The sequence below is a fragment of the Psychroflexus montanilacus genome, from assembly GCF_020164535.1.
Classification (GTDB): Bacteria; Bacteroidota; Bacteroidia; order Flavobacteriales; family Flavobacteriaceae; genus Psychroflexus; species Psychroflexus montanilacus.
In genome coordinates this window covers 288,358-403,700 of record NZ_JAIQZC010000003.1, presented here as the reverse complement: position 1 = coordinate 403,700, position 115,343 = coordinate 288,358, and the positions used below count along the sequence as shown (strand labels likewise).

Sequence of the window (115,343 nt, the reverse complement as noted above, 5' to 3'; positions counted from 1 at the left end):
AGATTATAGTGATTACCCTGAAGAAATGGATAAAATCATTGAACCAATTTTAGATGAGGATATTGATTTTGTTATTGGAGCTAGAGCCAAATCTAAACGCGAACCTGGCTCGATGACGTTTCCACAAATTTTTGGAAATTGGCTAGCAACCTCTCTAATGCGCTTGTTTTTTAATTCAAATTTTACAGACTTAGGCCCTTTTAGAGCAATCAAATATGAAAAGCTACTAAATTTGAAGATGGAAGATAAAACCTATGGCTGGACAGTTGAAATGCAGCTGAAAGCCTTAAAACAAAAACTAACTTACACCGAAGTTGATATAAATTATAGAAATAGAATTGGAGAGTCCAAAGTTTCTGGAACCGTAAAAGGGGCCGTTATGGCAGGAGTTAAAATATTGAGCTGGATTTTTAAATACGCTTTCAAATGATTCTTGATTACCTTATAATAAGTCTTTATAGCCTTGCATTGTTTATCATTTTGATTTACAGCTTGCTTGAACTTCAGCTTGTGCTAAATTATAAGAAAGCTAAGAAGATAAAAACAGAAGCGGTTCCCATTCCAGAAGACTGGCCTAAAGTTACCGTTCAGCTTCCGCTTTATAATGAAAAATACGTCGTGAAGCGCTTACTGGATAACATTTCAAAATTGGATTATCCTCAATCTAAACTGGAAATACAAGTATTGGACGACTCTACAGATGCTTCAAAAGTTTATACAGAACAACTTACTCAAGAGCTTATCAATAAAGGCATGAATGCCAAATACATTCATAGATCCAATCGAGCAAACTTTAAAGCAGGTGCGCTAAAAGAAGGTTTAAAAACTGCCGAAGGCGAATTCATCGCTGTTTTTGATGCAGATTTTCTACCCCAGTCTGGCTGGCTTAAAAAAACCATTCCTCATTTTAATAAAGATAATGTCGGGGTAGTACAGACTCGCTGGGGACATGTGAATAGAAATTACAGCTTATTAACCAGAATTCAGGCTTTTGCTTTGGATTTTCACTTCTTAATTGAGCAAGTTGGCAGGTCATTTGGCGGACATTTTATCAATTTTAATGGAACAGCAGGAATTTGGAGAAAAACCTGTATAGAAGATGCGGGGGATTGGCAAGGGGATACATTAACAGAAGACCTGGACTTAAGCTACAGAGCACAACTGAAAGGCTGGAAATTCACCTACCTCAAAGATGTTGTAACTCCTGCAGAACTTCCAGTGGTATTAAGTGCAGCACGGTCCCAGCAATTCCGCTGGAATAAAGGAGCTGCAGAGAATTTTAGAAAAAACTTTGGTGCTATTTTAAATAGTAAAAGATTGAGCATAAAATCAAAGCTTCATAGTTTTTTTCATCTTTTGAATTCGAGCATGTTCTTCCTGATTTTGCTGGTTGCCGTCTTAAGTATCCCGATCTTGTATATTAAATTTAATCAGGAATCCTGGAGCATCCTATTTTATGTATTAGCCGCTATGGGCGTAAGTACTTTTATTTTTATTTACGGCTACTGGACAAGTTACAGTGAAATTAATGGATATGGATTTTTATCCTTTTTGAAATTTATGGGTTTATTCGTTACATTCTTTTCCATAGCTATGGGATTATCTGTACACAATACGTTGGCTATTCTGGAAGGACATTTCAATAAAAAATCTGCATTTATACGTACGCCAAAATTTGACATTTCGTCAAATACTGATACCTGGAAAGGGAAAATGTACATTAATAAAAGACTGTCAATTTTAAATGGCGTAGAAATTCTTCTATTTGTTTACTTCATTTATGGGATTTACAGTGCTTATTTAACTCAGGATTTTGGACTGGTTATTTTTCACTTGATGCTATGTTTCGGTTTTGGTTTTATATCCTACAAGACTCTATTTTCTAATGCCTAATGAAATTTAAAGCTAACCAAAATTGGTTTAAAGTCTTAAGCATTATTCTGCTTTGCTTTATCTATTACTGGATTGGTTATGAACTAGAAAGACATCAGTTTTGGTTGCTTTTTTCGATGTATACGTCAGCTTTTGGGCTTTCGTTTTATCTCTACAAAAGTGGGATGCAACTCAGGCACCTGATCGGAATCAGTTTCTTATTTAAACTCATTTTTCTGTTTTCAATCCCCGAATTATCTCAGGACTTTTACCGTTTCATCTGGGACGGGATGCTGAACAATCTTGGAATTAATCCTTATCTATTCACACCCAATGAGTTGATTGACAATACTGACTTCAACCGAGGTTCTTTATCAGTTCTATTATATGATGAGATGGGAGAGTTGAGTCAAACCAACTATTCGACTTATCCGCCAATTGCTCAATTAGTATATAGTCTAAGTTATTATTTGGCAGGGGGAAATTTACTTTTTAACGTGATTAGCATACGATTGATTCAGCTCATAGCAGAGGTAGGGATTGTGGTTTTCAGCATTCGTCTTTTAAAAAAACTCAATCTGCAGAGTAAAAATATACTGTTTTTTACTCTAAACCCTTTGGTAATTCTGGAGTCAAGTTTCAGTTTGCATTTTGAAGTCATCATGTTGTTTTTCCTCGTGTTAAGTCTTTACTATGTATACATTTCAAAACTCTATGTTTCAGCAGTTGGCTTTGCAATTGCTATAGCCTCGAAGATGCTCCCATTGATGTTACTCCCATTACTGTTCCCTTTTCTGAATAAGAAAGTAAAATATTTTAGCAAAGGACAGGTACTGAGGTTTTTGAAATTTATAATTGTACTTCTCTTAAGTCTGGTCTTAGCTTACAGTTTTTTCTGGAATCCAGAATTGGTCAAAAATAACTCAAAGACACTATCGCTTTACTTTACTTCTTTTGAATTTAATGCAAGTATTTATTATATGCTGCGGTGGATCGGTTATTTGTGGAATGGGTATAATATGATAGCGGTTTTTGGAAAGTTACTCTCAATCATAGCTTTTCTAGTGATTGTCTTCTTGAGTTTTAAAAAGAAAAAAATAGATTTTAAAGCGCTTTTAAAATACATGCTTTTTGCTTCAACGGCCTACTACTTGCTTTCGACAACTGTCCATCCCTGGTATATTATGTTACCTCTTTTTTTAAGCATTTTTACTAATTTCAGATACATGCTTTTCTGGAGTTTGCTTATAGGTTTGAGCTATTCAGCTTACAAAATAGAAGGAGTCAGTGAAAATTTATGGCTGTTGGCCATTCAATATATTTCGGTATATACACTTGTGAGCTACGAAATAATATTGAAAAGAAAATTAGTCTTTTAGAGCAGACTTTTTAGATAAAACCAGATATAGACCAAAAACTAAACCCACTAGCAAGATGATCCAGATATGATCATCTATTGGAGTTGGAACATCATCTACAGGTCCCGGAGGATTCGGTGGACCTCCTCCCTGAGCTAATGCAGTAGCTGCGCCTAAAAAAGCAAACAGAGAGAATAAGATTGGTTTTTTCATTGTCATAAATGCACTCAAATTGAGTTCAATTAATTAGCAAATTTAAGCTATTCAAATTTATCAAGTCTGTTTTTATCAAATAAATTTAACTAACCAACTTAATTATATGTATTTACGTTTTAAATGTAAGATTGGTTTTGCTTGTTTTTGACTATTTTTGTTCAAATATTTATTATGAAATCTAATCTCCTTTTTTTAAGCATACTATTTTTTCTTACCATAAACTCTAATGCACAAGATAGCAATAAAATTGAAACAGTAGCTATTATTGAAATTTTAAATGATAATCAAACGCTTATAGATAAGGATACAGTTCCTATTGATCTTGTGCATAAAACTGTGAATCAGTTACTCAATGAGTTTGATCTTGAGGGTAATTTATTCCCATCGGTTACGCTCATAGTCAACTCTTCAGTGTCTGAAAATAGTATTGAAAATATTAAATACCAAATTAGGTCAACTCCTGTTCAGCTCATTAATCTTCAACGTAAAACCATCACTAATTATAATGGAATTGAGGTGGATCAAAATGTGCTGGACCAGTACAATGCCCTTATCAACTATTGGAATAGTCTCGATTCAAAAGAAAGATATTATAGAGAAAATGAATTAAAGTTTATAGAGTCTGTTGCTCAAAACATGACTATAAATCAACGCATAAGGAATGAAAAACTTCCAGGGTATTTACCCTTTGTAAAAAAAGAAACTAAAATTCCGCATCTATCTATGCTTAAAGTTGATCCTTCTCAATCTTATTTATACGTCTACAAAAATGATACGCTGGATAAGGAAACGGTTTATAAAGATCATCCGGATGCTGCTTTTGTTCTAAAAAAACGCATTATAAACGAAGAAAAAATAAACCTTGTTGAACTGACGGACAATTAATTTCCTTTCAACCTCAACCATAGTTCGGACAACAGCTTTTGAGCATCCCCCCTGTCTTTGGGTTCTTCAGTAATTTGTAAACTGTTGTTTTTCTCTTCCAGCTTATAACTAAACGCAAATTTTTCAGCATCTGGATTTAAACTTATCAAGCCAAATCTTAAGTCATTCAGATAAAAATGATTTTGTTTTTCAGTAATTGTATACCAGCCTTGAGTCACACCAATCAATCGATTTAAATTCTCATAATTTTTTAAATGGTCTATCATCTCATGCTGCTTTGGATAAGCTCTAAATTCGATAGGCTGTGTATCAAATAGTGAATATTCTGCAATAAGAAAGTCATTTTCGGTTTTCACATTGGCAGACCAGAGCAAGGTGTTGAAAGGTGTTGGCTTAGTTTCTATCTCAGAGTAAGAAATATTTTGCTGCTGAAGAGCGTTTTCAAATTTGTAAAAGGTGATCAATTTCAAGATCAGACTTATCGCTAGATACCCTGAACTTAGAACTAGCCCCCACCGATTCAATTTACGACGTTTTTCAGCTGTTCTTTTAAATCGAGAGGCTGCAATCAAACACACTAAAAAAGGCAGCGTGTAAAGTGGATCGATGACAAAAATGGTTTTAAGCGCTATTCTTAAATCCAAAGGCCAGAACAATTGCGTTCCCCAGGTTGTAAAACAATCCAAAAGAGGGTGAGTGAAAAAGCCCCAGAACATGAGTTTAGACCAGTCTAACCAGTTGGCCTCCCTATGAATTTTGGATATAAGAAAACCGAATATTGGAGCCGCTAAAACTGAAAATACTAAGGAATGAGAAAAGCCCCTGTGAATTTCTAATGCTGTTACTGTGTCGTAAAAGTTACCGACAAACACATCCAAATCTGGAATGGTTCCAGCAATAGCTCCATAAATCATGGCTTTGTTCCCGACTTTTCGTCCCAAAACTACTTCCCCAACTGCTGCACCGAGGACGATTTGCGTTAGCGAATCCATTAAGCCGTTACAAATTGGATGGTTTCCTTATGTAATTGTTTCAATAATACAGTTTTATCTTTTTCTATACGCTGGATAGCCTCATCGTCATAATGCCTGATGGTAAATAAAGAGACTCCTTTTTGATGGTCGACTTTGAATTTTGCTTTCAAAATCTCAATAAGCTTATCAACATTTTTGAATTTATTATCCACACACACTGAAAAGCTAATTGCTGAATTTTGAATCAAATCCACTTTGATCTGATGCTTGTGAAACAAAGCAAAAACCTCACTGATGTTTTCTTCTACAAAAAAGGAGAAATCCAAAGTAGAAAGCGAAAGAAATACCAGGTCTTTTTTTACGATGTAGCAAGGCAGCAATGGGTTCAATAATTTCCCTTTGCCAACTTTCGTACCCTGATCTTTTGGATTGTAAAAAGATTTCACAAACAACGGAATCTCTTTTTGCTGAAGAGGTTGAAGAGTTTTAGGGTGGATGACAGACGCTCCGTAAAAGGCTAATTCAATAGCTTCTTCGTAAGAGATTTGTTCCAAAAGACTTGTATTTTCAAACACATTGGGATCTCCGTTCAGAACTCCTGGTACATCTTTCCAAATCGTGACATTTTCAGCATTAAGACAATAAGCAAAAATACCAGCTGTGTAATCTGAACCTTCACGACCCAAAGTGGTAGTAAAGTTATTGGCGTCTGAACCGATGAAACCTTGCGTAATACTCAACTCCTCTTCGTTGATATGATTTAGAATTTTCTGTTGAGTATTTTCCCAGTTGACATCCGCATCCCGGTAAGTGCTATCTGTATCCACAAGATTTCTGCAATCGTGCCAAACATTTTCTATGCCTACAGATTTGAGATAATAGCTCACAATACTTGTACTGATTAACTCTCCAAACCCAACCACCTGATCGTAAACAAAATCGTAATTTGGAGATTTATTTCTATCAAAAAAGATGGATAACTCATCAAAAAAGTAATTGGTTTTAGTATAGGCAGGGTGAGATGCCTCCTCAAACAAATCATCGAGAATCTCGTAGTGATCCTGTTTCAATGCTGTAATAGCTTCAGGAAGTGCACTGCTCTTTTCAAAATAAAGCGATATGATATTTTCCAATTTATTGGTTGTTTTTCCCATGGCTGAGATCACAACTACCTTTTGTTTTGGGTCTGTAGTTTCTAAAACTTTAGCAACATTTCTTACTCCTTTGGCATCTTTTACAGATGCTCCTCCAAATTTATATACCTGCATTTTTATGCTTATGAATTGATTTGATTAATTTGATCTTCATTGAGTTGAACGGTTCTCCATTCTTTGAACACTGTAGCACCGTACTTTTCGTAAAAGTCTATGGCATTGGTATTCCAATCCAGGACTACCCATTCCATCCGTTTGATCTTATGCGTTTTAGCATACATTATAACAGATTCAAAAAGAGCTTTACCAACAGATTTGCTTCGCATAGATTTGGTTACGATAAGATCTTCTAGATGGACGGTCTCGCCTTTCCAGGTAGAAAATCTGGAATAAAACAAAGCCATTCCTACCACCTTAGAATTCACCTCCGCTACAAAGCATTTATAAATCGCTTTATCACCAAAACCATAGCGATAAAGGTCATCTAATGTAACCTGAACTGCATCGGGTTCGTTTTCATAAACAGCCAACTCTTGGATGAGTTCCAACATATCTTCCAGGTCCTCTGGAGTGGCAAATCTTACCTTGAAATCCATTTCACGAAATTTTTGAGTAAAAATAGTCAAGTCAGAATTAAATCGAATGAATTTGATAACCACTTTATGAAATTTTCTATTTTTGCGTCAACTACAACGTTTTCGTTATGAAAGAACACAATCAAACTCTTGGTGAGTTTATTATTGAAAATCAACAATCCTTTAAATATACTTCTGGCGAGCTCTCCAGACTTATCAACTCCATCAGATTAGCCGCAAAAGTGGTAAACCACGAAGTTAACAAAGCAGGCCTAGTAGATATTGTTGGCGATTATGGAGGAAAGAATATTCAGGGTGAAGACCAAAAAAAACTGGATGTTTACGCCAACGAAACTTTTATACAAACTCTCATCAATCGTGAAATTGTCTGCGGGATAGCTTCAGAAGAAAATGACAATTACATCACCATTCAAGGAAATAATAAAGATCATAAAAACAAATACGTTGTTCTCATGGATCCGCTGGACGGCAGTTCCAATATAGACGTGAATGTTTCTGTAGGAACCATTTTTTCAATTTACAGGCGAGTAACTCCTGTTGGGCAGCCTGTGGAAATGGAAGATTTCCTTCAGCCTGGCAACCAACAGGTAGCTGCTGGTTACATCATTTATGGAACCTCTACCATGCTGGTTTACACAACAGGACACGGCGTAAATGGATTTACACTCAACCCTGCCATCGGCACTTATTATTTATCACATCCCGACATGAAGTTCCCTGAAGATGGCAAAATTTATTCTATTAACGAAGGCAATTACATCCACTTCCCGCAAGGCGTAAAAGACTACATCAAATACTGCCAGGCACAACGCGACAAAGATCCTTATACATCGAGATACATCGGATCTTTGGTGTCAGATTTTCATAGAAATATGATCAAAGGCGGCATTTATATGTATCCTAAAAGTTCCAGTGCGGAAAAAGGTAAATTAAGGTTACTATACGAATGTAATCCCATAGCATTTATCGCAGAACAGGCCAACGGCAAAGCTTCTGACGGCTTCCAAAGGATTCTCGATATAAAACCGACTGAACTCCATGAACGCGTTCCCTTTTTCTGTGGAAGTAAAAATATGGTGGATAAGGCTGAATCCTTTATGAAAGCAGCTCATCCTAACCAGTAATCAAGTTGACTTGATACTTAAAAGTCTTCAGATTCTATAAAATGATGATAGAGGTCAAAAGAGAAGTTGTTTTCGAATAATTTTTTGGATTTTTCGATGATTTCTAGTGCATGATCTTCAGAAAAACCCAGACCCACTGCATATTTTAAAATCAAAAATTCTTCGGTCTCGTCCATTTCATTATCGACGTAGATGATACGGAGTAAATCAAACAGAAATTCTAGACGCTGTGTTTTTGAGTTGATCGCATATACAGGAAAAGAAGCAGGATTTTCTAGAATTCGCTCATAATCTTGTTTTGAGACATCAAACTTTTTGGAAAACCTCTTAAGAAGCTTTTCCTCTATGGGTTTGATGTCGCCATCAATAGCTGCAAGATTTACAAGGTTTGCAAAGTGATTTAATTTTGTAGAGGCTCTTATGTTTTCGTAAAAATCTTCTGCTGACATTTTTTAATGTTTTTAATGATAAATATAATATTAATTTCGCCTGGAATTTCTGTTGAATTTCATTTTTGTAATTTGCATAGATATGAAGAAAAAAATTATTGGAAGATTGGATAAAGCTGATTTTCCTGAACTGAACTTAAAAGACATCTCTATCAAAATAGATACGGGAGCCTATACCTCCTCTATACATTGTGAAAATATGGAGGAAAAAGAAGATGGTTTGCACTGTACCTTTTTGGATAAAGAACACCCAGAATACAACAATAAACCCTTCATTTTCAAAGATTACAACAAAATACGTGTAAAAAGCAGCAATGGTATTGCACAAAGTAGATATGAAATAAAATCAAAGATTGAAATCTTTGGAAAAGTTTATAAAATTTCACTTTCTTTGAGCAATAGAAAAGAAATGAAATACCCAGTACTTCTCGGAAGGAAATTTCTAAATAAAAAATTTATAGTAGACCCAGAACTAAAGGACTTATCGCATAACACCCAGCACCATGAACATTAAAATCTTATCTAGAAACGCAAATCTTTACTCAACAAAGCGACTTGTAGAAGCTGCCAAAAAGAGAAAGCATGACGTACAAGTCATAGATCCGCTCAAGTGTGATTTAGTCATAGAAAAGCGAAACCCGAATATTTATTATAAAGGGGAGTACATCCTGGATACTGATGCGATTATACCCAGAATTGGTGCATCCGTTACATTTTATGGGACTGCTGTGGTGAGACAGTTTGAAATGATGGGAGCTTTTAGCACTATAGATTCTGAAGCTTTGGTAAGAAGTAGAGATAAACTAAGGAGTCTACAAGTACTTTCTAGAGCGAAAATCGGTTTACCGAAAACAGTTTTTACCAATTATTCCAGAGACGTAAATGGAGTAATACAACAAGTTGGCGGAACACCTTTGGTGATCAAACTTCTGGAAGGCACGCAAGGTCTAGGTGTAGTGTTGGCAGAAACTAAAAATGCGGCGAAATCTGTTATTGAAGCCTTCAATGGTTTGCAAGCAAGAGTTATCGTTCAGGAATTCATCAAAGAAGCCAAAGGAGCCGACATCCGTGTATTTGTAGTAGATGGTCACGTCGTTGGTGCGATGAAAAGACAAGGAAAAGAAGGAGAGTTTCGTTCCAACTTACATCAGGGCGGTTCGGCAGAAGTGATTGAACTGACAGATGAAGAAGAAATTGCGGCTATCAAAGCAGCTAAAGCCATGCGCCTTGGCGTTGCAGGGGTTGACCTTTTGCAAAGTTCCAGAGGCCCTTTGATCCTTGAAGTCAATTCATCTCCAGGTCTGGAAGGTATAGAAAAAGCCACTGGAAAAGACATAGCAAGATCCATTATTCAATACATCGAAAAAAATGTGTAATGCCGCACATAGATTCTAAAAATGTTCTCCACATTCTCGATAGAAAAGTATTCCCCGGAGAAAAAGCAAGAATAAATTTTAACACAGCAAAGCTCTATACTACCACTTTGGTAGAAGTTCCTGTTATTATAGAAAGAGCAAAAAAGCCTGGTCCAGTTTTACTCATTACAGCCGGGATTCACGGAGATGAAATCAATGGTGTTGAAGCCGTGAGGCAATTTATTTCCAAGGGAATAAATAAGCCTAGCAGAGGAACTATAATTTGTGTGCCTGTACTTAATGTATTTGGTTTTTTGAACATGACCAGAGAATTTCCGGATGGAAGGGATTTGAACCGCATGTTCCCAGGATCCAAAAAAGGAGCTCTTGCCAGCAGATTTGCTCATCAATTTTCCTCTGAAATTCTTCCCGTGGCAGACTATTGTTTTGATTTTCATACAGGAGGTGCCAGTAGATTTAATGCTGCCCAAATCCGGATCGATAAAAGCGATGAAAGAGGCGAGGAACTGGCAAAAATCTTTAATGCGCCCTTTACGGTCTATTCTTCAACCATCAAAAATTCTTACAGGATGACTTGCGTAAAGCAAGGTAAAACGGTTTTGCTTTTTGAGGGTGGGAAGTCTAAAGACAATAACAAAGAGATATCAAAATACGGAGTGGATGGACTTAAACGCATCATGAAGCATTTTGACATGTTGAATTCTAATTTTGATGTAGAAGACCCTGAAGAAAATACAAAATTCATTTCCAGCACTTACTGGATGCGAGCCAAGTACAGTGGTTTGCTTCATATAAAAATCCCGATTGGAAAACTGGTCGAGAAAGGAGAGTTTGTAGCCACGATTACTGATCCCTATGGCAGTTTTAGACATAAAGTAAAGGCAAGTAATCATGGCTACATTATCAATGCCAACCAGTCGCCTATCGTCTACCAGGGCGATGCTATATTTCATATATCGAAGGAAGACAACCATGGATAAAACGGTCTTGAGAGATAAGTATAAAGCTTTAAGAGAAGACTTATTGCCCTCACAAATCGAGGAGATGAGTCTTAAAATTGCCAATCAGGCTTTAGAACTTGATATTTGGGAACTGGAGTTTTATCATTTATTCTTAACTATAGAAAAGCATAAGGAAATCAACACAGAATACCTTCTACAAATCATTTTTGGCAAAGACGGAAACGTGGTCATTCCAAAAGTAAAGAATGATGAATTAGAACATTTCTTACTCACTGATAGTACAAGATTGGTTCCCAGTAAATGGGGCATCCCCGAACCTGAAAACGGAATAAAAATAGACACGCAACAACTTGATGTAGTATTTATGCCATTGCTGGCTTACGATAATAGAGGAAATAGAATTGGTTATGGAAAAGGCTTTTATGATAAGTTCCTATCCAATTGTCGACCAGAAACACTCAAAATTGGATTATCTTTTTTCATGCCTGAAGAAGAACCCATCAAAGTTTCTAAGCATGACGTCAAGCTAGATTACGTTGTAACTCCCAACAGGATTTTAAAGTTTTAGGAATTAGTCTTTACAACCACACTGACTTGAACCACAGACAGAGCTGCTACTCTTCTTGGATTTAAAAAAGAATTTTTTTACCAAATAACCTGTCGCGATTAGAAAAATAATAAGAACAATAATTTCTTGTAACATAATTTTATTTTAAAGCTTGAAAAGCAATTAAAGCGACGACATAAGCAAAGCCAGACATCCCAAATAATTGAACCAATGGCCATTTCCAGGTGCCTGTTTCTTTTTTCACAATTGCCAGAGTACTCATACATTGCATGGCAAATGCATAAAATAAGAGTAAGCTTATTCCACTGGCAAATGTAAATAATGGTCCTCCAAGTATAGGATTGGTCTCGGCAGACATTCTGCTTTTAATGGTTTGCTCATCTTCATTACCTACACTGTAAATTGTTGCCAAAGTCCCGACAAAAACCTCTCTAGCTGCAAAGGAACTTATGATAGCAATCCCAATCTTCCAATCATATCCCAAAGGAGTAACAATTGGTTCGATGGCCTTTCCTGCATAGCCTATGTAAGAATGCTTCAGCTTGAAAGAAGAAATTTCGGTCTCCAATTCCTCATCTGTGACCCTGGAAAGATCCGTTGAAGATTTTACAATGTCATCTGCATTATCAAATTTATCGGTTGGACCATAACTAGCTAAAACCCATAGTATAATGGATATAGCCAAAATAATTTTACCAGCACCAAAGACGAAAGATTTTGTTTTCTCAACAACAGTATAGACCACATTCTTAAAAATAGGTAGCTTATAATCTGGCATTTCAACTACAAAATAAGATTTGAAGTCAATTTTTAGCATTTTACTGGCCAACCATCCGGAAGCCACTGCAGTTCCAAAACCAAGTAAATACAATAACATCAAAGTGATCCCTTGGTAATTGAAAAGCCCAAGCCAACGCTCGTTGGGTATGACTAAACTGATAATAATAAGATAAACAGGAAGTCTGGCAGAGCAGGTTGTAAACGGAACAACCAGAATTGTCACTAACCGTTCTTTCCAGCTTTCAATATTTCTTGCAGCCATGACTGCGGGTATAGCACAGGCTGTACCAGACACAAGAGGTACAACACTTTTTCCACTCATGCCAAATTTGCGCATGACTCTATCCATTAAGAACACAACACGACTCATGTAGCCAGTTTCTTCGAGGATGGAGATAAATAAGAACAAAAATGCGATTTGTGGAACAAAAATGACAATCCCTCCTATTCCAGGAATAACCCCTTCAGAAATTAAATCTGAAAGCATCCCTGCAGGGAAATTATCCTTTACAAATTCACTTAATACCAAAAATGTTTCATCGATCAAATCCATTGGATAGGTGGACCAATCGTAAATCGTTTGAAAAATTAAAAATAAGATAGACAGGAATATAACGTATCCCCAAACCTTATGAATCAAAAGGCGATCAATTTTAGCCCGAAGACCAGTAGCTAAAGCCAAATCTTTGGTCAGGGTCTCTTTCAGAGTATTGTTAATAAACTGATAACGTTTTATCGTTTCTTTCTGCTGAAGTTGTTTTATCTCTGAATCTGATTTTGGCTTGAAACCACTTTCAGAAGAAATCCTATTTCGATTGGTCTTACCGAAATTAACGTCCTGAGTGATAACTAACCAGAGTTTATACAAGTCTTGATCGGGATATGCTTTTTGTAAAGATTCAAAATAAGTTTTATCAATTGAAGAGGCGTCGAGACAGGGTTCTAAAGAAATATTTTGATATGCACTAATTGATTGCTTCAAGGCATCAAATCCTTCATTTTTTCGAGCACTTATCAAATTTACTTTTGTATTCAGTCGCTTTTCGAGTAAATCAATATCGAGTTGAATGCCTTTTCTATCCATACGGTCTGCCATATTAATGGCTAAAATAGTAGGCAAGCCCAAATCTTTTATTTGAGTAAAAAGTAAAAGATTTCGTTTTAAGTTCTCAATATCACTAACCACTACCACGACATCTGGGTAGTCTTTGTCATTTTTATTGAGAAGTAATTCTATCACAACATTCTCATCGAGCGAAGTAGCGTTTAAGCTATAAGTGCCAGGCAAATCTAAAATATGAGCTTTTAGATTTCGAGATAACTTGATAACCGCTTCTTTTTTCTCTACAGTAATCCCTGGGTAGTTACCAACTTTCTGATTTAATCCCGTTAGGTTATTAAATACTGAAGTCTTTCCTGTGTTAGGATTGCCGACTAGTGCAACATTTATCTGCTTACTCATCCTCAATCAGTTCAACATTAATAAGTCTTGCAGTGTCTTTTCTGATTGAGAGAAAGGTATCATTAATATTTAAATAGAGTGGATCTTTGAAAGGTGCTACCTGAATCAATTCTACCTCATTACCAGGTAAACAGCCCATTTCAAGTAACTTAAGTGGTATTTCTTCAGAATTCATTTCCCCAATGATGGCTCGTTGTCCTTTCTTCAAACTAGCGATAGTCGTCATCTATTTAGATTAATTTTAAACAAAAGTAAGAAGCTTTCATTTAAATTGAAGCTATTCGAATGATAAAAAATTCAAAATGAATTTTCGAATGCAATTTCATAAAGCTGTTGTAAAGCCTTATGGAAAAAACTAACTTTGCTGCTTTCATAAACTTATTCAAAAATGCTGACAAAAAAAGTAGTTGAACTTCTAGAAACTGATCACATATTACAGGAATACAAGGTAAACGGATGGGTAAGAGCCTTTCGAAGCAATCGTTTTATAGCGCTAAACGACGGCTCCTGCTTAGATAATTTACAATGTGTTGTAGATTTTGAAAATACGGAAGAAGACACTTTAAAGAGCATTACCACCGGAGCAGCCATCTCGGTCACCGGCACCCTAAAAGAAAGTGAAGGGAAAGGACAACGTGTGGAATTGGATGTAAAAACCGTTGAGATCTTAGGCCATGCAGACCCGGAAGATGTGAAAAAAACTATACTTCAGCCCAAGAAACACTCCATGGAAAAGCTTAGAGAGCAAGCCCACTTGAGAGTAAGAACCAATACCTTCGGAGCGGTAATGAGAGTAAGGTCTAAACTGGCTTTTGCAGTACATCAATATTTTAATAACAACGGATTCTACTACGTTAACACACCTATCATAACAGGTAGCGATGCTGAAGGTGCTGGCGAAATGTTTAAAGTAACCAACCTTGATTTAAAAAAGGTTCCTACCAATGAAGCTGGAGAGGTCGACTTTTCTAAAGACTTTTTTGGTAAAGAAACCAATCTTACGGTAAGTGGCCAACTAGAAGCTGAAACCTATGCCCTGGGACTTGGAAAGGTCTATACATTTGGACCAACCTTCAGAGCAGAAAATTCCAATACCTCTAGACATCTTGCGGAATTCTGGATGATAGAACCTGAAGTCGCTTTTTGTGACCTCGAAGGAAACATAGATTTGGCAGAGGACTTTATCCAGTATGTATTAAATTATGTTTCTGAACATTGCAAGGCAGATTTGGAATTTTTGGAAAACAGACTTTTACAGGAGGAAAAGTCCAAACCAGAAAAAGACAGATCTCCAATGCCACTAAGAGAAAAAATAAACTTTGTCTTAAAAAATAATTTCAAGCGGGTGTCTTATACTGAGGCCATTGAAATCTTAAGAAACTCCAAGCCAAATAAAAAGAAAAAATTCAACTACATCATTGAAGAATGGGGAGCTGACTTACAAAGTGAGCATGAGCGCTATCTTGTCGAAAAACACTTTGGATGTCCAGTAGTTTTATACGATTATCCAGCAGATATCAAAGCCTTTTACATGCGTCTAAATGATGATGGAAAAACCGTAAGAGCCATGGATGTGCTTTTCCCTGGTATTGGAGAGATTGTAGGAGGCTCTCAAAGGGAAGAGCGCTATGATGTATTACTTTCCAAAATGAAAGAACTCGGCGTCGACGAAAAAGAATTGTGGTGGTATCTGGAAACCAGAAAACTAGGCACCTGTAAACACTCAGGATTTGGACTCGGGTTTGAGCGTTTGGTTCTTTTTGCAACGGGAATGTCCAACATTAGAGACGTAATTCCTTATCCAAGAACTCCACAAAATGCAGAATTTTAATTCTAAAACCTGCATTGAGAAGCATGTGGTTGAACAGCTTGAAGGAAAAATAAGACTTCAGGAATATGGAATTTCAATTTTTGAATCTATACGGAGTAGGAATGCTTTAAAAAAAAGCATTAAAAAGGAGCTTATCTCTTTGAATGGGAAGATAGCTCAAACTTCAGACTGGATTGAAAATGGTCAGGTTTTAAAACTTTATGCTGAAGAAATTAAGCAGAAGAAGAAAGTTTTCCAGCTTCAGCTTAAGGTAATATTTGAAGATGAACATTTGGCTGTCATTGATAAACCAAGCGGATATCCAACTAATGGCAATTACTTTAAAACCATAGAAAATGCTTTACCTTTCAATATAAAACCGTCTTCAGAAAAAGATAAATTACCCTACCCTCAAACTGTTCACAGACTGGACAATCCCACCTCTGGAGTCTTACTTGTTTCTAAAACCACTTCAGCAAAAACATTGCTTTCGGTGTTGTTTGAACAGAAAAAAATTCAGAAACAGTACATTGCAATTGCTGAAGGGCATTTGAAAATAACTGAAGGTAAATTCAGTTCACCTATTGAGGGGAAGCAGAGCCTGACTAGATTTCGAGTTGAAAATAGATTTCAGAAAAATAATAAAGATTTTAGTTTGGTCAATTTGTTGCCAGAAACAGGACGTACGCATCAGCTAAGGATTCATTTATCTTCAGAAGGACATCCTATTGTGGGAGATAAAGACTACGGATCATCAGAAAAGCATCAGCAATTACTTCTTCATGCTAGTTCGGTTCATTTTATTCATCCCAAAACTCGAGAAAGCTTAACGATTCAAACCGAGTTCCCACATAAATTCGTTAAATTTATGAATGAGTTGAAGTAAAATTTTAGATTTGAGTTCTAGTACTGAACATCATCTAAAAAACAATTTCAGCATAAATTATTGATTTGAAACCATGCTAAAACAAAGGCTTAACCTTAAATTATCTCAAAAGCTATCACCGCAACAAATACAGTTGATGAAGTTGATACAGCTGCCTACTTTGGCATTTGAACAAAGAGTGAAACAGGAATATGAGGAGAATCCTGCATTGGATGCTGGTAAAGAAAAAGATGAATTTGAAGATGAATTCAAAAATGAATCTGATGAAGACGATCATGATGTCATTGAAACTGAGTTTGACGTAGATGATTACTTGAGTGATGATGAGATTCCAAACTACAAGCTAAAGGCTAATAATTACAGTGCAGATGATGAAGACAAACAAGTACCTTATGCATCTGGCACCTCATTTTCTCAGTTCCTAAAAAATCAATTACAGACCTATACCTTCAGAGGTGATCAAGAGGATATTGCCTATTTTCTTGTTGGTAGTGTTGATGATAGTGGTTACATCAGACGGTCTTTGATTGATATAGTTGACGACCTGGCCTTTACTCAAAATATCTATACCGACGAAGAGTCTGTAAAAAAAGCGCTAAAGATTGTACAATCTCTGGACCCAGCTGGAGTTGGCGCTAGAGATTTAAGAGAATGTTTACTGATACAGCTACAACGAAAAGACAAGACAGAAAGCGTGAGTCTGGCTTACAGGATAATCGATGAGGCTTTTGACAAATTCAGCAAAAAACATTATGACAAATTGCTCCAAAAGTTCGGTATTTCTGAAGAAAAATTAAAGGATGCTATCGAAGAGATAGAGCATTTAAACCCTAAACCCGGAGCTTCATATTCTGGAAACACCAAATCTGTGGAACACGTCATCCCAGATTTTGCCATTCACATCAAAAATGGTGAATTAGAACTTACATTAAATGGAAGAAATGCGCCAGAAATGCATATTTCAAGAGATTATTCAAATATGCTAAAAGGCTACAAGGAAGCCAAAACTAAAACCAAAGAACAAAAAGAAGCTGTCTTCTTTATCAAGCAAAAGTTAGATTCTGCCAAATGGTTTATAGACGCTATAAAACAAAGGCAGGAGACGCTATATTCAACTATGTATGCCATAATGATGCATCAGGAAGAGTATTTCCTAACAGGCGACGAAAGAACACTAAGACCGATGATTCTTAAAGATATCGCTGAAAAAATTAATATGGACATCAGTACTATATCACGTGTAGCCAACAGCAAATACGTGGAAACTCCTTATGGAACTTTCCTGATTAAAAGCTTCTTTTCCGAATCGATGAAAAATGAAGAAGGTGAAGATGTGTCGACCAGAGAAATCAAGAAAATACTAGAAATGACCATTGAATCTGAAGATAAGAAAAAACCGCATACTGATGCTAAACTGGCTCAGATTCTAAAAGAAAAAGGTTATCCTATAGCTAGAAGAACTATCGCTAAATATAGAGAGCAGCTAGATGTACCTGTTGCGAGATTGAGAAAAGAAATATGAGAGCTGTAGAACAATTTTCTAAGTTCCTCTCTATTTTAGGCCATCCCCTTTGGATGCCAATTGCAGGTTGCTTGTTTTACTTCTATGCCATCCCAAATTATTTAGATCAACAAATTATTACTGCCAAACTTATGGCTGTTAGCATTTTGACCATATTCTTGCCTATCGTCTTTTTATTTATAGCAAAGAACCTCAAACTCATCAAGGATTATAATTTATCGGATGTAAAGGAGAGACGATTTTTCCTGATGTTTTTTATACTACTTGTTCTTATCTTATTGAATAACATTCTGGACGTATACAATTACAGGACGCTTTTCTATTTTTTCTCTGGCATCTTATTTTCGGGCGTGGTTTCTCTTCTCTTTAGCATGTTCCGAATGAAGATAAGTCTGCACGCCTTAGGCATCAGTGGACTTTTGTGTTTTATTGTTGGGTTAAGCTTATCGTTCCAGGAGCCACTGGTGTTTTCCATCACCTTATTTGCACTATTTCTTGGGCTCGTGAGCTCTTCCAGACTCTTCCAAAGAGCGCATACTCTGCCTGAAGTATTTTTGGGTATTGTAGCAGGTTGCATCCCTCAACTCTATTTTTTCAGCTATTGGGTTTGATTTTAAAGGAAAAAGAAAGTCAGACCAACTTTTACGGGTCTAATACTTACCTCCTCTTGAGAAGAATTAATTTGACCTTCAAAAACAGGGATAAGACTCAGGTCTGCAAAGAAATTGACAGCTCCATAACCAAAAGTGAGTTTTGCACTTGTTCTAAAGTCATTAATAGCGTTTATAGATCTAAAACTATAACGCTCTTCTGGACTTCTGTAAACGGATTTAGAACTTAATACATATCCGAAGTTGACCCCAAGATAAACTCTCCAGAATGAAAGTTTATCTACATCTGAAGACCTCCATCTAAATTCTAAGGGGACTTCAATTAAATTGGTAGTAAAACGGTTGGAATCGTAATCTATATCCGGGTCTATGGGTTCAAAAACATCATTGCTCCCTTCTCTCCTAATCTGAAGAGTTTGACCAAAAGTATTCAAATTAAAGCCTAAACCTAAACCGATAGACAAGTTGCGCCTCTTGTTAATTGGCATATCTCTTATAAATCCAAAAATAAGTCCGCCTGAAAATCCTGACTGGTCGACTTCTGAAGGAAGCTCGGTGAGGAAATTAAAACTAAACCCCACATAGAATTGATCCTCTCTGTACAAGGAATCAGACTCATTCTCTCTGAGCCAGGAAAGTTGATCCTGTGCTAATACGCTTGTAAACAGAAAGAGTAAACAAAAAAAATATAATAGTTTCATCGAAGAATTAAAAAGGGAAAGTTAACTAGGTTTCTTTAAATAAAAAAGGCACTCCTGATGAGGAATGCCTTTAAAATAAAATTATTATAAAATAATTACTCCAGATTAAGCGTTGCTTCACCTTCTTTGGTCGTGTAATTAATTTTTAATGCTTCAACTTTACGAAGTTCTTGCTTAATATCAGACACAAGACCCATATTAGTTTCTTTATCTACTTTAAGGGCAGTGGTCAATTTATCACGTAATTCTTCACGTTTTGATTGACGTTCTTCTTTAATGAACTGTTGAACTTCGTTTACACTGGCGTATTTATCGTTCAACTGTATCCTAGCTTCTGTACCGTAAGTTTCTTGATATCTAGGTGAGGGCTTACCTGCATAGATATACATGATTAGGTTTTTCTTATCTAATTTCTCAACTTGATCGGCAAAAGGCAAAATATTTTGAACCTTAAGTGATGTATCTCTCATCACAGTTACAACCATAAAAAAGAACAAAAGCATGAAAACAATATCTGGTAATGAGGCTGTGGAAATCGCTGGAGTTCCACCATCACCCTTCTTTTTAAACTTTGACATAAGTGTTCAATTTTAGTTTCGTTTTTTCGGTTCAGCTTCAGAGAGTTTCTGTGGAAACAATTCTTTAATCACACCAATTCTTTCTTTTAGCTTGTCTTTATCCCCTTGATACTCTGGATCATTAAAGGCAGCTTCCATATCGGTAAAATCTGTGTTATAAAGTCTGTTTGCTTCTCTATCCCTTAATTCATTATAGGCAGCTACAAGTTCATTCTGAACTGCGATGTAGCGTCCATATTCTGTTTTTCTATCGTTCTGTAATGATATTACAGCCTTTACAGGATTATCAGAAGATTTGGGGTCCTTGGCACCTTGACAATAGTCACATGCTTCGTCACCTTGACCTCCACCATTGTCTAAGAAGTCAATAGCAGATTGTCTTAAATCCTGAAATTCCATTCTTTCATCTTCAACAAATAATTCTCCACTTGCATTAACAAGAACGATGAAAATATTTCGTTCCTTCAACGGTGGTGGATCCTCTTGTTCGTCATCTATAGGAGGCAGTTTCCTTGTAATCCCGCTATCCGTCTCTATGGTAGTCGTTACCAAGAAAAAGATAAGCAGAAGGAAAGCTATATCCGCCATGGATCCAGCGTTTACCTCTGGTGCTGATCTTTTTGCCATAATTATTTAGTTACAATTTTTCTTACACTAGATACAAGCATAGCCAATACTGCTAAAACCGCTAGTATATAAAATGCTGTTAGTCCTGTACTTACCCATCTTGAGCCGCTTGCAGATAACATGTCCCCGTCTCTCAAAGCGGTTTCTGTACCACTAGATACTCCATAAGATATAGCAATAATGAGAACAAATGATCCCAAAGAAATAAGGGTTTTCTTTACGTTACCTGTAAATAGAGCCTTTATAGAAAATATTAAAACTGCTAATACTGTAATTCCAAGTATAATGTAAGACACATACATGAATGGTGCCAACACACTTGTCTGCAAAGCCGCATCGGCTTCTATCGCATCATCTCCAGAGTTGAGGATTCTCACAAAGAGAATAGCTCCCAATACTCCAAAGACGATTTTTACTATGTTTATTGCTTTATTCATATTTATTATTTGTTTTTATGTGCTACTAAGATATCGATAAGAGTAATCGATGCATCTTCCATATCGTTTACAATACTATCTATTTTTGCGATAATGTAATTATAAAAGACTTGAAGAATAATAGCTACAATCAAACCAAATACGGTTGTAAGAAGTGCTACTTTAATACCACCTGCAACTAAAGAAGGCTGCATATCACCAGCTGCTTCAATTTTATCAAAAGCCTGAATCATACCGATTACCGTACCCATGAAACCAAGCATTGGAGCAAGTGCGATAAATAAAGATACCCAAGACACATTTTTCTCAAGTTGTCCCATTTGAACACCACCATAAGCAACAACTGCTTTTTCTGAAGCTTCAACACCTTCGTCCATTCTGTCCAGACCTTGGTAGTAGATAGAGGCTACAGGACCACTTGTATTTCTGCAAACCTCTTTAGCAGCTTCAACACCTCCACTCTTCATGGCATCTTCAACTTGTTGAGCTAGTTTCTTAGAGTTGGTTGTTGCCAGGTTTAAGTATATAATTCTTTCGAAAGCAATTGCTAACCCTAGAATTAAACAAAGAAGTACAATCCCCATAAACCCAGGACCACCTTCAATGAAACGCTTTTTTAATTCCTGATGAAAACCTACACTTTCTTCTTCAGCATCGGCTCCTGAAGCTTCTGCATCATCTTGTACAAAGTTTACAGCTGCTTCTGTGAAAATATCAGAAGTGTTTGCCGCAGTTAAAGTTGTGTTACCAACTGCCATGATGGCTAAAATGGCTAAAATTGAAAATAATCTTTTCATTGTTGTCTGTCTTAGAATTAATAATTAGTGTTTAATGATTTTTAGTTTGTTTTTGTAAAAGCAGAGAGGAAGGGATTCGAACCCTCGGTTCCGATACAATCGGAACATACGCTTTCCAGGCGTACACCTTCGACCGCTCGGTCACCTCTCTAGATATTAATGAACGTTAACTAATACTTAGCAAATAAATAAAAAAAAATAGTTTTACAAGAAGGATTGCACGTTAATTTTTAATTCATTTCGCCTCGTAACGATGTTTCAAATATAGTTTTAAAAACTTTCGGACCTAAATTTTTATTCAAAAGATACATCATTTTTCCTACGGCAGCCTCTGTTGTTATGTCTCCACCACTAATAACTCCAAGCTTTTTCAGCCGTTCACTAGTAGCATATTTACCCATAAGTACCGCTCCTCCAACACATTGAGTCACATTGACTACATGCACTCCTCTGTCGATAAGAATTTTTAATGCTTCTGTAAACCAATCGTCTGTTTTTGCATTTCCACTTCCAAAAGTTTCCAGAATGACTCCTTCTATATGTGGAGTATCAAAAATATGTTTCAAGGTCTGTTGATTTATTCCTGGAAATAATTTTAAAATCAGAATGTTATCATTTAAAGATTTATGCACTACCATTTTTTTTCTCATGTTGGGCTTCATGAGTTTTTCGTAATTAATCTTCAAATTAACCCCAGATTCTGCAATTGGTGGAAAATTCGCCGATTCAAAAGCCTCGAAATGTTCAGCATTGACTTTGGTTGTTCTATTAGCCCTGTAAAGTTTGTATTCAAAATAAAGTCCAACTTCTTTAATTACCGTCTTGCCTTGCTCTTTTAAACCTGCCAGCTGAATACTGGTAATCAGGTTCTCCTTGGCATCGGTTCTCAAATCCCCAATAGGCAATTGTGATCCTGTAAAAATGATAGGTTTCTTCAGGTTTTCAAACATAAAGGAGATGGCTGAAGCAGTATACGACATGGTATCGCTGCCGTGAAGCACCACAAAACCGTCGTAATCTTCGAAATGTTCTTCTATTAAATTGGCAAGCTTCACGTAATCTGTCGTATCCATGTCTGATGAATCGACAGGCTCATCAAAACTTACGGTACTGATGTCGTGTTCCAAAAGTTTTAATTCTGGTATATTGGACAGCAATTCGTCAAAATTGAAAGCTGTGAGCGCACCAGTTTCAGGATTTTTGATCATCCCGATGGTACCTCCTGTGTAAACTAATAGAATTCTGGACATAAGTTGATTCTGTATTAAATTCCGAAGACGTCTTTAGAGTTTTGAGTGGTTTGGGCTGCAATTTCCTCAAGACTTACCTTATATATATCTGAAAGTTTCTCCACCACCTTCACTACGTAAGCACTTTCGTTGCGCTTTCCGCGGTAGGGCTTTGGGGCAAGGTAAGGAGAATCGGTTTCCAAAACGATGTGCTTCAGATCAATTTCATTCAAAAACTGATCGATCTTTCCATTTTTGAAAGTTGCTACGCCTCCAATGCCAAGTTTCATATTATAACTAATAGCCTGTTCGGCCTGAGCTTTGGTTCCTGTAAAACAATGAAAAATACCGTACAAGTCCTCTCCTTTTTCTTCTTCCAGCACCTCAAACACCTCATCGAATGCTTCTCTGCAGTGAATGACGATAGGCAGCTTATGTTTTTTAGCTAACTGAATTTGCCTTTTGAAAGCTTTGCGCTGAGTTTCAAAAAAACTTTTATCCCAGTACAAGTCGATGCCAATTTCGCCGACGGCATAAAATTTTCGCTTTGCTAATTCTTCTTCCACATGTTTGAGCTCCTCCTCTACCGATTCTGAAACGGAGGTTGGGTGCAGCCCCATCATCAAAAATATGTTCTCAGGAAATCGTTTTTCCAAGTCGTACATCGCCTGAGTGGTTTCTGAATCTATGGCCGGAATAAAAAAGCGTTTGACGTTTTTATCTATCGCTCTCTGAATGACTTCCGTTCGATCTTCGTTAAAAGCTTCAGAATATAAGTGTGTGTGCGTGTCTGTTATAGTCATGGAGCAAATTTATTTAAAACGAAACTTTATATTTGCCGAAAATCCTATAAATGTCGTCCTTAAAATCATTTCTGAAAGAAAAAAATTACAAAGCCCTAAAAATGAATAGTACCGAGACTAATCATTACGAGTGCAAAGTCACGATAAATGGTGTGGAAGGCAGTTTTATTATAGACACCGGCGCTTCGAGTTCCTGCATTGACTTTACTTACGCCGATCACTTCAACTTATTTTCTGAAGACAGCAACATCAAAGCCGCTGGCGCTGGCGCTACCAATATGTTGACCCGAGCGTCTACGAACAACAAGGTAGCTATTGGTAAATGGACCAAAAAGAAAGTGGATTTGATTCTGTTTGACTTGTCGCACGTTAACAAGGCTTTGAGCGATCACGATGCCGAATTGGTGCATGGCATCATAGGTGCGGATATTCTTAAAAAAGGCAAAGCGGTGATTGACTATAAAACGGATTATTTGTATTTGAAGTAGATGGAGTTATTGATGTAAGAGTATTGGGTAGACATAAGATTACTTAGGGATTCAAATAATTATAAACAAATTTGTGAATGTGTTAGACCTCACAGGTTTCAAAAACCTGTGAGGTGTTTTAAATCAATTTATGATGATTTCCCAGGCTTTAAAATGAGATAAAATTCGGTGTGGCGTTTACTTATAATTCAGTTAAATTAATATGATCTTGACTAATCTCGATCAGAAAGCTCGGTTTGCTATCTAACTTTTGAATTGATTCAATATTAGCATTGAAGATCTTTATTAATTCTTGATTTGAAATGTTACCCAAATTAATTTTAATAAGTTTTTTTGGGGTTTGTTTTACAAAAAATGAATCTCTAAAATCAGAGTCTTTAGAAATAAGTACGTAATCATTTTGATCTGCATATTTAGACAAGTCAGAATCTTTAGTCTCTGACTTGTCTAATATCTCATTTACATGTACAGATTCAAAACCTAAAGAAATGAGATGTCTCGCCAATTTATAAGATATATGAACATCGCACAGGAATCTCATCAGGCAACATTCATCGTATGACCCGACATATACAACTTAGCAAAATTTAAACTTGCTAAAATATCCTCTTTTTCAAGTTCGTTATGATCCTCCAGTATTTGCTCAATACTCATACCAGAGCCCAACATATCCATTATAACTTCAACGGGCCATCTCATCCCTCTTATACAAGGTTTGCCATGACAAATTTCAGGATCTATCGTTATTCTTTTTTTTAATTCATCCATGTCCATCATTTTCTCAAAGTTAATACTATTTGCCTTATTTTTCAATTTTAAGTGTTAAGGACATATGCACGTAAAAAAAACATGATTAAGTATAAAACAGATGAGTTGTACTTCAAGCAGCTTGAGGTTAATTAATTAATGTCTAAGTACAGGACAAAAATTTATTCTAATGGAATAAATACTAATTGGCGAATTTCTAGGATACCTAGCTTATGTTTTTCTGAGAAGGTTTGATTAATTTATAACTAAAATACAAAGGAAAAAGCAGTGGAATAAGAATGATGAATTTTCCAGAAATGAATGCTGAAACCACACCTATACCAACAATGCCAGCTAGAAAACCAATCAACAAGGCGTTCAAAATTTTAGCTCTTTTTACATTTTTATTTTCAACCACTATTAGATCATCTATTGATTCTGTTGGATTTTGCTTTTCCATAATTTTTATAGTGGATGAATTATTTTTCTTTAACTCTAAATTTTCTCAAAATACAGGTATATATAAACTGCACTTCCAAAACTTGTTGCATCTGTTGAAGTTAACTTGTAACCGTCTTTAGAATAGTCATCTAATTTTTCCTGGATTTCCTTTTTTGAAGATTTTACAATATGCTTTGTATCGGTTGTAAGCTTGGAATAATAGATCAAAGATTCTACTTTATAGTCTTTCATTTAAATTGGATAAAAGTGATTTATAATAGGTTTACGAATTTAAATATACTCTTTTATTTAAAACAGTTACAGTGCACTAACAGTTTTACTACAAAAAACATCAATCCGACTTAAACCCTTCAGATGATTTTCCTCACCAGGCTTTATCATTTAAGCCAACGCAAAATCCTAAAGCAATGTATCAAAACCCATTAAAATTAACGTGGGCAAATTCACCTTAAAAAGTCAGAAGTTTTGAGCATTAAAAAACCCTGAAGCTTGGAAAACCTTCAGGGTTGTGTATGTTTAAAAAGGACATGTTTTAAAGCTCGAGAGCTTTTTCAACATTGCCATCCATCAAGAGTTCTTTTGGATCTTCCAGTGCTTCTTTGATAGCGACCAGGAATCCTACAGATTCTTTACCGTCGATGATTCTGTGGTCATAAGATAGAGCCACATACATAATTGGGCGGATTTCTACTTTCCCGTCGATTGCTACCGGGCGCTCCACGATGTTGTGCATGCCCAGAATTCCACTTTGTGGTGGGTTAATAATCGGTGTAGATAACATAGAACCGAATACTCCTCCATTGGAAATGGTGAAGGTTCCTCCTGTCATCTCATCCACAGTGATTTTTCCATCTCTGGCACGTAAAGCCAAACGCTTCACTTCCTGCTCAACGCCTCTAAAGCCAAGATTTTCGGCATTACGCATCACTGGCACCATCAATCCTTTAGGTCCTGAAACCGCGATACTGATGTCTTTGTAATCGTAGGTAATCATTTCCTTACCGTCAATCATAGAATTGACCGCTGGGAATTTATCTAGCGCACGAACCACCGCTAAGGTGAAAAAGGACATAAATCCTAAACTCACACCGTGCGTTTCTTTAAATTTCTCTTTGTACTGAGACCTCAGGTCAAAAATTGGCTGCATATTGACTTCGTTGAAGGTCGTCAACATCGCCGTTTCATTTTTGGCACTCACTAGACGCTCTGCTACTTTTCTGCGTAGCATAGACATTTTGCTTTTGGACTCGCTGCGTTTTCCTGGACCGGGAGATCCCATAGAAGGTTTACCTTCTGCATTCATGGCGTCCTCTTTTGTAATTCTACCATCTCTTCCTGTTCCTTTTACATCTTTAGGATCGATGTTTTTCTCGTCCAAAGTTTTCTTGGCTGCAGGTGAAGGACTTCCTGTGGCATAGGTTTCTTTAGAATCTGAAGAAGACTTGCTTTTTTCATCTTTAGAAGAAGATTTATCCTCGTATTTAGATTCTTTCTTGTCTTCTTTTTTGTCCTCTGATTTTTTATTGTCTGAAGCATCTTTAGACTCCGACTTTTCTTTTTTATCATCACCGCCAGATGGCTTTTCGGCCTCTGTATCAATTAAGCAAACGACTTCCCCTACCTGGACGACGTCGCCTTCTTCTGCTTTTAAGGTAATAATTCCTGAAGCTTCCGCAGGCAATTCTAAGGTTGCTTTATCACTGTCTACTTCTGCAACAGCTTGATCTTTTTCTACGTATTCTCCGTCTTTTACTAACCATTCTGCGATTTCAACTTCGCTAATTGACTCTCCCGGTGAAGGGACTTTCATTTCTAAAGCCATAATAATATGTGTTTCGTAACTTGGTTTTTATTATTTATAATCTTGTATACAGTTGTCTTTTGAAGCATCGAAAACATAGTCGATCACTTCCTCGTGTCTTTTCTTAAATCTTGCCTGGCTTCCTGCTGCTGGCGATCCGTAAAAACGTCTACTACATACTCTAAAGTCTTTTGCCTTATGGTACTGCAATAGCAAGTGTGTGTAAGCGCCCATATTTCTTGGTTCTTCCTGTGCCCAAACAACATCTTTGGCGTTTTTATACTTTTTGATGATCTTATCAAGCGCTTCTTTTGGCACTGGGAACAATTGTTCTAACCTTACTAAAGCTACATCATCTCTTCCTTCTTCTTCTCTCCTTTTCTTCAAATCGAAGTAGAATTTACCTGAACAAATCACAAGCGTTTTAGTGTCTTTTACTTTGGCTTTGGGATCGTCGATAACAGTTTGGAAACTGCCTTCTGCCAGATCTTCTTTAGGAGAAACTACTTCAGCATGTCTCAACAAACTTTTTGGAGTAAAGACAATTAATGGTTTTCTATAGTTAGTTTTCAACTGTCTTCTTAACAAATGGAAGTAGTTGGCGGGGCTGGTACAGTTCGCAACAAACATATTGTCCTTGGCACACAACTGAAGGTAACGCTCCATTCGTCCTGAAGAGTGTTCAGAACCTTGACCTTCGTATCCGTGTGGTAATAAAAGAATCAAACCATTCTGAGTTTTCCACTTATCTTCTGCTGAAGAGATGTACTGGTCTATCATGATTTGTGCTCCATTACTGAAATCTCCAAATTGAGCCTCCCAAATCGTCAAAGTTGAAGGACTGGCCATAGCATATCCATAATCAAAACCGACTACCGCATATTCTGAAAGCAATGAGTTGTAGATATAAAAATGCCCCTGATCTTTGTTGATATTGTTGTGAGGCACATACTCTTCCTCGCTGTTTTCAGTTTTGATCACTGCATGTCTGTGAGAAAATGTTCCTCGCTCTACATCCTGACCAGAGATTCGCACATCATGACCTTCATCCAGTAAAGTTGCATAAGCTAGAAGCTCACCCATGGCCCAGTCCAGTTCATTTTTTTCAAAATACATCTTGTGACGGGTTTTCATGAGTTTACTTACTTTTCTCATGAAGCTTTTATCCTCTGGCAATGTGGTAATGGATTCTGCAAGTTCAGATAATTTGTCCAAATCGAAAGTCGTGTCTACAGGCTCTAGCATCTTGTGCTTATCGGCCGGCTCATAACCTTCCCATTCTTCCTGAAGAATTTTGGTGACCACTGCTTTGTCTTCTTTCTTGGAATCTTCGTACTCTTCGTTGAGTTTAGACTTTACTTTTTCTTCCAGTTCCTCCAGGTACTTTTCATCTATAATCCCTTCATCTACCAGTTTACTAGCATACAAATCTCTTGGATTTTTATGTTCAGAAATGGCTTTGTAAAGTTGCGGCTGAGTAAATCTTGGTTCATCACCTTCGTTGTGACCATACTTTCTATAGCCTAACAAATCGATAAAGACATCTCTACCAAATTCCATTCTATACTGAAGTGCAAACGTCATGGCATGGACAACAGCCTCAGCATCATCTGCATTCACGTGAAGCACAGGAGACAGAGTAACTTTAGCCACATCGGTACAATAAGTTGACGAGCGTCCGTCTATATAATTGGTTGTAAAACCAATTTGATTATTCACAACGATATGAATAGTCCCGCCAGTTTTGTAGCCATCGAGCTGTGCCATTTGCACAATTTCGTAAGCAATGCCTTGTCCTGCAATGGCTGCATCGCCGTGCACTACTATAGGCAATACATTCTGCTCTTCTCCAAGATGATGATCGTCTTGTTTTGCTCTGGCAATCCCTTGCACGACAGCACCTACGGTTTCCAGGTGTGACGGGTTAGGAGCTATATTTAAGTTGATTTCTTTTCCGGAATCGGTTTTACGGATGCAAGTCCAGCCCAGATGGTATTTCACATCACCGTCAAACCCATCTACATCGTAATCTTTCCCTTCAAATTCATTAAAAATATCTTTAGCACTTTTGCCAAAGATATTAACGAGGGTGTTTAAACGTCCGCGGTGGGCCATTCCCATCACAAATTCTTTCACTCCCATATCGGCAGCGCCTTCAATTAAAGTATCCAAAGCTGGAATCAAGGATTCGTTGCCTTCCAGAGAGAATCGTTTTTGACCTACATAACTTTTATGCAAAAAGCTTTCGAAAGTCACAGCCTCATTGAGTCGGCGTAATATATTTTTCTTCTGATCTTCAGAGTACTCAGTCTTATTTTGATTTTTATAAATCTTATCCTGAATCCATTTGATTTCTTCCGGTTTACGGATATAGGCATATTCCACACCAATGGAATCACAAAATACATTTTCAAGAAAATCGATTATTTGCTGAAGTGTTGCCTTCCCAATACCGATGATTTCACCAGCTTCAAACTCGAGATCCAAATCAGATTTCGACAACCCAAAGTTTTCAATATCGAGCTTTGGTGAATACTTGCGTCGTTCTCTTACGGGATTGGTCTTAGTAAATAAATGCCCGCGGTGTCTATAGCCATCAATAAGATTTACAACCTGAAATTCTTTTTGAACATTTTCTGGCACCTGTACCTTCTCAGTTTCCTTGGTCTCGGAATCTTTTAAGGTGACTGTAGTTTCTCCTGTGGAAAGCCCAGCTTCATCATATCCAGATTCCAAACCAAAATCAAAACCTTGAAAAAAGGCTCTCATACTAGGTTCTGTAGCGTCTGGATTCTGTAAATATTGATTATAGAGGTCTGCAAGTTGCGATGGGTGCATCGCATTTAGAAATGAATATTTGTCCATATTGAAATTACATCTTGTAATGTGTAATACAAAATTACGATTTCTATCCAAAACAGGGCTTCTTTGAATTAAATTTATCATTTCATACACCACTCTATTGAAATCTTAAACAAAATCATAAATCAAGACTTAACAATTTTCAAAAAAAGAAGGTAGATCTCTTTAATGATTTATTTTAGCCAAAAAATTGATGTTGGATCTAGAAGCTTACAAAACAACTTTCCTATCTTATATGGAAGCTCGTCTTCCAGAAAAAGAACCTAGAAATCTTTACGAACCCATTGAATACATTTTGAGACTGGGCGGGAAACGACTAAGACCTGTACTGGTCTTAATGAGTGCAGATATTTTTGGAGGAGGACGGGAGAAAGCGATGGATGCCGCTCTGGCTATTGAGATTTTTCATAATTTCTCACTGGTCCACGATGATATCATGGATGATGCACCCTTGCGCAGAGGAAGACAGACCGTTCATGAAAAGTGGAACGTCAACACTGGCATTTTATCTGGAGATGCAATGCTCATTAATGCCTACCAGTTATTTGAGAATTACCCGGCAGAACATTTCAAACCTCTGGCCAAACTATTTACCAAAACAGCCATTGAAGTTTGTGAAGGCCAGCAGTATGACGTTGATTTTGAAGAGCGAGATGATGTGACGATCGAGGAGTATCTCAAGATGATCGAATACAAAACGGCTGTGCTTGTTGGCGCAGCTCTAAAAATGGGTGCCATAGTTAGCAATGCATCGGATGATGTACAGGACAAGATTTATGAATTCGGCAGATTGCTAGGAGTTGCGTTTCAAATTCAAGATGACTATCTGGATACGTTTGGCGATCAGGCAGTATTTGGAAAACAAATTGGTGGAGATATCATTGAGAATAAAAAAACTTATCTCTACCTAAAAGCTCTGGAGCTGTCAGACGATAGCAGTGCAGATCAGCTAAAACACTTATATACCATAGCTCCAGAAGATCCTAGCAGTAAAATCGAAACGGCCAAGCAAATTTTTGAAGATTCTGGCGCGAAACAAGCAACCACTGAAAGAATACAGACCTTCACAGAAGAGGCATTCAGGCATCTTGAACACATGGAGGTATCGGAACAGGGAAAACGCTATCTAAAAGAATTTGGCACCAACCTCATGAATCGCAAAATGTAAATGACGGTCCCAAAATTACTTTCTGAAATTACTGAAAACCACAATCAATTTAAAGAGGTATGGGAACAATTGATTCAACAATTGAATAAAGATTTAGCTTTGGTGGGGCTCACTGAAATTGAATTGCACACCAATATTTCTCCAGACGAATTGTGGCAAGGCTTGAATCCCATTTTTTCTGAACTCATGCATCAAAAAACCTCGAGCTTTATCCATTTACTTTACAGAATCGACATTCATGAAAATGAAATCCAGCGCCTGATGACGCATGAAGATTTTTTGGATCGCTTGATTAACCGTGTTGTTGAACGCAGCTATCAAAAAGTGTACTGGCGGTCGGTTTATAAATAACCTACCGTTTAAACCCTCTGTCCTCTATGTCTCCGTGGTAAATAGAACCACAGAGTCACAAAGCTCACAGAGGAAACACCTTCATGTGCTTTACAAATAAAACTCAGCCTTAAATACCGTTTTGGCTTTACCTAATATATAGACGCTTTTGTTTTTTAGCTCTAACTTCAGCTGGCCTTTACGCTCTGAAATCTGTTCGGATTTTAATTCATTTTTATCCAAAACCTTGGACCAATACACCCCAAGTGCACAATGTGCAGAACCTGTTACGGGATCTTCCAGAATACCGAGGTTCGGCACGACACATCTGCAGACGATATCTCTTTCTTCTGAATTTGATTTTGCTGTAAAAATGCTTTGACCAAGACCTAAACTTTGCAGCAGTCTGGCGTCGGGTTTGAAATTAGCGAGTTCCTCTTCAGAATCTACAACCAGCATGGTCCAGTCGTTGGTGACTTCAAAAGCTTCTTTGACTTGTAAACCCAAAGCTTCAGACCAGTTGGAAGTTGGTATCGGATCTAAAACATATTCAGGGAATTTCATCTGATAGCCATCATCAGTAAAATTAATTTCTAACTGATCATTTGGTGCCTGAAACAGAATAGAATCGGATTTTGGAACTAAATTTAATTCGTACAAAATATGGGCGGCCGATAAAGTCGCATGACCACAAAGCGGGACTTCAGCTTTTGGCGTAAAAAACCGAATGTCAAAATGATTTTCTCTAGGTAAGACAAACGCCACCTCCGATACATTCATTTCTTTGACAATATTTTGCATCAGCTCCTCTTTCAAAAACTCAGATTCCAGCAGCATCACCCCGGCGGGATTTCCTTTGAATAGCGCATCTGTAAACGCATCGACTTGATATATAGTAGCCATAAGTTGTTTTTCTTTTAAACTATGATGACTTCGTCAAAATTGTCCAATCGAGCGCAGTCGAGATTTTTTGTCAATCTTTCGACTGCGCTCAAGAAGACAAAAACATAATTTCTGAACTAAACTTTCACATTGCAAACATCATAGTTGTTATTCAATCTCTTTTCGGGACAAAACTAATGATTTACATCATATAACTACTCCCTCAATTGAACCTGTCATTCTGAATGAAGCGTAGCGGAATGAAGAATCTCAACTGTCGAAAAACACTAAAACATTCCTTTAAAAAGATTCCTCGTCGTTTCTCTTCCCTCGGAATGACAAAAAATCAAAACTTTAACAACTATCCTTATAGTTAAACTAAAATAATAGTTTATATTCGTGAAAAATACATACAACAATGAGACAACTTACAAGAGCAGAAGAAGAAGTCATGCAACTGTTATGGAAGAAAGGAAAATCACGCGTAGCAGAAATTATAGAAGATATGCCTGAACCTAAACCGGCTTACAATACCACTTCCACCATCGTGAGAATACTGGAAGATAAAGGTTTTGTAGGACATGAAAAAGTTGGTCGAGGTTTTAAATATTTTGCTTTGGTTGACAAAGACACCTACCAAAAGGCGACGATGAAAAAGATGGTCAATTCTTATTTTGAAGGATCCTTTAAAAACATGGTTTCTTTTTTCGTCAAAGAAAAAAATATGAGCACCAAAGATTTGGAAAGCATTTTAAAAGAACTTGATAAAAACGAGGAGTAATGTGGTGGTATCTTTTAGATGTTATTCTTTTCCAAACCTGTTTTTTAGGGCTGTATCTGCTCTTTAAAAAAGAGACCTTTTATGCGCAGAATAGAGCTTATCTGCTCATCACTGCCATACTTTCTTTTATCATCCCCCTACTCGACTTAAGCTTTTTGGCTATCAATTTTGGTTCAGAAGAAACTGGAGGTGCTACAGCTGCTCAATTCCAGGCTTATTTTATGATGGGTGAAGAAGTGAACGTAACCGCTTCAGGCGCCAACGCAGAACCCCAGACGATTACTTGGAGTTTAGATACTATACTTAAGCTGATCTATCTCATTGGCATTAGTTTTTTCGCAATCAAATTCAGCATAGGCTATTGGAAGCTAAAGCAAATGACACAAAAAGCGCGTTTTGAACGCTATATCAATACCGTGAAGTACTACAAACTGGAAGCTTCTGAAAATGCCTTTACCTTTTGGAATTCCATTTTTGTTGGTGACAAGATTCCCGAAACACAGCGAGAAAAAGTCATGGCTCACGAGCTGGAACATGCGCGCTCCAATCATGCCTTAGACTTATTTTTTACAGAATTTCTACGCATGCTGTTTTGGCTGAGCCCTGCTCACCATTGGCTGAAGCGCGAACTGGTTTTGGTACACGAACTCCAGGCCGATGCCGTGGCTGCCAAAGATTTAAATAAACGCGATTATGCCCAAAGCTTGCTTAACCAGGCTTTTGGCACCAGGAATTTCGAATTTTCACATTCATTTTTTAACCATTCACAATTAAAACAACGACTTATGATGTTACAAAAGAAAAACTCCCATCCACAACATTTATTCAAATACCTGCTGATTTTGCCACTACTAGGCTTGATGCTGACGTATACGGCTTGTAAAGAAGATACGCAGGAAGACATTCAAGAACTAACTGAAGAAGCTGAAGCTGAAAAGTTACGTTCACAATATATGAATGAACTGGAAGAAGCTGTCGCTAAATACGGTATGTTTTCTAAAGATATTCCTGAAAAGTTTACATTTTCTAACTATAGAGAAATAAATTCTAAAGAAGACTTCTACAGAAGAAATGTACTCATGATTTATACGGCTGAAAAAATGGACGAAGAAAGTGGTGGTGATAGTAAAATGTCCATGACAGATACAGATGCGTTTAAAAAACTGAAAACCCAAACTTATGAAGAGTACCTGCAGCAAAAAAACAATCCAAAAACTGAAATAACAGAGAGAGAAAAAATAGATAATACAGGATCTGTCCCTTTTTCAGTTATCGAATCTGTTCCAGTATTTCCAGGCTGTGAAAACTTAGGAACCAATGAAGAGCGTAAAGAATGTATGAGCAAGAACATTAGCCAGTTTGTAAACGAGAATTTTGATACAGACCTGGCAAAAGATCTGGGACTCACTGGCGTCAACCGTGTCTATGTGCAATTTAAAATTGATAAAACTGGTGAAATTGTAAATATAAACGCAAGAGCTCCAAAACCTGAACTTGAAGTCGAAGCCAAACGTGTTGTTGGCAAACTTCCTCAAATTACGCCAGGGGAGCATGAAGGTGAAAAAGTAGGTGTATTGTATTCATTGCCCATTACTTTTAATGTATATGAATAAAAAAATTAAATTAAATTTCATCCTAAGTATTGTGCACCTATCACTGGGTGCACAATTCATTTCTGCCCAAGACCTGGACAGCCTGTATTCGGTTGGGGAATATGCTCACCTTTTAGAGCATTTTGAAACCCAACCCCCTAATAGTTTTAAGACTCACATTCTTAAAGCTAAAAGTCTTCGAGCAAAACATTTTACGGAGGATGCTCTTGCCAGTTATGAAGAAGCGCTTAAGGATAAAGCCGATGAACCTATTCATCAGTTCACTTATGCCAAACTTTTAAAGGCCAACTCTCAAAACAAGAAAGCGGATAGTTTACTGAGTTTGCTTCACACAAATTATCCTAAAAATCCAGAATTTTTATATCAGCTTGGATTAACGAAAGCCACATTCAGCAAGGCATCCGAAGAGATTTTTTTTGAAAAAGCTTTAAAGCACGATCCCTCTCACCAGGGAGCTGCTTATGAACTCGCCAAGTTTTATTTCAGGATCAAAAGCTATGAAAAAGCAGAAGTCATAAGTCTAGAGGCCTTATCCTTCAATCCCAACAACAAAAAAGTCATTGGTTTGCTGGGTCAAATTTACTATTCTCAAAAAAAATTAAATCAAGCTTTAGAACAGTTTGAAAAACTTGAAAAATTAACTAGTCCACCAAAATTTGTTTTGGAAAAAATGGCGGCAGCTTACAACAGCACCAACCAATTAGACAAGTCAATCGAAAAATACAAGCAACTGTTGAGGATTGAGCAAAGAAGCAGTAAATATCATTTACAACTTGCTCTCGCCTATGCAAAACAAGGAAATTTTAAAGAATCTGAATACAACGCCCAACTCGCTATTCTTTATAAAGATGTAAGCCTAAGCGGTGAGCGTTTTACCAAAGCTGTAGCTTTAAAGGAAAATGGAAAACTCAAAGAAGCCATCAAAGAATTTGAGTTAGTTATCGATGAAGCACAAATGTTTGAGCGTGCCTATGTGGAGCTCGCCTTAACAGCCGATAAATACTATGACAACATCGACAAAAAACTGATGTATTTCGGTAAGTATGAAAATCAATTTGGTGATTATGAATACGCTGAATTTAAACCTTTGATGTCTAGGCGCCTTACTGACTTAAGAAGGGAACAGCATTTTGAAGCTGAAAATTAATAGGCTTTCCAAGTATTTTTATAGTCAAATTTCATCTTTATTTGACCTAAGCCAGCTCAGAAGAGCTGGCTTTTTTTGATTGAAAAAATAAAGTTTCACAATCATAATGTCTCAAAATAGAGGGGCTCAACCATAAAAGATTTTAAATCAATATACTTCAAAAAAAGATGAGGTGATTACTCAACTCATCTCTTAATTTTAATTACTCTACGCAATTTTTTAATTTACAAGTAAACGTTGGGTCCAGGTTTGACCTTCCTTAGTATTTACTTTTAGGATATAACTTCCAGAAGACAAATCTAAAACATCAACACTTGCCTGGCCATCTGCTGAAATCACCTGGCTTTTTATCTGTCTACCGGTCATATCGTAAATTGTTAGACTACTAAGCTTAAGATTGCTAGGATTGTTTAGATATACTTGACTTGAAGCTGGATTAGGATATAAAACAAAACCTAGCTCATTGGGCATCTCTGTAGAAAGCGTTGGACAAGACCCCCAAACAGGTCTGCTGTTGGGTAGAGTCCAGTTTTTTGTATTTGTATCAAAATCACCGGGTTCTGTTGGTATTTGCCCAACACACCAACCTGAAAGGTCCTGATTGAAACTTGTTGCACTTCTAAACATGCTAAACATATTTGTCACCTGAGAAACATCCCAATTATTTATTGGTTGATTAAATTGATTTGCATTAAAAAACATACCCGCCATATCAGCTACCTGAGAAACATTCCAGTCTGAGATTGTTTGATTAAAATTTTCTGCATTATTGAACATACCTCTCATACTAGTTACTTGAGAAACATTCCAATTGTTTAAAGGCTGATCAAAGTTGATCGCAAACTCAAACATCCCACTCATATCTGTAACTTGAGAGACATTCCAATTATTTAAGGACTGGTCAAATTTTGATGCAAAAACAAACATAGATTGCATTGTATATACTTGTGAAACATCCCAGTCATTTAATGACTGGTTGAAGTTAGCTGCAGACGCAAACATTTCCTTCATTGTGTTCACTTGAGAAACGTCCCAAGATCTAATATTTTGATTAAATTCGGTTTTACCTCCAAAAAGACCAGACATATCGGTAATCCCACTAACACAAGAAAGAGCTATTTCTGGATTATTTTGGTCGGCGTCAATCAAGTTTCTCAACTCAGTTTCACTGCGTTTGGTAAATGTTTTTTCTTCCTCATTTATGATAAGAGTTCCTCTTTCTCCGACTTCTGCCTCAGGACATAGACAAGTCACTCCATTTTCAGCAAGATAAAAGTCAGAATTATTTTGAGAAAAAACAGTAATAAAATTAAAAATGGTTAGGATGAATAATACAATAAACTGGTAATTTTTTTTCATAGTCTTGAGATTGAGTAATATCAATCTATATTAGATAGTTTTTTTGTATAAATAAAAATAACCAAATAATTTATATCACATAATTAAGTGGATTAAATTTTTTCAATCTCATAATTTTCTATCCAAAGTTAAATAAAAGTAAAACTTTGGAAACTTTTATTGTTTAAATAGTTTCCAAAGTTTACATTTGCAGCTTCAAGATGAGAGAAGATATACTACATAAAGCAGGAGATTTGTTTTTGGAATTTGGTTTCAAGAGTGTTACTATGGACCATTTGGCTCAGGAGCTTGGCGTCTCCAAAAAAACCATTTACGAGTATTTCATAAACAAATCAGATTTAGTGGAGCAGGTCGCCTACTTTATTAGGGATCGCATTCATGCTGAAATTGATTTAGTTCAGTTAAAAAGTCTGGATCCCATAGAGGAAATGATTGAAATTAAAAAAGTGGTGATGAAGCGGCTCAAGAATGAGAAAAGCTCACCTCAGTTTCAGTTTCAAAAATACTACCCTAAGATTTATGCTAAAATGCGTGAGTCACAGGTTTGTAAGATGGAAGACTGCATCAGTAAAAACATAGAAAGAGGCGTTGAAGAAGGCTACTACAGAGAAGATATTCATAAAGTCTTTACCTGCAGAATTTATATTTCCGGAATGCTCAACCTAAAAGATGAAGAGCTCTTTAAGGACAGCCACCTCTCCCCAAAAGAACTTTACGAAGAATTTTTAAAATATCATCTACGAAGTATTGTAGACACCAAAGGTCTTGAACGCCTAAACGAGTTAGAAAAACAACTATTAGAATGAAAAAATTAAGTTTCAGCTTACTCCTATTGATCTGCTTGAGCAGTTTTGCTCAGGAGGAAAATCAACCCAAAACTTACAAATTCACCCTACAGGAAGCTATTGACTTTGCAATTGACAGTAGCTACGCCACTATCAATGCCAGGCGAGATGTGGCTATCGCTCTAAAGCAAAAATGGGAAACTACTGCTGATGGACTTCCACAGATTAATGCCGCAGGTAATTATGAATACAATGCCATTGTGAGACAAACTCCCCTCCCGGGAGAACTTGCGGGGGGTGAACCAGGCACTTTTGTACCGGTTCAATTTTCACCAAGACAAAGCATGGATGCTTCTGTCACCTTAAATCAGTTGATATTTGATGGTTCTTACATCGTTGCACTGCAGGCGGCCAAAACCTTCTTGGAGTATTCTGATAACGAAGAGACACGCACCAAGCTTGACGTGAGAAAGGATGTCGTGAGTGCTTACGGAAATGTCTTACTAACTCAAAACTCAATCGGTATCATAGAAAGCAACCTGGAAGCCGCTGAAAAAAACCTATATGAAACTCGTAAAACCTTTGAAAACGGACTTGCCGAAGAAGAGGACGTAGAGCAACTTCAGATCACTTACCAGCAGTTGCAAAGCCAAATGAACAATGCCATGCGAATGAAAGATATCTCCAAAGAAAGCCTGAACATGGTGCTTGGATTACCCATAAATACGGAAGTAACTCTACTTGAAGATTTAGAAAATTTAGCTAACAGAGAAGCGCTGGAAGCAGAAATCATGACCGAAGATTTGCAAGTTGAAAACACCATTGAGTTCAAAATAGCAGATAACCTGGTTAAACAACGTGAATTGGAAATGAAGCTTGAAAAAAGTAAAGCGCTGCCAAGCCTTTCTGCTTTTGCTAACTACGGTCAGACCAGTTTTGGGGAAAACTTCGAATTCTTTTCTTCCAGGGCAGACTGGTTTGAGTTTTCTACAATTGGTGTGAGCTTAAACGTTCCTATTTTCAGTTCTGGACAGCGTAATGCACGTACACAAAAAGCAAGGATTGAAATGGAAAAAGCAGAAACTCAGAAAACGCAGGCTATTAACCAAATCAAACTTCAGCTCAACAATGCTAAAAGCGATTTCGAATTTGCCGTTGACAACTATGACTTATCAAAGAAAAATCTGGAATTAGCAGAACGTATCGAACGAAAAAATCAAATGAAATTCAAAGAAGGAGTTGGAACAAGTTTCGAACTGAGACAAGCGCAGCAGCAATTGTATTCTGCACAAAATGAGCTATTACAATCCATGCTGGACATCATCAATTCTAAAGCCGATATCGAAAAAATAATCAATACTCCATTTACAAATTTTGAAAAATAAACTCATGAAATATTTACACTACCTCAGCATTTTTGTGCTACTAATAGTCGCCTCTTGCGATGAGAAAGAAAAATCTGTTGAAGAAATTATCGAAAATGGATCTAAAACTGAATTGAAACAAACGCGGGAGACGTTAAATAAGAAAATGCGTGAGCTTAATAGTAAAATCAAAAAGCTAGATGAAAAATTAGAAGACTTTGAGGATTCATCTCAATATGCGCTGGTAGAAGCTATCCAACTAGAGCCTAAAAATTTTAAACATTATGTCAAGGTTCAGGGAGATGTCACAACAGATCAAAACATTATGATCTATCCAGAATTTTCTGGTGTGCTGGAAAAAATCTTTGTAAAAGAAGGAGATGAAGTGAAAAAGGGGCAAAAACTTGCCAAAATAGATGATGGCGGACAATCAAGTCAACTTGCTGAAATGCAAGCTCAAAAACAGCTGGCCAAAACTAGATTTGAAAGACAGGAGCGTCTGTGGAATGAAAACATAGGATCGGAAATACAATATTTGGAAGCCAAAACAGCCTTTGAACAAATTGACAATTCTGTAAAACAGATGGAGAGCCAGTTAAATAAATCGGTGATTTACGCACCGTTTGACGGGCAAGTAGATGAAATCATTACAGACCAGGGGCAGGTGGTTGCCCCTGGACAAAATCCAATTTTTAGAGTACTCAATTTAGGAGAAATGTACGTGAGTGCCAATGTGCCAGAAAGTTATGTGGGTAGTATACAGAAAGGCTCTGAAGCCATTGTAAATCTTAGAGCTTTGAACAAAAGTTTTGTAGGAAAAGTAACTCAGGTATCCAGCAATATTTCTGAAAGCAATAGAAACTTTAGAGTACGTGTTTCTATACCAGATAGTATCGATTTTGTAAAACCAAACCTCATCGCTACACTTAGACTCAACGATTATAATGCTGAGGATGCCATTGTTATTCCTGAAAATATTTTGCAGGAAAATGCAGAAGGGGAATCCTTCACATTTGCGCTGAATATGGAAAATGACAGTATAGGGGAAGCCCGTTTTCGCAAGTTGAAAATTGGGAGAAATTACCGTGGTGAGATTGAGGTTTTGGAAGGGCTCAAAGCTTCAGACATCGTTGTCACTGAAGGAGCTAGAACCATAAAAAAACAGGATAAAGTAAGAGTTTTAAACTTTCAAAAGAATTAATTCATGGCAAAGAAAAACACTTATAGAGAGTTTGGTATTTCTTCCTGGGCGATAGATAATAAAATGACAGTGTACGTGATTATTGCTATCATATTGATAGGAGGAATCATGGCTTACTACAACATGCCAAGAGAGGATTTTCCCGAAATTGTTGAAACTAAAATCTACGTAAGCTCTGTAGAGCCGGGAACTTCTGTCGAGGACCTTGAAAAGTTTATCACAGAACCGCTTGAAGAAGAATTCAAGGATGTAAAAGGAGTGAGAGAAATCACCTCTACTACCATGCAGGATTACTCAATGGTCATTGTGGAATTTGAAGAAGATATCGCTGTACAAGATGCCAAGCAGCTTATCAAGGATAAGGTAGACCAGGTAAAATCCGAAACCACTTGGCCTACTTTAGACAATGGTGCGAAGGTAGAACCGAACGTATTCGATCTCAATATCTCAGAGGAATTTCCAATTTTAAATATCAGCTTTACTGGCAATTTCAACATACAACAACTAAAGGATTATGCTGAATATCTTCAAGACAGAATAGAATTACTGCCTCAAATAAAGGAAGCAACCGTAAGAGGTGTAGATGACAAGGAGGTAGAAGTTGCTGTCGACATCTATAAGATGGCAGCTATGCAGGTTAGTTTTGATAACATCATCACAGCGATAAGGAATGATAACAAAACCATATCTGGTGGCAATATAAAATCCAACGGCTTTGAAAAGAATGTAAGGATACTTGGTGAAATTGACAATCCTGATGAGCTCAATGATATCGTTATCAAAGATGATGGCGGTGAAGTTTACCTAAGGGATGTGGCAAAAGTCAATTTCCACACCAAAGATCCAACCACATTTGCTAGAGATTATGGTGATCAGGTAGTCATGCTTGACGTAAAAAAGCGTGCTGGAAAAAACATGATCGAAGCCATTGAGGAAATAAAGAAAATTGTTGAAAAAGAAGAAGCGAATTATTTCCCTGAAGCCTTAAACATCAGCTTATCCAATGATCAGTCCGTCAAAACTGAGAACCAGGTCAACGACCTGGTCAACAATATTATCTTCGGAGTATTGCTGGTTATTATCGTGCTGATGTTCTTTCTAGGCTTTAGAAATGCACTTTTTGTAGGAGTTGCAATTCCTATGTCGATGTTGCTTTCTCTTATCATCTTATCCGGACTTGGATTTACCCTTAACACTATGGTCCTTTTTGGTCTGGTTATGGGACTCGGGATGCTGGTAGATAACGGAATAGTAGTTGTAGAAAACGTGTATTCTCTTATGGATCAGGGCATGAGCAGAACTGCAGCTGCCAAACAGGGAATTGGTGAAATTGCATGGCCAATTATAGCCTCAACGGCTACAACATTGGCAGCGTTTTTTCCGCTAGGCTTATGGCCAGGAACTATTGGTAAGTTCATGGTCTACTTCCCTATCACCTTATCTGTAGTATTGGGATCCTCTCTTTTTGTGGCATTAATTATCAATGCTATGTTGACTTCAGAATTTATGAAGGTGAAAGAGAAGAAATTGAAAAACAAACAGGTGATCCGCTGGAGTCTCATTTTACTTAGTATTGGAATCATTTCCCTTGTTGCTGGATTTACATTGGATATCGGAGCTTTTAGAGGCCTTGGAAATTTTGCGATTTTAGCCTCTATATTACTGTGGATCTATAAACTGTTCCTAATAAAAGCTATATATTTTTTCCAGTTCAGATCACTGAAAAGACTTGAAAACTTCTACGAGAAGTTTTTAAAATACGCTTTATACAAGAAAAAAGCTTACATATTTTTCTTCGGAACTTTTGGAATTTTAATTCTTTCATTTGTTTTTGTAGGTATTGTCCAGCCAAAAGTGCTTTTCTTTCCAGAAAATCAGCCTAATCAAATTATGGCGTATATAGAATATCCAGAAGGAACCGACATCAATAAGACCAATGAACTTACCAAAAAAGTAGAAGAACGTATTTTTGATGCTCTCGAAAAATATGAAGACGAGGATGGCTATAACTTCATGGTAGAATCTGCCATTTCACAAGTTGGCAAAGGCTCCGGAAACCCTAGAACCGATGCAGGACAAGTAAATGAAATGCCGCACAGAGGTAAAGTTACACTTTCTATGCGAGAGTTTAAACTAAGGCGAGACGTGGAAAGCAGCCAGGTTCTAGATGAAGTGAGAGAAGTTGTGAAAGGTTTTCCCGGGGTATCTATTATTGCTGAAAAAGATGAGACTGGACCACCTGCGGGTTATCCTATTAATATCGAATTGAAGGGTGAAAACTATGATCTTATGCTAGCGGAAGCTGAACGCATGAGGGAATACATCGATCAAACAGGAATTGAAGGTATTGAAGAATTGAAAATTGACATTAATAAATCTAAGCCAGAACTCAATGTAAGAGTTGACAAAGCTAAAGCAGGAAAACTGGGGATTTCTTCAGCACAGGTTGGGCAGGTGATTCGCCGTTCTATTTTTGGTGAAGAGGCATCAACCTTCAAGGATGAAGATGATGATTATCAAATCAATGTCAGATTCAATGAAGAGTTCAGGTATGATGAAAATGCGATTTTCAACCAGCCTGTCACCTTCAGAAATAACAAAGGTGAAATTATTCAAACGCCTATTTCAACATTGGTTGAAACGGAACCTACTGCTACATTTTCTTCAATAAAAAGGAAAGATTTGAAACGAGTGATTACTGTATACTCCAATGTTCTTGGAGGATATAACGGTAATGAAATAGTTTCTCAAATTGAGAAGGAGTTAGACTATTTTGATTTGGATGAAAGTATCAATTACAAGTTTACGGGAGAACAAGAAAAACAGGATGAAAACTTGGACTTTCTCATCAAAGCTTTGCTTCTTGCCGTTGGCGGTATTCTATTGATTCTTGTCGCTCAATTCAATTCGATTTCTAAACCTATCATTATATTGATGGCAGTGATTTTGAGTTTAGGAGGAGTTTTCTTTGGACTTGGTATTTTTCAAATGGATTTTGTCATTATCATGACTATGATGGGGATTATCTCACTGGCTGGAATAGTTGTTAACAATGCGATAGTGCTGGTGGACTATACACAGATTCTAATTGATCGAAGAAAGGAAAAGCTAGATCTAGATGATGAGGTGATGTTGACAAAGCAGCAATATTTTGAAGAGATTGTTGCTGGAGGCAAGTCGCGTCTCAGACCAGTATTACTTACAGCAATCACAACCGTATTAGGTTTGATCCCACTTGCCGTGGGATTAAACATTGATTTTTTCGGGCTTTTTGTTGATTATGCTCCCAATATTTATGTTGGTGGAGATAACGTGATTTTCTGGGGACCATTGGCCTGGACTGTGATTTTTGGGTTGATTTTTGCGACATTTTTGACTTTGATTGTCGTTCCAGTGATGTTTTATCTGGTTACAAGAGCCAAGTTGAGGTTCAAACGCAAAACAGAAACTGCAACTACCTAGTACTAAAAGATTTGGTAGATGAAGTATTTTGAATTAATTTTAAATAAAATCAATTACTAATGACCAAATTTGGCGAACTCATTGATGAGCAAAAGCCCATTTTGTTGAATTTCTTCGCAGAATGGAGTGAAGATTGTGAAAACATCCACGATCAATTAAAAGACGTGAGTGCTGCGCTTGGGGATCGCGCAAAACTCATAAAGATTGATGCAGAAAAAAATAGTCAATTGGTAGAAGCTCTGAAAGTGAAAAAACTTCCAACCTACATGCTATATAAATCTGGAGAGATGGTTTGGAGGCAAAGCGGAAAGCTGGAAGCAAACGATCTTATCATACTCCTTGAGGACAATTCCTGAAGCAAATAAAGAAACTTCAAAATAATTTGCTTTAGCTTTGTCAAAATCAAAAATGGACTTATATTTGCAACCGCAAAACGCGCAAGTTCTTAAAAATACAATGGAGAGGTGGCAGAGTGGTAATGCAGCAGATTGCTAATCTGTCGACGGTTAAACGTCGCCAGGGTTCGAGTCCCTGTCTCTCCGCTGATATAGTTAGATGAAGCGATACCCATCTAAACCAAAACTTAAAACACACACTCGGGGTGTAGCGTAGCCCGGTCATCGCGCCTGCTTTGGGAGCAGGAGGTCGCAGGTTCGAATCCTGCCACCCCGACCAAGAAAAGCTAGTAATCTTTTGATTACTGGCTTTTTTATTTGTGATATGTTGAAAGTGATAGCTTCCATAAATAGAATTAATAAAAAAGAAATAAGCACCTATGGGTGCTGGCTTTTCTTGAGCAACAAACCCATTTCCAGGATCACCGACCAAAAGGGAGGTCATCCTGCCACCCCGAACAAGAAAAGCTAATAATTTAAAAGTTTAAGGTCGATTTTTAAATCTTCCTGCTTTAGTAGCTATAAAGCTAATCACCAGTATTTGAAAGGCATGAAACAACATTAGTGGTAACAACATAAGACCCAGAGCTAAAGATTCTGGTAGCAGAACCTTAGAAAACACAGTCCCGTGCACCAGAGACTTTTTTGTTCCAGAAAACTGAGCTGTAATTTGATCCTCTCGATTAAAGTTGAGCCTTCTAGATATATAACCAATCGTAAAGTAAACTACACAAAATAAAGTCACAACCCCAAGACTGATTAATACCAAATCAATACCCTTTACTGTTGTAAAGACACCTTCCTCAAAAGATTCGGCGAAGCTTTTATAGATTATCAGGAGGATTATGGATTTATCAAACCAGGTTAAATACGCGGTATACTTCCGAGCAAATTTGCCAAGATACTTCTGCAAAAATAAACCTAAGACGACTGGAAGAAGTATTTCAAAAAGCAGCTTCAAATAAATCTCGCTCAAACTATACTCCACACTGGACTGTTGTAAGAAAATCCCTACCCATAGAGGAGTAATGACAATACCTATCAATCCTGAGATACTAGCGTTAAAAATAGCTGCGGATACATTTCCCTTTGCTAAAGATACCATGACGACAGAGGAAGATACCGTAGAAGGAAGTGCTGCTAGAAATAAAAAGGCTAACCAGACGGATTCAGTGGTATCCCCTTGAAAAAAAGGATAAAAAACGATGACTAACAGGGGGAATAACAAAAAAGTAGATAATTGAACAAGTAAATGTAATCGCCAGTTTTTTAGACCTGAGACTAATTGTTTTAAGCTTAGCTTCAGACCATAAAAAAAGAATATCATGGAAATACCAATGCTAGCAATACGGTCTAATGCAATCCTACTTTCACCATCTCCAAAACTTGGAAAAAAGTATGCAATCCCAATAGTCAAAACGATTGCCAGAACAAATTTATCAATCTTCATTAGCAGATATTAGAAATATTAAATCTACGAAACTACTTGAGAAATTCTAATTCGATTTATCTTTAGATTGAAACTATGAAAGATAGTAGCCTAATACTTCTTTCGCCCTTTGGTAGTAGTGACCACCAAACAAGTTAACGTGTACAAGTATATAGTAGAGTTGCCATAAAGGAATGCGTTTCTCCCAGTCCTTTTCCAGTGGAAAAGAGGCACGATAAGCCTGAAACATCTGGTCATCAAAACCTCCAAAGAGCTTCATCATCGCCAGGTCCATTTCGCGGGGAGCATATGCTACCGCCGGATCAATCAAACAGGGGTTATTATCTGAATTTACCATATAGTTACCAGACCAAAGATCACCGTGAATTAATGCCGGAGGCTCATCGGGAATGATCTGTTCTATGATTTGATAAAACTTCTCTAGATGATCAAATTCATAACCTCTCTCACTTGCCATTTGAAATTGAGGTCTTAAACGCTGCTCAATATAAAATTCTGAAGCCGACCTTGCGCTTCTGTTATACTGAGGCAGACTTCCTATGTAATTGTCTTCCTTAAAGCCAAAAGCCTCCTGTGTGTTGCGGTGCAAATTGGCTAGCTGCTCTCCAAACAGCTCCCAAAAACCCTGCTGGCCTGTCTGGCCTGACTTCTTAAACTCCATAACCAAGTAAGTTTTAGAATTATAGTCACCATAGCCCATAACCTGAGGAACATCAATAGCTTGAGTGGATCGCAAAGCGTATAATCCATTAGATTCCTTCTGAAACATATCTGGGAAAAGCATGACCTCGTTTAACTTGATGACATAGTGAGTATCATTACTTTTCAAAAGGAATACCGAATTGATATCACCACCTCTTAAGGGCTGGGATGATTGTATAGCAAAGCCGAAGCGTTCTTCTAGATGATGTTTAAGGTCTTCTGAAAACATTGGAAAACGAGGCATTAAGTATCTAATATTTAGAAACTAGATTCAAATTACCAAATATTTAAAAGCTAGACCGCTCTTGAGGTAAAATTATACTGAGTTTTGCTTTTATAATTCAGTTTGCAAGGATCACCCGGACGGTTTTTTAAAATGAACTTGAAGCTTAAAGCTGACTATCGCCATATCTTAAGCCAATTCGGCTCAAATTCAGCATAAAAACTCATTTGCGATGCCACTTACTTGAGAATAGCCAGATGGCAGCTTGTATAAATCCTGTCATAAAACAAATCAGAAAAATATTTCTTATCACATTAAATTCAATCCCTTGTGTAAAGGAATTACTAAATGTCCACAAGCCTAACTCCTGCCCCTTACCTAAGAAATAGCCTAAACCTATGAAGGCGGTGATAACAATGACATAATCGATGAGAAATAAAACATAATTTTTGGATTTCCACTGCCTGTAAATGGCAGAAACAGTCATAATAATCCAACCTATCCAAATACTGATTTGATAATTTTGAATAGAAATTTTAATCTCGTCTTTAGTCATTTGGTCTGAAAAGGAGGAGTCAACTATACAAAAGAAAATAACTATAATGGCCATACCTATTCCTGTTATTATCCAGCTTAATGCAGTTTTATGGGTCATTATTTATAGTTCTTCTTCGAGTTTAAGGTAATAAAAAATATTAGCTAAGCTGGTATTTAAGACAACTTCAATCGTTTCTATTTCTAAAATAAGTCTGATCTATTGAGATTTAACCGTTTATCAACAAATATTATTTTTATTAAGTCTAAATAAGTTATATATTTGTATTGTATTTTGATTTTAAACCAAGTCCTGCCCGCCTTTTTCAAAAGCCAATAAGGCGGGTACAGGCACAAAAATCAATGAAATGTGTGAGATAACCATACTTTATGAAGACTCAGAATATCTTATTTCTCAATGTGCATCATGCCAAAAAGTTTGCATTTATTTTCAACAAATCATCGCTGGTTTTACTAAAAAAGAGTTCATAAACTGGCACACTTCGTTCTTCACATCTTCTTTTGAAAGCAGAGCCTATAAATTTCCTGATGACCAACTCAGAGTCATTGTAGATACTCCATATCCAGATTTACAACTTACTTTTAATGAATCTCAATTTAACCAGCTCAAAGATGGCCTTCAACAATCTTTGAATTTTATGAGTATCACTGAAATGATAAGGGAAGAAGTTTAATTTAAATTTCTTTTTCTGCAAAAATGTGTCTAGCTGTGTCTTATAAAGAAAAAGGCCTTTAGTACTAGACTAAAAGGCCTTCTCAACATGAAAAACAACAATTAACTATCTGAAATATTTGAACTTAAAATAATTACTGCTTCACGATTTTGGTGGTATATACCTCTTTTCCTTTTGAAAGTTTTACCATATATACTCCTGTTCTTAAGAACTCTGTAGAAATACTTATATCCTCACTTTTGACATTTTTGCTTAAGATTTGTCTACCTAAAAGATCATACATATCCAACTGAAGAGATACACCAGTCCAGGGGGTAGTAATGCTAAAGTAGTCGTTAACGGGATTTGGATACACCTGAAACATTGATGAATCAAAACTAGTAACTGAAAGATTATCTGTAGAAAAGACAATTTCAAAACGGTTTGAATCTTTAGAAGCTTTTATATGTTCATCTATGCTGAAATTGTAAATGTCTCCATCCTGCATTAGAAACTTTTCTTCCAAATACGTGTCGTATAGAATCACCTCCGTATCCTCCAGATGAGCTATAGAAATTTTAAACCCATAATCCTGACTCCTCCAGTTGGTGGTATGAAGAACAATACGCTCGTCTTTTACTGGCATATTACGCGATTCTATACTTAGCAATTGCGCCTCATTGACAATAGCAAGATTTTCATCTTGATTTTTCATTTTGCTTGCATCCTTAAGGTCTACAAGATTGTTTCCATTTTCATCAAATTTTAGTTTCACTCCATCAATTATAGTCTGGTCTGATTTCATAAGTTGAATCTTCAATGTTGAAGAACTTAAAAGACCTTCTTCATCATTAGTCTGGTTTGAAGCCTCTGAGATTCGCTTTACATCTTCAGAAAAATTGAGGGTTGGGGATGCTGTGGTAGCTTCCAGAAAGAATGCCTCGCCAGCTGGAATTAGTGATCCGGCTGAGAATGAACTTTGTGAATTGGTTCCATCTTCAAGATCTACAGTCACGTATCCACCTTTGTTATTCAACATGGGGTCCCATACATAGTAATGATTGGGATTAACCTGGCTGGACTTAGATAGAAGGGTCGAAACATCAATTTTAGACTGATACGGATTCCCAACCAAACTATGATTTTTTTGGTGACTCATAAAAGTATCTGGCTGCAAGGAAAAACTGCCTGACTTTACATTTCCTTTTGAAATTAATACTGTTGGTGTCGCTTGAGAGGTATTGTTATTCAAGTCCACACTTCTATCACCTCTCACCAGAAGGCGATAGGGTGTTCCGTTCTCTAAGACCATTTGATCTGTATTTGGTATGGGTACCCATGCTTTTTCAGAATGAAACATAAACATAGATGGATTTCCAGTTGCGGAAGGATCAAATCCATTTTCTCCTGTTGTGGATCCTGTAATATGTGTGCCCACACCATCCTGAAAGATCCCATTATTTTGAATACTTTCATGAATGGTTTTACTGGAAGAAACTGGGCTGGAAAGCAATCTAAAAGCCCTTTTAGCCGGGTAATATTTCTCTACTATGGCTTCTCCACTATGAGTAATAAATTCTCCCTTGATTTCTCCAAGTACAGCATCCCCTGAAGCGTCACTTCTGAAGGTAATATCGCCATCATGACTAATATTATTTTCTGATGCTAATACAACCCCTGGTTTTAAAATAACATGCCCTTCAAAAATTAAATCAGCGTTGCCGGTAGATTTTAGATCGTGATCTATCCAAATTTTATTTCCACTCAGCTTCAAATTTTTAGAAGTTTCTATAGCTTCCGTTATTTGTAAATCTACCTCACAACCTTTGGTTCCAAAATGTAATGTTGACGAATCAATCGTAAGGTTTGGGATTGGATAAGAAATAGGCTGATTGAGCTGATTTGAAAATGCTTTATACTCAAAGCCTCCTTGAATGTTAAAAACTCTTGGTTCATTAAATTGTAAGTGATCATTGATAATGCTAAAACTGCTATTGTCTGTAGTTACTATATCTGACGCAAAAGCGATATTACCGCTTGTCTGAAGCTCAATTGAATGATGAAAATCAGATAAATTTACAGCGATATCCCCGGTTTGCAATGGACCACCAACACTTACTTTAGAAAAACCATTCTCAAGATTACTTTCTAAAAGACGCTGAGAGACTTTCAAATTTCCCTGGGTTCCACCTATATCGATTGTAGTGGATGCTGTTCTTGGTATGATGTTCATTTCTCCATAAGATTTGTACCTAACAGAAGAAGCTACTTCCATGTGATCTACTTCTAATATAAATGAACCTGAAGATATATGACCTTCACTATCCCTGGATTCTATAACACCACCATTTTGATCGATGTCGGCAGAATTGTCATGAAGTCCAGGAACCCCATGAAACCTTAAAGTTCCCTTATCGACTGTCATGAGCCCACCATTGATGCGAAGACCATCGTTGTCTCTATTGGTATCTATAGAAGGATTACCTCCACCAATTCCTATAAAGTCAATATTTGCATCTTCTAAAGCTATAATAGAAGAATTATTATTGAGAAGAATTCCATAATTGAGTCCCCCATTAGCGCCAGCTTGCTGGCCACCTCCCTGACCTAACACATAAATATCACCTGCAGAAATGGTGATTGTATTTTCAAGACCAACTCCCCAGTTTCCTCTGTTGGTGTTATCTGGAGTGTTTCCGTTTTTAGAACCTATTCCATGAATGTAAATTCCATTTGCGGTAAGGTTCATACCCTTCACTCTCACTCCAATACCATCTCGATAGTGGGCCTGCATGGATTTCCCGTAAAGATAGATTTCACCATCACCAGTATCGATACTGGAACCAACTAAATTAACACCAGCAAAAGGATAGGCTGAATTGGAAGCCAGAGCTGTAAGTCCGGCAGCATAACTATTGCCAACGCTCAATCCCTTCCAGTTGGTCGCTCCACTTCCACCACCAATCCAAAGATGACCTCCGTTTGTATGAATAGCAGTGTCAACATCCAATAAGACACCACCAACATCATCGCCATCTGCGTCTGACCAGAGAATCAAATCTAATGGCTGAATAGAGGATTCAAATTGAACTCCATACTTAAAAATGATGTCCCTGCCAGATTTTAACGTGAGTGACTTTGGATCAACGAGAGTTGAAATAAAGTCTTCCTCCACAATGAGATCCATCCCCGCAACAATGGTTTTGTTGCCTAGTTCGAGTTCGTTTAAAAGGGTTTGGATGTTGAGATTCGCACCTTGTTGAACTGCGAGAATCTTCTGCTCTTCAAATGAAATACCATAGTCTGGCCTCCAGCTTAAGGTAAGTGAACCTGTGGAACCCGCATTGGAAAAATCTAAAGGTTGAACTCCGTGATCTGTAGACACTCGACTTTCGATGTCTCTTTCAATCAATTCTACACTTGCTAAATCTTCGGGTGTAGAGCTTGCTACAGATAAAATACAAAGAAAAGCAAGCAAACTAGTGAGTACTGTTGTTTTCATAGTAATAAGATTTAAAAATGGAAGTTTGGACCGCTCTCAAACTTGTAGTATAAGTTCTACAAATAAATGTTAGATTTTCTTAACAAGCAAGTCAAAATAAAAAATAATTTTAAGCAATAATAATGAACACTATAGCAGAGCATTGATTCTAGTGAGCTAAACAGTAGAACAGTCCTTAAATCTATCTAAATTTTTAACTTTAGTTTGATAATAGTAAAAACTTGATCAACAAAACACAACTTGCTGTAAATCAGAAAAGCCCATAATTTCAACTATGGACTTTGATCAATTAGCTTGTGGCTATAGAAACAATAAATAGCCAAATTATTCTATAATTATTTTTTTAGTAAAGTTATTTGTTCCATCATTTAGTTCCATAAGGTAAACTCCAGTGGATAGGTTATTCAAATTGAGTTCCTGACTAAAATTACCAAAAACATCGTAAGTTTTATTCATTAAAGAACGCCCTCTAATATCAAATATTTTCAATTTGACTTCAGTACTATTTTCTACAAAAAATTCAACATTGAATTTTCCCTGACTAGGATTTGGGTAGATTCTTAAATTTTGAAGAGCAAAGGAAGCCTGGCTCAATGTAGACTTTACATGGATTGTATAATCTTCTACTTCACCATCATGGTTATTTTCACAAGGTAAAGGAAAATCATTTGCATTTGATGGAGTATATTTTGTTGTAACCCGCATCGTTGTGTTTCCCAAAATGGCATCAGAAGGAACTGAAAAAGCCAATGGAGAATTGCTTGTAGGTTGATTGAATAAATCTTGAGATCTTCCCAAATTGTATAGCTCACCTGGGTCATCAAAACTGCAATTTTGATTCCAATCTATCCAAACATAAGTGATGATCTGATAATCTCCATCAGAATTTGCATTAACAGTCAGTTCATAGTTTTGGTTTATCACGAGGTCTGTAGTTATATCTGTAAAATCGCTATATCCAGAAGGCTTTCCAGTATTTAGATTACTCAAAATATCTGTCTCGCCATCGTTAATGATAACACCCGTGGTACTAGTATCAAAACTTGTATTGGCTACAGACTCGCAGGTACCGTCTTCAATAGTCAGATTTACAGTAACAGATTTTGTAAGGTTAGTGGATGTAGCTGAAATTTCTAAAGTATAATCATTGGCACTCACATTTAGAAGATTTGAAACATTTAAGGTAAAAGAGCCAGCTTCATCGAGGCTTGAAGGTGTAAAGTCAAATATGGCTTCATCAGGACCAGTTGCAGAAAATGTTGTTGATTCAGAAAAACCGTTGGAAGTGACGAATTCAAAATCGTAGCTAGCTGTATCTAAATTACAAATGCTTCGGTCTGTTATCATCGCATTGATACTAAAATCAGGCTCAGAACTTATTTCGAAAAAATCAGACACTGCATAAAAGATATGGTCTGCAGCTTCTACCAAAATTTTTGCCTGAGTACCATCTTGAACTTCAGGTAAAGTAATTTCAGCAGATCCAGAGTTTGGAATTTCTGAAGCCAACACAGTAGAAAAATCAACCCCATTTTCAGAAAAATAAATAGTTACATTTTGACAATTTATAGGAGCTATATTACTTTCTCCAACCGTCCAGTTGACTGTTAGAGTCGATCCTGATGCCGATGCCGGCGGAGTCTGTACAGTAAATGGAGTTGTATCTACCGTTGTAACTAACATCTCATCAGAACTTGTATTTCCTACCAAAACAGAGTTATCGCGAACAGTCAATAAAAAACTCATCGTCCTTGCAACTGATGGTACTACTTCCCAGGTAGAAGATAAAGAACCAGAAAGAACGGTACTAAAATCTGGCATAAATCGATCTGGAGAAACTGATGGAGATAAAGATCGAAATGCTGGCCCTACTGTTGAAGTTGACTGAGGAGGCATAGGTGCTGGAGTTCTGTCATTTTGCTCCCAGTTATATGTTAGAACATCATCAACGTCTGTATCTGTTGCATTTCCTTTTAAGATAAAAGGAGTTGATTTAGGAATAAAATAGTCAGACCCCGCATCTGCAGATGGTGGAGTATTAGAAGTTTCAGTTTGTTCTGCGCAAGTACTATTGCCTTGAGATATATTCAGCCACATTTCTTTTATGTTTTCGCCATGAAAATAGTCATCACTATTGGACTGAACATTTGGAGGGCAGATTCCCGCATAACCCATAATTGTAGAGGCGCTCCCAGGTTCCACGGATACTCCAGTTCGATTGCAGCTGTTATTTTGAGTATGGTTACCACCAAATTGATGTCCCATTTCGTGAGCCACATAATCTACATCGAAGGTATCCCCAACTGGTGATGATTGACCTGTAACTCCTCCTGCTTTTATCCCTGTGCAGGGTGAGTTTAAATAGGCTACTCCTCCTCCTCCAGTCCCAAATACGTGGCCAATATCATAATTTTCAAACCCTATATTATCATCACAAACCTGCTGATTTTGACCAAGCATTTCACCTACATTCTCGTTAGAGAAAGGGTCTGAACTTGGGTTTGGTCCCAGGAAAATAATACTTTCATTGGGTACCATCACCATAGTAAGTCCCATATCACGTTCATATATTCCATTCACTCGTGTCATTGTTGTGTTCATTGCAGCCATAACATCTTCTAATGTGCCTCCATGAAATTGAGCATATTCTACTGTACAAGCCAAAGCCAACCTGAAAGTTCTTAGACTACCATCATCAGCATTTTTTAAAGCCTTAAAGTCTTCATCCGAAATTGGGTTTTCAACAGGTAAAGTCTCTGTTAAACACTCAAAACCATCTTCGCTGGAATCATCAGTAACTGAATTGATAAAACTGATGTACAGGTTTTCTTCAGGATGATAAGGTTCTATAAAAACAGTCTTCCCATCTGATAGAACCATAGAACTTAATCCCTTTTCTTTTGAAATACTAAACCTTAGTATTGCAGCAGGGTCTTCGATACCTTTACCAATAAATGACCTTGTAGTTGGGAATTGTTTCTGAAGCTCTGGAGTCATTACAGAAGCTTCAAATATTTCAAAAGATTCCAAAACCCCCTCAGCATTTGGAAAGTCAAGAGTTTTTTTGGAGGATCTACTGCTTTTTCTTTTGGGAACATTTTCTAAAAGTTTTTCCATACTTTCAATATCCAAAGACAGAAAACTACTTTTACTGGGTACAGATCTATCAAGCACAGCGTTGCTTTGATTGACCTCAATTGCCTCTACAAGAGTCCAGTAAGAATCTTGATTTTGGGAATAGCCATATGTTGAGATTAAGATGCTGAAAATAAAGCCAATAAATAATTTAGTAGTGAATAGTTTCATGGAGTCTGTTTAAAAAAATAAAACCTAAAATTAGCACTTAATTAATACTTAAGTTTGATATTTATTAAAATACTTAACAAATGAGTTTTAAAACTGTTCTTGTACTAAGTATAATCTTAGGAGTTATGGCTTGTAAAACAAATCAAAAGAACCTAGAAAATGTAGAGTCTGTAAGTGAATCCACAACAATTTGTCCTGAGGATGGAAACTGTACTTTTGAAATCTTCAACAATTCATCTCTGGAAATTAAAAAAGATGGCATAGATGCACTTTACCCTGAGGTAAAAGAAGGAGATCATAAAGTCTTAAAATTTGAATATAAACGTACTCAGGATCCCAGAATAGCAGACGATGGATATAGGGAAGTGATCTATTTGGAAATAAGCTCTAATACTAAAAACCTTCACTTAGAAGATCAGGATTTAAAACAGGCAAAGGTATTCTTTGGTAGACTTTGCTTTTGTGGAGATCAGGCCGGATACTTCCCAGTTGAAAAAGGGCGTCTAAAAGTAAGTACGAATAAAGATAAAACTGTTAGCTACAGCTTAGATTTTGAAATTTCAAAAGTCCCTCAAAAAATAAAAAGCTTTTCAATCACTAAGTAATGTTTTTTCTATACGATTGCTATCTGACTTATCCCTAAACTCAATTGAGTTGTTATTAAATCATTAAGCTTAGCTAGAAGTATATTTTTTACGCAACTTTTACGAGATGGCCTATCTATAGAATAAAAGACAAACCTTATGAAATCACTTCTATTATCAACTGCATTAATTTTCATTTCACTTCAATTTTTGTATTCCCAAGAAAATAAAGAATCTCTATTTAGTTATGGTCTAAAAGCTGGTGTTAGTGACTATAGTTTTTCATCGGACAAGGTCAGCTCCACCTCTAATTTTTCATTTTATGCAGGGGGTTTTGCATATTATAAGCTTTCCAACACCAGCAACATTCAGGCTGAACTCTTGTTTGAAAGTTATGGCATCAAAGACGAAAGTTTCTTTTCTACTGATACGAATCTTGTTCAACTGAGCCTTCCAGTATTTATGAAATTTGAAGCCAAACCTAATCTCTTTTTTAATCTTGGAGGATTTGTAGGCTATCACCTGGATGTAAATACAAAGTCTAACGGGAGATCAACAATGGATTTTATTAAAGACTGGAATGCTGGACTGTTAGCTGGTATCGAATATCATATCTACAAAGGATTTTCCTTAGAAGCACGTTACAATTATGGCCTTATAGACCTACAAAATGGTCCTGAATTTTCTTTTGATATCATAACAGATTTAGATGAAATTAAAACCAGAGGCTTATTTTTTGGGATTAATTTTCAATTTTAATTAAATACTTCAGTACTCATCTCATTCCAGACGCTGATGGAAGTTAACCTAAAGACTTTAAGCTGAATGTCGAAAACCGTTTAGGTCAAGAGCAATGAATTCATAAGATATCAACCGCTCAAACCTCTAAAATTCAATAAGTAAGTAAAAGCAATTGAAATGAAATCCCAATTCAATAAAAAAACTATTTTTGTGATTTCAAATTAACGTTATGTCTTTAAAGAAAGCTTCCCTCCTTATTCTCCTTATTTTGGTGATCGACCAGGTCTCCAAGATTTATATCAAAACTAACTTTATGCTGGGCGAAGAAGTCGATGTGCTGGGTTGGTTTCGTATTCTCTTTGTAGAAAATGACGGTATGGCCTGGGGAGCGAAGATTCCTGGTTCTTACGGTAAGATTCTTCTAACTTCGTTTAGAATTGTTGCCATCGGACTCATCAGCTACTGGTTGTGGGACACAATTAGAAAAAAATCTCCTAAAATATTAATCATTTCAGTGTCTTTGATTCTGGCTGGTGCCATCGGTAATATCATCGATTCTGTATTTTACGGGGTGATTTTCGATTCCAGTTTAGGAAACATTGCTACCCTTTTTGCAGAAGAGCCTTACGGTGAATTACTAAAAGGCAAGGTTGTCGATATGCTTTACTTCCCACTGTATAACGATACCTTACCCAACTGGATTCCAATTTGGGGCGGCGAACGCTTTGTGTTTTTTGAGCCAGTGTTTAATGTAGCCGATACTGCCATCAGTACAGGATTTGGACTATTGGTAGTCTTCAATAAAAAAGCATTTCCTAAAAAGGAATCTTAAAGCTTTTTAGGATGCACCTTTAGTAAAAGCTCATAGGCTTTTATCTTATCCTCAGCAGTAATGGGATAAGGCGCCAGATTTTTTAAGTAAACGATATGTTTTGATGTTGTAAAGATTTCCTTTTGAAATCCCATAGCTGGAATCGCAACAGTCTCAGAGGATGTCTCGGTTCCATCAAAGATCTCAATCACCACATTGGCCTCTCCAGGCCAAACGCAAGTCACTTTTTCTGGACATCGGCCATCACTTTCTACGCTTTTAAATGTGAGTATATACTCATCAACTTCTACCTGGTCCAACACGTTAAGTTTGGTAATGATCTCGGGCACCTGAACTTTTTCTTTAGGAGTGTTGTCATTTTCTGCTGAATTTTGAGCCGTTAAACTCAATGATAACGATAGTAAGCTTATGATAAAAAAGTGAAATTTCATGATCCGTCCGGGTTAGATATTGAAAACTAAAAGTAATAGAAATAATGTCAAAACAATTATGATTTGATTCTAAAAGCAGTTCAATCATTTGAAAAGGTATAGTTCTAAAATATCAACATTCTGTTTACCTTCCTGTTTTCTTAAGGCTTAAGATTTAAAAAATGTTTCGACAAAAGATAGATTAAAAGTAAATACTACCCCAAACCGACATCCAAGGTCATCATCACCACAAAACCACCAATGAAACCGAGTGTAGCCAAGTCGATATTACGATCTTGCTGAGATTCTGGCACCACCTCTTCAATGACTACAAAAATCATGGCTCCAGCAGCAAAGCATAGCGCATAAGGTAAAATCGGTTCGAAAGTTAAAACTGCCCAGGCGCCAAGAACGGCAGCAAAAGGTTCTACGATGGCCGATAAATGTCCGTAATTAAAGCTTTTCCAGCGGGAAAGTCCCAGGCCACGCAATGGCATGGCTACTGCAAAACCTTCGGGAAAATTTTGTAAGCCTATCCCAATGGCCAGAGCTACCGCACCACCAATACTCGCTCCTTCCAGACCCGCAGCTGCTCCGCCAAACAGCACGCCAACTGCCAATCCTTCCGGGATATTGTGTAAGGTTATAGCCAGGGTAAGTAAAACCGATTTATGCCATTTGGTCTTGACTCCTTCCTTTCTGCTTTCTTTAAAATTGACGTGTAAATGGGGTAAGACTTTGTCCAGTCCAAAAATGAAAAGTGCTCCCAATACAAAACCCACCACAGCAGGAATCACCTTTATAAAACCCTCACCATCGCTCATTTCTATGCCTGGTGCCAGTAAACTCCAGAAACTTGCCGCTACCATCACACCGCCAGTGAAACCCAGCATTGTATCAAATAGTTTCCTGTTCATCGTTTTGAAGAAAAAGACCAGAGAAGCTCCAAGTCCTGTGACAACCCAGGTGAATATAGTAGCGATAAGAGCTGCCATGACGGGGTCTTGAGCTTCAAAAAAAGAGATAAGATTCTCCATAGTTAGATTTTTATATAAATGTTTACCGTAACCATCGTTGACACTCTTAGACTTCTATCACCAATCTGAATTAGCATGGAACCGTCAAATTCTTCTTTGTCTAAAACTTCAATGGTTTTACCAAGGGCGATATCATTTTTATCCAGGTATTTCAAAAATTCTGATGAAGTGTCTTTTACACCAACCAAAGTTCCTTTTTCTCCCTTAGACAAATTGGATAACAAGGTTTTGTTGGCCGCCTGAAAGTTGCCTTTGGCATCTGGAATAGGATCGCCGTGTGGATCTCGCTTAGGGTAATCCAAAAACTTATCCAGTTCTGAAATCAATTTTTCGGACTTGATGTGTTCCAACTCTTCTGCCACTTCATGCACCTCATCCCATGAAAAATCCAACTTTTCCACCAAAAACACCTCCCATAATCTGTGTTTCCTTACGATCTGAAGCGCTGTCTGGCGGCCTGCCTCAGATAAATAAACCCCCTGGTATTTTTTATAAACTACGAGTTTCTTATCCGATAGCTTTTTGACCATGTCTGTAACAGAAGAAGCTTTGGTCTGCATTTCCTCTGCCAAGGCATTAGTGCTCACACCAGCTTTGGAATGTTTCTGCAAATGAAAAATGGCTTTCAGATAATTTTCTTCAGATAAGGAAAACATAAGTCAATTTTAAGTTGAACAAAAGTAATGTTTTTATTTAATCTTATAAAATATTTAGTTGTATATATTTTATTTTTTAGCTTTGTCTAAAATTATATTACGGACTTATGAAACATAGTATTTGGATCATCTTATTTTTGATAAGTGTGGAGGCTCATTCACAGTCAGGTATATTAAAAGGAAAAGTGGTTTTTGAGAGTGAATCTAATGCATCTGCTACTGTTCAAATCACTGAAAAGAATGATTATGTTGTAGTGGATGAAAATGGTGAGTTTTCAGTTCGGGATATACCAGCTGGGACTTACTCCTTAAAAGTGATTGCTCTAGGATATCAGGATGCTTTTAAAACCGTAACTATCAAACCTGGTGAAACAACCACAATCAATTTTCAACTTCAACCTAAAAACAACACCTTAGATGAAGTCGTTATCATCGACAGGCAAACAGGTTTAAATTCAAAAACACCTTACAATTATACCCCTGTGAGCATGGGACGTATTGAGAATAAAAGCAGTCCATCTGGGGTTATGGGTGTTTTGAGAGAAGTGCCTGGGGTCTATGGTGCTGAATTTGGTCAGGGTATTGTTAAGCCCTTTATTCGCGGTCTTGGTTTTAGCCGTGTAGCCACAATTTTTCAGGGCAACAAACTGGAAAACCAACAGTGGGGAGCCGATCATGGCCTTGGTGTGAATGATCTTGGCGTAAAAAACATAGACGTCGTGAAAGGACCTGCTTCAGTGCTTTATGGATCTGGAGCCTTAGGGGGAGTTATTCTGATTCAGGATGATGAGTTTTATAAAACCTCCAGAGAACTTTCTGGAAATATAGGCACAACTTTCAACTCGGTTTCCAACGGATTGAGAACCTATGGATCTGCTGGTCAAAAATTTGATAACGATCTTTTCTTTGGCATTGAACTGGCTTACGAAAATCACGCAGATTATAAGTCGGGCGATGGAGATATCATCGGCAACAGCAGATTCAATATGAGTAGTGCCAGAGTTCATGTGGGAGTTGATAAAGAAAATTTTGATAATAAATTATCGGTTTCCTATTCTCGACAAAACCTTGGCATCATTGGGGATGATGAGCTGGAAAATTCTAATGCGACCACTAGAAACGATCGAGATATGCAACTCCCGTTTCAGGAAGTGACTGATGTATTAGTCTCTTACAATCAGCGCATCGATCATGGAAAATTTGAGTCTGTTTTTCACATCTCTCATCATTTCAATGATCGGAAGGAAATAGAAGAAGACTTCAGCTTGGTGGACCTTGGGCTTAATCAAAATAACACTTTCTACAATGCAAGAATCAATTTTGAAACTGGTCGCTTCACGCACAACCTTGGTTTACAGGGGAATTTCCTAAGGAATGAAAATCAAACTAACGTCCAGGAGATTTTAATTCCAAATGCCAATTATGCAGAAAATGGTGCTTACTATATGGTCAATTGGGACTGGAAGTCTTACTTCATACAGGCTGCTTTAAGATATGATTATCGCCATGTGAACGCAGATGCAAGCGACGAACAATTTATAGATGCTGGATTTATTTTACCTGGCGAACCAGATAGCAGGACTTTAGTTTCAAATTTTGGCGGGATTACAGGTTCTTTGGGGGTTACAAAAAGCTTAAGCAAAACTCAGAAACTAAAAGCTAACTTTTCCACTGGATACCGTTCACCAGATTTAGCAGAACTCTACTCGTTTGGCCAGCATCCAGGCACCAATAGATTTGAAATTGGAAACGCCAATTTTGAACGCGAGCAAAGTTTGCAACTGGACCTTAATTACTCCTTAACTTTAGACAGGTTTAGATTGGATTGGTCGGTTTTTGGGAGTCAGGTCGATAATTTTATCTTTTTTGCAGATACAGGTGAAGTCCAGCCAAAATCAAGACTTCAGATTTGGGAGTATCAGCAGGTCGAAGCAGAGCTCTACGGTAGTGAAGTCAATTTGCAGTACGTTGCTTTACAAAATCGTAATCTAAGGTTCAATCTTGGCGCCGCATTGGTAAGAGGAAACAACAAAGATTTTGATGAGCCTCTTACATTTATTCCTCCAGACAATTTCAATTTTGAAGTAAATTATGGATTTGGTCAGCTTCAAAACACATCATTGTTTTCAAGACTTAGAGGGTTGGTCAAGCAGGATCGACCAGGTTTTAATGAAGAAGAAACCGCTGGATTTACCTTGCTGGATATAGGTCTAAATAAAACCTTTAGAATAGGAAACAAAAGCCAACTGGAAGCTTCTGCCTCCTTTCAAAACCTGCTCAACGAAACTTACGTAGATCATTTATCGATTTTGAGAGCCTTTAACATTCCAAGCCCCGGCAGGAATTTCATGCTTAACGTAAGGTATAAGTTTTAAAGGTTTTTAAAGCTCGTTATCACTCTACGTAACTATCTTTGGAATATATTTGTAACTAGTATTCTATGGAAGTTTCTTTAACCACACCTGCACTACTTTTTCCTGCAATTTCACTTTTGCTTTTGGCGTATACCAACAGGTTCTTAACCATAGCGGGGCTAATAAGAAATCTGCATCAGAAGTACCAGGATCATCCAGATACAGACATCAAGGCTCAGATTTCTAATTTGAAAAAACGGGTAACCTTGATTAAAAACATGCAGTTATTTGGCATTGTTTCACTACTGCTCTGCGTTGTAAGCATGTTTGCCATCTACGAAACATGGCAAACCGTAGGCAGCATCATTTTTGGCGTTTCCCTTGTCTTATTAATGATTTCCTTGATCTTATCTATTATAGAAATTCAAATTAGCGTCAAAGCCTTGAACATTCAGCTGAAAAATATCGAAAACGACTAGATATCGTCATAATCTACTACCACTTTAGCCGAAGTCGGTTGCGCCTGACACGTTAACACCAGTCCTTCTTCCAACTCATCATCGGTAAGGATTTGGTTTTTTCGCATCTCCACCGTGCCTTCCTTGATTTTGGCTACACAAGAACTGCAAATTCCACCCTGGCAGGAATGTGGCGCATCAATATCTTTCGCCAAAATAGCATCTAGCAGCACATCATTCTGATCCATAGACAACTCAAATTCCTCATCGTCAACGATAACCGTTAATGCAGTTTTACCGTCAGTGTCTGCTTCAATGCTGCCTTCAGATTGAGAATAGAACAATTCATACTTAATCTTACTCTCGTCAATTTCAGCAGCGATTAAACTATCGGTCACCGCATCGATCATAGGCTCAGGGCCACAGAGGTAGAATTCAGAAAAGTCAATCCCTTCATATTTATTTTTGAGAACATAATTCACGGTTGATCTTTCTATCCTTCCAAACCTTGAATTGTCTTCTTTGGCTTCGCTATAAACGAATTCTGGGAAAAATCGCTTTGGATACTCTTTTTGTATGCTTAATAATTCCTGAAGAAAAATCGTTTGCTCTGGGGATTTATTGCCATAAACCAAAACGAATTTTGCTGTTTCAGACTGAGACAAGAGTGTGCGAATCATCGACATGATAGGTGTGATACCACTCCCTGCTGCAAAAGCACAAAATACATTTCCATTCAATTGCTGAGGTAACAAAAATTTCCCTTCAGCTGGATGAACTTCAAAGGTATCGCCAACTTCCAAAATAGAATTGGCATAATTAGAAAATTTTCCTTCAGGAATTGCCTTTACTACAATACCCAAATCTTTTCCTTCTTCAGAAGAAATTGAATAAGAGCGCCTCACGTCCTCGCCATCAATTTTGGTTTCAAGGGTTAAGTATTGCCCAGCTTTAAATGTATATTCTGAAGCTAATTCAGAAGGAACATCAAAGATGATATTCACAGCTTTATCTGTTTGTCGATTGATTTCTTTGATAGAAAGTGTATGAAATTGAGTCATTGATTTTTTATTTATTGGCTAAAAATACAATCCTGTCAGAATTAGCATTCACATTGAACAATATTTTAATGTGGATTTAAGTTTTTATCCATACTTACACTTTTTCAGACTACATTTGATTTACTTAAATTTTAAACTTTTATGACTCTAAACGCTTTTCGATTCACATTACTTTTTATCGGCTTTGTAACAGTTTCATCTGCTCAAAATCCTGCAAAACTAACCCAAAACTGGACGGTCAATAAAGTTGAGTTTCACAAAATCATAGGGGATTCTTTAGAACTGATTTTGGAAGATTATCAAAAATCCGTGGAACTGGATTCTGTATGGAGAAGTCGATTGGCAGACCAGAGTTATTCCAAGCGTATAGAAACCATCATAAAAGATAGCTTGGATTCCAAAACCCATGTTACAGAAGTTTCTACCGAGGTACTCAAAGAGAGGTTAGCCATTTTGAACGCCAAAACACCTTTCAATATTGAATACAATGAAAGCCTGGAAAGCGTCATAGGTTATTTTCTAAAACGTGAAAAACAAGGAACGGAACGCGTAATGGGCTTAAGCAAATTTTACTTCCCCATGTTTGAAGCAACTTTAGACAAGCATGATGTTCCATTGGAAATGAAATATCTTGCTCTTGTAGAATCTGCATTAAATCCCAGAGCTAAATCAAGAGTTGGTGCAACAGGCTTGTGGCAGTTTATGTATTCTACAGGGAAAATGTACGATTTGGATGTAAGTAGTTACGTAGATGAGCGTATGGACCCAGTAGCTTCTACCGATGCTGCTGCCAAATACCTGAAGTCGCTTTATACAATGTTCAACGACTGGGATTTGGCATTGGCAGCCTACAATTCTGGCCCTGGAAATGTTTCAAAAGCCATTCGCAGAAGCGGAGGCGAGACCAATTACTGGAAATTGAGACGCTATCTACCGAGGGAAACTGCTGGGTATGTTCCTTCATTTCAGGCTATGCTTTATTTGTACGAATATGCTGATGAACACGGCTTCCAGCCAGAACGCCCGAAATCCACTTATTTTGGCACAGATACTATCAAGGTAAAGCAACTCATCACTTTGGATCAAGTGGCAGAAGTGACGCAAACAGATAAAGAGGTATTGGAATTTCTCAATCCCAGCTATAAGTTAGGAATCATTCCTTTTGAAAAAGACAAGTCTTACTACATTCGTCTGCCTTACGCAAAATCTGGCCTTTTTGTGGCCAATGAAGACAACATCTATGGATATGCTGAAACACAGATTGCCAAATCTGAAGAACCTCTTCCGAAAAATTTAAAAGCTGACGATAAAATAAATTATTACGTCAAGTCTGGAGATTATTTGGGCAGAATAGCAGAGAAATTTGGCGTTGGTGTAAGCCAAATCAGATCCTGGAACAATCTGAGGGGAAACAATCTAAAAATTGGCCAACGGCTTATCATTTATCCAAGAAATGTGAATGCGGTTGTGCAGACCGAATCAAAACCAAAACAGCCATCAACAAAAAGCTCTTCCAGTAAAAGTAGTGAGTTTTACAAAGTAAAGCCAGGGGATTCTCTTTGGACCATTTCCAAAAAATACCCAGACCTGAGTATTGAAGATTTAAAATCACTTAACCAACTTAAAAGCAATCAACTAAAGCCTGGCATGAAGCTGAAAGTTTCAAAAGGCTAGAAAAATGCCCTAAGCTGCACACTACCAGTGTGTATAGCGCTTAAGTTTTCACTTTTTCTGCCAAAATAGGTCAGGTTAAGATCCAGAAAATCTGTAATTTTCTTTTGTAAAAAAAGTGACCAGGTGAAGTTGTCGTTGGGCAATAAACCTTCCAGCATTTGATAGGCAACAGGAGAAAACGTACTGCCTTCAAATTTATTTTGAATGTAATTTACTTCCCCATTGATGCTATATTTCTGAGCATCATTAAGTGTAAAAGACAAACCAAAAGTTTGCTGGTCTAGAGCTTCGGCCTCTCCGATTTGATTTTCTTTGGAGGCCAATTCATAAAACATATCCAAACGCTTATCTCCCAGCAAATAGGTTATTTTTGGATTTATAGTAAAGCCTTCTATGTCAAAGTTTCTATTCTCAAATTGATCCGAAAAACTTTCTGAAGAATTCAAATCCTGGGTTAAGGTTAACAACCAGCTTTCCTGAAACTTGTGTATAAATTTCAGTTCATGCAAAAGATTTGAGTTTTCCTGAAGTCCAAGTAAACTCAAATTTTTGGTGGTGTTCTGAGTGAAATTATAGGAGGTCGTAAATTTTTGAAGGCTTCTATTGAAAAACAATATATTTCTAAAAGTCGTGTTCTCTCCCAGGACTTCATCTCCGCTACCACCAAAGGGATTTAAACTAAGAGAGTTTCCAACTTTCCTCAGTTTCCTATCAAGCAATAATGAGGTTTGGTTATAAAACCTGGAAGCGATTTTTTTTAGACCAGACTTATTCTGCCAGGTTTGAAAATTCAATGTGAGTTGCTGGCTGAACCTGGTTTGATTGGTTCTTACAAAAATTTGATTGGGTAAAAGAATCCTTACAAAACGACCCTCATCTTGAAATTGAGCAATTTCAAATTCATTCAATTCCTGTACGCCATTTTCATTATAATCTATCCAGGTGTATTGCCCCTGCCCTGGTTCTACTTCCAGATACGTAAACTCCTGTTGAGCTATACTTCCACTATTGGTTTCGTAAGTAGTATTGAGATTCACTAGCCTGTCTAAAAGGTTTTGTGAGTAAGTCACTCTGGAATTCAAGCTTTGCTCATCATCTCGTTGCTCTTCGCTAAACTTCAGGTTCCTTAAATTGGCAAACACTCTTAGTTTCGTTGATTTTGTATTGACCAACTGAGATCTTGCAAAATAGTTACTTGAGGTATTAACGCGTTGCAAATTATTAGCACGCAAACTATCGTTTTCACGGTAACGGTAGCCTAATTCTACATAGACATCTGTAGAGTCACCAACTCCGGAAAAGACTTCATAGCTGGCAAAACGCTGGGTGTTTGGGGTAAATTCATCAGTATCAACTCTCAATTCCTGATTATCTTCCAACTCATAGCGCAAACCCGACCAGAACTTACCAAAATCATAAATCCCGGAAAGATTTGCTCTTGCAAATTTGGAGGTTAAAAAAGAAGATTCGCTGTCCAGATAACTGGCGTTGGCATCGATTCTTAATTTATCCTGAACTTGCCTGGCGTTCATAGAATGCTTCTGGCCTAGAAAATCATTGGTATATTCCAAACGCTGAAAACGGTACTGTGTATTGCTTTGCAGATTGTTCTGATAATCGAAACCGGTATCAAAAAACAACTGATCTCCAGTAGGATTGAATAAATTCCAGTCCCTGGTAAATTCAACATTGTAAAGCCGCTCGATACTCGTGTAGGTATCTTCTATAAAATTTAGGTTTCCAAAAACGTCAAGTCTTTTTTCATCTTCAGATGTATATAATGTCTGATTCACAGAAAGCTGAGCTGCAAGTCCTCGATTATCGCCCTGATCGATTTCTGAAAATAAATTTTCATCGTTATTACTGGCGGCAACTTCAAACTGAACAGTCGTTTTATCTGAAGGAGAATACACACCGTTTAGCATTGCAATCTGTAATTTTGAAGGTGCAAAAAGGCGAACGACAGGTTCAAAATTTCCCTGCGGAATTCCATCTACTGGCGAAACGTATTCATAAATATTGGCAATCGCGTCCTGGCTAGATAAGATATAATTCCCTTGGTTTGGCCCTAAATTGGTGAAACGGACATTGAAGAGTTCGGCTTCGGGGTCGTTGGAAAATACAAAAATGTCTCTGCCATCTCTTAATTCTCTCTCGTATAAAATTCGGTTTTCAGAAAATTCTGCAGGAACTGCACTTGGTGCAAACATGTCATTTTCATCATCTCCTGCATTTTCTAACACGTTGACCTGTTCTTCAGTTAAACTCTGCTGCAAAGGCTGATTTTTTAAATCATTTTCATTGTAAAGGAATCCATTTAGCTGAAGGGATTCCGATCTAAACCTAGACCCGGTAGTCGCTACGATTCTGGAAAAATTCCTGTCGGAAACCTGATATTCCACAACGATTCGCATTTCAGAAGTAATGGGGAAAGTAGAATTAAAAATAATTTCACCAGCATTATAATCGATAAGGTAATCTTCGTTTTCTCCACGCGTCAATTGTCTACCGTTCACAAAAACAGCTTCACTTCCAGAGACGATCAAAACAAAGAGTTCCCCATTTTGTCCCACAAGTTTATAAGGTCCCTGGTTTCCTTCCTGAGCTGTCAATTCACTTCTGGTAAAGACACCTCTCACCAAAGCACCAGCACCGTAAACTTCGGTTTGCCGCTCTTCATTACCCACATCGGCAGACAATAAAAGTCCTTGCACCCGCTTGGTGTAGGAGGCAAAAAAAGATTCATTTTCAATCAAATCTATGTCTCCCGCCCTAATGCGCCATTTTTCGGATTCCAATTCAATAAAAATCTGATCAAACTCGTCTAGTTGCTGTGTGTAGCCTCCAGATTGAGTGGGAGCATTGTCATCCTGTATAGAGGCCCGCAGGGTGACATTTTCGGAAATTTTACCCGAAATCTGTAAGTCAAGTTCTGACCTTACTACTGCGTTTTGGTTATTACCAACGCTTATCGCTCTGGAAATACTTCCACTTGTATTTAAGCCTGAGAAAGGAACAAAATTGCTAGGCTGTCTTTGTTGCTGAAGTTCATAAAGATTATCTGCCTGATTTCCGGTATCCAGAATGAGATTTTCATCCAAAGCTTTATAGGTTTTGGTGAGGAATTCAGGATATTTAAAGTAAGTGACAATCAAACTATCTTCAGTTTCTTTTAAGGTTGAAGAAGGAATGAGTTGAGCATTCGGGAAATTAATAGTGAAAAGTGAGCTTTTCACTTCTACGCTATCAGTCGTTTGAACTTTGAATTGAAAAGGGCTTATACTTACTGGCTCTAGCTGTATGGTATCTTGAATACTAACAGTTCTAGTAGACAATCCAGACTGAGCAAACAGTGAACTTGCTCCACAGCAAAAAAAGACAAATAAGAGATAGCGCCTCATGTGTGTAAAACTAAAGCTTTACAAAAATATTTTATAGCCGTACAAGAAAGTAATTGGAAGTGTGGAAAGTTTATAAAAACACAAAGCCTCGGTTATGAATCCGAGGCTTTGCTAATTAACCAATCTATTATGAAAAACTTCATCCTGAAACAAATATAGAGATATAGTTGTGTTTTCAAAACAATATATTAGCTAAAGTTTTATTAATTTGGAAATTAAAGAATAAACTACTCATTTACAGAGGGTTCCCAGAAGACCGATTTAAAATTTTTTATCTGATAATCTTCAATTTCCAATCCTTCTTCCTCCAAAAGCCGTTTCATTGTGTCCTGCCCAGGAAAATGATGCTTACCTGTCAATACTCCATTGCGGTTGACGACTCTGTGAGCAGGTAAATCACGGTCGAGTTTCACACAATTGTTCATAGCATATCCAACTGTCCTCGAACTTCTGGCTGCTCCTATAGCTTTTGCTATTGCGCCATAGCTAGTGACTTTTCCTTCTGGGATAAGGGCTACAATAGCATATACTTTTTCAAAAAAGTCGGAATTTGCCATACTACATATTATAAAGTCGGATCCAGGTCACAACAATTAGCACAAGCATCAACATAGCCATAAAGTAATTGGAGTACTTCTTAAAAAGCTCTGTCTTCCCATCTATTTTCATAATGAAAATTACGTAAAGGTAAAGTGTCGTTAAGGTTCCCATTGCCGCACTGAAAGCAAAAATCAAATCATTGTAGATGGTAAATTTGATTTGGAAGTTATTGCTTAGCAAAGTTCCAATAAGCACAAAATAAGGAATTGGAAAAATATTGAGTACCGACACCAAAATCCCGGTGAAAAAACTTTTTGTACCTGTTCTTCTTTTGATGTTTTGTTGATTTTTTTTCCGATTGGCCGATAATAAGAAATAAATGAACATTAAGATTAAAATCCCAACTCCCGCCTTTAAAAACATACTTTTCACCTGTGGATTTGAAAAGATATATTTGGAAATTAGAACCGCTAGTAAAGCCTGAAAAAAAACGACAAGAGAAGCACCAAAAGCCATAAATACGCCATTACGCCTTCCTTTTTCTAAACAGGTTTTAGCCACACTCATATTGACTAGTCCAGGAGGAATAACCCCAACAAAAGCTGCTAAAAACGTATAAATGTAAATTTGTAAGTCCTCCAATGGTTATGGCTTAAGTCTAAACTTTAAGTAAGTAATAGATTTCTTCTTGTCTAAGTACTGCTGTTCATAAAAAGTTTGGATACCTACCACTTCTTCGGGAGCCTGGTGGTTCACATAGATATCATGGTGTGCATAAATGATATCATGGCCCAATCCTTCCAATATACCTAAGGTATACCCGTGCATAAATTCACTATCGGTCTTTAAATGAATAAGACCATCTTTGGTCAATATCTTCTTGTATTTATCCAGGAAATCTGGATTGGTCATTCTGTGCTTGGTCCGCTTCCACTTGATTTGAGGATCTGGAAATGTAATCCAGATTTCATCAACTTCACCTTCTGCAAAAACCTGATCCACCAATTCAATCTGGGTTCGTAAGAACCCAACATTAGGCATATCTTCTTCCAAAGCTGTTTTGGCTCCTCTCCAAAACCTGGCGCCTTTTATATCTATCCCTAAAAAATTGGAATCTGGATTTCTCTTGGCTAAACCGACAGTATACTCGCCCTTACCGCATCCCAATTCTAAAATCAATGGGTTATCGTTCTTGAAAAACTCTTGTTTCCACTTGCCCTTATAAGCATATGTTTCATCAACAATTTCAGATCGAGTAGGCTGAACCACATTATCGAAAACCTCATTATCTTTAAACCGCTTTAACTTGTTTTTACTCCCCACTTTTACTGAAATTTTCGTGTAAAATTAACTAAATTTACCAATACACAAAACCAAGTATTTTGGGCTTTCCCTCTCATGTTTTAGTTTCTCCTCTCAATTGGGGGTTGGGTCATGCCAGCAGATGCATTCCTATTATTCAGTATTTTCTGGAACAAGGCTGCAAAGTAAGTATCGCTTCAGATGGGAATGCCCTCCAATTGCTGAAAGACGAGTTTCCAGAACTTGATGTTTTAGAATTGCATTCAACTAAGGTGACGTATTCAACATTTGGTTTTTACTTTTATCTGAAATTGATTCTGCAAGGCTTTGGGCTTCAGAAAAGGGCTTTAAAAGACGAGGATCTGGTTGAAGCTTACGTCGAAAGGCACGGAGTAGACCTTATAGTTTCTGATCATAGATTTGGCACGTATTCCAAAGGTGTAAAATCTGTGATTATCTGTCATCAACTTCAGTTTAAAGCAGGATTGTTTTCTTACAGTTCTTCCTATTTCAATGCTCAACAACTCAACCGCTTTGCTGAAGTCTGGGTTCCAGATACTACTACCTCTCCTAATCTAAGCGGAATTTTAAGTCAATCCAATCGAGTAAAGGTACCTGTGAAAACAATTGGTGTATTAAGCCGCTTTGAGCAATTAAAGCTTGAGAAAACCATAGATTATCTGGCGGTCATTTCTGGCCCGGAACCACTCAGAACTCAATTTGAACAGAAATTGATCAAATCCTTTTCAGCTTTAAAATCAAAAAATAATGTGATCGTTAGAGGTGTTTATGAGCAAGAAAAATTGGAAAACTTACCACACCTCAAGTTTTACAATCATTTAAAATCGGAAGAGCTAAATCAGTTGATTTGTAGCGCCAAGCTTGTTATATGCAGGTCTGGCTATTCTTCTGTCATGGACATGGCAAGTCTGGGCAAAAAGGCCTTTTTTGTGCCTACACCCCATCAGGGTGAGCAGGAATACTTAGCTAAACGTTTAGAACAAAAAAAAATAGCTCCTTATGCATCTCAAGAAAAATTTCAAACTAGTAGTCTAAAAAATGTTGAGTTGTATTCTGGATTTAATTCAGAAGAGATTCGTCGGTTTCCTCTAGAAGAGTTCCGTCAGTCTTTGGAAGGGTAAAGGAGAATTCGCTACCAATACCGTAAACACTGTCTACAAAAACCTGCTCATTGTGGGCTTCAATGATATGTTTGACAATAGAAAGTCCTAGTCCGGAACCTCCTTCACGCCGAGATCCGGTTTTGTCGACTCTAAAAAACCTTTCAAAAAGACGCGGGATATGTTCTTTCTCTATGCCTTCACCATTGTCGGTGACACGCAGCATAACTTTTGATCCTTTTACTTCTTCAAAACTGATTTCTGAAGTTCCTCCTTTTTTTCCATATTTGATAGAATTTACGATAAGGTTGGTAACCACTTGCTGGATTCGTTCTTTATCGCCTTCTACAAAAATGGGATCATATTCTTTATCGAAATTGAGACTAATTTCTTTTTTGGCTGACTTCATTTCCAGCAAGTCAAACACACTTTGCACAAGTTCAACCAGGTCAAAAGTTTCGATATACAGGTTGAGGTCACCTGTCTCCAGCTTGGTAATCATATCGAGGTCCTTCACGATATAAATCAATCGATCAACACCTTTACTCGCTCTGGTCAGGTATTTTTTTCTTACTTTTTTATCTTTTACAGCGCCATCCAAAAGGGTAAGAATATAGCCTTGGACGGTAAATAAGGGAGTTTTAAGTTCGTGAGAAACGTTACCAATAAATTCTTTTCTATAATTTTCTCTAACTTTTAAGGTTTCGATTTCCAGTTTTTTACCTTTAGCAAAGCGCTCCACTTCTTCGGTAAGCGTTTTCATGTCAGATGTAGTTCTTTGCCCACTCAGGGTAGATTGATCGAGGATGGACACACTGTCGTAGATGGATTTGACACGTTTATAAATGAAAAATTCTATCCTTAACTGAATGATAAAAAAGGAAAACGAAAAACAGGCCACTGCAAAAATAAAAATAGAAGTCAAATTGACTTCTAGTTGAATATATTCATAGAGTGCGACTAATCCTGTAAGGAAAAAGGTAATATAAGAAGAGGTTTTAAGCGCAAACTTGTAAGATCTTTTAAACTTTTTACTCATTCATGAACAAACTTATAGCCGACGCCTTTCACGGTTTTGAATTTATCATCGCCCAATTTTTCTCTCAGTTTTCGAATGTGGACATCGATGGTTCTCCCACCTACAACCACTTCATTTCCCCAGACCGTATTCAAAATATCATCTCTTTTGAAGACTTTATTTGGTTCTGAAGTGAGTAAAGATAGCAATTCAAATTCTTTTCTCGGTAAGGTCATCTCAGTTCCTTGGTTAGAAATTTTATACTCATCCCGATTGATGATAATATCTCCTATTTCTACGATGTTCTTTTCAGATGATCCCGATTTAAAGCGTCTCAACAAGGCTTTCACTTTGCTCATTAAGACTTTGGGTTTTACTGGCTTGGTAATGTAATCATCGGCGCCAGCGTCAAATCCTGCTACTTGTGAGTAATCTTCTCCTCTGGCCGTTAAAAAAGTGATGATGGTATTCTCCAGGCCTTTGGTTTCACGAATCTGTTCACAGGCTTCTATCCCGTCCATCTCTGGCATCATCACATCCAAAATCACTAACTGCGGCTTTTTCTTTTTTGCTTTTTTGACGGCTTCCAACCCGTTTTCTGCCGTGACTACTTTATAGCCTTCAGCATTTAAGTTATAACTTAAGATTTCTAAGATATCTGGATCGTCATCCACAACAAGAATAGTGATGTCAGATTTTTTCATGAATTTATCGTTTTGTTTGAAACAAATTTAGGGATTTGAATATTAGCTTAAAGTTAAGAATAGTCACAAAAAAAAAGCTGCTCCATCTGGAGCAGCTTTTGGCTAATATCAAAAAACATTTAAAATTTATAACTGTAACCTAGAGAGAAAGCCCTACCAATTTTTCTTCTTGAAAATACTCTGCTTTCTGAGCCAAAAGACTCGTAGTAACTTCTAATTGTGTCGTTTAAAAGGTTACTAATACCAATATTTACTGAAGAATTTTTTTCTTTGCCGAAAGTTTTTGTGAGCTGAAAGCTAAGGTTGTGGAAAGGCTGAGTAAAAACATCAGGTACTTCTCTAATTCCAACTACTTCTAAAGTTTCACCTTGAACATTATAAAATAAACCAGATTCCCAGCCTTTATCTTTATCATCGTAATTTAAGCTCAAATTTACTAAAAATGGAGATTGACCTTGTAATTGTCTAGTATCATCAATGGTTTGCCCATCTCTGGCAGCACTTCGTCTTGATTCAAATTCTCTTTCAGCCATTTCAACTTCCGAATGAATTACGGAAAGATTCATATTAAAACTAAAGCGTTCTAAAGCAGAAATAAAATCTAATCTCTGTCTTAAGTCTAACTCTGCTCCTAAAACTCTAGCTGACCCAACATTTCTAGGTTCTATGTTATTAGGATTGGTTGGAAAGGAAACCATTTCGATGGGATCGGTCAAATCTTTGTAATATGCACTCAAAGCAATCAGGCCTCCGTTGTCTTGAAAACGCTCGTAACGAACATCAAAATTTTGAATAAAGGATGGCTTAACGTCAATATTACCTACAAAAGTTAAATTGGTAAGAGGATCAAAAATTTGAGCAATAGAAGCTTCTTTGAAGGAAGGTCTTGCTGTTGTCCTAGAGTAGGATAACCTGAAATTAGTTAAATCATCATACTCATAAATAAAATTGGCTGATGGATAAAAACTTGGATCGTCAATCACTGTCTCGTCTTCTAAAACAAGGTCTCCTTGATTGTTCTGACCTGTATAGTTTAATAAGTATTGTTCAAACCTAAGTCCAATAATAGATTTTAATTTATCAGAAATTTTAAATTCTTCCATGGCGAATGCAGCTCTAATTTGAGCTTTAGAATTGAATGTATTAGCAGGCTGGAAATTTCCTCTTATTGAGTATCCTCCACTATTTTCTGATGTCCATAAATTCTCTTCTAGCAAAATATTATTAGGGTCCCCATTAACAGGAGAAGAATTTACGCCCCTTAATGAAATCAAATACTGATCAATAGAGAAATCTCTTTCCTTAAATGTAAAAGCACCACCAAATTTGAATTTAGCTTGTCTATCAAATAGCAAATGCTTGTTGGTGAAATCTATTTTATTTGAGATATTAAACTCATCTAAATTCCTCCAGATTCTTTGCGGTGCACCAGCTGTACTTGGTCTGATAACAAAACCGGTTTCAGTTTCTTCAAAAGGTGTAACTCTTACATCTTTGTCCTCCACCTTTGTGAAACTTGGTGAAACTTTCCATTCAGTTGTCCAAGATGCGTCTTGATTTGTATGCTTTCCTGATAATAATATGTTCGTTAAACCACGCTGGCTGTATTCGATATTATCTCTCTTTACTGTAATATCATCATTGATAAGAGTTCTCCCAGTGAATAAGCCAGCTTTAGCTTCAGAATTTTGAAGATGTAAAATATTAAGTTTATATCTTGAATTACCTTTTTGATAGCTAAGCCCACCCATTAAACTCATTAGGTTATTTCTAATACCTACATCACCTACTTGTGTTCTGTCTGCGATAATTTGATTTTCGCTTGGGTCATTAGGCTTTAGGAAGAAATTTTGCTCAAATCCTTCAAAATAATCTACAGTATTTCTTAATGAAAATGCAGCTTGGTAACCGATTTTAGAATCATTCTCAAGATTAAATTGATTTGCTGTAGAAAGACTCAGATTTGCATTTGCATCACTTGTAGATCGAGTTGCTCCAAGCCTTGGATTAAAAGCTCTGGTAATATCTGTAACACTTACTCCATCAGCATTTGTACCATCTCCTACCGCAGTAGGTATGTCAATGTCAGTAGGTATTGGCAAATCTCTTGTGCCGTCATCAAAACCAAAAAAATCACTAGTTCTTGTTTCACCTGATACAAAATCATTGTTAAAATGCATGGTTGGATTAAATGAGGTGCCAATACTTATCTGGTACTCCTCCTTTGATGAAAAATCTTTAAGATTAATGTCAACGATACCACCTGTAAATTCAGCAGTAAGATCTGCCGAAGCAGTTTTACTTACTACTATATTTTCAAGTAAATTAGATGGAAAAATGTCCATCTGTACTGTGTTTTTATCAGGATCCAGACCAGGTATGTCTATACCATTTAAAAGTGATTTCGTATAACGATCGCCTAATCCTCTAACATAAACATATTTACCGCCTTGTATTGATACTCCAGGAACTCTTTTGACAGCGCTAGCAACATTTGACGCCCCAGAAGTTTGCATACTTTCAGAGGAAAGGCCGTCCATTAATACACCTGATTCTTTTTGCAATCTCAAAACAGACTGCTCTGTATTTCGTCTTGCTGTTGTAGTAACAATGACTTCTTCCAAATTGCCAGCAGCAGAGGTTAAAGTTACATTAACAATAGTAGTATTATTTGGTAACACAGAAACTTCTGTAATTTCTTTAGTTTGGTAACCTACAAATGAAAAAACCAAATCATAGGTTCCTTCTTCAAGATTCAATTCAAAATCACCATCAAAGTCTGATGTTGCACCTTTAGTAGTATTTTTTACAGAAATATTTGCAAATGGGAGGACATCATTCAATTCACCATCAGTAATTGTTCCTCTAATCGTCCCTGATTGAGAATAACAAAAAGAAAATATCAATATGAAGATTCCAGATATAATTATTTTCATTAACCTTTTTTTATAGTAAAAACTCATCCACAATTAAGGGATGAGTCTTTATTAAATTTATAATATTATTTTTTTAAAATTTACCAGACTCTTGAGCTGTGTAAGACCAAGCAAATACACTTAAGTCTGCACCTATTGTAGCATCAGCAGGAGCTGGAAGGACAGTTACAAATTCTGCTGCATCTTCAGTGAATGTTGTAGATCCAGTACCATCAGTAAAAATGTCTTCAAGAGTTGTTCCATCAGGAAGCACTATTTCAAGACCTTCAAATGTTAACAAACCATCAGTATAATTTGCTTCAGAGTCATCTCTGATATTGAAAGTAGCAGTTGGTAATCCGTCTAACATTAAGATGTTTGTCATAGAACCTCTTGCACCATCTCTAAATTGTGCAAATTCTCTACCTCCTGTATTATCATTTTCTTCAGAAGAGTTATCATTGAATACAGTTACGTTTTCAATTGTATAACTGTCCTGGTAAGAACCTTCTGGTCCATCTATTTCGAAAGCATGGTCAGAAACATTAGTTTGGATAATCACCGCGTTAGAAATAGTTCCAGAATAAGCCTGATCTAAATCTAAACCATCATCTCCATGTCCCCATACAATAAGGTTTGAAGAATCTACAGTTCCACCAAACCATTCGATTGCATCATCTAAGTTAGCAACAACTTCAATATTTCTAATGATAGTTCCATTACCTACTCCACCAAGAGTAAGACCATTAATTTCATTACCTTCTCCGATTTCAGCACCACCGTGACGAATTGATATATATTCTAGGTGACCTGAATCATCATTAGGATCATCACCACCATAAAGTCCATATCCAGAGTTTTCTGGAAGACCTTCTATAAGAACTTGATCTACATCACCTCTAAAAGAAGATGGAGCAAGACCTAAAACAATAACACCACCCCAAAGCGATCTATCGTTAACATCAAGGTTCGTTCCTTTAGTCTGACCTACTTCAATATTATCTAGAATAGAAGTAAAAATAATTGGCTCTTCTGGACTACCTACTGCGTTGAGTTTAGCACCAGTATCTATAACTAAGGCTGAAGCTAATGTTTGAGTACCTTCCTCACCTTTAATTATTGTTCCTGGGTCAATTGTTAGGGTAGCGCCTTCATCAACAACAACTTTACCATCAAGAATCCAGATTCTATCGTTTGTCCAGGTGGTGTCTTCAGTTATAAAACCAGAAACAACAACATCTTCTGGAGCTTCAGGATCATCTGGATCTCCAGGCTCTTCATTTGGCGGATCTACAATAGGAGCGTCATCGTCACTTGAACAAGACACCATAAACATTGAAGCAATTACTGCCGCAGATAAAAATAATTTTTTCATTTTAATAAATTTTAATGTTTTTTGATGTCGCAAACTTACGAGCGGAATGCAGCTTCGATGTTATGTAGTTGTTAACAAAAGATGATATGAAGTTTAATAAATTGAGATTTTATTAATGTTGACTTAACCTTAAAATTTATGATCAGACTGTATCTACCTTTAGCTGTGGGTTTATAAAATTCTAAGTTTATATTAAGGTTAATTTGCTTTGCAGGCTAGTCAAAATTTAAAGTTGATCAAATAAATCTTATATTTTTGTATAAACTTTTAATAAAATAATTATGAAAAAAATTACTCTGATGCTTTTTACAGCATTAATTTCGATTTTCTCCTATGCGCAAGGCTTGGAAGATTTCTCAAACTCAAATGCAACTGCAAGTTATTCTGATGGAAGCTTCGTTGGTAACGACGATATTACCTGGTCCTATGTTGCTTCAAGAAACGGTAACAACGACGCAAACAATTCTGGAATTTCTCTACCAGCATTAATGCTAAGAAGAGTTTCAGATGACAGTAAGATTACTTCTGAACCAATTCCAGGCGGGATAGGTGATTTTTCTGTGAAATTATACAAGGGTTTTACAGGGACGGGAAACAGGCAAGTAGAGGTACTTGTAAACGGTATTTCAGTTGGTACTTCTGAACCATTTGATAATTTTGACGAACAAGTCTTTTCTGTAGAAAACATAAACGTTTCTGGAGATGTAGTAATAGAAATAGTAAACATCACTTCAAGACAAGTAATTATAGATGACATTGCATGGACTGGATTTTCGGGAACAGGCACGCCCAACTTAAGTGTAAGCGATGATGTATCAGGTCTATTTTACTTTGAAGGAAATTTTGATGAGATTAATGCTGAAGGTTCATTCACAGCTCAAGGCTTCAATTTAACGGAAGATGTAACTGTTACAGCTCCAGCAGATTTTGAAATTTCATTAACCCCTCAAGCCTCATTTACACAAACGCTATCATTACCTCAAACTGATGGCACCCTTGAATCTACAGAAATTTACGTGAGATTACAAGAAGGGCTTGATGCTGGAAATTATCAAGGCAATGTAGCTTTAAGTGCAGACGGCATAACTGAAGTTTCAGTGGCAACTGGTGAAGTTTTACCTGCTACACCTCAGCTTGATGTTCAAATCATTGCAATATCTGGATTAAACTACGACTTGGGCGAAGGACCTTCACAGGAAGAAAGCTTTGAAGTACAAGGACAATTCCTATTAGAAAGCGTAAGTGTAGATGCCCCTGCCAATTTTGAAGTATCCTTAAATTCAACCAGCGGTTATTCGAGCTCAATTGAAATTCCTGAAACAGGTGGAAACGTTTCTTCATCAGTGTTTGTAAGATTAGCTGAAGGTCTTGCAGAAGGCTCTTATTCTGGTGAATTATCAATTAGCTCCTTAAATGCTGAAACCCAAACAGTAGATTTGAGCGGAAACGTATTTGGAGAAGTGACTAGCGATGTGTTAATCACAGGCGTTTTTGATGGACCTTTACCAGGTGGAACTCCTAAAGTGATTGAACTTTATGTTATAAGAGATATTTCTGACTTAAGTACTTTTGGCGTTGGAAGCGCAAATAATGGTGGTGGAACAGACGGCCAGGAATTTACCTTCCCTGATGTTTCTGCAGTTGCCGGTGAATTCATTTATATTTCTTCTGAAGCACCAAACTTCAATGCTTTTTTTGGATTTGATTCTGATTATGTTTCAAATGTTGCCAACAACAATGGTGATGACGCCGTTGAATTATTTCAAAATGGTGAAGTGATAGATACTTTTGGTGAAATTGAATATGACAGTGCTGGTGATCAAGACTGGCTCTATACTGATGGATGGGCTTACAGAGTAGATAATACTGGTCCAGATGCAAGTACTTTTGTATTAAGCAACTGGTCTTTTAGCGGTGTAGGTGAAAACAGCGATGACACTACCCAAGATTCCGCTACAAATCCATGGCCTATTGGAACATTTACAACAACACTTAGCGCAGGTGAGTTTAGCTTAAACGAAATCAAGTTATACCCAAACCCTGTATCTAATGGAGTACTTAATTTTGAAACCTCTTCAAACGAAGTCCTAAATGTTGAATTTTATAACATGCTAGGTCAGCGAGTTTTGACCTCAAAGGCTTCAAAAAACATTAATGTTTCAAGCCTGAATGCAGGAATTTATCTAGTAAAAATCAACCAGGGTTCTTCCTCACTTACTAAAAAGATTGTTATCGAGTAAGTCTGAATCGGTTCATTTTTTAAAACGTAAGCACCCTACTGTTAGGGTGCTTTTTTATTACTTTTGAATTTCAATTTAGCTCATGAATTCTGATATTTCTTTTAAAATCACTTCTGAAGAGGAGTTTGAACGAACTGCGCTGAAGTTATTTCAGAAACAGTTTATAGAAAACTCTGTGTATAGAGAATTCTGTAGTCATTTAAATATCAAAAGTCAGAAGGTCAAAACCTTAAAAGATATTCCATTTTTACCCATTCAGTTTTTCAAAACTCATGAGGTCAAAACTGGAAACTTTTCACCAGAACTTACTTTTTTAAGCAGTGGAACTACGGGGCAAGTTCAAAGTCAGCATCACGTCAAACGCCTTTCCCTCTATGAAGAAAGTTTTACTCAAGCTTTTGAATATTTCTACGGTAATATAGAGGACTACGTCATTCTGGGATTATTACCCTCTTACCTGGAACGCGAAGGTTCATCATTAATTTATATGGTGGATGATTTTATACAGAAAAGCAACTTCAAAGAAAGCGGATTTTACCTCAACGAACTGGATCAACTGTCTGAAGCACTCATCCGACTAGACAAATCTGGTCATAAAATTTTACTGATTGGGGTTTCCTTTGCTTTGTTGGATTTGGTTGAGAAAAAATCCTTTCAGTTAAGAAATACCATCGTCATGGAAACTGGCGGCATGAAAGGGCGCCGCAAAGAAATGATACGCAAAGAACTTCATGATGTCTTGAGCAAGGGTTTTGGGGTAAAGCATATTCATAGTGAATACGGTATGACAGAGCTTCTATCTCAGGCATATTCCAAAGGAGAAAGCAAATTTGAATGTCCTCCACACATGAAAATACTTATAAGAGACACCGAAGATCCTTTTCATTATTTAGAAAACGGAAAAACAGGAGGAATAAACGTCATTGATTTGGCTAATGTTGATTCCTGTGCCTTTATTGCTACCCAGGATCTGGGCAAGCAGGTCAATAACCAAGCCTTTGAAATTCTTGGCAGATTCGACCAAAGTGATATTCGAGGATGTAACTTGCTTATCCTTTAAAACTAAGCATTTAAAATGCTTTAGACTCGTTAATTTATCCCTAAGAATTCATCTAAAACATCTTCAATAACAAGCAAATAGAGGATTAGATTGTATATTTGCATTTAGATTAAATCTTAATAGAAGGAATTTATTGTATGAAACTTAACAAAGAAGAGATCAAAAAAGCATTAGAAACAATAAGTGTAGCCGGTGAAGGTCAAAATATGGTCGAAAGCGGAGCACTACAAAACATAGTTACTTTCGGTGACGAAGTTATAGTGGACTTAAAGCTTTCAACTCCTGCATTACATATTAAAAAACGTGCTGAAGTCGATGTCATGAAAGCCATCCACGAACACGTATACAACAAAGCAAAAGTTGAAGTCAAAATAACCGTTGAAGCTCCAGAAAAGAAAAATGTTAACGAAATCAAAGGAAAACCAATTCCTGGCATTCAAAATATTATTGCAGTAGCCTCTGGTAAAGGAGGTGTAGGAAAATCTACTGTGACTGCAAATTTGGCTGTGACTTTATCTAAGTTAGGATTCAAAGTAGGCTTACTGGATGCCGATATTTATGGCCCTTCTGGTCCAATCATGTTTGATGTAGCCAATGAAAAACCTTTGTCGGTTACCAAAAACGGAAAGTCAAAAATGAAACCCATAGAAAATTATGGAGTGAAATTGCTTTCTATTGGTTTTTTCACAAAACCAGACCAGGCTGTCATCTGGAGAGGTCCGATGGCCGCCAAAGCCCTCAATCAAATGATTTTTGATGCCGATTGGGGAGAACTCGACTTCTTGCTTCTAGATTTGCCTCCAGGAACCGGAGACATACACTTATCGATTATGCAATCTATGCCTATCACAGGAGCTTTGATTGTAAGTACCCCACAAAATGTAGCTTTGGCAGACGCTAAAAAAGCAGTGTCGATGTTTCAGCAAGAAAGCATTAATGTACCCGTACTTGGAATTTGTGAAAACATGGCCTATTTTACTCCAGAAGAATTACCTGATAACAAGTATTATATCTTTGGAGAAAAAGGAGCCAAATACCTTGCAGAAGATTTAGGAGTTCCATTTTTGGGAGAAATTCCTTTGGTACAAAGTCTTAGAGAGTCTGGAGACGTTGGTCGGCCAGCTGCTCTGCAAGAAGGGACCCCTCTTAGTGAATCCTTTGCAGAATTGACGCGTAACACTGTGCAACAAGTAGTGAATAGAAATAAAACCTTACCGCCTACAGAAGCTATTAAAATTACAACTATGGCTGGATGTAGCGCCGTTAAAAAGAAATAATTATGATGACTGGTCAAGAATTAAGAAGAACTATAGAAACAGCATTGGACGAAATCCGTCCTTTTTTGAAAAGTGATGGCGGAGATATTGAGCTGCTTTCTATTGAAGATGATTCTCTTGTAAAAGTTCAATTGATGGGAACTTGTGTGGATTGCACCGTAAATCAAATGACATTGAAATCTGGTGTAGAAATGACGATAAAAAAACATGCCCCTCAGATAAAAGAGGTCGTAAATGTAAAAGCCGATCAGTTGGCTTAAAAAGTTGAATTTTTAAAATTAAATAGTTGATTTTGATATGATCAAAACAGATATTCTCATTATTGGAGCAGGACCTACAGGACTTTTTACTGTATTTGAAGCAGGATTATTGAAACTGAAATGTCACATCATAGATGCCTTACCTCAACCAGGTGGGCAACTTTCAGAATTATACCCTAAAAAACCTATCTACGATATTCCCGGTTTTCCAGAAGTAAAAGCTGGGCAGTTGGTTGATAACTTGATGGAACAGATCAAATCTTTTCAACCTGGGTTTACGCTTGGTGAACGAGCAAAAGATATCGAGAGACAAGAGGACGGGAGTTTTATTGTCACTACAGATGAAGGCACCAAACACCACGCCCCTATCGTGGCTATAGCTGGTGGTCTTGGAAGTTTCGAACCTAGAAAACCACCTATTAATAACATTTCCAAGTTTGAGAACAAGGGTATTCACTACATGGTAAAGGATCCTGAGCAGTTTAGAGACAAATCGGTGGTGATTGCAGGCGGTGGAGATTCTGCTTTGGACTGGAGCATCTATTTGGCCGATGTGGCTTCTGAAGTGACTTTGGTGCACAGAAGAAATGAATTTAGAGGTGCGCTGGAATCTGTAGATCGTGTGAAGGAACTGAAGGATATGGGTAAAATCAAATTAATTACCCCTGCCGAAATTGTAGATGTGAATGGTGAGGATCACTTAGAATCGGTATCGATCCGCAAAAACAATAATCCCGAAGAAGATTTTACCTTAGAAACAGATTACTTTATTCCGCTTTTTGGACTCTCTCCAAAACTCGGTCCTATCGCGGACTGGGGATTGGAAATTGAAAAAAATGCGATTAAGGTTGATAATACGTTGGATTATCAAACCAATATTCCAGGTATTTATGCCATTGGAGATGTCAACACCTATCCCGGTAAACTGAAGTTGATCCTTTGTGGATTTCACGAGGCAACTTTGATGTGCCAAAGTGCTTTTGCAAAAATCCATCCTGGGAAACGCAACGTTTTAAAATATACTACCGTAGGTGGTGTCGCAGGTTTTGATGGCACCAAGAAAGAAGCGCCTAAGTCTGTGATTAGAAGCATCGATTAACCAACAAGATTTTTCCTATTGCACTTAGATTTAAATTTTGAATTGATTTTCAATTGGTTAAAATTTATTTTTTGCTTTTAAAGCAAAGCGATCTATGTTCTATGTTCTAAAAGCGAAGCGGTCTAAACTTCATTTAAAACTGATTGAGGTCAGTTGAAAATCCCTTTAGATTAAATAGTTTTGCCACTTCGAATATCGTTACAACAATGGATGTAAAAATTACAATTATAGATCGGGACGGCACTGCTCACAAAGTAGATGCTCCTACAGATATGGCTATGAACCTCATGGAAGTGGTCCGCTCTTATGAACTTGCACCTGAAGGTACGATAGGAATTTGTGGTGGCATGGCGATGTGTGCCTCCTGCCAATGCTATGTGAAATCTGATACGCCCCTGAGTGAGAAAGAGGACGATGAAGAAGCTATGCTAGCCGAAGCTTTTCATGTCGAAGACAATAGCCGTTTAAGCTGCCAGATTCCCATTACCGAAGAGCTGGAAGGCCTAGTGGTTGAGCTAGCGCCGAGTGAGGAGTAGTCGGTAGTCGGTAGTCGGTAGTCGGTAGTCAAAATAATTTATTTAGGTGAATTAGAGGTAGAAGTCAAGGTAATTATAACCCATAACTTCCTTATGTTTAAAATTTTAATTTTTATCTCTCTTTGGAAAAGCTTCGAGAAACAGCTATTTAAAATCTATACAAAACCTTTAATAAAACATACCTTGGCAATAGCCGATAAGTCGTAGTGGTGGATCCGATATCACTAATGTTGAAATTTCTAAACTGCCTGGTATTGAAAAGATTTTTTCCACTCAGTCCAAGCGTCCACTTGTCTTTTTTTAATTTATACTGTGCTTCCAAATCGGCAAAATAATACACATTGTCTAGGTTGATATTTCCAAATTCGTAACGCTCTGACTCCACCTGAATATTAAACCTCTCATTTAAAATAAAACTTAGATCCAAAAAACTGACATTATCTGTAAACGAATTTTGAATCGTCGTTTGTATCTCGTTACTAGTCCACTTAGTGCCCAAATGGTAGTTAAACCAACCCGTAAAACCTGATCTTAATTCCAGACCATAACCAATAGTAGTAGATTCCACTTGCCTTAGTTCAGAATCGTTGACTATGTTTTTGAATTCTGATTGACTGTAACTTAGGTCCAATTTCAAATTGGAAGATATAAACTTAAAATAATAATCCAATTTGGAATTGATACTGATAAACTCCCTATCCTGAATTAAAATTTTGCTCGATTGAGTAAAGTTTTGATCAATAAATGTGTTGGTACTAAAAAAATCATGATTCTTGCTGTACAACACAAAGGTGTTTGCAAAAAATCGGCTGCTCCAATTCCCGAGTTCATAATTGAAAGTCAACGAGGAAGCGTCTAATTGATTGAATTCGCCTGTTCCTCTAGTAAAAGGCCTAAAACCTGTCAATACAAAATCTGAATATACATCTAGAATTTTAGCATTGGTGGTGGTGTGAGAATAAGACGAACGTATTCTGTTTTTATCGCTGATCTTCCAATCCAAACTCAATCTAGGATTTACAAAAAAAGGAGATTCGTTGTCAGAAGAATTCTCTAATTCCAACTTGTTAAACAATTGATGCACATTTGCTTCCCCTATGATCGCAAAATCATTTATACTGTATCTGTATTTAGATTTTAAATACAAGTCATTCACCGTGTATGAGGTTTGGTTTTGGTAGCCATCGGGTCGATTTGAGACCACATCATCCTCTAATAGCTCCAAACTGGTCTGCAAGCGGTCTTTCCTCAATTCATTTCCCACTTGCACTTCAAATAAATCATCATTAGCCTTTCTATCCAATAAATGCGCGTTTACACCTATGTACTGCATTTTGTTGTCACTGAGTTGTCTTACATTATCTGCAGATTGATCTGGGAACAGATCTTCATAAAAGAATTGATTTAAACGGTAAGTTTGTGGTGTCGTTTCGTCAATAAAACGCCCTGTGAGCAGAAAGACTTTTTTGTCTTTAAACTTATTGCTATAACTCAGCTTTTGATCAAATAACGTATTGGTATGCGACAAATCTTGCCGGGTAGAAATCCCATTGAAAAGTAAATTGGAATCATCATCAAAATTTCCGGAATTATATTTTGTGGTGCTTTCCAGCATTTCAGTTTTTGAAAAATCATAAACAAAATCTAATTTTCCAAAGCCTATTAGCTTTCTATTTTTCAGTTGAAAATCTTCTGTATTCGTAAAATTGACATCATTTAATGTTACATTTTGAATATTGGTTTGAAAGAAATCGGTTTCATCGGCATTAAAGAAACCTAAGGTTTTGATCTTAAGCTTTTCAGTAGGGTTAAAAATTGCATTCAAAGATACCAACTCGGCATTGTTAAAATTAGTTCTTCTGCGCTTGAAATTAAGCTGTGGAGGCGCCAAACTAATGAGGTCGCGCACCTGCTGGTTGTCTCCAATACTGGCTGGTTCGTTATAACGCATTGGTCGTATCAATTGATTGATATCTCCAGTCGCATCGTAACCTATGCTGTTGAAATTGGTCAGGAAGTAATATTTATTCTTTTTCCCAAAATTCATCAAGTTAGTCTTCAGTTCATAAAACCCATCATTACCATGGCCAGCTTCTATATTTCCAAACCAGATCCGTTTGGACTTTTCATCAAGCTTCAAATTTAGAGCTACTTTATCACTGTCTTCCACACCTTTCAACAAGCGATTGTTGGAATAGTTTTTTAATACTTCTACCTCTTCTATAGGGTACGCAGGCATATTTTTAGAAAGCAGTTTATAACCGCGCTCAAAGAGGTCGTCCCCATCCACCATCAGCTTTTCTATTTCTTGATTGCCGACTTTTATGGTACCTTCACTGTCTATTTGCAATCCTGGGATTCTACGCAATAAATCTTCTACGGTTTGCTCTGTTCCATCCGTAAAGTATTTGGATTTGAAAGTGATAGTATCGTTTTGAACTCTTATAGGTCGTTCGGCTAAAACAATAACTTCATCTAGACTTGTAGATTCATCTTTGAGAACTACAGCTATATTGATTTCATTGGTATCTTCATCAAGATAGATGATTTTGTTCTGAGATGTATACCCAAGACTGGAAAAGACTAGAGTATACTCACCAGATTCTTTGATGCTGATGTTGTACTTCCCTTTTGCATCGGAATAGGCATAGGATATAATTGAGGATAGAGAATCCTTTTTGACAAGAATATTACTGAAAGGAATAGCGTTTCCTTGACTATCATTGATGGTGCCTTGTACCTTGGTTTGGGCATTTAAAATACTATTACAAATCAAGAATAAGATTGCAATAAAAAGTAGGATGTTTTTTTTCAAATTTCAAACACTTAATTGTCCCAAGGATACTCCAGCTCTAGTCCTTTGTATTTGGAGGTTTTGATATTACTAACTTTTGTATCTCTAGGGAGTGCTGCCAGAATTTTAGCCAGTTGTTTTTCAACATCCTTTTGTCTTAATTCTATGTAGTCTTTTAGACTAATTTCCCTGCCAACATCATTTTCATTAGAAATATTCAGTTCTTTTAGAGAGCCTTGCTCGTACTTCAGTTGTGTCGCATAAAAATGTACTTCATCCATTTTATCATAAGCTTCTAAAATAAGACCAGGCAAACCCTGAAGCTTCCAGGGACCAAAAGGAACTGGAATTTCTGGCGAAAACCAGGCTGTATAAAATCTACCTCGGAAAACAGCTTCTGCTTCTATACAATTGAAGCCCATAATTTCTCGTGTTGAATCCGGCTTAATATTCCATTCAATTGCTGGTAAATCCTCTTTCACAATCATAGTTTCACCATCTAATTGGGTTTTCATTTTTAAAGTTCGGTCTTTTAAATTCACATTATAAAAAGTAGAATTTGAACCTGATAAATCTCTAACTTGAGCATTCTCAGGAATTGCTTTAATATCTCCTTTTTCTTCTTGATATTTAGATTGAGTCGAATTGAAAGTTAAAATAGATTTTTTTGTTGAGGAAAGATCAAAGTTTTGTTCAAGTGTATAATCAACAACTTTAAGCTTTTGAGTATTCTCCTGAGCGTAAGTGTTTGATAAAGTAATGAGAAGTAGTACCAGCAATTTATTCATGAGTTATTTAAATTTTTCAACTTGCTCCTTACAATCTTCACATTTTTGGTTGAGAGGTTGGTTTTTGTAACCTTTCGGCATTTTACTAGAAAGCCTGGCTAATTCTTTATTTACAAGAATTTCTCTTTCTATCAAATATTCATCTACAGTCATAGGATTCTCAAACTTAGATTCATCATAAGAAATTGAACAAGACTCTTCTTTGGATAGTGATATTTTTTTTGCGTGTATATGTAAAACTCTATCTGCATCATATACCTCTAATATAAGCCCTGGGAGTCCTTGGAATTTCCAAGGCCCAAATTGAATTGGTATTTCTGGCGAGTACCAGGCTGTATAAAATCTACCTCTAAACTCTATTTTAGCTTTATAGCATAAGAAATTTCCAATCGTTTTGGTTTCATCTTTCAAATCCCAATTCCATTGAAAAGCATCTTCCTTGACAACAAGCTCTTTGTCGTACCAAATCTGTAAAAAATGTAAGTCATCAATTTTGTTGAGATACATCTCTGGATTAAGATTGTTTCTTTCTGCTTCAACATTCAATTGTAAACCCTCATTCTCTTGTGAGATAGATTCTTTTTTATTTGATTTCTTATTCACCACTTCCTTATAAAGAGAGGATCTCGAATTAAATTCCAATGTGAATTCTCTTGAGAAATCTCTTGAAAAATGCGTAGAATGCGTGTAGTTAACCTTACCACAAATGGACTGAGCATTTATCTGTATTGTAAATAGTAGGATGACTAAACTTAATTTTAAAAGTGTTTTCATTTTATTGATTTAAAACTCCTGTACAATAAAGAAACTATCGTACAGGATATTTAATTTAAAAATTACAATAATTACTTTTGTGGTACACCATCAATGCACTCACCATATGTCCAATCTGTACAACCTTGAAGTTCACCATTTATATAAGTACAAGTTCTCCATCTGCATCTAGCAAAGTCAACTTCTTTTTCTACAGAAATCTCAACTGATTCCTCTATTTCTAAAGATTGAAGATTCTTATCAGTATTAGTGAAGCTTGAAAGGCTAAAAATTAACAATAGTGCAAAAAATAAATTTTTCATTTTAATAAGTTTAAATAATTAATTGTGGCAGTTTTCAATCTTACCAGATTCTCCATACTTCTCGTTTAAGAAGTTGCGCATCTCATGAAAACCCATACATTTGCTTCGCGAAGTGAAGTGTATGTATTAATGCCTTTACGGGAGAAGCTTCTGCCTGGCAGGAGCTTTCTCTTTTTTAATCTTACAGCTATCTCATTAGCATATGATTTTTGTTTTTATAAAGATATTATTAATATTTCTTTCACAAGTACGGTTCGACCTTACTCATACTATGGGAAAACCTTACTTTTTTATCTTGTATTTTTTAACAGAATTTCGTCTCAACTCAATTTTAATGGAACATTAGGTGGCATTTATAGTTAAAACATCTCTCTTTTTAACTAATATTATAGTGGAAAAAGTGAGTTTTAAAAGCAGATTTTTAAGATGAATGGATTTTCTTATTTATCGACAACTAACTTAATTATCTATTCATTTTTATTGTTTGCAAACGACTACAAACGATTGTAATCGTAAGTAAAAGGAAGTAACTGGATAACAGACGACTACAACAAAACTCCTGCCGCATCTTTGCCCTGTCGATGGAAAGTAACCTCGACCTGGTTTGGATAGTCCGAGTCAGTTTTAAAATCATTTAAATTTTATAGTTATGAGTACTTTAAAAAATCATGTACAGTTAATGGGCCACTTAGGCCAGGATCCAGAAGTTGTTAATCTAGAGTCTGGAAAAAAATTAGTTAAATTCTCACTCGCTACTAATGAATTATATTACGATAACAGCGGAGAAAAAATTACCAACACCTACTGGCACAATATCGTCGCCTGGGGCAAGACCGCCAGCTTTATAGAAACTTACGTCAAGAAAGGACAGGAAGTCTTACTGAGGGGTAAACTTGCTCCACGCTCTTACGAAACCAAAGACGGCGAAAAACGCTACATCACCGAAGTCAATTGTTCGGAGATTGTACCTACAAGCCAGAAATAGGCAAAAGTCAAATTCCTCGTTCTAACTCCCTCCAGGGGGGAATAACTTTTACTCCTGCTCTACAATTAGAGCAGGAGTTTTTTTATTTTCTTCCCTTAGGGATGGGCTAGGGCTGGGCATTTTTTTTCTCTCCTTCGGGGAGGTCGGGAGGGGACTTACGCAATAGCCTTATAATAATTGATTTCTTTAGCAATCCCATCCCAAAGAATAAGTCGTTTTTCCAGAGCTTCTCGAGAACACACTTCCACTTCGTTCCACTTCTGCTCATCCTCACCACATAAGGCAGCGATCAATTCTAAAGCCATCGGGCCGTGTTCGTCTTCATCCAGCTCGATGTGACGGTCAAAATAGTACTTGAACAAACTCAAATCTTCCTCTGGGAAATTCTGCTGAATCTCGCCGATGATAGAGGTAAACATATCCGGAATCAATTCTTCTCTTCCAAACGTAAAACAAGCAGCAATCTCATGAGCTTTCCCGTTTTTGATGGTGTTGAAAGTAAATATCAGAAACTCCTTTACGCTCTCTGGTAAATCGCTGGTAGCAATGACCAAAAACACATCTGTCCCGTGCTGGATTTGATCGACAAAATCTTGCACAGGTTGCGTGGAAGCTCCTGCCTTTTGCATCGCATCCAGATACATTTCAAAATGACTCTGGCGTTCACCATCGGCATTAAGGTCGGTTTCCTCCGCCAATACAATTTCATTAATCAGATAGCGGTGTTTTGGATTCCCGACTGGCACCCAGGGCGAACTTGTGCAGGTTAACTGGGTTTGGAGGGACTTCAAGAGCGACATAAAATCCCAAACCGCAAACACATGGTGTTTCATAAAGATCTGTAAATCTTGAGGAGATTCTACACTTTTATAAAGGTGGTGGTCTATGAGTTGTGACCTTAAGTCTTTTAAATTTGCTTTGAGTTCCGTTACCTGCATTATCTTCAATTTTATTTGCAAAAATAGAGAGTCAGATAAGATTTAACTCTATCTGACTCTTTATTTTAGAATTTTATTTTGAATATGTAATCGAAAAATCCAATCATCCCATTAGTCACTTAAATGACCTTCTATACTAATGTTAAAAAGGACCTTGTTTACGTTCGAGCGAAGTCGAGAACCCAATACATCTCGACTTCGCTCGATGCTAAAACACATCATCAAAAATGTTCTAATGGATAGGTATTTCTGCGAAGGAATGGATTTACTATTTAAACGCAGAAATCCCAGTGATATCCAAACCTGTAATCAGCAGATGAATGTCGTGGGTACCTTCGTATGTAATTACACTTTCCAGGTTCATCATATGTCGCATAATGCTATAATCTCCGGTAATTCCCATTCCACCCAGTACTTGTCTGGCTTCTCTGGCAATGTTGATCGCCATGTCTACATTGTTTCGTTTGGCCATGGAAATTTGTGCTGTAGTAGCCTTGTCTTCATTTTTCAATTGTCCCAAACGCAAAGCCAGTAACTGAGCTTTGGTAATTTCAGTAATCATCTCTGCCAGTTTCTTCTGTTGAAGCTGATAACCTGCAATAGGTTTTCCAAATTGGATGCGTTCTTTCGCATAGCGTAAAGCCGTATCGTAACAATCCATCGCTGCACCAATCGCTCCCCAGGCAATGCCATAACGGGCAGAGTCCAAACAGGACAAAGGCGCTCCCAGTCCGCTTTTGCCTGGCAAAAGGTTTTCTTTTGGCACTTTCACATCTTGAAAGATCAACTCGCCAGTGGCTGAAGCACGTAAAGACCATTTATTGTGCGTTTCGGGAGTGGAAAAGCCTTCCATGCCGCGCTCTACAATCAGCCCGTGTATACGACCTTCTTCATTTTTGGCCCAAACTACAGCCACATCGCAAAATGGAGAATTAGAAATCCACATTTTGGCACCGTTCAATAAATAGTGATCGCCTTTGTCTTTAAAATGAGTAGTCATACCACTAGGATTGGAACCATGGTCTGGCTCGGTAAGGCCAAAAGATCCCATAAACTCACCAGTCGCCAGTTTTGGTAAAAACTTCTTGCGCTGTTCCTCGGTCCCGTAAGCGTAGATAGGAAACATCACCAAAGACGACTGCACCGAAGCTGTAGATCTTACACCACTGTCTCCACGTTCAATCTCCTGCATGATGAGGCCGTAAGAAATTTGATCTAATCCTGCACCGCCGTATTCTTCTGGTATATAAGGGCCAAAAGCACCAATTCCTGCCAATCCTTTGATGATCGACTTAGGGAATTCTGCCTTTTGCGCCGCTTCTTCTATAATAGGACTTACATCGCGCTTCACCCAGTCTCTCGCTGCCTGACGAATCATCTGGTGTTCCTCGGTCAATAAATCGTCTATATTGTAATAATCTGGAGCTTGAAATGTATCTTGTTTCATATCTGTATATTCTTACCTACAAATTTAACGAATACAAGACTTAACTTCTGTGAAGCTTTGTTATTATTTTGCTTAAATCTTAAAAAATCACATCTTTAAATAGAAATCCTTTACCAAATCCATGTATTCTTGTGTATATTCATGCCTGGAATGCTCAATTGTAAGCTCCTCTTTTGAGATACTGTCTGTTTTATTTCTTCTGAAGTTGAGCAGAGTTCGCTTAATCGGGGAAGTGGGTTGACCTCTTACATGCAAGATACTAGATGGGTAGAGCTGGTAGTCGCTGGCCACTGAAATGAACTTCTCCTGCTCAGAAAAGGGAAGAATAACACTAAAGCATCCATTGGCAGACAACATGATGGAAACACCGAGCAGTAAATCTTCAAAGCTCAAGTGTTCCTGAAATCTGGCTTTTTCTCGCGATGTATTTTGGATGTCGAACTTCGGCTGTTCTGCAAAAAAAGGAGGGTTTGAGATGATCAAATCGTAGGTCTCATCCATTTCAGTATAAAATTCGGTAAAGCTGGCGTGATAGCAAAACAAGCGATCTCCCCAGGGACTGTTTTCAAAATTGCTTACGCATTCTTCAAACGCATCTGGATCAATTTCCACCGCATCAATGGTTTCAGCATAAGATCGCTGAGCAAGCTGTAAAGCCAAAATTCCAGTACCTGCACCAACATCTAGAATGGAGTTCACCTTCTCATCAACAGAAGCCCAGGCGCCTAGCAAGACTGCGTCCGTTCCAATCTTCATCGCCGACTGGGAATGCTTTACCTCAAATTCTTTGAACCGAAAGACTTCTTTTTTCATGATTTCTCATTTTCATCATCATCCGTGTCAATAATCTTAATTTGAGGCTCTTTCATGGTTTTGTGGTTAGCAATGCTTCGTTCTAAAGACAGCAACAGGGAAGGAAGCAACAATAAATTCGCCAGCATGGCAAATAATAAAGTTGCCGACACCAGGCCACCCAAGGCAACAGTTCCCCCAAAACTTGAAATCATAAAGACTGAAAATCCAAAGAACAACACAATGGAGGTGTAGAACATACTTACTGTGGTTTCTCTCAAGGCAGGATACACCGAGCGCTTAATTTTCCAGTGGTTGGCTTTGAGCTCCTGCCTGTATTTGGCGAGAAAATGAATGGTATCATCCACACTTATTCCAAAGGCGATACTAAAGACCAAAATGGTTGAAGGTTTGATGGGAACACCAATAAAACCCATCATCCCAGCAGTCATCAAGAGCGGTAGTAAATTAGGAATAAGCGAGATCAAAATCATTCTAAACGATCGAAACATCCACGCCATAAATAAAGCGATAAGAATAATCGCAAGAGATAAAGACAATATAAGGTTATCTACCAGGTAGTGTGTACCTTTTTGATACACCAAAGCTTTTCCTGTCATCGTCACTTCAAAACGCTCTTTGGGAAAGATTTTGTCAATTTCCGGAAGCAATTTGGCTTCAATTCTAGAAATTTCTTCGGTGGTAACATCTTTCATGAACATGGTCATCCTTGCAAATTGTCCTGTAGAATCGACATAGGATGAAATTCCGTTTTCCATATTATCCATACTTTTTATGTAGGGTGACATGAAGGTTTGCTCCTGAGAAGTCGGTAATTGGTAATATTTTGGATTGTTATTATAAAAAGCCTGCTTGGCATATTTAGCCAGATTCACGACTGAAAGCGGTGGGGATAGTTCTTCAATCTCATTGATTTCACTTTTCAATTCGTCCATTTTCTTTAGAGTAGAAAGCTTAGTGACTCCATTTTGTCGTTTGGTATCAATCATGATTTCCAGCGGTAGTACTCCATCAAATTTGTCTTCAAAAAACTTAATGTCCTGAAAGAAGTCTGCACTTTGAGGCATATCTTCCAGCAGGCTTCCTGAAATCTTAATATTAAAGATTCCAATAATACTTAATCCAAGTACAGCAACCGAAGTGAAATAAATAGTAACTCTTCTATGCTTAACCATCTTTACAATCCACTCTACAAAACCTTCTATCCATTGTTTCCCAAGATGCCTTAAATGCTTGTCCTGAGGGCGCGGCAAATAACTATAGATGATAGGAATAATCAATAAACTCAAAATAAAAATAGCAATGATATTGATCGATGCCAGAATACCAAACTCCTTGAGCAGTTCACTTTGAGTAAAGATAAAAGTAGCAAAGCCTGAAGCAGTGGTCACATTGGTCATTAAAGTCGCATTACCAATTTTAGTAATAACCCGCTGTAAAGATTTCGCCTGATTACCATGCTGCTTGATTTCATGCTGGTATTTATTGATGAGGAAGATACAGTTAGGAATTCCTATAATAATGATTAGCGGTGGAATGACAGCTGTTAGCACAGTGATTTCAAAACCTAATAAGCCGATAAATCCAAAAGCCCACATCACGCCAATAATTACCGTAAGCATAGAAATGAGCGTTGCCCTAAACGACCTGAAAAAGAAAAAGAAGATAAATGAGGTCACAAGCAAGGCAGAGAGAACAAACCACTGGATTTCATCGACGATGTTTTGAGAATTTAAAGTTCTGATGTATGGCATCCCCGAGACATGAATCTCAATAGAATTTTCATCCTTGAAAGACTCAATCAGCGGCACAAACTTCTCCATGACAAAAATCTTTCGGCCCTTAGCATTGACAATACTGTCCTGCATGTAAGCAACCGTCTGGACAGTTTTTGTTTCAGAGTTAAAAATCAATCCGTCATAAAACGGATAATCTGTAAAAAGATTTTCACCGTAAGCTTCTATCTGTTTTTCAGAAATAGCATCGCTCTCTAGTATAGGCTGCATTTCAAAACGCTTAGGATCTTCGCGTTTTTCTAGTTTTTGCAAATTATGAATCCCAATTACAGATTTAATTTCGGGGAAAGTAGATAGGGTGTCGGCTAATTTTTGCCAGGCTTTAAAATTTTTGGGAGTAAACAAGTCCTCATCATCTGTCGCCAGCATGATGACATTCCCGTCAGATCCAAATTTCTCCTCAAAATCTGCGTACTGCTTATTGATGGGAGCATCGTCTGGAAGTAAATTGGCCTCTGTAAAAGAAAACTGCATGTTTTTCCATTGGAAACCTAGAAACACTGTTATACCTATCAGAATCAAAATGATAGGTATTCTGTTTCTTAAAATTCTGCTGGCAATGAAATTCCAAAATCCGAAGCTAAAAACCTTTTGCATTTAGTAATATATGAATTTGCAAATGTAAAAAATCAAACTTGTTTGCTGTTTTTAATTTTTAAAGCTTTAGGTAAAAAGTGAATTTGAAGGAAATATTGTCCTCCAGATTGGGTAAGTGATAGGCACCGTACCTGTAGGCGAAGCTAAGTCCAAACCCAAAAAACAACTTATTAAGCTCAAATCCAGCTTCGTTGTAACCTTGAGATAAGGTATTAAAAGCTATATTTTGATGGTTTTCAGGATTTTCAAAATCACCGATAGCGTACCTGGAAATCAGGACAAGCTCTGGCTGTATTGTGTTGGATAGTTTAAAAGGAGCTAGTCTGTGCTTAAGATGTAAAGTTGCTAATTTGGTACTAAAAAATTCATTGAAATACATGGTTTCAAAACTTTTGACACCTGCCACAGAAAATCTGTTAAAAACACCTTCTTTGTTAGGACTGTTGGGAAAAGAATGAAAGGTATGCATCAATGGTATGTCTCCAAAACCTAGATCTCCACCTAGCTCTATACTCGAAAAACTCCCCCAGCTATGTGAAAAGTCATAATCCACCTTAGCGCTGAGTTTGGTAAAACTAAAATCACCATCCAATACGCCTTCAAAACTTTGACTCACCTGAGCCGAAACAACAGGCGTGAATGCATTATTGACATAAATCCTTTTTCCAACCTTGGAGTAACTATAGTTTGGTGTCCATCTCAATCCAAAAGTAGCAGAGGTCAGGTCATAATTCTCAAACAAGTTTCCGTCATTTAAGAAAGCATAATCACGGGTTTGTGAAATTCTATTTTTATCAACCTTGAATTCAGAAATCAACTGAGGAGTAAAATTATGCTGAAGGCTCAAGCCATACTTTTCATATTTATAAAAAAAAGTGATATTGACTAGCCGAGGCTCAAACAAGGTATATACGCGCTGATCTGTGAGGTAATTATTCATCCCCACTTCTTCAATATCATTGTCATAGAATGCATTTAGCCAAGTTCCGGTATCAGAATCTAACAACATACCGCCGTTAAATCCATATTTGAAATTAGTATCCTGAGTACCATAGGCTGTGAAAGCACCAAGTCGGAATTTTTCTGAGAAAGACTGATTGGTAATTACTCCCAACCCTAAACGTAAGCCTTCATAATTGTTTGCCTTAAATAATCGGGTAAGATCAACATCAAATATACTTATTGGAAAGTAACCAGCATCAAAGGCTGAAATCCTCTTTACCCTGTTTTCTATATTTTCCTCTTCAATATATGCCTTTAACTCCTCAACATTTTCTCTCTTTTCTTTGATAAAAGGATAATCAAAGTTTGACCAAAACTCTTCGGAGATGATTTCATTTTTATTTTCTAGGATTTTACTCAAGGACTTAGGAAATGGAGAAATTGTATCATTTGCCTTATTATCATAATATACCTGCTGATGATGAAGCTCAGCTTCTTCTCCATCTGGATTTTTTTTCTGAATTCTTCCAAAAGACATTCCTCCACCAAAAAAAGATAGTTTGATGCCTCCAGTTCCTGGGTAAATACCAAGATCTGTTTTTTCAGGTAAACCAGTTTCAAGATCGAAAGTAGTGACTAGGTTAAGTCGAAAATCAGCATCCAAAGTTGCCTGAATTCTTTTAAATTTAGATGTTGACTTGTCTAGAATCAATACCCCTTGGAATGACCTTTGAAAGCCCTTTAGTAAGGGTTCAAAGCCAATAATTTTGGTATCGGAATTTTCAAAAATTGAATAAAACTCGTAATTAATAGCATTTAATTTATTGAAGGGTGAAATAAATCTTTCGTCAAAAATCTCAATGAAGGTTTGAAACCAATTGAATGAGTAGATATCCTTATTTACCATCTTGGGAACTACTTCAGAAAGGCCGTCTACACTGACAGCATCTAATTTTTGCTGAAGTCCTTCTTTGTTTGTTAGTCTCAAATCAATAGCTTTCCTCAATACAAAATCCGATTTGGAATTGGTAATAGAGGTTTTACTTAAACTTTTAAAACTGAAATTAGAAGGAATTACCTGATTTTCGGCAATGAGGTCAATTTCATCATCGCCTACTCTGGAGGAGTCATCCAAAGGTTTAGGAGTCATCTTTATAATAGAGACATCTTGAAAGGAAGTTACTGATTCGTGACCTCTGGAAACAATCTGTTGCACCACTTCGCCTTCCTGCAGAGTGATTGTAAATTCTCCTTTATAGTTGGAAAAAAAATAACGCTGTTGATTGGTGATCAGGACAGCGTTAGCAATAAAACTTTCTCCACTCGTATCTTCGACAATTTTGCCCGTTACAGGTGATTGAGCTTGAACGTTCAACACCAATATACAAAAGAGTAAGCCTAAAAAATGTTGAATTTTCAAATGTGTAAGTTATAAAACTTAAAGGCCGTAAATTATACGGTCATGATTTCTTTTTCTTTGTTGGTGTAGATTTTATCGATTTCCTCAATATAAGTATCGGTCAGTTTCTGGACTTCTTCTTCAGTGTCTTTTTGGACATCTTCAGGAAGATCTGCTTTTTTGATATCATTCATAGCATTTCTTCTGTCATTTCTCACCCCTATTTTAGCCTCCTCAGCTTCAGCTTTAGCTTGCTTAGATAGCTGAACACGTCTTTCCTCTGTAAGTGGCGGCACGTTGATGATCACATTATCCCCATTATTCATCGGGTTGAATCCAAGATTAGCATTCATAATGCCTTTCTCAATTTCCTTAATCATCGCTTTTTCAAAAGGCTGAATAGTAAGCGTTCTAGCATCAGGCGTATTCACATTACTTACCTGGTTAAGCGGCGTCATGGTACCGTAATATTCTACCATCACAGAAGACAGCATAGACGGATTAGCTTTACCGGCTCTGATGTTTACCAACTGTTTCTTAAGGTGTTTGATAGCCTGTTCCATAGACTCTTTGGCGCTATCTATAATAAATTCTATTTCTTCGTTCATATCTATATTCTATAAGTTCACTTTCGTTCCAATATTTTCTCCGGAAATGATTCTCAACAAATTTCCAGGTGTATTCATATCGAATACTATAATCGGTAATTGATTTTCTTGACTTAATGTAAAAGCTGTGGTATCCATCACTTTTAGTCCTTTTCTCAACACATCATCAAAACTGATAAAATCAAATTTTGTTGCATCTGTATTTCGTTCTGGGTCTGAAGTATAAATTCCATCCACACGGGTCCCCTTCAAAATGACATCAGCTTCCATTTCAATAGCCCTTAAAACAGCGGCAGAATCTGTTGTAAAATAAGGATTACCTGTTCCTCCTCCAAAAATAACAACTCTTCCTTTTTCTAAATGTCGGATCGCTTTCCTTCTGATAAAGGGCTCTGCGACTTCGTTAATTTTGATCGCGGACTGAAGTCTGGTTTGCATGCCATTATCTTCACATGAGCTTTGTAAAGCAAGACCATTGATAACAGTTGCCAGCATTCCCATATGGTCGCCTTGCACCCTATCCATACCTTTACTGGCGCCAGAAATACCTCTAAAAATATTCCCCCCACCAATGACTATAGCTACTTCTACTCCTTTATCAACAATTGTTTTAATCTCTTTAGCATAATCGTCTAACCGCTTGGGGTCTATACCATATTGACGATCACCCATGAGAGCTTCTCCTGATAGTTTGAGTAAAATTCGCTTATACTGCATAATAATTTAGAATAAAGTTTTGCAAATATAAGGATTATCTCATACGAAAAAATGAGATATTGACTTCAATTTTGAGCATAAAAAAAGCCTTTCAGAATTCACTAAAAGGCTTTAAATATATGTAAAGGAATTAACCTAGTGCTACTCTTTCAAAAGCAACTATTTCTACGTCACCCAATGTTTTCACGTGTTGAGCTACAGAAATTTTACTGTCTTTAATAAATGCCTGATTTACTAAAGTATTATCCTTAAAGAAACGTTGAATTTTTCCTTTAGCAATTTTATCTAGCATGTCTTCTGGCTTGCCTTCTTGTCTAAGTTGATCCTTAGCAATTTCTATCTCTTTGTCGATAGTAGATTGATCTACACCTTCTTCATTCAAAGCTACAGGGTTCATAGCAGCTGCTTGCATAGAAACTTCTTTAGCCACTTCTTCTGCACCATCAGCAGGCTTAGACAAACCTGTCAAAACAGCAATTTTATTACCCGCATGGATATAAGAACCTACGAAAGGAGCTTTCAAAATTCTAAAATCACCAATTTCAATCTTTTCACCGATCACACCTGTTTGCTCTGTCAGTTTATCACCAACAGTAATGCCGTTGTAATCAAGTTTCAACAATTCTTCTTTGGTATCGACACCAAGAGCAAGTTGAGCAAAGTCATTTGCCATTTTTGTAAATGAATCATTCTTTGCTACGAAATCTGTTTCGCAGTTTAATGACACGATAGCACCTTTCGTAGAATCTTCGTTCACTACAGCGATAGCTGCACCTTCAGATGAATCTCTATCCGCTCTTTTAGCAGCAACTTTTTGCCCTTTTTTTCTTAATATTTCGATAGCTTTATCAAAATCACCCTCACTTTTTACAAGAGCTTTTTTGCAATCCATCATCCCAGCACCAGTGCTTTTTCTCAGTTTATTGACTTCAGCAGCCGTAATTTTTGCCATGATCGTATGTTTTTATATTTTGTGTTAATATAAAAATCGCTTAAGATAGACTTAAGCGATTTGATGTTATTAAATCTATATTATTCTGAAGCTTTATTTTCTTCACCAGCTGGTTCAGTAGGTTCTGCTTTGTCAGCAGGAACTTCTTCAACAACAGGAGCTTTTGTATCAGCTTTAGCTGGTTTTTCTTCAGCAGCTTTTTCTTTCTTAGCCTTCGCTGGTTTAGCTTCAGCATTGTCTTTTCCGTCTTTTCTATCATTAAGACCTTCAAGAATAGAATCTGCCATAAAAGACATGATCTTGTGAATAGATTTAGATGCATCATCATTTGCAGGGATAGCATAATCCACATCTCTTGGATTGGAGTTGGTATCCACCATTGCAAACACAGGAATGTTTAATTTTTGTGCTTCTTTTACTGCGATGTGCTCTCTCAAAGTATCTACAACAAAGATTGCTGCAGGTAGTCTAGACATATCAGAAATAGACCCTAAGTTCTTTTCGAGTTTAGCTCTCATCCTGTCTACTTGCAATCTTTCCTTTTTGGAAAGCGAATTGAAAGTTCCGTCTTTTTTCATACGGTCTACAGCTGCCATTTTCTTAACAGATTTTCTGATGGTGACAAAGTTGGTCAACATTCCTCCAGGCCATCTTTCTGTGATGTAAGGCATTTGAGCTCTCAAAGATTCTTGAGCTACTATTTCTTTAGCTTGTTTCTTGGTAGCGACGAAAAGAATTTTTCTACCGCTTGCTGCTATTTTAGAAAGTGCTGCACCAGCTTCTTCCATTTTAGCAACCGTTTTGTATAAGTTGATAATGTGAATTCCATTACGCTCCATGTATACATAAGGCGCCATGTTTGGATTCCATCGTCTGGTAAGGTGTCCAAAGTGAACACCAGCGTCAAGTAAGTCCTTGACCTCTATTTGATTTGCCATTTTTGTTTTAGTTTACGTTCTTCTGTTGGGATAGCAATAAATAAGTGGCAATTTGTTTGCATTGGCCTTATTCATTTAGATGCTAAACTAACTTCCGCATGATGCGGAATAACAACAAAAAATTGAACTGTTAATAATTTCAATTTGTGAATGAAATTCTCGATTAACGTTTTGAGAATTGGAATTTCTTTCTTGCTTTTTTCTGACCGAATTTCTTACGCTCAACCATTCTTGGATCTCTTGTAAGCAATCCTTCAGGTTTTAGAGTAGCTCTGTTCTCTGGGTCTAGTTCGCACATTGCTCTAGATAATGCCAGTCTGATCGCTTCTGCTTGTCCAGTGATACCACCACCAAAGACATTTACATTGATATCAAATCTGTCTTCATTACCAGTCAAAGTTAAAGCTTGATTAACTTTGTAAAGCAAAGGACCAGTTGTGAAATATTCGTTAGCTTTTTTCTTGTTAACGGTAATTTCACCTTTTCCCTCAGAAAGATAAACTCTAGCTACAGCTGTTTTTCTACGGCCAATTTTGTGAATTGTCTCCATTTACACTAGTTCGTTTATATTAATTTCTTTTGGTTGTTGAGCAGCTAAATTGTGCTCAGCCCCTGTAAAAACACGTAGATTTCTAAATAAATCTGCTCCTAATTTGTTTTTAGGTAACATGCCTTTTACAGATTTTTCTACAAGACGCTCTGGGCTCTTGTCAAATACTTCTTGAGCTGTTAAACTTCTCTGTCCACCAGGATATCCAGTATGTCGGATATACTCTTTTGAGTCCCACTTCTTACCTGTCAAGTTGACTTCTTCTGCGTTCACAACAATGACGTTGTCTCCACAATCAACATGAGGGCTAAAGCTAGGCTTATACTTACCTCTCAAAAGTTTGGCAACAATAGAAGCTACACGTCCAAGAGATTGTCCGCTGGCATCAACTACAACCCATTGCTTATCTGCAGTGGCTTTGTTGGTTGAAACCGTTTTGTAACTTAATGTATCCACACTTAAATTTTTAAATAATTAAACATTCCTTTTATCCTCAATGTCTTGAAAATAAGGGTGCAAATTTACGATTATAAATTTATATAGCAAGCTATGCTCTCAAATATTTTGTTAAGCAGCTTTTGGCTCAACCACTTATCTTTTATATTAGCAAAAATATTTAAATTATGAAACTAATTAGTTACTCTATCATCCTTATTTTAGCAAGTGTATTGATCTCATGTGACGATGATGACACTACACCTCAACCACTAACCCAGGGTGACATTCAAGGTGAATGGTTTTTAAATGAGCTTAACGCAAGTGAACCTGTAGATCTTAATAACGATGGTAATTCGAGTATAGATTTAACCCAGGAAACTTCTTGTTTTGATGGTATGGTTGTAAATTTTGAAGATGATACTTATCAGTTTACTTATCCCAAAATCAATTTTACTGGCGAAAACAATGAAACCTTAAATTGCGGAGACACATTAAATACAGGTATATATACATTAGATAACAATATATTGACAGCCACAACTACAATTGATGACTCTACAACAACGGAAAGTGTGAATGTAGAGTTGAATAACAATCAATTGAAATTTACAATTACCAGTAGTCAGGTAAGTGAATATCTGGATTTGGAAAATAATTCTAACGAAAATTCAGATTTAGAATTTTTAGAATTTGTTTTTGAAAAATAGACTGACAAATTTGTTTTTGGTCGATTTTTTGATGAGTTAGTTTTTAAAAAGTAAAACCATGTTTGGATATTATATTTTAATTGGAGCCATACTGCTAGTTAGCTGGTATGTGAGCAATAAGTTGAAAAGTAAGTTTAAGAAATATTCCAAAATTCAACTTCAGAATGGAATGAGTGGAGCAGAAATCGCTAAGAAGATGCTTGAAGACCACCAGATTTATGATGTAAAAGTCATTTCGACTCCTGGTCAATTGACAGACCATTACCATCCTACCAAAAAGACAATCAACCTGAGCGAGAGTGTCTACAACCAAAGGAATGCAGCGGCAGCAGCTGTTGCAGCTCACGAAGTTGGTCACGCTGTACAACATGCCAAAGCCTATTCCTGGCTGGAAATGCGCAGCCAGCTCGTGCCTATAGTAAGTGTTGCTTCTCAATGGAGCCAATGGGTGATTTTTGGAGGTCTTATATTAATGACAATGGTGTCTGCAGGTGTTGGCCAAATGGTACTACTGGCAGGAATCATCATGTTTGGACTTGGAACACTTTTTAGCTTCATTACCTTACCAGTAGAGTACGATGCCAGTAACAGAGCGCTTGCCTGGCTAAAGGATCAAAATATCGTGAATCAAAACGAGTATAAAATGTCTGAAGATTCTTTAAAATGGGCCGCTAGAACTTACGTTGTTGCTGCTATTGGATCACTCGCCACTTTACTTTACTTCTTGAGTATATATTTGGGAAGGGATTAAAATCTTAGTACATTTATAAAAAGATAAATTATGAAGTATGTCTATCTAGTTCTTTTAAGCGGTTTAATAGTCAGTTGTAATAAAAAGTCGGATGATAAAGAACCTGTTGAAGGAAAGTGGATAAAAGGCGATGAGACTGAACAAGTTGAAATCATCGAAGATCATTTTCAGGGTTTTGGTAAAGCTATGTGGGAAGTGAGTTATCGTTTCAAAGAACTATATGTCGCTGGTGAAAATGAAAACTGGGGTTATGCAGAACACCACGTGCACGAAATGGAAGAGGCGATTGAGCTAGGCTTAGAAAGAAGACCAGAACATACCGAAGCTGCTTCTCAATTTTTAACAGTTTCCATTCCAGAAATAAATAAAGCCATTGAAGAGAATAACAAGGTTCTATTTGATGAAAAATATGAGGCTATGAGGCAAAGCTGCAATGCCTGTCACGTCATGAGAGACCATGAATATATAAAAGTAAAAACACCAACAGAATACTATTCGATCGTTGGCAAAGCGGATTAATCCCGTTACAACTGTAAAAAAAATTGGCGTTATTGATAATTCGATAACGCCTATTTTTTTTGAAAAACGAAACCCAGTTTACCAGATTTCTGTGAATTTTCAATAAACTCTCTAGCTCTTATACCCTGTCCAACTGTAAAAGTAGAACGACAGGAATGTTGGGTATAGCCCATAAAATTTCTTATATCCTCTTCTGTAAGTTGATAAGGCAAATCTTCGCAGTTTCTTAAATCACCCTCATATTCACAATTTTCATTTATCAAATGAAAATATCGATACAAATTAGGCATGGCATTGGTATCTGTCACTCTATCACCTGTACATTTGGCATTGTAGCTGAGATCATTTTCATCTCTGGTGATATGCTCACAATTCATAGCTTTCTCTCCGGTATGCGTATGTAAAAGTCCAAGAATATGTCCAACTTCATGAGGTAAAATTCCAGTTTTATAGTTTAGCATGTTCACCGACATTTGATTTGAAGACCACTTTCCCCCTCTCAAATTATTATTGTTATTGGTAAACCTATACGGAACGTAAATATTTAAAACTTCATCTGAAACAGGGTAATTCTTTTTAACGTGCTTATTAAATTTATAATAGTCTGACCAGTAGATTTCAGAATCATCGATATAGTTTAAGTCGTTTAGTTCAAAACAAATCTTCATTTCAGCAAAAGCTGAGTTAAGAAGTTCTAATGACTCTTGAACCTTTGCTTTAGTGAGCGGATCTTGATTACTACCGTCTGTTTTATTAATCCCCCAAAAAACGATTGGAATAACAACTTCAGAAAAATCACTCAAATCATGAGGATCTGTCGAATAAGAATAGGCTGGATTGGGCTTACACTGATTCATGTTATGTTCAATTTCACCTGAATCATAAATGCAAAAGTTGCTAGATTCAATACTAAAATCAGGTGGATCACTTATAAAAAATGAACCAACAATACTAAATAACAGTATCATGTTACACATATCTTGCCTTAAAAATGTAGACTAAGATAAGTTTTCTTGATGATTTTTAAGGATAAGCTGAAAAATCAAGGAATAAAAACAATGATAACCGATTTCAAATTTAGTTTAGAAATTTAATTTTTACGGTCTAAGGTATAAAGATCATTCCGGATATCTTTCAAATTCTTTACACTCCCAAAATTATGCAATTCTCTCAAGGCTAGTAGATCGACATCAGCAATGAGGATCATCTCTGTATTAGGGGTGGTTTGCGCTTTTATTCCATCACTTGGAAATGCAAAATCAGAAGGAGTAAACACCGCTGACTGCGCATACTGAATATCCATATTATGCACTTTTGGCAGGTTACCAACACTTCCTGCAATTGCCACGTAACATTCGTTTTCCACCGCCCGAGCCTGCGCACAAAGTTTCACTCTGGAAAATCCATTTTGCGTATCGGTAAGAAATGGGACAAAAAGAATATCCATTCCTTCTTTAGCCAGAATTCTAGATAACTCCGGAAACTCAACATCATAGCAAATCAAGATCCCAATTTTACCACAATCGGTGTCAAATACTTTAAACTCACTTCCACGTTGCATCCCCCAAACCCTAGCTTCATCCGGGGTGACGTGTATTTTCTCATAGCGCTCTATGCTCCCATCGCGTCTGCATAAATAACCGACATTGTATAGTTTATTATCAATCACTTCTGGCATGCTTCCAGAAATAATATTGATATTGTAAGCAATAGACAATTCTGCCATTTTACTTTTGATAGGCTCAGTATATTTGGCCAATTCTCGTATGGCTTCCGGCTCACTCAAATGGTTGTACTTCGACATCAGAGGCGCATTGAAAAACTCGGGAAACAATGCAAAATCGGAACGGTAACCCGACAAGGATTCTACAAAATACTCCACCTGATGCAATAACTCCTCTAAACTCCTGTAAGACCGCATTTGCCATTGCACTAGCCCTAGACGTACTTCACTTTTCTGGTTGGAAGGTGCTTTAGATTCTTTTTCAAAATAAATATTATCCCACTGCATCAAGACAGCATACTCTTTAGAATCCTTGTCCCCATCGAGATAATTGGACAAAATTCTCACCGGTCTAAAGTCATTAGACAATTGAAAATTCAACACGGGATCATCGATCTCTTTGGTCCTTACTTTTTGGATGTACTGCTTCGGCGTCAATTTACTGGAAACCTTATGGTAATTTGGGATTCTGCCACCGAACACGATTCCTTTTAGATTCAGCTGTTCCGTCAATTCCTTTCGGTAATCGTAAAGTCTCCTTCCCAGCTTCAAACCTCTGTATTCTTTTTTGATAATCACATCAATTCCATACAGCATATCCCCGTGTTCTGTGTGATTCTTGAATTTCACATCCCCGGCAATATCATCATAAGTATGCTGATCGGACAGCTTATCATAATCCACAATAATAGAAAAAGCACAACCCGCCAGATCACCATTAACCAAAATGACCACCTGTCCTTCAGGAAAAATATCCATCAAGCTTCGCAACTCATCCTTACGCCAGTAAGCATCTGGAGCATCACCATAAATTTCAATAAACACCTCCTTCAAGGCTTCAAAATCCTTGAGCGAAAGGTATTTCAATTCAATTTGTTCGATTTTTGGAGAATTTTCAGTCGACATAAAAGCGTTGATTTAAGTATAAAATTAAAATATGACCGGTATTAATTTCAGAATAGAAAAGGGATATCATTTTACTACTGAACTTGTGCAAAGTTAGCCATAAAGTCTATAGATAATGAGCTTTACATATCATCTTCGTTTGAATTAGGCGTCCAAAGCGAAGATGATTTCTAAAGCTTATAAGGTTCACTTTTTAAAAAAAGCAAATTAAAAAGAGCGCTTACATTTCCAGCAAGTAAGCAAAAATAAGGGGAGCAACAATCGTGGCATCGCTTTCTATGATAAATTTAGGCGTATCGATGTCCAGTTTCCCCCAGGTAATTTTTTCGTTGGGAACCGCTCCGGAGTAGGATCCGTAACTCGTAGTTGAATCTGAAATCTGGCAAAAGTAGTTCCAAAATGGCGTATCCGTGCGTTCCATATCCTGGTACAACATGGGCACCACACAAATTGGGAAATCCCCTGCAATTCCTCCTCCAATTTGGAAAAAGCCAATGCCTTCTTTTGAGTTATCGGTGTACCAATCTGCCAGAAATGTCATGTACTCAATTCCAGATTTTACGGTAGACGCTTTCAATTCTCCTTTCATTACATAGCTGGCAAAAATATTTCCCATGGTACTGTCTTCCCATCCAGGGACCACGATGGGCAAATTCTTCTCTGCTGCAGCATACATCCAGGAATCTTTCAGGTCGATTTCATAATACTCTTCCAAAACTCCCGAAAGCAACAATTTATACATGTATTCGTGCGGAAAGTAACGCTCACCTTTAGCCTCCGCATCTTTCCAGATTTTCACAATGTGTTTCTGCAAACGTCTAAAAGCTTCTTCTTCAGGAATACAGGTATCCGTCACCCGATTCAATCCTTTTTCTAAAAGCTTCCATTCGTCTTGCGGCGTCAGATCTCGGTATTCAGGGACCCGCTTGTAATGGGAGTGAGCGACCAAATTCATAATATCTTCTTCCAAATTGGCTCCTGTGCAAGACACGATGTGCACTTTATCCTGACGAATCATTTCGGCGAAAATCTTACCTAATTCTGCAGTACTCATCGCCCCTGCCAGGGAAACCAGCATCTTGGAACCGCCTTCCAATTGCTTTTCGTATGCTTTCGCAGCATCTACAAGACTCGCTGCATTGAAATGTAAGTAATATTTTTCTATAAATTCTGAAATGGGTTTACTCATGGGTTTATGTTTTATTTTGATTCTGAAAAAAGAACAAGGAAAATAGAACATAGATTTATATCGTTAAACCTACGGTTATATAACCTCTATAAATATTTTCTTTAGTCTTTTTTTTGCTCTAACTATCTGTATTTTAGATTCTTGGCATTCTCTCTTTGTTCTCTGCCCTCTTCACTTTCTTCTCTTGTCTTTTTTCTATTCTCTTTGTTCTATATTCTTTTCTACAATCTAACTACAACTGATTTTGAAAAGCTGAAGCCATTCTTTGGAAATGTTCAATCTTGGTTTCTAACTCTTGAAATTCTTTTTCAGTTAAATATAATCTATGTTTTGCGATAAGAAGTTGTGTAATAAGTTCAAAAGAAGACCCAATTGAAACATTGATGAAATGTTTAAAGCTTTTTTGACTCCCAGCTGAGCCTTCTGCAATATTACTGGGTATGGATATAGAACAACGATTCATTTGATCGGACAATGCAAACCTTTCTAAAGAAGGGAACTTTTTTATAACATCCGATACCTCAAAAGCAATCTCCAAGCCTAACTTCCAAATATTTAAATTTTTATAGTTATGCCTTTTAGCCATTAGAAATATTTTTTAAACTAAGCTCTATTTTCTTTTCTCTTTGTTCTTTTCTCTTTGCTCTAAAGATCAAAAATCTAAAATCTCACTTCTAATATCTAATCCTCCTCGTCTTCAGAAGCATTTTCATATTTGAATTTATAGCTCAACATTTTATAATACAGCTTTGCTGCCAAGAAATCGGATGACTTATCGACTTCATTAGGGCAAAGTTCTACGATATCAAACCCAACCACATTTTTCTTTTTGAAAATATCTTTTAAAAACTCCAAAGTTTCGTACCAGAATAAACCTCCTGGCTCCGGGGTTCCTGTGGAAGGCATAATTGATGGGTCAAAAGCATCCAGGTCTATGGTAATAAAGACATTAGGAGTCATTTGTCCTATAGCATCATCTTGCCAATCTTCATACAAATCATGAGCAAAATACACACGGTTTTCATCCATATGTTCTAACTCTGACTCATCCATAGAACGAATTCCAACTTGGATTAAATTTCCTTTTTTACTAGCTTCATGAACCGCACAGGCGTGATTGCAGGCACTTCCCTCATAAGAAGGTCTCAAGTCCGCATGAGCATCAAGTTGAACAACCGTCAAATCTGGAAATTGCTCGTGAAAAGCTCGGATGGTGCCGATGGAAACAGAATGTTCACCTCCAAAAATAGTGACGAATTTATCCTGAGCAATATAGTTTTTGGTGGTCTTGTGAACAGCTTCCACCATTTTTTCTGGCGAACTATTCTCCGACACAGGAGGCGCCAGATAAATTCCTTTCTTGTAAACTTCTGTCCGGGTTTCTATGTCGTATAACTCCATATTTTCCGAAGCTTCCAAGAAGGCCTGAGGGCCTTTATCTGCTCCTTTTTGCCAAGAACTTGTTCCATCATAGGGAACTGGAATTAAAACGACTTTCGCCTCGTCTATACGTGCATACTTGTCTGGAATTCCTGCATAATTTGTTTTAGATGCCATGATAACCTAAAATTTTGAGTAAATCTTCACTTTTTTGTTGTTCGCTAAATAATTCTGTCGACAGACTTCCATCGTCGTTTTTTTGTATTAAAATATGCTTAGGACTTGGAATTAAGCAATGCTGCAAGCCTCCAAATCCACCTATAGTTTCTTGATAGGCTCCCGTATTGAAAAAGCCGATATACAGCGGATCTTCTTTCTCATATTTGGGAAGATAGATCGCATTCATATGTTGTTCAGAATTGTAATAATCATCACTATCACAAGTTAAGCCTCCAAGCAGAACCCGTTCGTACCTGTCCTGCCACCTGTTAATGGCCAGCATGATAAATCGTTTGCTTATCGCCCAGGAATCTGGCAATGTAGTGATAAACGAAGAGTTGATCATATTCCACTTTTCACGGTCATTTTGTTGTTTTTGATACAAAACTTCATAGATAGCTCCTCCACTTTCTCCTACTGTAAAACTTCCAAATTCAGTAAAGATATGCGGTACAGGAACGTCCTCTTCCTCGCAAGTCAGTTTGATTTGATTGATAACCTCATCAATCATATATTGATAATCGTATTCAAAAGCAAGTGAGTTTTTGATAGGAAAACCTCCCCCAATATTAAGACTATCCAAACTTGGGCAAATCTTTTTCAATCTGGTGTAAACGCGTAAACATTTCTGAAGTTCATTCCAATAGTAGGCGTTATCTCGTATGCCTGTATTGATAAAGAAATGAAGCATTTTAAGATCAACCTGATCATTATTTTTGATCTGATCTTCGTAAAACGGGACAATATTTTTATAACCAATCCCTAACCTAGAGGTATAAAATTCAAACTTTGGTTCTTCTTCAGAAGCGATTCTAATTCCAATTTTAAAGTCTTTATCGATATCTCTGGTAAGTAAAGCTATCTCTTCGTAATTATCTATTACAGGAATACAATTATGATGACCGCTATTGATTAAATTGGCAATATTGGAAACGTATTGATCCCTTTTAAAACCATTGCAAATCACATAGGTGTCTTTGGTGATTTTCCCTTTCTCTTTCAAGCTGTTTACAATATCAATATCAAAAGCTGATGAGGTTTCAATATGAATATTATTCTTTAAAGCTTCATCCAACACGTGTTTAAAATGGGAACTTTTGGTACAATAACAGTAATTGTAACTGCCCTTATAGTCGTGTTTTTCTATTGCCTCTTTAAACCATTTCTGAGCTCTGAGAATGTTTTCAGAAATTTTAGGTAAGTAGGTAAACTTTAGTGGGGCTCCATATTTTTCAACTAGACCCATAAGGTCAATATCATGAAACTTGAGTTCGTTGTCACTTAAAGTAAATTCGTCTTGGGGAAAATCATAGGTTTGACTGATTAAGTCAATGTACTTTGTGTTCATTTATAAACTAATTGTTAGCCTTAAAGTTAAGTAAAAAAAATATGTTTTGTGAAGAGTTATCAATCTTAGTGAAAATTAAAGATTGGATGATATAACACAAACTTGCAGACTTGGAGAAACTTCATGAGTTGAAGCTGGATTAAATTGAAATTCAATACAAATGAAACTCATTTATAGATAAGTAAAAAGCCTTAAAATGTTAAATTTTAAGGCTTTCAAAATTCTTAATATTAAGTTCATATCACTGTATAGGTTTATCTTTTTCCCATCTCCCTTCAAAACTGACATTACCATCGATGTCATAAAGTGTCCCTGAACCACTTCGTAAACCTTTTTTGAATTGACCTTCATATTTTTCGCCTGTTGGATAATAAAAAGTCCCCTCTCCTGTTCGTTCACCCATGACAAAGTCACCCTCGTACCGAGCACCATCAGACCATTTAAACTCACCTCTCCCGTTTCTCCTGTTGTTTGTCCATTCTCCTCTATAAATTGAACCGTTAGCCCAAACCCCAACTCCACTACCATCAGCTTCATTGCCTTTAGTTTCGCCGATATAGTGAATAAGGACATCATTTTCTGACTTAAAACTAATAACCTTTAATGTTTCCTTACGATCTAGTTGCCTTGTTTTGCTGCTCAGTTCGTTTTCGAGACTATCATTTGTACGCTTCAGCTGACTTGAAGTCAATTTAAAATTTTGCTGAAGAGAATCTAACTTAACTGAAATTGAATCCTTTTCCTGTTGTAAGTTGTTCAACTCAGTCCTCATATTTATTTTGGTTAGCTCATCATCCTCTTGAGAATCTAAAATATCTTGAATACGCTGAATTCTTTCATCAACTTTTTTTTTCAAATTTTTATCCAAAATATTCAAATCCTTATATCCTCTCAATGCTTTTTCAGGTCGCTTATCAAGAATCCAAATGTCATCTACCGCAATTAAATCTTGAAGCGTATTGAATTCGGTTTCTAATTCTTCATAAGCAGAAACAGGAATGGTTTCACTTTCTTCATATGCAGTAAGCTTGGAATCCACAGTATAAATAATCACCAATAAACCTAATATTGTAAGAAGTGCGATGAGGAATAAAAATCTGTAACGTTTTTTATTTTTTTTATCTTTTGAACTCATATTGAATAAATTTTATTCGTAGAATCTTGTATCTGGTATTTTGTCATCAAATTTTCTAAGATCTAAGTTAATGTAAACGTTGAATTTGAATATCCAACGTTCTCTATATACCCCTCCAAAGTCAGAAGATTGCCCAGTGGTGTACATCATGTTGGCAGAATAACTTACTCTTGGAGAGGCGATGTAACCTATGCCAGGATATAATCTCAAATCTTCAACTGGGTTATCTACAATTCCTTTCCCAGTTTGCATAATAAGCTCAACATCTGGATTGAAGTAGAAAGCTCCAGGTTGTAAATTGGGTTTATTTAGCGGGATTTTCATCATGAATTTATAACGCCACCTATTTCCAAACTCATAATCTGAACCTTTAGCAAAACTTCTCTTCCATCTATGTTCTATTCTTATCCTGTGGTATACTCTAAAACGTTCAAATGGCATTGTCCAAATGTATTCATGCCAAAGCCGAGGCTCCAGGATAAGGTCTTGCAGGTCATCTCCGCTTTGCTCTCCAAAATCCACCCTCAACACCCCACCAAATGTAGCACTGAAGTTTTTTGTAGGAATGTATTTGATCCCGTGCCTATTGTAGATTTGAGCAACATCTCCTATGAAGTTTCGGTCATCGTTCTCCCGCATCCTGTAGTGAAGTTCCGCATGCCAAAACCATTTTTCACTAATACGGAAAGTACCGTAACTATTGATCCAGGTAAGTGTTTCTGGTTCACTTAAAATGGATTGGTCTGGAAAACTGTTCTCACCTTCCTGAGAAAAAACTAGGCTTGAAAAACAAATAAAAATTAAGGCGAAAAAATAAGCTCCTCTCAACTTCATAAACATCAATATTTCAAGTCAATTTCTAAGACTGATAAAATCTTTTCAGGATCTTTTTGTCTTCTTAATTCTCTTTCTTCTGCCTTTGTATCACGCTTGCTCAAATCCAGCATCTTTTGATAGACCTTATTTATATCTTCCATGGCATTTTCCAGTTTTCCACAAGAAAAGTCACCGCTTAATTTATCAAGCAGATAGGGTTTGAGACTTTCATCAAAGGCCTCATAGATATTTTCTTTGATACGTTCAGACATATCTACCATCATATAGGGGTTGAAAGTCGTGTTTGTATAAGCATCATCTAAACGCTCGTTTTTAGACTTTAAATCTTCTAAAAACTCGTAGAAATCGATAAGGTTATCAAAACAGCTTAGTAGGTTTTTAATTTCTTTCTTCTTTTTATCAACTTCTAAATTGCCATAAGCATTAAAGCATTCTTCGGTAAGTTCCAGAACTAAATTAGAATAACGTTCATGTAGTGAATTATAATTTTCTTCTTTAGAATTTGCATCAAAAAGACTTTCAATTTTATCTTTCTTCTTGATCAGCTTCTCTTCATCTTCAGAGAGTGATTTTTCGACCTCCATCGCCTCAAAGATTTCGCTCACTTCTTCGCTTATAGCCTTTACATCTTTATATATGTCATTTATCAGAAGGTTTGCCTTTTCCAGGTCAAAGTCTTCACGTTCTGGTGAATTTGGGAATTTATGAGATTTGGTGACCAATTCAGATTGAAATTCATAGGTCACTTCTACAGGAAAGCGGAGCTTAGGCCATATCCTATTGTAAATATCATCTCTTTGTATGTATACAAAAGCATCAGAGGTAACGACATTCACCAGTTTTTTCAATTGACTCATCTCATTTCTGTAGACATTGAAAATCAATTCAGCTTCATTGAATTTTTCATAAACAGGCTTACCTATTTTTACCTTAGAATTATCTTGAAATTCTTTCAGCATAGCTTGTATTTCGTCAAAATTCTCTGCTATCTCATTTACTTGTTTCTTTTCTTTTGAAGTCAACTCAAGTTTTCTCACTTTGAATTTTCCTAAACCTAATGGTTTACTGCCTTTAAAAGCATTCCAAATGTCAAATTGTGTATTGTATGAAAAAGAAAGTATACTGTTTTCAATAAACTCGTTCGTTTTTTTGTGGTAAGTATTAAGCGACACATCGATAGATGAAGAAACTGATTGTTCAACTTCAAGATCTACAAGGTTTAAAATATCAAAATATCCATCTTCAAGAGTGATGTCTTCCCATTGCTCTTCTTTTGCTATTGTTGTATCTAAGCCAGCATAAGAAATATCAAAGGTTTTACCATCAATGATGATTTCATATTTTTTCAAAAGGCCTGCTTCAAAAGTTCGATTTTCTATAACCTTTTCATCTTTATGTTCAATCTCCCATTCCCCATGGAAATATCCATCGGCGTTAAAATAACCTTGAACAAGAATAGATTTAGAATTTGACTTTAATGAGCCTACAAGTTGGTTGTTTTTGAAAGTAGATTCTATCAAAAATAAGGTGTCTTCTACATTGGAATTAATATAATCCTGTTTTACGACTTTCCAATTCCCTACAGCTACGCCATCTTGAAATTGACCTGAAACTAAATTTTCGGTTCCAGAAGCTAAATTTCCAACTCTAAACCCAGAAACAAATTTCTGATCACCTTCTATCATTTTTTTATTGGAATACAGCCAATCACCAGTTTTTTTATCAGAGGAAAACTCACCTTCATAGGTGATCGCTTCAAAGTCAAAACTTTTTAACTTGGACTCTGTAACTGATTGAAAATTGAATTTCCCGTCGTAAACGGTCTCCCCTCGACTTTTATCGTACTCGTATTCTGCTATTCCAATTATACTATCGTTTATCTTAAGAGAGTCTTTTCTTATTTCCCTATCCTGAGCGTGCATGGAAAAGTTAAAAAGCAACACCAAAACCAAGATCATCTTGCTTGGGAGCAAGATTAACATAGAGAAATTATGTCCTTCAGTTTTATTCATAAACCTATTTAAACCATTCCTAAATTGATAACTTCCTGTTTGGTAAGAATACGGTAATGTCCTCTTGGAACATTTTTCTTGTCTAAATTTGCATAGACCACTCGGTCCAGCTTTTCTATTTCATAACCCAGTTTCTTGAAAATTCTTTGCACAATATGTGCTCTTTGACTTCTCAACTCCAATCCAATTATATTTTTGGGGCGGTTGTCTACATAAGCTACTTCTTCAATTTTTACTTTAGAACCTTCTATAAATGGACCGTCTTTTATGATTTCAAGATCAGATTCCTTAAGAGGTTTAGTCAACTCCACCTGATAAATTTGCCTCACACCGTTTTTATGTCCCGATAATTTCTTGGCTAATGTTCCATCATTGGTAAAAAGTATCAATCCCATAGCACTTGTATCCAATTTGCCTACAGGAGCAAGTTTAGATTTTGATGCATTCTGGACCAGGTCCAAAGCTGTTAATTTTCCTTTATCATAACTCCCTGTCACATAAAACCCTTTGGGTTTATTGAGTAGCACATAAGATTTTGGCTCTGGATTTATTAATCTACCATCAAATTTTACTTCATCTTCAAGTTTGACATGGTGACCCATTTCTGTAATCACTTTACCGTTCACGGTTACATTCCCAGACTTAATGTAGATGTCAGCGTCTCTTCGTGAACACACCCCAGAATTGGAAACATATTTATTGAGTCGCATGCCAGCGTTTGGGTTTTTCACTTGCTTATCTACTTTAGATTGAGCAACTTCCTTTTTGCTGAATTTACTTTTAGATCCCTTTTTACCGGGCTCTTTATGTTTATGTTGGTCTTTCATTTTCAAAATTTGCGCAAAGATACTGTTTTTAAAGCAGTTGACATTTTAGATTATTAAAGCATTATTTGAATAAATACCCGAAATAAAGCTGAAACGTAGCATTACGTAGACTGCCAGTCTCTACTTCAAAGCCATTGTTGATATCGGTTAAGCCAAGAGTGTATCGTATGCCTACCAAAAATCCCCAATCTGTTTTAAAACTTGCTCCAAGCGCAGCAGAGACATCAATTTCTTCAAAATCATCTTCAACAGGACTTACAAAAGAATTTTCCGAACGCTTACTTTTATACTTAGTATCTACGAGATATCCAATCTGAGGACCTAGCTCAATTGCCAAACCCT

Annotated in this window: 108 protein-coding genes and 3 tRNA genes (2 of these 111 only partly in view); 44 read left to right on the top strand and 67 right to left on the bottom strand. The window is 37.0% G+C overall.

What is annotated here, in order from left to right; all coding sequences use genetic code 11:
• The 3 genes in view from LB454_RS10815 to LB454_RS10805 are tightly spaced (each overlapping or abutting the next) and all read left to right on the top strand, a layout consistent with a single transcriptional unit that may run on beyond the window.
• Positions 1-430: the 3' portion of a glycosyltransferase family 2 protein gene (locus tag LB454_RS10815; protein WP_224464681.1), read on the top strand. The gene continues 260 nt to the left of window position 1, outside the view; the window shows 430 of its 690 coding nt (coding positions 261-690); its start codon lies beyond the left edge, outside the window; it ends in the stop codon at positions 428-430.
• A complete protein-coding gene (locus LB454_RS10810) occupies positions 427-1,893 on the top strand; it encodes a cellulose synthase family protein (RefSeq protein WP_224464680.1) in 1,467 nt (488 codons plus the stop codon). Before LB454_RS10815 ends, LB454_RS10810 begins: the two co-directional genes overlap by 4 nt.
• Positions 1,893-3,251, top strand: a complete 1,359-nt coding sequence (locus LB454_RS10805) for a glycosyltransferase ArnT-like protein (RefSeq protein ID WP_224464679.1) — start codon at positions 1,893-1,895, stop codon at positions 3,249-3,251. The genes LB454_RS10810 and LB454_RS10805 overlap by 1 nt, the downstream gene beginning before the upstream one ends.
• Here LB454_RS10805 and LB454_RS10800 read toward each other — a convergent pair.
• On the bottom strand, positions 3,240-3,449 hold the full coding sequence (locus LB454_RS10800; protein ID WP_224464678.1) for a hypothetical protein: 210 nt from the start codon (positions 3,447-3,449) through the stop codon (positions 3,240-3,242). The genes LB454_RS10805 and LB454_RS10800 overlap by 12 nt on opposite strands.
• A 168-nt stretch (positions 3,450-3,617) precedes the next feature.
• Between LB454_RS10800 and LB454_RS10795 the strand changes: the two genes are divergently transcribed.
• Positions 3,618-4,331, top strand: a complete 714-nt coding sequence (locus LB454_RS10795) for a hypothetical protein (RefSeq protein ID WP_224464677.1) — start codon at positions 3,618-3,620, stop codon at positions 4,329-4,331.
• Here LB454_RS10795 and LB454_RS10790 read toward each other — a convergent pair.
• From LB454_RS10790 to LB454_RS10780, 3 genes are read right to left on the bottom strand one after another with little or no spacing between them, the layout of a single operon-like run.
• A complete protein-coding gene (locus tag LB454_RS10790; RefSeq protein ID WP_224464676.1) occupies positions 4,328-5,323 on the bottom strand; it encodes a metal-dependent hydrolase in 996 nt (331 codons plus the stop codon). The genes LB454_RS10795 and LB454_RS10790 overlap by 4 nt on opposite strands.
• Positions 5,323-6,573, bottom strand: coding sequence for an aspartate kinase (locus LB454_RS10785; protein WP_224464675.1), 1,251 nt, complete (start codon positions 6,571-6,573; stop codon positions 5,323-5,325). Before LB454_RS10785 ends, LB454_RS10790 begins: the two co-directional genes overlap by 1 nt.
• Before the next feature lie 8 nt (positions 6,574-6,581).
• Positions 6,582-7,055 (bottom strand): GNAT family N-acetyltransferase, encoded by a 474-nt coding sequence (locus LB454_RS10780; protein WP_224464674.1) that lies wholly within the window; start codon positions 7,053-7,055, stop codon positions 6,582-6,584.
• 107 nt (positions 7,056-7,162) lie between these two features.
• Here LB454_RS10780 and fbp point away from each other — a divergent pair, with 107 nt between their 5' ends.
• Positions 7,163-8,179 (top strand): class 1 fructose-bisphosphatase, encoded by a 1,017-nt coding sequence (fbp, locus tag LB454_RS10775; RefSeq protein WP_224464673.1) that lies wholly within the window; start codon positions 7,163-7,165, stop codon positions 8,177-8,179.
• 17 nt (positions 8,180-8,196) lie between these two features.
• Here fbp and LB454_RS10770 read toward each other — a convergent pair whose 3' ends face one another.
• Positions 8,197-8,628: a tellurite resistance TerB family protein gene (locus LB454_RS10770; RefSeq protein ID WP_224464672.1), complete on the bottom strand. Its 432-nt coding sequence runs from the start codon at positions 8,626-8,628 to the stop codon at positions 8,197-8,199.
• Between the two features lie 82 nt (positions 8,629-8,710).
• Between LB454_RS10770 and LB454_RS10765 the strand changes: the two genes are divergently transcribed.
• From LB454_RS10765 to LB454_RS10750, 4 genes are read left to right on the top strand one after another with little or no spacing between them, the layout of a single operon-like run.
• Positions 8,711-9,142, top strand: coding sequence for an ATP-dependent zinc protease family protein (locus LB454_RS10765; RefSeq protein WP_224464671.1), 432 nt, complete (start codon positions 8,711-8,713; stop codon positions 9,140-9,142).
• A complete protein-coding gene (gene rimK, locus LB454_RS10760; RefSeq protein ID WP_224464670.1) occupies positions 9,132-10,004 on the top strand; it encodes a 30S ribosomal protein S6--L-glutamate ligase in 873 nt (290 codons plus the stop codon). The genes LB454_RS10765 and rimK overlap by 11 nt, the downstream gene beginning before the upstream one ends.
• On the top strand, positions 10,004-10,984 hold the full coding sequence (locus LB454_RS10755) for a succinylglutamate desuccinylase/aspartoacylase family protein (RefSeq protein ID WP_224464669.1): 981 nt from the start codon (positions 10,004-10,006) through the stop codon (positions 10,982-10,984). Before rimK ends, LB454_RS10755 begins: the two co-directional genes overlap by 1 nt.
• A complete protein-coding gene (locus LB454_RS10750; protein WP_224464668.1) occupies positions 10,977-11,534 on the top strand; it encodes a 5-formyltetrahydrofolate cyclo-ligase in 558 nt (185 codons plus the stop codon). Before LB454_RS10755 ends, LB454_RS10750 begins: the two co-directional genes overlap by 8 nt.
• A gap of 3 nt (positions 11,535-11,537) precedes the next feature.
• On the opposite strand, the gene LB454_RS14170 is transcribed toward LB454_RS10750, so the two are convergent.
• From LB454_RS14170 to LB454_RS10735, 3 genes are read right to left on the bottom strand one after another with little or no spacing between them, the layout of a single operon-like run.
• Positions 11,538-11,669 carry a FeoB-associated Cys-rich membrane protein gene (locus LB454_RS14170; protein ID WP_262902780.1) on the bottom strand — a complete coding sequence of 44 codons (132 nt, stop codon included), beginning with the start codon at positions 11,667-11,669 and terminating at the stop codon, positions 11,538-11,540.
• A 4-nt stretch (positions 11,670-11,673) separates the two neighbouring features.
• Complete coding sequence (gene feoB, locus LB454_RS10740; protein ID WP_224464667.1) at positions 11,674-13,776, bottom strand: ferrous iron transport protein B; 2,103 nt, start codon at positions 13,774-13,776, stop codon at positions 11,674-11,676.
• A complete protein-coding gene (locus LB454_RS10735; RefSeq protein ID WP_224464666.1) occupies positions 13,769-14,002 on the bottom strand; it encodes a FeoA family protein in 234 nt (77 codons plus the stop codon). The genes feoB and LB454_RS10735 overlap by 8 nt, the downstream gene beginning before the upstream one ends.
• Before the next feature lie 162 nt (positions 14,003-14,164).
• Between LB454_RS10735 and asnS the strand changes: the two genes are divergently transcribed.
• The 4 genes from asnS (at position 14,165) to LB454_RS10715 (ending at position 18,605) form a co-directional block, all read left to right on the top strand.
• A complete protein-coding gene (asnS, locus tag LB454_RS10730; RefSeq protein WP_224464665.1) occupies positions 14,165-15,607 on the top strand; it encodes an asparagine--tRNA ligase in 1,443 nt (480 codons plus the stop codon).
• Entirely contained in the window at positions 15,594-16,472 is an 879-nt protein-coding gene (locus LB454_RS10725; protein WP_224464664.1) for an RluA family pseudouridine synthase, read from the top strand. Before asnS ends, LB454_RS10725 begins: the two co-directional genes overlap by 14 nt.
• Positions 16,473-16,545: 73 nt before the next feature.
• Positions 16,546-17,994, top strand: a complete 1,449-nt coding sequence (gene rpoN, locus LB454_RS10720; protein ID WP_224464663.1) for an RNA polymerase factor sigma-54 — start codon at positions 16,546-16,548, stop codon at positions 17,992-17,994.
• A complete protein-coding gene (locus LB454_RS10715; protein ID WP_224464662.1) occupies positions 17,991-18,605 on the top strand; it encodes a hypothetical protein in 615 nt (204 codons plus the stop codon). The genes rpoN and LB454_RS10715 overlap by 4 nt, the downstream gene beginning before the upstream one ends.
• Before the next feature lie 2 nt (positions 18,606-18,607).
• On the opposite strand, the gene LB454_RS10710 is transcribed toward LB454_RS10715, so the two are convergent.
• From LB454_RS10710 to LB454_RS10675, 8 genes are all read right to left on the bottom strand, one after another.
• Positions 18,608-19,306, bottom strand: a complete 699-nt coding sequence (locus tag LB454_RS10710) for a porin family protein (RefSeq protein WP_224464661.1) — start codon at positions 19,304-19,306, stop codon at positions 18,608-18,610.
• Between the two features lie 95 nt (positions 19,307-19,401).
• Positions 19,402-19,884: an ExbD/TolR family protein gene (locus tag LB454_RS10705; RefSeq protein ID WP_224464660.1), complete on the bottom strand. Its 483-nt coding sequence runs from the start codon at positions 19,882-19,884 to the stop codon at positions 19,402-19,404.
• 12 nt (positions 19,885-19,896) lie between these two features.
• Positions 19,897-20,511 carry an ExbD/TolR family protein gene (locus LB454_RS10700; protein ID WP_224464659.1) on the bottom strand — a complete coding sequence of 205 codons (615 nt, stop codon included), beginning with the start codon at positions 20,509-20,511 and terminating at the stop codon, positions 19,897-19,899.
• A gap of 2 nt (positions 20,512-20,513) precedes the next feature.
• Positions 20,514-20,948, bottom strand: a complete 435-nt coding sequence (locus LB454_RS10695; RefSeq protein ID WP_224464658.1) for a hypothetical protein — start codon at positions 20,946-20,948, stop codon at positions 20,514-20,516.
• 5 nt (positions 20,949-20,953) lie between these two features.
• The gene (locus LB454_RS10690; protein WP_224464657.1) at positions 20,954-21,745 is read right to left on the bottom strand and encodes a MotA/TolQ/ExbB proton channel family protein; all 792 of its coding nucleotides are present in this window, start codon (positions 21,743-21,745) and stop codon (positions 20,954-20,956) included.
• Positions 21,746-21,806: 61 nt separating this feature from the next.
• A tRNA-Ser gene (locus tag LB454_RS10685) sits at positions 21,807-21,896 on the bottom strand.
• A 79-nt stretch (positions 21,897-21,975) separates the two neighbouring features.
• Positions 21,976-22,995 carry an asparaginase gene (locus LB454_RS10680; protein ID WP_224464656.1) on the bottom strand — a complete coding sequence of 340 codons (1,020 nt, stop codon included), beginning with the start codon at positions 22,993-22,995 and terminating at the stop codon, positions 21,976-21,978.
• Positions 22,996-23,009: 14 nt separating this feature from the next.
• Positions 23,010-23,777: a TatD family hydrolase gene (locus LB454_RS10675; RefSeq protein WP_224464655.1), complete on the bottom strand. Its 768-nt coding sequence runs from the start codon at positions 23,775-23,777 to the stop codon at positions 23,010-23,012.
• A gap of 50 nt (positions 23,778-23,827) precedes the next feature.
• Between LB454_RS10675 and LB454_RS10670 the strand changes: the two genes are divergently transcribed.
• Positions 23,828-24,265, top strand: a complete 438-nt coding sequence (locus tag LB454_RS10670) for a retropepsin-like aspartic protease (RefSeq protein ID WP_224464654.1) — start codon at positions 23,828-23,830, stop codon at positions 24,263-24,265.
• Positions 24,266-24,446: 181 nt separating this feature from the next.
• Here the strand turns inward: LB454_RS10670 and LB454_RS10665 are convergent, their stop codons facing one another.
• The 6 genes from LB454_RS10665 to LB454_RS10640 form a co-directional block, all read right to left on the bottom strand.
• Complete coding sequence (locus tag LB454_RS10665; protein WP_224464653.1) at positions 24,447-24,806, bottom strand: DUF5615 family PIN-like protein; 360 nt, start codon at positions 24,804-24,806, stop codon at positions 24,447-24,449.
• Positions 24,806-25,078: a DUF433 domain-containing protein gene (locus LB454_RS10660; RefSeq protein WP_224464652.1), complete on the bottom strand. Its 273-nt coding sequence runs from the start codon at positions 25,076-25,078 to the stop codon at positions 24,806-24,808. Before LB454_RS10660 ends, LB454_RS10665 begins: the two co-directional genes overlap by 1 nt.
• 160 nt (positions 25,079-25,238) lie before the next feature.
• Positions 25,239-25,472, bottom strand: coding sequence for a hypothetical protein (locus LB454_RS10655; RefSeq protein ID WP_224464651.1), 234 nt, complete (start codon positions 25,470-25,472; stop codon positions 25,239-25,241).
• Between the two features lie 35 nt (positions 25,473-25,507).
• A complete protein-coding gene (locus tag LB454_RS10650; RefSeq protein ID WP_224464650.1) occupies positions 25,508-25,705 on the bottom strand; it encodes a DUF4177 domain-containing protein in 198 nt (65 codons plus the stop codon).
• A gap of 301 nt (positions 25,706-26,006) precedes the next feature.
• Positions 26,007-27,296 (bottom strand): 2-oxoglutarate dehydrogenase complex dihydrolipoyllysine-residue succinyltransferase, encoded by a 1,290-nt coding sequence (odhB, locus tag LB454_RS10645; RefSeq protein WP_224464649.1) that lies wholly within the window; start codon positions 27,294-27,296, stop codon positions 26,007-26,009.
• Between the two features lie 30 nt (positions 27,297-27,326).
• Positions 27,327-30,140, bottom strand: coding sequence for a 2-oxoglutarate dehydrogenase E1 component (locus LB454_RS10640; RefSeq protein WP_224464648.1), 2,814 nt, complete (start codon positions 30,138-30,140; stop codon positions 27,327-27,329).
• Positions 30,141-30,330: 190 nt separating this feature from the next.
• Here LB454_RS10640 and LB454_RS10635 point away from each other — a divergent pair, with 190 nt between their 5' ends.
• Both LB454_RS10635 and LB454_RS10630 read left to right on the top strand, forming a co-directional pair.
• Positions 30,331-31,305, top strand: a complete 975-nt coding sequence (locus tag LB454_RS10635) for a polyprenyl synthetase family protein (RefSeq protein ID WP_224464647.1) — start codon at positions 30,331-30,333, stop codon at positions 31,303-31,305.
• Positions 31,306-31,656 carry a hypothetical protein gene (locus LB454_RS10630; RefSeq protein ID WP_224464646.1) on the top strand — a complete coding sequence of 117 codons (351 nt, stop codon included), beginning with the start codon at positions 31,306-31,308 and terminating at the stop codon, positions 31,654-31,656.
• Positions 31,657-31,746: 90 nt separating this feature from the next.
• Here LB454_RS10630 and LB454_RS10625 read toward each other — a convergent pair whose 3' ends face one another.
• A complete protein-coding gene (locus LB454_RS10625) occupies positions 31,747-32,538 on the bottom strand; it encodes a PhzF family phenazine biosynthesis protein (RefSeq protein WP_224464645.1) in 792 nt (263 codons plus the stop codon).
• A 397-nt stretch (positions 32,539-32,935) separates the two neighbouring features.
• On the opposite strand from LB454_RS10625, the gene LB454_RS10620 reads away from it, so the two are divergent.
• From LB454_RS10620 to LB454_RS10610, 3 genes are read left to right on the top strand one after another with little or no spacing between them, the layout of a single operon-like run.
• Positions 32,936-33,298, top strand: a complete 363-nt coding sequence (locus tag LB454_RS10620; protein ID WP_224464644.1) for a BlaI/MecI/CopY family transcriptional regulator — start codon at positions 32,936-32,938, stop codon at positions 33,296-33,298.
• A complete protein-coding gene (locus LB454_RS10615) occupies positions 33,298-34,911 on the top strand; it encodes a M56 family metallopeptidase (RefSeq protein WP_224464643.1) in 1,614 nt (537 codons plus the stop codon). The genes LB454_RS10620 and LB454_RS10615 overlap by 1 nt, the downstream gene beginning before the upstream one ends.
• Entirely contained in the window at positions 34,904-36,058 is a 1,155-nt protein-coding gene (locus LB454_RS10610; RefSeq protein ID WP_224464642.1) for a tetratricopeptide repeat protein, read from the top strand. The genes LB454_RS10615 and LB454_RS10610 overlap by 8 nt, the downstream gene beginning before the upstream one ends.
• Positions 36,059-36,277: 219 nt before the next feature.
• On the opposite strand, the gene LB454_RS10605 is transcribed toward LB454_RS10610, so the two are convergent.
• Positions 36,278-37,417, bottom strand: a complete 1,140-nt coding sequence (locus LB454_RS10605; protein ID WP_224464641.1) for a BspA family leucine-rich repeat surface protein — start codon at positions 37,415-37,417, stop codon at positions 36,278-36,280.
• 200 nt (positions 37,418-37,617) lie between these two features.
• Here LB454_RS10605 and LB454_RS10600 point away from each other — a divergent pair, with 200 nt between their 5' ends.
• From LB454_RS10600 to LB454_RS10570, 7 genes are all read left to right on the top strand, one after another.
• On the top strand, positions 37,618-38,223 hold the full coding sequence (locus LB454_RS10600) for a TetR/AcrR family transcriptional regulator (protein WP_224464640.1): 606 nt from the start codon (positions 37,618-37,620) through the stop codon (positions 38,221-38,223).
• Complete coding sequence (locus LB454_RS10595) at positions 38,220-39,587, top strand: TolC family protein (RefSeq protein ID WP_224464639.1); 1,368 nt, start codon at positions 38,220-38,222, stop codon at positions 39,585-39,587. Before LB454_RS10600 ends, LB454_RS10595 begins: the two co-directional genes overlap by 4 nt.
• A gap of 4 nt (positions 39,588-39,591) precedes the next feature.
• A complete protein-coding gene (locus LB454_RS10590; protein ID WP_224464638.1) occupies positions 39,592-40,767 on the top strand; it encodes an efflux RND transporter periplasmic adaptor subunit in 1,176 nt (391 codons plus the stop codon).
• Positions 40,768-40,770: 3 nt separating this feature from the next.
• On the top strand, positions 40,771-44,229 hold the full coding sequence (locus LB454_RS10585) for an efflux RND transporter permease subunit (RefSeq protein WP_224464637.1): 3,459 nt from the start codon (positions 40,771-40,773) through the stop codon (positions 44,227-44,229).
• 59 nt (positions 44,230-44,288) lie between these two features.
• Positions 44,289-44,585, top strand: a complete 297-nt coding sequence (locus tag LB454_RS10580; RefSeq protein ID WP_224464636.1) for a thioredoxin family protein — start codon at positions 44,289-44,291, stop codon at positions 44,583-44,585.
• A 102-nt stretch (positions 44,586-44,687) separates the two neighbouring features.
• Positions 44,688-44,771 (top strand) — tRNA-Ser (locus LB454_RS10575).
• Positions 44,772-44,826: 55 nt separating this feature from the next.
• Positions 44,827-44,904: transfer RNA gene (locus tag LB454_RS10570), tRNA-Pro, on the top strand.
• Between the two features lie 204 nt (positions 44,905-45,108).
• On the opposite strand, the gene LB454_RS10565 is transcribed toward LB454_RS10570, so the two are convergent.
• The 3 genes from LB454_RS10565 to LB454_RS10555 all read right to left on the bottom strand — a co-directional run bounded on the left by LB454_RS10565 (position 45,109) and on the right by LB454_RS10555 (position 47,654).
• Positions 45,109-46,074, bottom strand: a complete 966-nt coding sequence (locus LB454_RS10565; RefSeq protein WP_224464635.1) for a bile acid:sodium symporter family protein — start codon at positions 46,072-46,074, stop codon at positions 45,109-45,111.
• A 73-nt stretch (positions 46,075-46,147) separates the two neighbouring features.
• Complete coding sequence (locus tag LB454_RS10560; protein WP_224464634.1) at positions 46,148-47,020, bottom strand: fructosamine kinase family protein; 873 nt, start codon at positions 47,018-47,020, stop codon at positions 46,148-46,150.
• Between the two features lie 202 nt (positions 47,021-47,222).
• The gene (locus LB454_RS10555; RefSeq protein ID WP_224464633.1) at positions 47,223-47,654 is read right to left on the bottom strand and encodes a hypothetical protein; all 432 of its coding nucleotides are present in this window, start codon (positions 47,652-47,654) and stop codon (positions 47,223-47,225) included.
• A 247-nt stretch (positions 47,655-47,901) separates the two neighbouring features.
• On the opposite strand from LB454_RS10555, the gene LB454_RS10550 reads away from it, so the two are divergent.
• Positions 47,902-48,228 carry a DUF6686 family protein gene (locus LB454_RS10550; RefSeq protein ID WP_224464632.1) on the top strand — a complete coding sequence of 109 codons (327 nt, stop codon included), beginning with the start codon at positions 47,902-47,904 and terminating at the stop codon, positions 48,226-48,228.
• Between the two features lie 133 nt (positions 48,229-48,361).
• Here the strand turns inward: LB454_RS10550 and LB454_RS10545 are convergent, their stop codons facing one another.
• On the bottom strand, positions 48,362-51,709 hold the full coding sequence (locus LB454_RS10545; RefSeq protein ID WP_224464631.1) for a T9SS type A sorting domain-containing protein: 3,348 nt from the start codon (positions 51,707-51,709) through the stop codon (positions 48,362-48,364).
• 324 nt (positions 51,710-52,033) lie between these two features.
• Positions 52,034-55,015, bottom strand: a complete 2,982-nt coding sequence (locus LB454_RS10540; RefSeq protein ID WP_224464630.1) for a zinc-dependent metalloprotease — start codon at positions 55,013-55,015, stop codon at positions 52,034-52,036.
• Positions 55,016-55,095: 80 nt separating this feature from the next.
• Here LB454_RS10540 and LB454_RS10535 point away from each other — a divergent pair, with 80 nt between their 5' ends.
• The 3 genes from LB454_RS10535 to LB454_RS10525 all read left to right on the top strand — a co-directional run bounded on the left by LB454_RS10535 (position 55,096) and on the right by LB454_RS10525 (position 57,172).
• Positions 55,096-55,620 carry a hypothetical protein gene (locus LB454_RS10535; RefSeq protein WP_224464629.1) on the top strand — a complete coding sequence of 175 codons (525 nt, stop codon included), beginning with the start codon at positions 55,096-55,098 and terminating at the stop codon, positions 55,618-55,620.
• Positions 55,621-55,758: 138 nt separating this feature from the next.
• Complete coding sequence (locus LB454_RS10530) at positions 55,759-56,358, top strand: porin family protein (protein ID WP_224464628.1); 600 nt, start codon at positions 55,759-55,761, stop codon at positions 56,356-56,358.
• A 211-nt stretch (positions 56,359-56,569) separates the two neighbouring features.
• The gene (locus LB454_RS10525; RefSeq protein WP_224464627.1) at positions 56,570-57,172 is read left to right on the top strand and encodes a lipoprotein signal peptidase; all 603 of its coding nucleotides are present in this window, start codon (positions 56,570-56,572) and stop codon (positions 57,170-57,172) included.
• On the opposite strand, the gene LB454_RS10520 is transcribed toward LB454_RS10525, so the two are convergent.
• The 3 genes from LB454_RS10520 to LB454_RS10510 all read right to left on the bottom strand — a co-directional run bounded on the left by LB454_RS10520 (position 57,169) and on the right by LB454_RS10510 (position 59,275).
• On the bottom strand, positions 57,169-57,603 hold the full coding sequence (locus tag LB454_RS10520; protein WP_224464626.1) for a hypothetical protein: 435 nt from the start codon (positions 57,601-57,603) through the stop codon (positions 57,169-57,171). The two genes, LB454_RS10525 and LB454_RS10520, sit on opposite strands and share 4 nt — an antisense overlap.
• 194 nt (positions 57,604-57,797) lie before the next feature.
• A complete protein-coding gene (locus LB454_RS10515) occupies positions 57,798-58,619 on the bottom strand; it encodes a ZIP family metal transporter (protein ID WP_224464625.1) in 822 nt (273 codons plus the stop codon).
• Between the two features lie 2 nt (positions 58,620-58,621).
• Positions 58,622-59,275, bottom strand: coding sequence for a metal-dependent transcriptional regulator (locus LB454_RS10510; RefSeq protein ID WP_224464624.1), 654 nt, complete (start codon positions 59,273-59,275; stop codon positions 58,622-58,624).
• A gap of 107 nt (positions 59,276-59,382) precedes the next feature.
• Between LB454_RS10510 and LB454_RS10505 the strand changes: the two genes are divergently transcribed.
• Both LB454_RS10505 and LB454_RS10500 read left to right on the top strand, forming a co-directional pair.
• Positions 59,383-61,650, top strand: coding sequence for a TonB-dependent receptor (locus tag LB454_RS10505; RefSeq protein ID WP_224464623.1), 2,268 nt, complete (start codon positions 59,383-59,385; stop codon positions 61,648-61,650).
• Positions 61,651-61,715: 65 nt separating this feature from the next.
• Positions 61,716-62,108, top strand: a complete 393-nt coding sequence (locus LB454_RS10500) for a DUF2721 domain-containing protein (protein WP_224464622.1) — start codon at positions 61,716-61,718, stop codon at positions 62,106-62,108.
• On the opposite strand, the gene LB454_RS10495 is transcribed toward LB454_RS10500, so the two are convergent.
• Complete coding sequence (locus LB454_RS10495) at positions 62,105-63,148, bottom strand: ferredoxin--NADP reductase (RefSeq protein WP_224464621.1); 1,044 nt, start codon at positions 63,146-63,148, stop codon at positions 62,105-62,107. The two genes, LB454_RS10500 and LB454_RS10495, sit on opposite strands and share 4 nt — an antisense overlap.
• A gap of 141 nt (positions 63,149-63,289) precedes the next feature.
• Here LB454_RS10495 and LB454_RS10490 point away from each other — a divergent pair, with 141 nt between their 5' ends.
• Positions 63,290-64,822: a lytic transglycosylase domain-containing protein gene (locus tag LB454_RS10490; protein ID WP_224464620.1), complete on the top strand. Its 1,533-nt coding sequence runs from the start codon at positions 63,290-63,292 to the stop codon at positions 64,820-64,822.
• Here the strand turns inward: LB454_RS10490 and LB454_RS10485 are convergent.
• The 4 genes from LB454_RS10485 to trmB form a co-directional block, all read right to left on the bottom strand.
• Positions 64,819-68,223 (bottom strand): hypothetical protein, encoded by a 3,405-nt coding sequence (locus LB454_RS10485; RefSeq protein ID WP_224464619.1) that lies wholly within the window; start codon positions 68,221-68,223, stop codon positions 64,819-64,821. The two genes, LB454_RS10490 and LB454_RS10485, sit on opposite strands and share 4 nt — an antisense overlap.
• Before the next feature lie 227 nt (positions 68,224-68,450).
• A complete protein-coding gene (locus LB454_RS10480) occupies positions 68,451-68,780 on the bottom strand; it encodes an MGMT family protein (protein WP_224464618.1) in 330 nt (109 codons plus the stop codon).
• A gap of 1 nt (position 68,781) precedes the next feature.
• Positions 68,782-69,405 carry a LysE family translocator gene (locus LB454_RS10475; protein ID WP_224464617.1) on the bottom strand — a complete coding sequence of 208 codons (624 nt, stop codon included), beginning with the start codon at positions 69,403-69,405 and terminating at the stop codon, positions 68,782-68,784.
• Between the two features lie 3 nt (positions 69,406-69,408).
• Entirely contained in the window at positions 69,409-70,086 is a 678-nt protein-coding gene (gene trmB, locus LB454_RS10470) for a tRNA (guanosine(46)-N7)-methyltransferase TrmB (RefSeq protein ID WP_224464616.1), read from the bottom strand.
• A gap of 59 nt (positions 70,087-70,145) precedes the next feature.
• Between trmB and LB454_RS10465 the strand changes: the two genes are divergently transcribed.
• Positions 70,146-71,207: a glycosyltransferase gene (locus LB454_RS10465; protein WP_224464615.1), complete on the top strand. Its 1,062-nt coding sequence runs from the start codon at positions 70,146-70,148 to the stop codon at positions 71,205-71,207.
• On the opposite strand, the gene LB454_RS10460 is transcribed toward LB454_RS10465, so the two are convergent.
• From LB454_RS10460 to LB454_RS10445, 4 genes are all read right to left on the bottom strand, one after another.
• Positions 71,146-72,225: a sensor histidine kinase gene (locus LB454_RS10460; RefSeq protein WP_224464614.1), complete on the bottom strand. Its 1,080-nt coding sequence runs from the start codon at positions 72,223-72,225 to the stop codon at positions 71,146-71,148. The two genes, LB454_RS10465 and LB454_RS10460, sit on opposite strands and share 62 nt — an antisense overlap.
• Positions 72,222-72,908, bottom strand: a complete 687-nt coding sequence (locus LB454_RS10455) for a response regulator transcription factor (protein WP_224464613.1) — start codon at positions 72,906-72,908, stop codon at positions 72,222-72,224. The genes LB454_RS10460 and LB454_RS10455 overlap by 4 nt, the downstream gene beginning before the upstream one ends.
• Positions 72,909-73,027: 119 nt before the next feature.
• Positions 73,028-75,844, bottom strand: a complete 2,817-nt coding sequence (locus LB454_RS10450) for a TonB-dependent receptor (protein WP_224464612.1) — start codon at positions 75,842-75,844, stop codon at positions 73,028-73,030.
• A 73-nt stretch (positions 75,845-75,917) separates the two neighbouring features.
• Entirely contained in the window at positions 75,918-77,198 is a 1,281-nt protein-coding gene (locus LB454_RS10445) for a hypothetical protein (RefSeq protein ID WP_224464611.1), read from the bottom strand.
• A gap of 281 nt (positions 77,199-77,479) precedes the next feature.
• Here LB454_RS10445 and LB454_RS10440 point away from each other — a divergent pair, with 281 nt between their 5' ends.
• From LB454_RS10440 to LB454_RS10415, 6 genes are all read left to right on the top strand, one after another.
• Positions 77,480-79,438, top strand: coding sequence for a T9SS type A sorting domain-containing protein (locus tag LB454_RS10440; protein WP_224464610.1), 1,959 nt, complete (start codon positions 77,480-77,482; stop codon positions 79,436-79,438).
• A gap of 82 nt (positions 79,439-79,520) precedes the next feature.
• Complete coding sequence (locus LB454_RS10435; RefSeq protein WP_224464609.1) at positions 79,521-80,498, top strand: LuxE/PaaK family acyltransferase; 978 nt, start codon at positions 79,521-79,523, stop codon at positions 80,496-80,498.
• 137 nt (positions 80,499-80,635) lie between these two features.
• The gene (locus LB454_RS10430) at positions 80,636-81,775 is read left to right on the top strand and encodes an Mrp/NBP35 family ATP-binding protein (protein ID WP_224464608.1); all 1,140 of its coding nucleotides are present in this window, start codon (positions 80,636-80,638) and stop codon (positions 81,773-81,775) included.
• Between the two features lie 5 nt (positions 81,776-81,780).
• On the top strand, positions 81,781-82,035 hold the full coding sequence (locus tag LB454_RS10425) for a NifU family protein (protein WP_224461910.1): 255 nt from the start codon (positions 81,781-81,783) through the stop codon (positions 82,033-82,035).
• Between the two features lie 37 nt (positions 82,036-82,072).
• On the top strand, positions 82,073-83,134 hold the full coding sequence (locus LB454_RS10420) for an NAD(P)/FAD-dependent oxidoreductase (protein WP_224461856.1): 1,062 nt from the start codon (positions 82,073-82,075) through the stop codon (positions 83,132-83,134).
• A 206-nt stretch (positions 83,135-83,340) separates the two neighbouring features.
• The gene (locus LB454_RS10415; RefSeq protein ID WP_224464724.1) at positions 83,341-83,670 is read left to right on the top strand and encodes a 2Fe-2S iron-sulfur cluster-binding protein; all 330 of its coding nucleotides are present in this window, start codon (positions 83,341-83,343) and stop codon (positions 83,668-83,670) included.
• 148 nt (positions 83,671-83,818) lie between these two features.
• Here the strand turns inward: LB454_RS10415 and LB454_RS10410 are convergent, their stop codons facing one another.
• From LB454_RS10410 to LB454_RS10395, 4 genes are all read right to left on the bottom strand, one after another.
• Entirely contained in the window at positions 83,819-86,485 is a 2,667-nt protein-coding gene (locus LB454_RS10410; RefSeq protein ID WP_224464607.1) for a carboxypeptidase-like regulatory domain-containing protein, read from the bottom strand.
• A gap of 11 nt (positions 86,486-86,496) precedes the next feature.
• On the bottom strand, positions 86,497-87,252 hold the full coding sequence (locus LB454_RS10405) for a GLPGLI family protein (RefSeq protein ID WP_224464606.1): 756 nt from the start codon (positions 87,250-87,252) through the stop codon (positions 86,497-86,499).
• 3 nt (positions 87,253-87,255) lie between these two features.
• Positions 87,256-88,026 (bottom strand): GLPGLI family protein, encoded by a 771-nt coding sequence (locus tag LB454_RS10400; RefSeq protein ID WP_224464605.1) that lies wholly within the window; start codon positions 88,024-88,026, stop codon positions 87,256-87,258.
• Between the two features lie 71 nt (positions 88,027-88,097).
• Positions 88,098-88,328 carry a hypothetical protein gene (locus LB454_RS10395; protein WP_224464604.1) on the bottom strand — a complete coding sequence of 77 codons (231 nt, stop codon included), beginning with the start codon at positions 88,326-88,328 and terminating at the stop codon, positions 88,098-88,100.
• A 649-nt stretch (positions 88,329-88,977) separates the two neighbouring features.
• Here LB454_RS10395 and LB454_RS10390 point away from each other — a divergent pair.
• Positions 88,978-89,313: a single-stranded DNA-binding protein gene (locus LB454_RS10390; protein WP_224464603.1), complete on the top strand. Its 336-nt coding sequence runs from the start codon at positions 88,978-88,980 to the stop codon at positions 89,311-89,313.
• Positions 89,314-89,468: 155 nt separating this feature from the next.
• Here LB454_RS10390 and LB454_RS10385 read toward each other — a convergent pair whose 3' ends face one another.
• The 11 genes from LB454_RS10385 to rplM all read right to left on the bottom strand — a co-directional run bounded on the left by LB454_RS10385 (position 89,469) and on the right by rplM (position 101,466).
• Complete coding sequence (locus LB454_RS10385; protein ID WP_224464602.1) at positions 89,469-90,251, bottom strand: DUF3050 domain-containing protein; 783 nt, start codon at positions 90,249-90,251, stop codon at positions 89,469-89,471.
• A gap of 268 nt (positions 90,252-90,519) precedes the next feature.
• Positions 90,520-91,698 carry an acyl-CoA dehydrogenase family protein gene (locus LB454_RS10380; RefSeq protein ID WP_224464601.1) on the bottom strand — a complete coding sequence of 393 codons (1,179 nt, stop codon included), beginning with the start codon at positions 91,696-91,698 and terminating at the stop codon, positions 90,520-90,522.
• An 87-nt stretch (positions 91,699-91,785) separates the two neighbouring features.
• Positions 91,786-92,511, bottom strand: coding sequence for a tRNA1(Val) (adenine(37)-N6)-methyltransferase (locus LB454_RS10375; RefSeq protein ID WP_224464600.1), 726 nt, complete (start codon positions 92,509-92,511; stop codon positions 91,786-91,788).
• A complete protein-coding gene (locus LB454_RS10370; RefSeq protein ID WP_224464599.1) occupies positions 92,508-94,904 on the bottom strand; it encodes an efflux RND transporter permease subunit in 2,397 nt (798 codons plus the stop codon). Before LB454_RS10370 ends, LB454_RS10375 begins: the two co-directional genes overlap by 4 nt.
• A 58-nt stretch (positions 94,905-94,962) precedes the next feature.
• On the bottom strand, positions 94,963-97,266 hold the full coding sequence (locus LB454_RS10365; protein WP_224464598.1) for a hypothetical protein: 2,304 nt from the start codon (positions 97,264-97,266) through the stop codon (positions 94,963-94,965).
• Positions 97,267-97,298: 32 nt separating this feature from the next.
• The gene (frr, locus tag LB454_RS10360; protein ID WP_224464597.1) at positions 97,299-97,853 is read right to left on the bottom strand and encodes a ribosome recycling factor; all 555 of its coding nucleotides are present in this window, start codon (positions 97,851-97,853) and stop codon (positions 97,299-97,301) included.
• 9 nt (positions 97,854-97,862) lie between these two features.
• Positions 97,863-98,570, bottom strand: coding sequence for a UMP kinase (gene pyrH / locus LB454_RS10355; protein ID WP_224464596.1), 708 nt, complete (start codon positions 98,568-98,570; stop codon positions 97,863-97,865).
• A 130-nt stretch (positions 98,571-98,700) separates the two neighbouring features.
• A complete protein-coding gene (gene tsf / locus LB454_RS10350; protein ID WP_224464595.1) occupies positions 98,701-99,522 on the bottom strand; it encodes a translation elongation factor Ts in 822 nt (273 codons plus the stop codon).
• An 80-nt stretch (positions 99,523-99,602) separates the two neighbouring features.
• A complete protein-coding gene (gene rpsB, locus LB454_RS10345) occupies positions 99,603-100,460 on the bottom strand; it encodes a 30S ribosomal protein S2 (protein WP_224464594.1) in 858 nt (285 codons plus the stop codon).
• Positions 100,461-100,623: 163 nt separating this feature from the next.
• Entirely contained in the window at positions 100,624-101,010 is a 387-nt protein-coding gene (rpsI, locus tag LB454_RS10340; protein WP_224464593.1) for a 30S ribosomal protein S9, read from the bottom strand.
• A complete protein-coding gene (gene rplM, locus LB454_RS10335; protein WP_224464592.1) occupies positions 101,011-101,466 on the bottom strand; it encodes a 50S ribosomal protein L13 in 456 nt (151 codons plus the stop codon).
• A 167-nt stretch (positions 101,467-101,633) separates the two neighbouring features.
• Between rplM and LB454_RS10330 the strand changes: the two genes are divergently transcribed.
• The 3 genes from LB454_RS10330 to LB454_RS10320 are packed head-to-tail and all read left to right on the top strand — an operon-like array spanning position 101,634 to position 103,425.
• Complete coding sequence (locus LB454_RS10330; RefSeq protein WP_224464591.1) at positions 101,634-102,155, top strand: DUF5004 domain-containing protein; 522 nt, start codon at positions 101,634-101,636, stop codon at positions 102,153-102,155.
• Positions 102,156-102,213: 58 nt separating this feature from the next.
• Complete coding sequence (locus LB454_RS10325) at positions 102,214-102,906, top strand: zinc metallopeptidase (RefSeq protein WP_224464590.1); 693 nt, start codon at positions 102,214-102,216, stop codon at positions 102,904-102,906.
• A gap of 30 nt (positions 102,907-102,936) precedes the next feature.
• On the top strand, positions 102,937-103,425 hold the full coding sequence (locus LB454_RS10320) for a hypothetical protein (protein ID WP_224464589.1): 489 nt from the start codon (positions 102,937-102,939) through the stop codon (positions 103,423-103,425).
• A 50-nt stretch (positions 103,426-103,475) separates the two neighbouring features.
• Here the strand turns inward: LB454_RS10320 and LB454_RS10315 are convergent, their stop codons facing one another.
• The 11 genes from LB454_RS10315 to LB454_RS10265 form a co-directional block, all read right to left on the bottom strand.
• Complete coding sequence (locus LB454_RS10315; RefSeq protein ID WP_224464588.1) at positions 103,476-104,393, bottom strand: M43 family zinc metalloprotease; 918 nt, start codon at positions 104,391-104,393, stop codon at positions 103,476-103,478.
• Positions 104,394-104,515: 122 nt separating this feature from the next.
• Positions 104,516-106,054 carry a carbon-nitrogen hydrolase family protein gene (locus LB454_RS10310; RefSeq protein ID WP_224464587.1) on the bottom strand — a complete coding sequence of 513 codons (1,539 nt, stop codon included), beginning with the start codon at positions 106,052-106,054 and terminating at the stop codon, positions 104,516-104,518.
• Positions 106,055-106,274: 220 nt separating this feature from the next.
• Complete coding sequence (locus LB454_RS10305) at positions 106,275-107,243, bottom strand: deoxyhypusine synthase family protein (RefSeq protein ID WP_224464586.1); 969 nt, start codon at positions 107,241-107,243, stop codon at positions 106,275-106,277.
• A 232-nt stretch (positions 107,244-107,475) separates the two neighbouring features.
• Positions 107,476-107,829 carry a four helix bundle protein gene (locus LB454_RS10300; RefSeq protein ID WP_224464585.1) on the bottom strand — a complete coding sequence of 118 codons (354 nt, stop codon included), beginning with the start codon at positions 107,827-107,829 and terminating at the stop codon, positions 107,476-107,478.
• Between the two features lie 95 nt (positions 107,830-107,924).
• Complete coding sequence (gene speB, locus LB454_RS10295; protein ID WP_224464584.1) at positions 107,925-108,800, bottom strand: agmatinase; 876 nt, start codon at positions 108,798-108,800, stop codon at positions 107,925-107,927.
• Positions 108,790-110,190 (bottom strand): arginine decarboxylase, encoded by a 1,401-nt coding sequence (locus LB454_RS10290; protein WP_224464583.1) that lies wholly within the window; start codon positions 110,188-110,190, stop codon positions 108,790-108,792. Before LB454_RS10290 ends, speB begins: the two co-directional genes overlap by 11 nt.
• 241 nt (positions 110,191-110,431) lie before the next feature.
• Positions 110,432-111,325 (bottom strand): MORN repeat-containing protein, encoded by an 894-nt coding sequence (locus LB454_RS10285; RefSeq protein ID WP_224464582.1) that lies wholly within the window; start codon positions 111,323-111,325, stop codon positions 110,432-110,434.
• A gap of 12 nt (positions 111,326-111,337) precedes the next feature.
• Positions 111,338-112,159: a DUF2490 domain-containing protein gene (locus LB454_RS10280; protein ID WP_224464581.1), complete on the bottom strand. Its 822-nt coding sequence runs from the start codon at positions 112,157-112,159 to the stop codon at positions 111,338-111,340.
• 5 nt (positions 112,160-112,164) lie between these two features.
• Positions 112,165-114,174, bottom strand: coding sequence for a hypothetical protein (locus LB454_RS10275; protein ID WP_224464580.1), 2,010 nt, complete (start codon positions 114,172-114,174; stop codon positions 112,165-112,167).
• Positions 114,175-114,182: 8 nt separating this feature from the next.
• Positions 114,183-115,001 (bottom strand): pseudouridine synthase, encoded by an 819-nt coding sequence (locus LB454_RS10270; RefSeq protein ID WP_224464579.1) that lies wholly within the window; start codon positions 114,999-115,001, stop codon positions 114,183-114,185.
• A gap of 61 nt (positions 115,002-115,062) precedes the next feature.
• Positions 115,063-115,343, bottom strand: partial view of a porin family protein gene (locus LB454_RS10265; protein ID WP_224464578.1) — the final stretch only. It continues 331 nt past the right edge of the window; only the last 281 of its 612 coding nucleotides appear in the window; its start codon lies off the right edge, out of view; its stop codon occupies positions 115,063-115,065.

Excerpts from the sequence above, each read along its gene's own strand:
- LB454_RS10420 (WP_224461856.1), top strand. The coding sequence starts at position 82,073 with ATGATCAAAACAGATATTCTCATTATTGGAGCAGGACCTACAGGACTT.
- rpoN (WP_224464663.1), top strand. The coding sequence starts at position 16,546 with ATGCTAAAACAAAGGCTTAACCTTAAATTATCTCAAAAGCTATCACCG.
- LB454_RS10735 (WP_224464666.1), bottom strand. The coding sequence starts at position 14,002 with ATGACGACTATCGCTAGTTTGAAGAAAGGACAACGAGCCATCATTGGG.
- LB454_RS10600 (WP_224464640.1), top strand. The coding sequence starts at position 37,618 with ATGAGAGAAGATATACTACATAAAGCAGGAGATTTGTTTTTGGAATTT.
- LB454_RS10610 (WP_224464642.1), top strand. The coding sequence starts at position 34,904 with ATGAATAAAAAAATTAAATTAAATTTCATCCTAAGTATTGTGCACCTA.
- LB454_RS10615 (WP_224464643.1), top strand. The coding sequence starts at position 33,298 with ATGTGGTGGTATCTTTTAGATGTTATTCTTTTCCAAACCTGTTTTTTA.
- LB454_RS10455 (WP_224464613.1), bottom strand. The coding sequence starts at position 72,908 with ATGAAAAAATCTGACATCACTATTCTTGTTGTGGATGACGATCCAGAT.
- LB454_RS10625 (WP_224464645.1), bottom strand. The coding sequence starts at position 32,538 with ATGGCTACTATATATCAAGTCGATGCGTTTACAGATGCGCTATTCAAA.
- LB454_RS10330 (WP_224464591.1), top strand. The coding sequence starts at position 101,634 with ATGAAACTAATTAGTTACTCTATCATCCTTATTTTAGCAAGTGTATTG.
- LB454_RS10635 (WP_224464647.1), top strand. The coding sequence starts at position 30,331 with ATGTTGGATCTAGAAGCTTACAAAACAACTTTCCTATCTTATATGGAA.
- LB454_RS10540 (WP_224464630.1), bottom strand. The coding sequence starts at position 55,015 with ATGAAACTATTCACTACTAAATTATTTATTGGCTTTATTTTCAGCATC.
- LB454_RS10690 (WP_224464657.1), bottom strand. The coding sequence starts at position 21,745 with ATGAAAAGATTATTTTCAATTTTAGCCATTTTAGCCATCATGGCAGTT.
- LB454_RS10300 (WP_224464585.1), bottom strand. The coding sequence starts at position 107,829 with ATGGCTAAAAGGCATAACTATAAAAATTTAAATATTTGGAAGTTAGGC.
- LB454_RS10725 (WP_224464664.1), top strand. The coding sequence starts at position 15,594 with ATGCAGAATTTTAATTCTAAAACCTGCATTGAGAAGCATGTGGTTGAA.
- LB454_RS10440 (WP_224464610.1), top strand. The coding sequence starts at position 77,480 with ATGAAAAAAATTACTCTGATGCTTTTTACAGCATTAATTTCGATTTTC.
- LB454_RS10750 (WP_224464668.1), top strand. The coding sequence starts at position 10,977 with ATGGATAAAACGGTCTTGAGAGATAAGTATAAAGCTTTAAGAGAAGAC.
- LB454_RS10520 (WP_224464626.1), bottom strand. The coding sequence starts at position 57,603 with ATGAAATTTCACTTTTTTATCATAAGCTTACTATCGTTATCATTGAGT.
- LB454_RS10595 (WP_224464639.1), top strand. The coding sequence starts at position 38,220 with ATGAAAAAATTAAGTTTCAGCTTACTCCTATTGATCTGCTTGAGCAGT.
- asnS (WP_224464665.1), top strand. The coding sequence starts at position 14,165 with ATGCTGACAAAAAAAGTAGTTGAACTTCTAGAAACTGATCACATATTA.
- LB454_RS10435 (WP_224464609.1), top strand. The coding sequence starts at position 79,521 with ATGAATTCTGATATTTCTTTTAAAATCACTTCTGAAGAGGAGTTTGAA.
- LB454_RS10565 (WP_224464635.1), bottom strand. The coding sequence starts at position 46,074 with ATGAAGATTGATAAATTTGTTCTGGCAATCGTTTTGACTATTGGGATT.
- rpsI (WP_224464593.1), bottom strand. The coding sequence starts at position 101,010 with ATGGAGACAATTCACAAAATTGGCCGTAGAAAAACAGCTGTAGCTAGA.
- LB454_RS10280 (WP_224464581.1), bottom strand. The coding sequence starts at position 112,159 with ATGAAGTTGAGAGGAGCTTATTTTTTCGCCTTAATTTTTATTTGTTTT.
- LB454_RS10765 (WP_224464671.1), top strand. The coding sequence starts at position 8,711 with ATGAAGAAAAAAATTATTGGAAGATTGGATAAAGCTGATTTTCCTGAA.
- LB454_RS10655 (WP_224464651.1), bottom strand. The coding sequence starts at position 25,472 with ATGGAAAAGCAAAATCCAACAGAATCAATAGATGATCTAATAGTGGTT.
- LB454_RS10380 (WP_224464601.1), bottom strand. The coding sequence starts at position 91,698 with ATGAAACAAGATACATTTCAAGCTCCAGATTATTACAATATAGACGAT.
- LB454_RS10680 (WP_224464656.1), bottom strand. The coding sequence starts at position 22,995 with ATGTCCAGAATTCTATTAGTTTACACAGGAGGTACCATCGGGATGATC.
- LB454_RS10555 (WP_224464633.1), bottom strand. The coding sequence starts at position 47,654 with ATGACCCATAAAACTGCATTAAGCTGGATAATAACAGGAATAGGTATG.
- LB454_RS10675 (WP_224464655.1), bottom strand. The coding sequence starts at position 23,777 with ATGACTATAACAGACACGCACACACACTTATATTCTGAAGCTTTTAAC.
- LB454_RS14170 (WP_262902780.1), bottom strand. The coding sequence starts at position 11,669 with ATGTTACAAGAAATTATTGTTCTTATTATTTTTCTAATCGCGACAGGT.
- LB454_RS10425 (WP_224461910.1), top strand. The coding sequence starts at position 81,781 with ATGACTGGTCAAGAATTAAGAAGAACTATAGAAACAGCATTGGACGAA.
- LB454_RS10585 (WP_224464637.1), top strand. The coding sequence starts at position 40,771 with ATGGCAAAGAAAAACACTTATAGAGAGTTTGGTATTTCTTCCTGGGCG.
- LB454_RS10580 (WP_224464636.1), top strand. The coding sequence starts at position 44,289 with ATGACCAAATTTGGCGAACTCATTGATGAGCAAAAGCCCATTTTGTTG.
- LB454_RS10445 (WP_224464611.1), bottom strand. The coding sequence starts at position 77,198 with ATGAAAAAATTATTTTTATCTGCGGCAGTAATTGCTTCAATGTTTATG.
- LB454_RS10430 (WP_224464608.1), top strand. The coding sequence starts at position 80,636 with ATGAAACTTAACAAAGAAGAGATCAAAAAAGCATTAGAAACAATAAGT.
- rimK (WP_224464670.1), top strand. The coding sequence starts at position 9,132 with ATGAACATTAAAATCTTATCTAGAAACGCAAATCTTTACTCAACAAAG.
- frr (WP_224464597.1), bottom strand. The coding sequence starts at position 97,853 with ATGAACGAAGAAATAGAATTTATTATAGATAGCGCCAAAGAGTCTATG.
- LB454_RS10480 (WP_224464618.1), bottom strand. The coding sequence starts at position 68,780 with ATGGCAAATTCCGACTTTTTTGAAAAAGTATATGCTATTGTAGCCCTT.
- LB454_RS10395 (WP_224464604.1), bottom strand. The coding sequence starts at position 88,328 with ATGAAAAATTTATTTTTTGCACTATTGTTAATTTTTAGCCTTTCAAGC.
- LB454_RS10590 (WP_224464638.1), top strand. The coding sequence starts at position 39,592 with ATGAAATATTTACACTACCTCAGCATTTTTGTGCTACTAATAGTCGCC.
- LB454_RS10810 (WP_224464680.1), top strand. The coding sequence starts at position 427 with ATGATTCTTGATTACCTTATAATAAGTCTTTATAGCCTTGCATTGTTT.
- LB454_RS10770 (WP_224464672.1), bottom strand. The coding sequence starts at position 8,628 with ATGTCAGCAGAAGATTTTTACGAAAACATAAGAGCCTCTACAAAATTA.
- LB454_RS10405 (WP_224464606.1), bottom strand. The coding sequence starts at position 87,252 with ATGAATAAATTGCTGGTACTACTTCTCATTACTTTATCAAACACTTAC.
- LB454_RS10370 (WP_224464599.1), bottom strand. The coding sequence starts at position 94,904 with ATGCAAAAGGTTTTTAGCTTCGGATTTTGGAATTTCATTGCCAGCAGA.
- LB454_RS10390 (WP_224464603.1), top strand. The coding sequence starts at position 88,978 with ATGAGTACTTTAAAAAATCATGTACAGTTAATGGGCCACTTAGGCCAG.
- LB454_RS10385 (WP_224464602.1), bottom strand. The coding sequence starts at position 90,251 with ATGCAGGTAACGGAACTCAAAGCAAATTTAAAAGACTTAAGGTCACAA.
- LB454_RS10650 (WP_224464650.1), bottom strand. The coding sequence starts at position 25,705 with ATGAAAGACTATAAAGTAGAATCTTTGATCTATTATTCCAAGCTTACA.
- LB454_RS10315 (WP_224464588.1), bottom strand. The coding sequence starts at position 104,393 with ATGATACTGTTATTTAGTATTGTTGGTTCATTTTTTATAAGTGATCCA.
- LB454_RS10515 (WP_224464625.1), bottom strand. The coding sequence starts at position 58,619 with ATGGAGAATCTTATCTCTTTTTTTGAAGCTCAAGACCCCGTCATGGCA.
- speB (WP_224464584.1), bottom strand. The coding sequence starts at position 108,800 with ATGGCATCTAAAACAAATTATGCAGGAATTCCAGACAAGTATGCACGT.
- LB454_RS10495 (WP_224464621.1), bottom strand. The coding sequence starts at position 63,148 with ATGACTCAATTTCATACACTTTCTATCAAAGAAATCAATCGACAAACA.
- LB454_RS10710 (WP_224464661.1), bottom strand. The coding sequence starts at position 19,306 with ATGAAACTATTATATTTTTTTTGTTTACTCTTTCTGTTTACAAGCGTA.
- LB454_RS10800 (WP_224464678.1), bottom strand. The coding sequence starts at position 3,449 with ATGACAATGAAAAAACCAATCTTATTCTCTCTGTTTGCTTTTTTAGGC.
- rpsB (WP_224464594.1), bottom strand. The coding sequence starts at position 100,460 with ATGGCAAATCAAATAGAGGTCAAGGACTTACTTGACGCTGGTGTTCAC.
- LB454_RS10785 (WP_224464675.1), bottom strand. The coding sequence starts at position 6,573 with ATGCAGGTATATAAATTTGGAGGAGCATCTGTAAAAGATGCCAAAGGA.
- LB454_RS10490 (WP_224464620.1), top strand. The coding sequence starts at position 63,290 with ATGACTCTAAACGCTTTTCGATTCACATTACTTTTTATCGGCTTTGTA.
- LB454_RS10780 (WP_224464674.1), bottom strand. The coding sequence starts at position 7,055 with ATGGATTTCAAGGTAAGATTTGCCACTCCAGAGGACCTGGAAGATATG.
- LB454_RS10560 (WP_224464634.1), bottom strand. The coding sequence starts at position 47,020 with ATGCCTCGTTTTCCAATGTTTTCAGAAGACCTTAAACATCATCTAGAA.
- LB454_RS10460 (WP_224464614.1), bottom strand. The coding sequence starts at position 72,225 with ATGAGTAAAAAGTTTAAAAGATCTTACAAGTTTGCGCTTAAAACCTCT.
- fbp (WP_224464673.1), top strand. The coding sequence starts at position 7,163 with ATGAAAGAACACAATCAAACTCTTGGTGAGTTTATTATTGAAAATCAA.
- LB454_RS10795 (WP_224464677.1), top strand. The coding sequence starts at position 3,618 with ATGAAATCTAATCTCCTTTTTTTAAGCATACTATTTTTTCTTACCATA.
- LB454_RS10510 (WP_224464624.1), bottom strand. The coding sequence starts at position 59,275 with ATGTTTTCCTTATCTGAAGAAAATTATCTGAAAGCCATTTTTCATTTG.
- LB454_RS10695 (WP_224464658.1), bottom strand. The coding sequence starts at position 20,948 with ATGAATAAAGCAATAAACATAGTAAAAATCGTCTTTGGAGTATTGGGA.
- tsf (WP_224464595.1), bottom strand. The coding sequence starts at position 99,522 with ATGGCAAAAATTACGGCTGCTGAAGTCAATAAACTGAGAAAAAGCACT.
- LB454_RS10320 (WP_224464589.1), top strand. The coding sequence starts at position 102,937 with ATGAAGTATGTCTATCTAGTTCTTTTAAGCGGTTTAATAGTCAGTTGT.
- pyrH (WP_224464596.1), bottom strand. The coding sequence starts at position 98,570 with ATGCAGTATAAGCGAATTTTACTCAAACTATCAGGAGAAGCTCTCATG.
- LB454_RS10790 (WP_224464676.1), bottom strand. The coding sequence starts at position 5,323 with ATGGATTCGCTAACGCAAATCGTCCTCGGTGCAGCAGTTGGGGAAGTA.
- LB454_RS10450 (WP_224464612.1), bottom strand. The coding sequence starts at position 75,844 with ATGAAAATAATTATATCTGGAATCTTCATATTGATATTTTCTTTTTGT.
- LB454_RS10270 (WP_224464579.1), bottom strand. The coding sequence starts at position 115,001 with ATGAAAGACCAACATAAACATAAAGAGCCCGGTAAAAAGGGATCTAAA.
- LB454_RS10415 (WP_224464724.1), top strand. The coding sequence starts at position 83,341 with ATGGATGTAAAAATTACAATTATAGATCGGGACGGCACTGCTCACAAA.
- odhB (WP_224464649.1), bottom strand. The coding sequence starts at position 27,296 with ATGGCTTTAGAAATGAAAGTCCCTTCACCGGGAGAGTCAATTAGCGAA.
- LB454_RS10325 (WP_224464590.1), top strand. The coding sequence starts at position 102,214 with ATGTTTGGATATTATATTTTAATTGGAGCCATACTGCTAGTTAGCTGG.
- LB454_RS10705 (WP_224464660.1), bottom strand. The coding sequence starts at position 19,884 with ATGTCAAAGTTTAAAAAGAAGGGTGATGGTGGAACTCCAGCGATTTCC.
- LB454_RS10700 (WP_224464659.1), bottom strand. The coding sequence starts at position 20,511 with ATGGCAAAAAGATCAGCACCAGAGGTAAACGCTGGATCCATGGCGGAT.
- LB454_RS10620 (WP_224464644.1), top strand. The coding sequence starts at position 32,936 with ATGAGACAACTTACAAGAGCAGAAGAAGAAGTCATGCAACTGTTATGG.
- LB454_RS10375 (WP_224464600.1), bottom strand. The coding sequence starts at position 92,511 with ATGAAAAAAGAAGTCTTTCGGTTCAAAGAATTTGAGGTAAAGCATTCC.
- LB454_RS10500 (WP_224464622.1), top strand. The coding sequence starts at position 61,716 with ATGGAAGTTTCTTTAACCACACCTGCACTACTTTTTCCTGCAATTTCA.
- LB454_RS10400 (WP_224464605.1), bottom strand. The coding sequence starts at position 88,026 with ATGAAAACACTTTTAAAATTAAGTTTAGTCATCCTACTATTTACAATA.
- LB454_RS10640 (WP_224464648.1), bottom strand. The coding sequence starts at position 30,140 with ATGGACAAATATTCATTTCTAAATGCGATGCACCCATCGCAACTTGCA.
- LB454_RS10290 (WP_224464583.1), bottom strand. The coding sequence starts at position 110,190 with ATGAACACAAAGTACATTGACTTAATCAGTCAAACCTATGATTTTCCC.
- LB454_RS10665 (WP_224464653.1), bottom strand. The coding sequence starts at position 24,806 with ATGAGATTCCTGTGCGATGTTCATATATCTTATAAATTGGCGAGACAT.
- LB454_RS10715 (WP_224464662.1), top strand. The coding sequence starts at position 17,991 with ATGAGAGCTGTAGAACAATTTTCTAAGTTCCTCTCTATTTTAGGCCAT.
- LB454_RS10525 (WP_224464627.1), top strand. The coding sequence starts at position 56,570 with ATGTCTTTAAAGAAAGCTTCCCTCCTTATTCTCCTTATTTTGGTGATC.
- LB454_RS10275 (WP_224464580.1), bottom strand. The coding sequence starts at position 114,174 with ATGAATAAAACTGAAGGACATAATTTCTCTATGTTAATCTTGCTCCCA.
- LB454_RS10755 (WP_224464669.1), top strand. The coding sequence starts at position 10,004 with ATGCCGCACATAGATTCTAAAAATGTTCTCCACATTCTCGATAGAAAA.
- LB454_RS10485 (WP_224464619.1), bottom strand. The coding sequence starts at position 68,223 with ATGAGGCGCTATCTCTTATTTGTCTTTTTTTGCTGTGGAGCAAGTTCA.
- LB454_RS10310 (WP_224464587.1), bottom strand. The coding sequence starts at position 106,054 with ATGTCGACTGAAAATTCTCCAAAAATCGAACAAATTGAATTGAAATAC.
- LB454_RS10535 (WP_224464629.1), top strand. The coding sequence starts at position 55,096 with ATGAGTTTTAAAACTGTTCTTGTACTAAGTATAATCTTAGGAGTTATG.
- LB454_RS10605 (WP_224464641.1), bottom strand. The coding sequence starts at position 37,417 with ATGAAAAAAAATTACCAGTTTATTGTATTATTCATCCTAACCATTTTT.
- LB454_RS10505 (WP_224464623.1), top strand. The coding sequence starts at position 59,383 with ATGAAACATAGTATTTGGATCATCTTATTTTTGATAAGTGTGGAGGCT.
- LB454_RS10805 (WP_224464679.1), top strand. The coding sequence starts at position 1,893 with ATGAAATTTAAAGCTAACCAAAATTGGTTTAAAGTCTTAAGCATTATT.
- LB454_RS10630 (WP_224464646.1), top strand. The coding sequence starts at position 31,306 with ATGACGGTCCCAAAATTACTTTCTGAAATTACTGAAAACCACAATCAA.
- LB454_RS10530 (WP_224464628.1), top strand. The coding sequence starts at position 55,759 with ATGAAATCACTTCTATTATCAACTGCATTAATTTTCATTTCACTTCAA.
- LB454_RS10305 (WP_224464586.1), bottom strand. The coding sequence starts at position 107,243 with ATGAGTAAACCCATTTCAGAATTTATAGAAAAATATTACTTACATTTC.
- LB454_RS10545 (WP_224464631.1), bottom strand. The coding sequence starts at position 51,709 with ATGAAAACAACAGTACTCACTAGTTTGCTTGCTTTTCTTTGTATTTTA.
- LB454_RS10550 (WP_224464632.1), top strand. The coding sequence starts at position 47,902 with ATGTGTGAGATAACCATACTTTATGAAGACTCAGAATATCTTATTTCT.
- LB454_RS10285 (WP_224464582.1), bottom strand. The coding sequence starts at position 111,325 with ATGAGTTCAAAAGATAAAAAAAATAAAAAACGTTACAGATTTTTATTC.
- feoB (WP_224464667.1), bottom strand. The coding sequence starts at position 13,776 with ATGAGTAAGCAGATAAATGTTGCACTAGTCGGCAATCCTAACACAGGA.
- LB454_RS10670 (WP_224464654.1), top strand. The coding sequence starts at position 23,828 with ATGTCGTCCTTAAAATCATTTCTGAAAGAAAAAAATTACAAAGCCCTA.